Annotated in this window: 101 protein-coding genes, 6 tRNA genes and 2 pseudogenes (1 of these 109 running past the window's edge); 64 read left to right on the top strand and 45 right to left on the bottom strand. The window is 69.2% G+C overall.

The window, feature by feature from the left end; all coding sequences use genetic code 11:
• Positions 1–41 precede the first annotated feature (41 nt).
• The 5 genes from AB0B72_RS08360 to AB0B72_RS08340 all read left to right on the top strand — a co-directional run bounded on the left by AB0B72_RS08360 (position 42) and on the right by AB0B72_RS08340 (position 4,810).
• Complete coding sequence (locus AB0B72_RS08360) at positions 42–680, top strand: HD domain-containing protein (RefSeq protein ID WP_367737893.1); 639 nt, start codon at positions 42–44, stop codon at positions 678–680.
• 142 nt (positions 681–822) lie between these two features.
• A complete protein-coding gene (locus AB0B72_RS08355; RefSeq protein ID WP_367737891.1) occupies positions 823–1,878 on the top strand; it encodes a methyltransferase in 1,056 nt (351 codons plus the stop codon).
• 177 nt (positions 1,879–2,055) lie between these two features.
• Positions 2,056–2,979, top strand: coding sequence for a CPBP family glutamic-type intramembrane protease (locus AB0B72_RS08350; protein WP_367737889.1), 924 nt, complete (start codon positions 2,056–2,058; stop codon positions 2,977–2,979).
• A complete protein-coding gene (locus AB0B72_RS08345; RefSeq protein WP_367737888.1) occupies positions 2,931–4,172 on the top strand; it encodes a sensor domain-containing protein in 1,242 nt (413 codons plus the stop codon). The genes AB0B72_RS08350 and AB0B72_RS08345 overlap by 49 nt, the downstream gene beginning before the upstream one ends.
• The gene (locus AB0B72_RS08340; protein WP_367737886.1) at positions 4,160–4,810 is read left to right on the top strand and encodes a response regulator; all 651 of its coding nucleotides are present in this window, start codon (positions 4,160–4,162) and stop codon (positions 4,808–4,810) included. The genes AB0B72_RS08345 and AB0B72_RS08340 overlap by 13 nt, the downstream gene beginning before the upstream one ends.
• Here the strand turns inward: AB0B72_RS08340 and AB0B72_RS08335 are convergent.
• Positions 4,786–5,727, bottom strand: a complete 942-nt coding sequence (locus tag AB0B72_RS08335) for a virginiamycin B lyase (protein ID WP_367737884.1) — start codon at positions 5,725–5,727, stop codon at positions 4,786–4,788. The genes AB0B72_RS08340 and AB0B72_RS08335 overlap by 25 nt on opposite strands.
• The gene (locus tag AB0B72_RS08330; RefSeq protein ID WP_367737881.1) at positions 5,724–5,846 is read right to left on the bottom strand and encodes a hypothetical protein; all 123 of its coding nucleotides are present in this window, start codon (positions 5,844–5,846) and stop codon (positions 5,724–5,726) included. Before AB0B72_RS08330 ends, AB0B72_RS08335 begins: the two co-directional genes overlap by 4 nt.
• A gap of 182 nt (positions 5,847–6,028) precedes the next feature.
• Between AB0B72_RS08330 and AB0B72_RS08325 the strand changes: the two genes are divergently transcribed.
• Positions 6,029–6,679: a TetR/AcrR family transcriptional regulator gene (locus AB0B72_RS08325; RefSeq protein ID WP_367737879.1), complete on the top strand. Its 651-nt coding sequence runs from the start codon at positions 6,029–6,031 to the stop codon at positions 6,677–6,679.
• A gap of 99 nt (positions 6,680–6,778) precedes the next feature.
• Here AB0B72_RS08325 and AB0B72_RS08320 read toward each other — a convergent pair whose 3' ends face one another.
• The gene (locus AB0B72_RS08320; RefSeq protein ID WP_367737877.1) at positions 6,779–7,306 is read right to left on the bottom strand and encodes an EF-hand domain-containing protein; all 528 of its coding nucleotides are present in this window, start codon (positions 7,304–7,306) and stop codon (positions 6,779–6,781) included.
• A 311-nt stretch (positions 7,307–7,617) separates the two neighbouring features.
• Here AB0B72_RS08320 and AB0B72_RS08315 point away from each other — a divergent pair, with 311 nt between their 5' ends.
• Positions 7,618–7,893 carry a hypothetical protein gene (locus AB0B72_RS08315; RefSeq protein WP_367737875.1) on the top strand — a complete coding sequence of 92 codons (276 nt, stop codon included), beginning with the start codon at positions 7,618–7,620 and terminating at the stop codon, positions 7,891–7,893.
• Complete coding sequence (locus AB0B72_RS08310) at positions 7,890–8,576, top strand: DUF998 domain-containing protein (RefSeq protein WP_367737872.1); 687 nt, start codon at positions 7,890–7,892, stop codon at positions 8,574–8,576. The genes AB0B72_RS08315 and AB0B72_RS08310 overlap by 4 nt, the downstream gene beginning before the upstream one ends.
• Positions 8,577–8,632: 56 nt before the next feature.
• Here AB0B72_RS08310 and cphA read toward each other — a convergent pair whose 3' ends face one another.
• The gene (gene cphA / locus AB0B72_RS08305) at positions 8,633–11,386 is read right to left on the bottom strand and encodes a cyanophycin synthetase (RefSeq protein WP_367737871.1); all 2,754 of its coding nucleotides are present in this window, start codon (positions 11,384–11,386) and stop codon (positions 8,633–8,635) included.
• A 43-nt stretch (positions 11,387–11,429) separates the two neighbouring features.
• Positions 11,430–12,257 carry a cyanophycinase gene (locus tag AB0B72_RS08300; protein WP_367737870.1) on the bottom strand — a complete coding sequence of 276 codons (828 nt, stop codon included), beginning with the start codon at positions 12,255–12,257 and terminating at the stop codon, positions 11,430–11,432.
• Between the two features lie 214 nt (positions 12,258–12,471).
• Here AB0B72_RS08300 and AB0B72_RS08295 point away from each other — a divergent pair, with 214 nt between their 5' ends.
• The 4 genes from AB0B72_RS08295 to AB0B72_RS08280 all read left to right on the top strand — a co-directional run bounded on the left by AB0B72_RS08295 (position 12,472) and on the right by AB0B72_RS08280 (position 14,841).
• Positions 12,472–12,774 (top strand): hypothetical protein, encoded by a 303-nt coding sequence (locus AB0B72_RS08295; RefSeq protein ID WP_367737868.1) that lies wholly within the window; start codon positions 12,472–12,474, stop codon positions 12,772–12,774.
• Positions 12,775–12,803: 29 nt separating this feature from the next.
• Positions 12,804–13,541 (top strand): DUF899 domain-containing protein, encoded by a 738-nt coding sequence (locus AB0B72_RS08290; RefSeq protein WP_367737867.1) that lies wholly within the window; start codon positions 12,804–12,806, stop codon positions 13,539–13,541.
• A gap of 74 nt (positions 13,542–13,615) precedes the next feature.
• On the top strand, positions 13,616–13,804 hold the full coding sequence (locus AB0B72_RS08285) for a hypothetical protein (RefSeq protein WP_367737862.1): 189 nt from the start codon (positions 13,616–13,618) through the stop codon (positions 13,802–13,804).
• 11 nt (positions 13,805–13,815) lie between these two features.
• Positions 13,816–14,841 carry a sigma-70 family RNA polymerase sigma factor gene (locus AB0B72_RS08280; RefSeq protein WP_367737860.1) on the top strand — a complete coding sequence of 342 codons (1,026 nt, stop codon included), beginning with the start codon at positions 13,816–13,818 and terminating at the stop codon, positions 14,839–14,841.
• A 148-nt stretch (positions 14,842–14,989) separates the two neighbouring features.
• Here the strand turns inward: AB0B72_RS08280 and AB0B72_RS08275 are convergent, their stop codons facing one another.
• Positions 14,990–15,745 carry a DinB family protein gene (locus AB0B72_RS08275; RefSeq protein ID WP_367737858.1) on the bottom strand — a complete coding sequence of 252 codons (756 nt, stop codon included), beginning with the start codon at positions 15,743–15,745 and terminating at the stop codon, positions 14,990–14,992.
• A gap of 86 nt (positions 15,746–15,831) precedes the next feature.
• Between AB0B72_RS08275 and AB0B72_RS08270 the strand changes: the two genes are divergently transcribed.
• The gene (locus AB0B72_RS08270; protein ID WP_367737856.1) at positions 15,832–16,053 is read left to right on the top strand and encodes a hypothetical protein; all 222 of its coding nucleotides are present in this window, start codon (positions 15,832–15,834) and stop codon (positions 16,051–16,053) included.
• Complete coding sequence (locus AB0B72_RS08265) at positions 16,050–17,288, top strand: alpha/beta hydrolase family protein (protein WP_367737854.1); 1,239 nt, start codon at positions 16,050–16,052, stop codon at positions 17,286–17,288. The genes AB0B72_RS08270 and AB0B72_RS08265 overlap by 4 nt, the downstream gene beginning before the upstream one ends.
• Before the next feature lie 304 nt (positions 17,289–17,592).
• Here AB0B72_RS08265 and AB0B72_RS08260 read toward each other — a convergent pair.
• Positions 17,593–17,661 (bottom strand) — tRNA-Phe (locus AB0B72_RS08260).
• A gap of 199 nt (positions 17,662–17,860) precedes the next feature.
• Here AB0B72_RS08260 and AB0B72_RS08255 point away from each other — a divergent pair.
• The 4 genes from AB0B72_RS08255 (at position 17,861) to AB0B72_RS08240 (ending at position 23,159) form a co-directional block, all read left to right on the top strand.
• On the top strand, positions 17,861–19,225 hold the full coding sequence (locus tag AB0B72_RS08255; protein ID WP_367737853.1) for a response regulator transcription factor: 1,365 nt from the start codon (positions 17,861–17,863) through the stop codon (positions 19,223–19,225).
• A gap of 112 nt (positions 19,226–19,337) precedes the next feature.
• Positions 19,338–20,069, top strand: coding sequence for a hypothetical protein (locus AB0B72_RS08250; RefSeq protein ID WP_367737851.1), 732 nt, complete (start codon positions 19,338–19,340; stop codon positions 20,067–20,069).
• Between the two features lie 222 nt (positions 20,070–20,291).
• Positions 20,292–20,687: a hypothetical protein gene (locus AB0B72_RS08245; protein WP_367737849.1), complete on the top strand. Its 396-nt coding sequence runs from the start codon at positions 20,292–20,294 to the stop codon at positions 20,685–20,687.
• 27 nt (positions 20,688–20,714) lie between these two features.
• Positions 20,715–23,159: a hypothetical protein gene (locus AB0B72_RS08240; RefSeq protein ID WP_367737848.1), complete on the top strand. Its 2,445-nt coding sequence runs from the start codon at positions 20,715–20,717 to the stop codon at positions 23,157–23,159.
• 54 nt (positions 23,160–23,213) lie between these two features.
• Here the strand turns inward: AB0B72_RS08240 and AB0B72_RS08235 are convergent, their stop codons facing one another.
• The 10 genes from AB0B72_RS08235 to AB0B72_RS08190 all read right to left on the bottom strand — a co-directional run bounded on the left by AB0B72_RS08235 (position 23,214) and on the right by AB0B72_RS08190 (position 33,242).
• The gene (locus AB0B72_RS08235) at positions 23,214–23,423 is read right to left on the bottom strand and encodes a hypothetical protein (RefSeq protein ID WP_367737846.1); all 210 of its coding nucleotides are present in this window, start codon (positions 23,421–23,423) and stop codon (positions 23,214–23,216) included.
• A 554-nt stretch (positions 23,424–23,977) separates the two neighbouring features.
• On the bottom strand, positions 23,978–25,294 hold the full coding sequence (locus tag AB0B72_RS08230) for a TolB family protein (RefSeq protein ID WP_367737844.1): 1,317 nt from the start codon (positions 25,292–25,294) through the stop codon (positions 23,978–23,980).
• Positions 25,294–26,160: a hypothetical protein gene (locus AB0B72_RS08225; protein WP_367737842.1), complete on the bottom strand. Its 867-nt coding sequence runs from the start codon at positions 26,158–26,160 to the stop codon at positions 25,294–25,296. Before AB0B72_RS08225 ends, AB0B72_RS08230 begins: the two co-directional genes overlap by 1 nt.
• Positions 26,161–26,509: 349 nt before the next feature.
• A complete protein-coding gene (locus AB0B72_RS08220; RefSeq protein WP_367737840.1) occupies positions 26,510–28,168 on the bottom strand; it encodes a glycoside hydrolase family 44 protein in 1,659 nt (552 codons plus the stop codon).
• Between the two features lie 233 nt (positions 28,169–28,401).
• Entirely contained in the window at positions 28,402–29,028 is a 627-nt protein-coding gene (locus tag AB0B72_RS08215) for a TetR/AcrR family transcriptional regulator (protein ID WP_367737838.1), read from the bottom strand.
• A gap of 342 nt (positions 29,029–29,370) precedes the next feature.
• Complete coding sequence (locus AB0B72_RS08210; protein ID WP_367737836.1) at positions 29,371–29,859, bottom strand: hypothetical protein; 489 nt, start codon at positions 29,857–29,859, stop codon at positions 29,371–29,373.
• Between the two features lie 149 nt (positions 29,860–30,008).
• A complete protein-coding gene (locus tag AB0B72_RS08205) occupies positions 30,009–30,416 on the bottom strand; it encodes an HAD family hydrolase (protein ID WP_367738054.1) in 408 nt (135 codons plus the stop codon).
• Positions 30,417–31,031: 615 nt separating this feature from the next.
• Positions 31,032–32,255: an ROK family protein gene (locus tag AB0B72_RS08200; RefSeq protein ID WP_367737835.1), complete on the bottom strand. Its 1,224-nt coding sequence runs from the start codon at positions 32,253–32,255 to the stop codon at positions 31,032–31,034.
• Between the two features lie 457 nt (positions 32,256–32,712).
• Positions 32,713–32,791, bottom strand: a tRNA-Phe gene (locus AB0B72_RS08195).
• A 106-nt stretch (positions 32,792–32,897) separates the two neighbouring features.
• Positions 32,898–33,242, bottom strand: a complete 345-nt coding sequence (locus AB0B72_RS08190) for a YidH family protein (RefSeq protein WP_367737832.1) — start codon at positions 33,240–33,242, stop codon at positions 32,898–32,900.
• 242 nt (positions 33,243–33,484) lie between these two features.
• Between AB0B72_RS08190 and AB0B72_RS08185 the strand changes: the two genes are divergently transcribed.
• The 3 genes from AB0B72_RS08185 (at position 33,485) to AB0B72_RS08175 (ending at position 35,568) form a co-directional block, all read left to right on the top strand.
• Positions 33,485–34,513, top strand: coding sequence for a sulfite oxidase (locus tag AB0B72_RS08185; RefSeq protein ID WP_367737831.1), 1,029 nt, complete (start codon positions 33,485–33,487; stop codon positions 34,511–34,513).
• A 159-nt stretch (positions 34,514–34,672) separates the two neighbouring features.
• Positions 34,673–35,311: an HD domain-containing protein gene (locus AB0B72_RS08180; protein WP_367737829.1), complete on the top strand. Its 639-nt coding sequence runs from the start codon at positions 34,673–34,675 to the stop codon at positions 35,309–35,311.
• 89 nt (positions 35,312–35,400) lie between these two features.
• On the top strand, positions 35,401–35,568 hold the full coding sequence (locus AB0B72_RS08175; RefSeq protein WP_367737827.1) for a hypothetical protein: 168 nt from the start codon (positions 35,401–35,403) through the stop codon (positions 35,566–35,568).
• 847 nt (positions 35,569–36,415) lie between these two features.
• Here AB0B72_RS08175 and AB0B72_RS08170 read toward each other — a convergent pair.
• The 4 genes and pseudogenes from AB0B72_RS08170 to soxR form a co-directional block, all read right to left on the bottom strand.
• On the bottom strand, positions 36,416–37,378 hold the full coding sequence (locus tag AB0B72_RS08170; protein WP_367737825.1) for a carboxymuconolactone decarboxylase family protein: 963 nt from the start codon (positions 37,376–37,378) through the stop codon (positions 36,416–36,418).
• Between the two features lie 73 nt (positions 37,379–37,451).
• Positions 37,452–40,037 carry an AAA family ATPase gene (locus AB0B72_RS08165; RefSeq protein ID WP_367737822.1) on the bottom strand — a complete coding sequence of 862 codons (2,586 nt, stop codon included), beginning with the start codon at positions 40,035–40,037 and terminating at the stop codon, positions 37,452–37,454.
• A gap of 381 nt (positions 40,038–40,418) precedes the next feature.
• Positions 40,419–40,823: pseudogene (locus AB0B72_RS08160) on the bottom strand (response regulator transcription factor); the annotation flags it as partial.
• Positions 40,824–40,850: 27 nt separating this feature from the next.
• A pseudogene (gene soxR / locus AB0B72_RS08155) lies at positions 40,851–41,333 on the bottom strand (redox-sensitive transcriptional activator SoxR).
• Between the two features lie 122 nt (positions 41,334–41,455).
• Here soxR and ltaE point away from each other — a divergent pair.
• The gene (gene ltaE, locus AB0B72_RS08150) at positions 41,456–42,460 is read left to right on the top strand and encodes a low-specificity L-threonine aldolase (protein ID WP_367737820.1); all 1,005 of its coding nucleotides are present in this window, start codon (positions 41,456–41,458) and stop codon (positions 42,458–42,460) included.
• 108 nt (positions 42,461–42,568) lie between these two features.
• Here ltaE and AB0B72_RS08145 read toward each other — a convergent pair whose 3' ends face one another.
• Positions 42,569–42,793: a TetR-like C-terminal domain-containing protein gene (locus AB0B72_RS08145; RefSeq protein ID WP_367737819.1), complete on the bottom strand. Its 225-nt coding sequence runs from the start codon at positions 42,791–42,793 to the stop codon at positions 42,569–42,571.
• Positions 42,794–42,858: 65 nt separating this feature from the next.
• On the opposite strand from AB0B72_RS08145, the gene AB0B72_RS08140 reads away from it, so the two are divergent.
• From AB0B72_RS08140 to AB0B72_RS08130, 3 genes are all read left to right on the top strand, one after another.
• A complete protein-coding gene (locus AB0B72_RS08140) occupies positions 42,859–44,856 on the top strand; it encodes a sensor histidine kinase (protein WP_367737817.1) in 1,998 nt (665 codons plus the stop codon).
• The gene (locus AB0B72_RS08135; RefSeq protein WP_367737815.1) at positions 44,853–45,524 is read left to right on the top strand and encodes a response regulator; all 672 of its coding nucleotides are present in this window, start codon (positions 44,853–44,855) and stop codon (positions 45,522–45,524) included. The genes AB0B72_RS08140 and AB0B72_RS08135 overlap by 4 nt, the downstream gene beginning before the upstream one ends.
• A gap of 91 nt (positions 45,525–45,615) precedes the next feature.
• Entirely contained in the window at positions 45,616–46,236 is a 621-nt protein-coding gene (locus AB0B72_RS08130; RefSeq protein WP_367737814.1) for a hypothetical protein, read from the top strand.
• Between the two features lie 125 nt (positions 46,237–46,361).
• Here the strand turns inward: AB0B72_RS08130 and AB0B72_RS08125 are convergent, their stop codons facing one another.
• From AB0B72_RS08125 to AB0B72_RS08100, 6 genes are all read right to left on the bottom strand, one after another.
• Positions 46,362–46,565 (bottom strand): HAD hydrolase-like protein, encoded by a 204-nt coding sequence (locus tag AB0B72_RS08125; RefSeq protein ID WP_367737813.1) that lies wholly within the window; start codon positions 46,563–46,565, stop codon positions 46,362–46,364.
• Between the two features lie 140 nt (positions 46,566–46,705).
• Positions 46,706–46,779: transfer RNA gene (locus AB0B72_RS08120), tRNA-Phe, on the bottom strand.
• Positions 46,780–46,799: 20 nt separating this feature from the next.
• Positions 46,800–46,874 (bottom strand) — tRNA-Asp (locus AB0B72_RS08115).
• A gap of 102 nt (positions 46,875–46,976) precedes the next feature.
• A tRNA-Glu gene (locus tag AB0B72_RS08110) sits at positions 46,977–47,049 on the bottom strand.
• On the bottom strand, positions 47,050–48,669 hold the full coding sequence (locus tag AB0B72_RS08105; protein WP_367737812.1) for a metallophosphoesterase: 1,620 nt from the start codon (positions 48,667–48,669) through the stop codon (positions 47,050–47,052). It abuts the tRNA gene before it with no gap.
• Positions 48,626–49,315, bottom strand: coding sequence for a TetR/AcrR family transcriptional regulator C-terminal domain-containing protein (locus AB0B72_RS08100; RefSeq protein WP_367737810.1), 690 nt, complete (start codon positions 49,313–49,315; stop codon positions 48,626–48,628). Before AB0B72_RS08100 ends, AB0B72_RS08105 begins: the two co-directional genes overlap by 44 nt.
• Positions 49,316–49,384: 69 nt before the next feature.
• Between AB0B72_RS08100 and AB0B72_RS08095 the strand changes: the two genes are divergently transcribed.
• The 4 genes from AB0B72_RS08095 to AB0B72_RS08080 all read left to right on the top strand — a co-directional run bounded on the left by AB0B72_RS08095 (position 49,385) and on the right by AB0B72_RS08080 (position 52,976).
• A complete protein-coding gene (locus tag AB0B72_RS08095) occupies positions 49,385–50,317 on the top strand; it encodes an ATP-binding cassette domain-containing protein (protein ID WP_367737808.1) in 933 nt (310 codons plus the stop codon).
• A 41-nt stretch (positions 50,318–50,358) separates the two neighbouring features.
• A complete protein-coding gene (locus tag AB0B72_RS08090; protein ID WP_367737807.1) occupies positions 50,359–51,189 on the top strand; it encodes an ABC transporter permease in 831 nt (276 codons plus the stop codon).
• A 27-nt stretch (positions 51,190–51,216) separates the two neighbouring features.
• Positions 51,217–51,558, top strand: a complete 342-nt coding sequence (locus tag AB0B72_RS08085) for a metallopeptidase family protein (protein WP_367737805.1) — start codon at positions 51,217–51,219, stop codon at positions 51,556–51,558.
• Positions 51,559–51,761: 203 nt separating this feature from the next.
• The gene (locus AB0B72_RS08080) at positions 51,762–52,976 is read left to right on the top strand and encodes an MFS transporter (protein ID WP_367737803.1); all 1,215 of its coding nucleotides are present in this window, start codon (positions 51,762–51,764) and stop codon (positions 52,974–52,976) included.
• Between the two features lies 1 nt (position 52,977).
• Here the strand turns inward: AB0B72_RS08080 and AB0B72_RS08075 are convergent, their stop codons facing one another.
• Complete coding sequence (locus AB0B72_RS08075) at positions 52,978–53,397, bottom strand: PspC domain-containing protein (RefSeq protein ID WP_367737801.1); 420 nt, start codon at positions 53,395–53,397, stop codon at positions 52,978–52,980.
• Positions 53,398–53,483: 86 nt separating this feature from the next.
• Here AB0B72_RS08075 and AB0B72_RS08070 point away from each other — a divergent pair, with 86 nt between their 5' ends.
• Positions 53,484–54,641, top strand: a complete 1,158-nt coding sequence (locus tag AB0B72_RS08070; RefSeq protein ID WP_367737799.1) for an acyl-CoA dehydrogenase family protein — start codon at positions 53,484–53,486, stop codon at positions 54,639–54,641.
• A 98-nt stretch (positions 54,642–54,739) separates the two neighbouring features.
• A tRNA-Lys gene (locus AB0B72_RS08065) sits at positions 54,740–54,811 on the top strand.
• A gap of 79 nt (positions 54,812–54,890) precedes the next feature.
• Here AB0B72_RS08065 and AB0B72_RS08060 read toward each other — a convergent pair.
• The 3 genes from AB0B72_RS08060 to AB0B72_RS08050 all read right to left on the bottom strand — a co-directional run bounded on the left by AB0B72_RS08060 (position 54,891) and on the right by AB0B72_RS08050 (position 57,334).
• Positions 54,891–55,013: a hypothetical protein gene (locus AB0B72_RS08060; RefSeq protein WP_367737797.1), complete on the bottom strand. Its 123-nt coding sequence runs from the start codon at positions 55,011–55,013 to the stop codon at positions 54,891–54,893.
• A 684-nt stretch (positions 55,014–55,697) separates the two neighbouring features.
• The gene (locus AB0B72_RS08055; RefSeq protein ID WP_367737795.1) at positions 55,698–56,510 is read right to left on the bottom strand and encodes an SDR family NAD(P)-dependent oxidoreductase; all 813 of its coding nucleotides are present in this window, start codon (positions 56,508–56,510) and stop codon (positions 55,698–55,700) included.
• Positions 56,507–57,334, bottom strand: a complete 828-nt coding sequence (locus tag AB0B72_RS08050; RefSeq protein WP_367737793.1) for an SDR family NAD(P)-dependent oxidoreductase — start codon at positions 57,332–57,334, stop codon at positions 56,507–56,509. The genes AB0B72_RS08055 and AB0B72_RS08050 overlap by 4 nt, the downstream gene beginning before the upstream one ends.
• Positions 57,335–57,468: 134 nt before the next feature.
• Here AB0B72_RS08050 and AB0B72_RS08045 point away from each other — a divergent pair, with 134 nt between their 5' ends.
• The 3 genes from AB0B72_RS08045 to AB0B72_RS08035 all read left to right on the top strand — a co-directional run bounded on the left by AB0B72_RS08045 (position 57,469) and on the right by AB0B72_RS08035 (position 60,058).
• On the top strand, positions 57,469–58,002 hold the full coding sequence (locus AB0B72_RS08045; RefSeq protein ID WP_367737791.1) for a PadR family transcriptional regulator: 534 nt from the start codon (positions 57,469–57,471) through the stop codon (positions 58,000–58,002).
• A gap of 472 nt (positions 58,003–58,474) precedes the next feature.
• Entirely contained in the window at positions 58,475–59,329 is an 855-nt protein-coding gene (locus AB0B72_RS08040) for a transposase (RefSeq protein ID WP_367737790.1), read from the top strand.
• 123 nt (positions 59,330–59,452) lie between these two features.
• The gene (locus AB0B72_RS08035) at positions 59,453–60,058 is read left to right on the top strand and encodes a histidine phosphatase family protein (RefSeq protein ID WP_367737788.1); all 606 of its coding nucleotides are present in this window, start codon (positions 59,453–59,455) and stop codon (positions 60,056–60,058) included.
• Between the two features lie 331 nt (positions 60,059–60,389).
• Here the strand turns inward: AB0B72_RS08035 and AB0B72_RS08030 are convergent, their stop codons facing one another.
• On the bottom strand, positions 60,390–60,701 hold the full coding sequence (locus tag AB0B72_RS08030; RefSeq protein WP_367737787.1) for a hypothetical protein: 312 nt from the start codon (positions 60,699–60,701) through the stop codon (positions 60,390–60,392).
• Positions 60,702–60,780: 79 nt separating this feature from the next.
• On the opposite strand from AB0B72_RS08030, the gene AB0B72_RS08025 reads away from it, so the two are divergent.
• A complete protein-coding gene (locus AB0B72_RS08025; RefSeq protein WP_367737785.1) occupies positions 60,781–61,032 on the top strand; it encodes a GntR family transcriptional regulator in 252 nt (83 codons plus the stop codon).
• A gap of 457 nt (positions 61,033–61,489) precedes the next feature.
• Here AB0B72_RS08025 and AB0B72_RS08020 read toward each other — a convergent pair whose 3' ends face one another.
• The gene (locus tag AB0B72_RS08020) at positions 61,490–64,213 is read right to left on the bottom strand and encodes an RICIN domain-containing protein (RefSeq protein WP_367737783.1); all 2,724 of its coding nucleotides are present in this window, start codon (positions 64,211–64,213) and stop codon (positions 61,490–61,492) included.
• A gap of 857 nt (positions 64,214–65,070) precedes the next feature.
• Between AB0B72_RS08020 and AB0B72_RS08015 the strand changes: the two genes are divergently transcribed.
• From AB0B72_RS08015 to AB0B72_RS07955, 13 genes are all read left to right on the top strand, one after another.
• Positions 65,071–65,613 (top strand): N-acetyltransferase family protein, encoded by a 543-nt coding sequence (locus tag AB0B72_RS08015; protein ID WP_367737782.1) that lies wholly within the window; start codon positions 65,071–65,073, stop codon positions 65,611–65,613.
• A 1,496-nt stretch (positions 65,614–67,109) separates the two neighbouring features.
• Positions 67,110–68,990, top strand: coding sequence for a molecular chaperone DnaK (gene dnaK, locus AB0B72_RS08010; RefSeq protein ID WP_367737780.1), 1,881 nt, complete (start codon positions 67,110–67,112; stop codon positions 68,988–68,990).
• 1 nt (position 68,991) lies between these two features.
• Positions 68,992–69,600 (top strand): nucleotide exchange factor GrpE, encoded by a 609-nt coding sequence (locus AB0B72_RS08005; protein WP_367737779.1) that lies wholly within the window; start codon positions 68,992–68,994, stop codon positions 69,598–69,600.
• The gene (locus tag AB0B72_RS08000) at positions 69,600–70,574 is read left to right on the top strand and encodes a DnaJ C-terminal domain-containing protein (protein WP_367737778.1); all 975 of its coding nucleotides are present in this window, start codon (positions 69,600–69,602) and stop codon (positions 70,572–70,574) included. Before AB0B72_RS08005 ends, AB0B72_RS08000 begins: the two co-directional genes overlap by 1 nt.
• Positions 70,571–70,882 (top strand): chaperone modulator CbpM, encoded by a 312-nt coding sequence (locus tag AB0B72_RS07995; protein ID WP_367737776.1) that lies wholly within the window; start codon positions 70,571–70,573, stop codon positions 70,880–70,882. Before AB0B72_RS08000 ends, AB0B72_RS07995 begins: the two co-directional genes overlap by 4 nt.
• On the top strand, positions 70,873–73,491 hold the full coding sequence (gene clpB, locus AB0B72_RS07990) for an ATP-dependent chaperone ClpB (RefSeq protein ID WP_367737774.1): 2,619 nt from the start codon (positions 70,873–70,875) through the stop codon (positions 73,489–73,491). Before AB0B72_RS07995 ends, clpB begins: the two co-directional genes overlap by 10 nt.
• 2 nt (positions 73,492–73,493) lie before the next feature.
• The gene (trxA, locus tag AB0B72_RS07985) at positions 73,494–73,937 is read left to right on the top strand and encodes a thioredoxin (RefSeq protein ID WP_367737772.1); all 444 of its coding nucleotides are present in this window, start codon (positions 73,494–73,496) and stop codon (positions 73,935–73,937) included.
• Positions 73,921–75,591 carry an FAD-dependent oxidoreductase gene (locus AB0B72_RS07980; RefSeq protein WP_367737770.1) on the top strand — a complete coding sequence of 557 codons (1,671 nt, stop codon included), beginning with the start codon at positions 73,921–73,923 and terminating at the stop codon, positions 75,589–75,591. The genes trxA and AB0B72_RS07980 overlap by 17 nt, the downstream gene beginning before the upstream one ends.
• Positions 75,592–75,661: 70 nt before the next feature.
• The gene (locus AB0B72_RS07975) at positions 75,662–75,805 is read left to right on the top strand and encodes a DUF1931 family protein (RefSeq protein ID WP_367737768.1); all 144 of its coding nucleotides are present in this window, start codon (positions 75,662–75,664) and stop codon (positions 75,803–75,805) included.
• Entirely contained in the window at positions 75,763–75,864 is a 102-nt protein-coding gene (locus AB0B72_RS07970) for a DUF1931 family protein (protein ID WP_367737764.1), read from the top strand. The genes AB0B72_RS07975 and AB0B72_RS07970 overlap by 43 nt, the downstream gene beginning before the upstream one ends.
• Positions 75,865–76,068: 204 nt before the next feature.
• Complete coding sequence (locus AB0B72_RS07965) at positions 76,069–77,220, top strand: glutathione-independent formaldehyde dehydrogenase (protein ID WP_367737762.1); 1,152 nt, start codon at positions 76,069–76,071, stop codon at positions 77,218–77,220.
• 124 nt (positions 77,221–77,344) lie between these two features.
• On the top strand, positions 77,345–77,815 hold the full coding sequence (locus tag AB0B72_RS07960) for an ester cyclase (RefSeq protein WP_367737760.1): 471 nt from the start codon (positions 77,345–77,347) through the stop codon (positions 77,813–77,815).
• Positions 77,816–78,251: 436 nt separating this feature from the next.
• Positions 78,252–81,362, top strand: a complete 3,111-nt coding sequence (locus tag AB0B72_RS07955; protein WP_367737758.1) for an AAA family ATPase — start codon at positions 78,252–78,254, stop codon at positions 81,360–81,362.
• A gap of 293 nt (positions 81,363–81,655) precedes the next feature.
• Here the strand turns inward: AB0B72_RS07955 and AB0B72_RS07950 are convergent, their stop codons facing one another.
• The 4 genes from AB0B72_RS07950 to AB0B72_RS07935 all read right to left on the bottom strand — a co-directional run bounded on the left by AB0B72_RS07950 (position 81,656) and on the right by AB0B72_RS07935 (position 89,278).
• Positions 81,656–84,772, bottom strand: a complete 3,117-nt coding sequence (locus AB0B72_RS07950; protein ID WP_367737756.1) for a BTAD domain-containing putative transcriptional regulator — start codon at positions 84,770–84,772, stop codon at positions 81,656–81,658.
• 235 nt (positions 84,773–85,007) lie between these two features.
• Positions 85,008–85,568, bottom strand: a complete 561-nt coding sequence (locus tag AB0B72_RS07945) for a hypothetical protein (RefSeq protein WP_367737754.1) — start codon at positions 85,566–85,568, stop codon at positions 85,008–85,010.
• Positions 85,569–85,660: 92 nt separating this feature from the next.
• Positions 85,661–88,438, bottom strand: coding sequence for an AAA family ATPase (locus AB0B72_RS07940; RefSeq protein WP_367737752.1), 2,778 nt, complete (start codon positions 88,436–88,438; stop codon positions 85,661–85,663).
• Positions 88,439–88,813: 375 nt separating this feature from the next.
• Positions 88,814–89,278, bottom strand: a complete 465-nt coding sequence (locus AB0B72_RS07935; protein WP_367737750.1) for a tetratricopeptide repeat protein — start codon at positions 89,276–89,278, stop codon at positions 88,814–88,816.
• A 306-nt stretch (positions 89,279–89,584) separates the two neighbouring features.
• Here AB0B72_RS07935 and AB0B72_RS07930 point away from each other — a divergent pair, with 306 nt between their 5' ends.
• From AB0B72_RS07930 to AB0B72_RS07875, 12 genes are all read left to right on the top strand, one after another.
• Positions 89,585–89,722, top strand: coding sequence for a hypothetical protein (locus tag AB0B72_RS07930; protein ID WP_367737749.1), 138 nt, complete (start codon positions 89,585–89,587; stop codon positions 89,720–89,722).
• Between the two features lie 394 nt (positions 89,723–90,116).
• A complete protein-coding gene (locus AB0B72_RS07925; RefSeq protein WP_367737747.1) occupies positions 90,117–91,916 on the top strand; it encodes a peptide ABC transporter substrate-binding protein in 1,800 nt (599 codons plus the stop codon).
• A 4-nt stretch (positions 91,917–91,920) separates the two neighbouring features.
• Positions 91,921–92,868 carry an ABC transporter permease gene (locus tag AB0B72_RS07920; protein ID WP_367737745.1) on the top strand — a complete coding sequence of 316 codons (948 nt, stop codon included), beginning with the start codon at positions 91,921–91,923 and terminating at the stop codon, positions 92,866–92,868.
• Between the two features lie 19 nt (positions 92,869–92,887).
• Entirely contained in the window at positions 92,888–93,805 is a 918-nt protein-coding gene (locus AB0B72_RS07915) for an ABC transporter permease (protein WP_367737743.1), read from the top strand.
• Between the two features lie 5 nt (positions 93,806–93,810).
• Positions 93,811–95,835, top strand: coding sequence for a dipeptide ABC transporter ATP-binding protein (locus tag AB0B72_RS07910; protein ID WP_367737741.1), 2,025 nt, complete (start codon positions 93,811–93,813; stop codon positions 95,833–95,835).
• Between the two features lie 28 nt (positions 95,836–95,863).
• A complete protein-coding gene (locus AB0B72_RS07905; RefSeq protein WP_367737739.1) occupies positions 95,864–97,678 on the top strand; it encodes a peptide ABC transporter substrate-binding protein in 1,815 nt (604 codons plus the stop codon).
• A gap of 12 nt (positions 97,679–97,690) precedes the next feature.
• Positions 97,691–98,062, top strand: coding sequence for a hypothetical protein (locus AB0B72_RS07900; protein ID WP_367737737.1), 372 nt, complete (start codon positions 97,691–97,693; stop codon positions 98,060–98,062).
• Positions 98,059–100,284, top strand: a complete 2,226-nt coding sequence (locus AB0B72_RS07895; RefSeq protein WP_367737735.1) for a N,N-dimethylformamidase beta subunit family domain-containing protein — start codon at positions 98,059–98,061, stop codon at positions 100,282–100,284. The genes AB0B72_RS07900 and AB0B72_RS07895 overlap by 4 nt, the downstream gene beginning before the upstream one ends.
• Positions 100,271–100,966, top strand: a complete 696-nt coding sequence (locus AB0B72_RS07890; RefSeq protein ID WP_367737733.1) for a TetR/AcrR family transcriptional regulator — start codon at positions 100,271–100,273, stop codon at positions 100,964–100,966. The genes AB0B72_RS07895 and AB0B72_RS07890 overlap by 14 nt, the downstream gene beginning before the upstream one ends.
• A gap of 5 nt (positions 100,967–100,971) precedes the next feature.
• Entirely contained in the window at positions 100,972–102,576 is a 1,605-nt protein-coding gene (locus AB0B72_RS07885; protein WP_367737731.1) for a N,N-dimethylformamidase beta subunit family domain-containing protein, read from the top strand.
• A 58-nt stretch (positions 102,577–102,634) separates the two neighbouring features.
• Positions 102,635–103,600, top strand: a complete 966-nt coding sequence (speB, locus tag AB0B72_RS07880; protein WP_367737730.1) for an agmatinase — start codon at positions 102,635–102,637, stop codon at positions 103,598–103,600.
• 35 nt (positions 103,601–103,635) lie between these two features.
• Complete coding sequence (locus AB0B72_RS07875; RefSeq protein WP_367737728.1) at positions 103,636–103,995, top strand: cupin domain-containing protein; 360 nt, start codon at positions 103,636–103,638, stop codon at positions 103,993–103,995.
• A 164-nt stretch (positions 103,996–104,159) separates the two neighbouring features.
• Here the strand turns inward: AB0B72_RS07875 and AB0B72_RS07870 are convergent, their stop codons facing one another.
• The 4 genes from AB0B72_RS07870 to AB0B72_RS07855 all read right to left on the bottom strand — a co-directional run bounded on the left by AB0B72_RS07870 (position 104,160) and on the right by AB0B72_RS07855 (position 108,369).
• Positions 104,160–106,079 (bottom strand): hypothetical protein, encoded by a 1,920-nt coding sequence (locus tag AB0B72_RS07870; RefSeq protein ID WP_367737726.1) that lies wholly within the window; start codon positions 106,077–106,079, stop codon positions 104,160–104,162.
• Positions 106,064–106,819: an ABC transporter ATP-binding protein gene (locus AB0B72_RS07865; protein WP_367737724.1), complete on the bottom strand. Its 756-nt coding sequence runs from the start codon at positions 106,817–106,819 to the stop codon at positions 106,064–106,066. The genes AB0B72_RS07870 and AB0B72_RS07865 overlap by 16 nt, the downstream gene beginning before the upstream one ends.
• 475 nt (positions 106,820–107,294) lie before the next feature.
• Positions 107,295–107,780, bottom strand: coding sequence for a carboxymuconolactone decarboxylase family protein (locus AB0B72_RS07860; RefSeq protein ID WP_367737722.1), 486 nt, complete (start codon positions 107,778–107,780; stop codon positions 107,295–107,297).
• Between the two features lie 106 nt (positions 107,781–107,886).
• Entirely contained in the window at positions 107,887–108,369 is a 483-nt protein-coding gene (locus AB0B72_RS07855; protein ID WP_367737721.1) for a carboxymuconolactone decarboxylase family protein, read from the bottom strand.
• A gap of 230 nt (positions 108,370–108,599) precedes the next feature.
• On the opposite strand from AB0B72_RS07855, the gene AB0B72_RS07850 reads away from it, so the two are divergent.
• The 4 genes from AB0B72_RS07850 to sigJ all read left to right on the top strand — a co-directional run bounded on the left by AB0B72_RS07850 (position 108,600) and on the right by sigJ (position 112,030).
• Entirely contained in the window at positions 108,600–109,475 is an 876-nt protein-coding gene (locus AB0B72_RS07850; protein WP_367738053.1) for an RNA polymerase sigma-70 factor, read from the top strand.
• 266 nt (positions 109,476–109,741) lie between these two features.
• Complete coding sequence (locus tag AB0B72_RS07845; RefSeq protein WP_367737719.1) at positions 109,742–110,605, top strand: NAD(P)H-binding protein; 864 nt, start codon at positions 109,742–109,744, stop codon at positions 110,603–110,605.
• A gap of 7 nt (positions 110,606–110,612) precedes the next feature.
• Positions 110,613–110,999 (top strand): DoxX family protein, encoded by a 387-nt coding sequence (locus tag AB0B72_RS07840; protein ID WP_367737717.1) that lies wholly within the window; start codon positions 110,613–110,615, stop codon positions 110,997–110,999.
• 98 nt (positions 111,000–111,097) lie between these two features.
• The gene (gene sigJ, locus AB0B72_RS07835) at positions 111,098–112,030 is read left to right on the top strand and encodes an RNA polymerase sigma factor SigJ (RefSeq protein WP_367737716.1); all 933 of its coding nucleotides are present in this window, start codon (positions 111,098–111,100) and stop codon (positions 112,028–112,030) included.
• 84 nt (positions 112,031–112,114) lie between these two features.
• On the opposite strand, the gene AB0B72_RS07830 is transcribed toward sigJ, so the two are convergent.
• The 3 genes from AB0B72_RS07830 to AB0B72_RS07820 form a co-directional block, all read right to left on the bottom strand.
• On the bottom strand, positions 112,115–112,459 hold the full coding sequence (locus AB0B72_RS07830) for a DUF1801 domain-containing protein (protein ID WP_367737715.1): 345 nt from the start codon (positions 112,457–112,459) through the stop codon (positions 112,115–112,117).
• Positions 112,460–112,557: 98 nt separating this feature from the next.
• Positions 112,558–113,307, bottom strand: coding sequence for an SDR family NAD(P)-dependent oxidoreductase (locus AB0B72_RS07825; RefSeq protein WP_367737713.1), 750 nt, complete (start codon positions 113,305–113,307; stop codon positions 112,558–112,560).
• 184 nt (positions 113,308–113,491) lie between these two features.
• Positions 113,492–115,343 carry the 3' portion of an AAA family ATPase gene (locus AB0B72_RS07820; RefSeq protein WP_367737711.1) on the bottom strand. It continues 845 nt past the right edge of the window, so 1,852 of the gene's 2,697 nt are visible here — the last part of the coding sequence; its start codon lies off the right edge, out of view; the stop codon is at positions 113,492–113,494.

Raw genomic sequence — 115,343 nt, 5'->3', positions numbered from 1 at the left:
CGGTCCACAGTCCGACATACCTCCCGGAAGGTCAGAGCGCCATGCCAGAGATCATCGCGGGGCTGGAGATTCCTGAGACGGCGGCGGTCGCCGAGGCGACCGGCCTCATCCAGGAGACGACCAGCCCTCTCATCTACCACCACTCCCGGCGGGTCTTCTTCTTCGGCCTGATTCACGCTCACAAGCTCGGCGTCAAACCGGACCCGGAGCTGCTCTACCTGGCGGCCATGTTCCACGACACCGGCCTCCTCACCCCCTTCTCCGACGTCGAGCAGCGCTTCGAAGTCGACGGCGCCGACCACGCGCGCAAGTTCCTCCTGGACCGGGGTTTCTCGACGGCCGCCGCCGAGACCGTCTGGACGGCGATCGCGCTGCACACCACGCCGGGCATCCCCGACCGGATGGCCCCGGAGATCGCGACCACGTACCTCGGCGTCCTGACCGACGTGCTCGGCTTCGGCCTGGACGGCCTTGAGCATGATCAGCTGGACGAAATCCTCGCCGTCCACCCCCGAGGGGACTTCAAGAACGAGTTTCTGCGGGCCTACGTCGACGGGCTCAAGCACCGTCCCGAGACCACGAACGGCACCGTGAACTCCGACGTGCTCGAGCACTTCATCCCCGGCTTCCAGCGCATGACGACGGTGGAGCGCATCGTCGGCTCGGCCTGGCCGAGCTGACCGGGCCTCACACGGGGCCACCGCAAGCCCCGCAGGCTCTCCGGCACACCGGCCGCGATCCCTCGACAGCCGGAAGAGCGGCCCCCGAGAGTGCGCGGATCGCCACCGGCGCACTGATCAGCGAGATGACATACGGAGCACCATGAAGGAAACACCGCAGACAGCGCCAGGACACGAGGACGCGGCCCTTGAGCGGGAACGCGACTTCGGCAGGCTGTTTCAGATGATCACCGGCCACGGGGTGGCGCAGATCGTCCGGACGGCGGCGGCCCTGTCGATCATCGACCATGTCGCCGCCGGGGCACGCACGGCCGACGAAGTCGCCGAAAGGGCATCCACCCATCCGGCCACGACCTACCGCCTGATGCGGGCCTGCGCCTCGATCGGGCTGCTCGCTCACGAAGGGGACGGCAGGTTCGCCACCACCCCCATGGGAGAACTGCTGCGCGAAGGCGTCCCCGGTTCGATGCGCGACACCACCCTCCACCTGGCGGGCTACTCGACCTGGGTGAGCTGGGCGCACCTTCCCGACGCCGTGCGCGAGGGCAGAACGCAGGTGTACAAGGCGCTGGGCATGGACCAGTTCACCTACTTCTCGCAGCATCCGGAGGAGGGCGACGCCTTCGCCTCCAGCGGGTCGAGCATGTCCGAGATCGTGGCCGCCGAGGCGGCGAGCATGCTCGACATCTCGGGCGTCTCGTCGGCCGTCGACGTGGGCGGCGCCAACGGCCGGCTCGTGCTCGGGCTGATGCGGGCCAATCCCGCGCTGCACGGCATCGTCCTGGACATGCCGCACGTGACCGCCGCGGCTGCCCGTACGGCCAGGGAGCTGGGCCTTTCCGACCGCTTCAGCGCGGTGGAGGGCGACTTCTTCGAAGAGGTGCCCGCAGCGGACCTGTACCTGCTGAAGTGGATCCTGCATGACTGGGACGACGAAGCGTGCGTCCGCCTTCTTCGCAACTGCCGTGCCGCCGCCCGGCCCGGAGCGCGTGCCGTCGTCTTCGAGCTCGTGCTCGGCGAGGTCGGTACGCCGGACTTCGGCGCTGTGGCGGACATGAACATGCTGTCCGTCACCGACGGAGGCCGGGAACGACACCTGCACGAGTACGACGCCCTGTTCACGGCGGGGGGATGGCGCCGGGTCTCCGCTCGACCCACCCGCTCACCGCTGTGGATCATGGAACTCGAGAGCGCCTGACGCCGTCCCGCGCTGGCGCGCCCCCTCTCGCGCGCAGAACCGCTACGGGCGAGGGCCGGGGGTTTCAGAGCACCGGCGCTTCGCGGCCGGCGGGTCGACTGGTACAGCAGGCTGTAATCCGGATTCGGCGGCGGCCTGTATATCGCGCCATGTCCGCGCTGCGAAAACATTTCGAGCATGTCCCCAGACAAGAGCAGACCCGTTCGGACGCTTCTCCGCCGACATCCCCTGGCCGGATTCTTTCTCCTCGCTTACGGCCTCAGTTGGCTGGCCTGGCTGCCGTACGTGCTTTCCGAGGACGGCCTGGCGGTGATTGACTTCCGCTACCCGTCGGTGCTCGGCACGCCGCAATTCCTGGGCGTCATGCCGGGGGCGTATTTCGGCCCCATTTTCTCGGCGTACCTGCTGACCCGGCTTCTCCAGGGGCGGCCGGGAGTCCGGCGGTGGCTGCGCGGGTTCCTCGCGTTGAGGGTCGGCGCGCGTTGGTACCTGTTCGCCCTCGCCGGGGTGCCCGCGATCATGGTGACGGCGACGTTCGCGCTTCCAGAGGCGGCCGGCGCGCTGAGCTTGCCTGCCGCACCCGCTCTTGTGACGTTCCTGCCGATGCTTGTCGTTCAGCTCATCACCACGGGACTGGCGGAGGAGCCGGGGTGGCGGGAATACGCTCTCCCCCGCATACAGGAACGGTACGGCCCCATGGTCGGCGCGCTCCTTCTCGGGCTGCTCTGGGCGGGGTGGCACCTTCCGCTGTTCCTCACCGGCTGGGGGATGGGCACATCCACGCTCGAAACGGTGGTGGAGTTCTTTCTCTTCACCCTGGTGCTCAACATCGTGGTCACCTGGCTGTTCAACAGAACGCGGGAAAGCCTTCCGGTGGTCATGCTGTTCCACGCCAACATCAACAATTTCGGCTCCGTGCTCTGGCCGGCGTTCTTTCCCACGATCCCTGTGCTGGGCAGCAGGTACCTGGTTGGATTAATCGGCTTCGGCGCTCTCGCCCTGGTGATCGTTGTCGCGACACGAGGCAGACTGGGCTATCGAAAGATGGAGACATGGGCGAACGCTGGGCAGAGGTACGGCGCGGCATCCGATATCTGTTGATCGGCCTGCCGGCGGCGGTGGCGACGATGCTCGTCCTGCCGGTTCTGGCCGTCGTGCTCCTGGCGGCGGTGTGCGGGCTCGGATCGCCGGTGTTCTTCCGGATCCCGGCAGGACTGCGATGGTGGGCCGGATGGCACCGGCGCCGCGCCGCCGCGTTCCTGGGCCTTTCCCTTCCCGCACGCCCGGCCGTCCCGCTCCCGCCCCAAGGAGTCCGTACGCGATGGCGGCTGTCGCTGGACGACGCGGAGACCGGGCGGGACCTGCGCTGGGTGCTGTGGCAGCTGGCGATCGGCGTCCCCGTGGGGCTCGCCGCGCTGGCCTGCGTGGGCGGGGCGGTGTTCCCCCTGGTGGCGGCGCCGTTGTGGTGGGTGCTCCCGGCCGAGGAGCCGCAACGGTTCCTCGGCGTTCCGGCGATCGGGTGGGACAGCGCGCTGGCCATGGGCGCGGCGCAGGCCGTCGTCGCCGGGGCGGTGTCGTGGTGGGCCGTGCCGTGGCTGGCACGCCGGCATGCGCGCGGCTGCCTGGCGGCGCTGGCGCCGTCGGCCGAGGAACGGCTGACCGATCGGATCGGCGAGCTGGCCGAGAGCAGGGCCGGGGTGCTGGACGCTCATGCCGCGGAGTTGCGCCGCATCGAACGTGACCTGCACGACGGCACGCAGGCCAGGCTCGTGGCCATCGCGATGCGGCTGGGCCTGGCCAGGGAGTCGCTCCCCAGCGAGGCGGGCGCGCTGGCCAGGTTGCTCAAGGAGGCCCATGAGGGTGCGGAGGAGGCCATGACCGAGCTACGCGACGTCGTCCGCACGATGTATCCGCCGGTCCTCGCCGACCGGGGGCTGGCGGGCGCGGTGTCGGCGCTGGCCGCACGGGCAGGAATACCCGTCGAGGTGGAGCTCGGCGAGCTCGGCAGGCTGCCCGCGGCCGTCGAGACCTGCACCTACTTCATCGTGGCCGAAGCGCTCACCAACGCCGCCAAGCACAGCGGCGCCAGCCGAGTGCTGGTCAGGATGACCCGGCGCGGCGACCGGTTGCTGATCGAGGTGACCGACGACGGGAGAGGAGGGGCGGACGAGAGTTTGGGCACCGGCCTGGTCGGCGTCCGCCACCGGGCGACCGCCCTCGATGGGACCGTACTGGTGTCCAGCCCGCCCAGCGGGCCCACCGTCATCACCGCGGAGCTGCCGTGCGCGTCGTGATCGCCGAGGACAACGTCCTGCTCGCGTCGGGCCTGGAACTTCTTCTGGGCAGCAGGGACATCGAAGTCACCGCCCTCGTCACCGACGTGCCCGGACTGCTGGACGCCGTGGAACGGCACCGGCCGACCGTCGTGATAGCCGACGTGCGGCTGCCCCCGTCGTTCCGCGACGAGGGCATCAGAGCGGCGCTGGAGCTCCGGCGAAGACATCCCGGCCTGCCCGTGCTGGTGCTGTCGCAATACGTGGAGAAGGTATATGCCCGCGAACTGCTCTCTGACGGCGTCGGCGGCGTCGGCTACTTGCTCAAGGACCGGGTGAGCCGGGTGGGCGAGTTCATCGACGACCTGCGCCGGATCGCCGGGGGTGGCACCGTCATCGATCCCGAGGTTGTCGCCCAGATCATGGGAGCGGGCAACCAGAACGTCGTGGGCTCACTGAGCAATCGAGAACGCCAAGTGCTGGCGCTGATGGCGAGCGGGCTTGGCAACACCGAGATCGGCGGACGCCTGTTCATCACAGACAACGCCGTGCACAAGCACATCGGCAACATCTTCAGCAAGCTCGGACTGCCGACGACTCATACCGGCCATCGTCGCGTGCTGGCCGTGCTCACCTACCTTGACGAGGGCCGGGCCTGAAAACGGCCCTGCCGAGATGGCGCTGGACACGCGGGTGCAACGGTGATGCGGGCAAGCGCACCGATCTCCAGTGCCGTCCACAGCGCGCCGTCCGGGCCGAGCGTTATGCCGTGCGGCTCGGAGCCGGGGGTGGGCAGGTCGTACACCTCGATCACGCCCCCAGGGGCGACAGAGCCGACGCGGTTGCCGCCCCACTCGGTGAACCACAGATCGCCGTTCCCGTCGGTGGTGATCGCGTGCGGCCGGGCGGCACGGTCGGGAAGGGGGAATTCGGTGACCCGGCCGTCCCTACCGATCCGCCCGACCTGACCGGCGGCGATCTCGACGAACCATACGGCGCCGTCCGGGCCCGCGGTGATCCCGACCGGCGCGGCACCTTCGGTCGGCAGTGGGTGGATGGTCACCGTCCCCTCCATGCCGATCCGCCCGATCGCGTTGGCCTGGTTCAAGGTGAACCACATCGCGCCGTCGTCTCCGGCGCAGATCGCGGAGGGGAACGCGCCGGTGACCGGGAGCGGGAATTCGGTGATCCGACCATCGGTGGTGATGCGGCCGACACGGTCGGCGGCGGTCTCGGTGAACCACAACGCGCCGTCGGAAGCCGCGGCGATGCCGAATGGCCCGCAGCCGGTGGGAAGCGCGAACTCGTCGATGGCGCCGTCGGTGGTGATGCGCCCGATCTGGTGTGCTCCGTATTCGGTGAACCACAGCGCGCCGTCCGGCCCAGTGACGATGACCGTCGGCCGGCGGCCAGGGCCAAGCTCGTAGCCGGTCGGCTCACGGCCGGGGACCAGGCGGCCGATCCGGTCACTGTGCACCATGGTGAACCACAGTGCGCGATCCGGACCGGTGGTGATCGCGTACGGCCCGGCGTCGCCGTCGGCCACGCGGTACTCCTCGATGGATACGTGTGTCACAGGGGCTTGTCCAGTCCATGCTCGGGGGCGACACGGGCCGGTGCGCCGACCAGCGTTTCGAGGAAGACCACCCGGTTGTGGACCGGCAGCGGGTGAACGGCCATCGGGTCAGGGATCAACAGCGAGATCCTTCCAGGTAAGAAGTGCGCCTCAGACGAGGAGGCCGGTCAGGACGCGGGTGCCGGTGGAGGATGTGACAGCTCCGCGGCGAAGAAGGCCGGATGGTTCAGATCAGCACCAATCGCAACTGTTGTAGCTTTAATGTAAAGCTTTTGGACACTTAACGCAACCGGAGTCTTCTTTGGAGAGCCTCAAGCGCCCCGGCGGGCGCAGCGCCCGGGTCCGTGACGCGGTACGGCAGGCGACATTGGCCGAGCTGGCCGGGCGCGGGTACGGAGGGATGACCGTCGAAGGCGTCGCGGCTCGCTCAGGCGTGCACAAGACCACCGTCTACCGGCGATGGCGCAGCGTCGAGGGGCTGATCACCGATGCCCTGGAACTGGCTCGCGAGGAGCCTTGGCCCATTCCTGACACCGGTTCCGTCCGGGAGGACCTTCGAGGGGTCGTGGCTCTCGTTCACACCGGGTTCGCCGACCCTTCCGGCGGCCCGGTCGCTTCGGCCTTCATCACCGCCGCCATGCAGAGCGCGGACGCCGCCGTGGCTCTACGAGAGTTCCTGGCCGCACGGCACCGGCAGGCGGCCGTAGTGGTGCGGCGCGCTGTGGAACGACGCGAGCTGCCTTCCGGCATCGACGCCTTGGAGGTGATCCGGGTAGCGGTCGCCCCGGTTTACTACCGGTTGTTCGTCACGCACGAGCCGGTGAGCGCGCAGGATGTGGAGCGCGCCGCCGATGCCGCGCTGGCGGCCGCGCGCGCGGGGGTGCTGCGAGGCGACGACGGGGAAACCGTCGTCGACCAGGCGGCCTCTACGCGATCGACCCCACTTGGGTAGCCGTACAGCGCAGACCGGGACGTGCCGTGCTTTTTTCCGCCCGTTGCCGCCGGCGGCTGAGGACATCGCCTGGCCGCCCAGCCGCGGCCCCGCCCCGGGCTATTCCGCCAGCGCGCCGAAGACGTAGGTCCCGGGGGCGTCCGGATCGTCGCCTGCCCAGAACTCTGTCCAGTGGGTGCGGAACTCGTCGCGGGTGAGGTGACCGTCACCGTCCAGGTCGAGGCGAGGGAAGACCTCGTCGATCGCCGCAGGCGTCCCGTTCCACGTCTCGATGAGCGCGCCGTACTCCGAACGGGAGATGAGGCCGTCCCCGTTGAGGTCGATGGCCTCGAACATCGCGTCGGCGGTACCGGAGACCGCGTCCACCGCCTCGCCGAGGCCTTCCACGACGAGGAGCACCTCGTCGAGGGTGACGGCGTTGTCGCCGTCAGGGCCGGAGACGGCCCGGAGCACCGGCCACCAGCCGGTCATGATGGAGGTCAGCCGCTCCGGATCGACGGATCCGGCGACGGCCGTCCAGCGGTGGGCGAGCGCCTGGAAGTCGGCCTCGGTCAGCCGGCCGTCTCCGTCCACATCCATCGCGCGGAAAACTCCGATGACCTTTCTACGCTGGAACTCACTGGCCACATCCGCTCCCCGCGACTTCGGAAGGCTTCATGTTTTCGGAGGTCACCGTGGGTGACCATACCTCACTTGGTGACTAATCCGTTACTTACCGTAGGGAAGGCGTCGTACGGAACTGAGACGAGCCGGGTTCAGGGCGGCCGCTCGCAGCCGGTTCGCGCACGCAAGCGTCCGCCCTGGCACCACCGCTGGGAACGACCTCCCGAACGGCTGGAGACACACCGGCCGCGATTTTGGCCCGCACGGGTCCTGACCTCTCTGTAGTCGTCAAGGATCCTTGACGGCAAGGCATGCCGTCAAGGATCCTTGACGACATGAGCCACTTAGATGACACGGCTTCCCCGCCGGCGCTCGACGAGCTGATCGCCGCGTTACGGACGCAGTTGACGACACTGGCGGTGGCCGACCCGGCCGCCGCCCTGCGGGCCGCCGCCCAGATCGAGAGCCTGGGGCGGCGAAGCGCCGAACAGGCCGCCGTGACCGCCTACCGGCGCGGAGCGTCGTGGTCGGACATCGGGGTCGCGTTCGGCATCAGCAAGCAGGCAGCTCATCAGCGCTTCGCCCGGCACGTCAGGGCAGCACAGCGATGACGCGCTCGCCACAAGGTCCGCGGGGAGCGAGCCTTCTCGCGGGCACCAGCCTTGCGGGATGCACGGCCTTCATCCTCGCCGTCGCGGCATTGCACGTCGTCCAGTCGAGGCTCGACCCGGTGGCCGTCACGATCAGCGAGTACGTCCTGGGCCCGGCAGGCTGGCTGTTCACGCTCGCCTGTATCAGCCTCGCCATCGCCTCGCTCGCCCAAGTGGCACTGCTCGCGGCTATGCGGCCCGTGCCCTCGCGCGCCGGCCTGCTCCTGCTCGCCATCTGGGCGGCCGGCATGTTCCTGGTAGCCGCCTTCCCCACCGATCCGATCGACCGGCAGGCACGCGTCGTCCACCTGTCCGCTCAGGGCTTGGTCCACGCGGTCGCCGGCCAGGTCGCCTTCCTGTGTTTCGGTGCCGCGGTGCTGCTCATCACCCGCGGCCTGCGCCGCCACACCCCGACCGGCCCCACGATCCGTGCGGTACGGATATGCGCCGTCCTGTCCCTGGCCGGGCTGGCATTCGCGCTCGGTGTCACCGCACTCGGCCTGTTCGGTCTGTTCGGCCTGGCCGAACGCCTGATGCTGCCCGCGTACATCGGATGGCTGGCTTGCACCACCGTGTACGCCCACTCGGTAGCGGCCGCCGACACCGAGCGACCGGCCGGAAACGCCGACGCGCCGTCCCGGTGACCCGCCACCCGCCACCGTGCACCATGGCGGCGCGGGCGGCAGCTCACCCCTCCGCCTCAGTCCCCCGGAAAGGGCTTCCAGTCATGCATGATTGCGGCGTCTCGGGAGAAGGAGCAGGCGGGGACCGCGCCGGTGGGTGCAGGCGGAACCGCGCCGGCGGGCCAGGGGCGGGCGTTCAAAGCCTCGAGGGCCTGGCGGGCCATGGCGAGCTTCTCGTAGACGAACAGGACCGGGTGGCCGGCGGCCATCGTGACCGCGATGCGCAGGGCGGCCTGCGGTCCTTCGGCGGTGGCGAGGCCGATGCCGGGCCGGGCCCGGCGCATCGCCGCGGCGATCAGTCCGGTTATCTCACCGGGCCGGCGGCCGCGTTTGTCGGCGTCCTCGTAGACGACGACCCGGCCGAACCACGCGGCGACGGCCTCGGCCGAGCGGGCCACCAGGTCGTCGCGGCGGTCGCCGGGCAGCGTGATCGCGGCGACGGGCTCGCCGCCCCAGACATCGCTGATCATGCGGCCGGTCGCGTCGAGCGCGGCGGCGTTGTGGCCGTAGTCCAGGATCACCGGGCCGCCGCCGGCCAGGTAGACGTTGCCGCGCCCCGGGTTCGACTCGCCCGGCGTGAACGTGCCCAGCGCGCGCCGGATGTCCTTGGCGCTGACCCCGAGCCCGCGGCAGGCCGCCACCGCGGCCAGCGCGTTCGCGATCACGTGCGGGGCGAGCCCGCCGAACGCGCCGGGCAGCTCGGCCACGCCGAGCAGCGCCCGCTCCCGGCCCGCGTCGAACTCGACCAGCTCGCCGTTGCGAAGCTCGTAGGCCAGGCCGCCCGCCCGCCGGTGCCGTTCGACGACCGGGTTGCCGTTCACCAGGCTGAAATACCTGATCACGGACGCGCGCCTGCGCACCCGCGGCCGGTCGGCGAGCGCGGCCACCACCGGGTCGTCGGCGTTCAGCACCACGGTCCCGCCCTCGCGAACCTCCTCGGCGACCAGCGCTTTCACCTCGACCAGCTCGTCGAGATCTTCCACGCCGTCCGCGCCCAGGTGGTCGGCGGTGATGTTGGTGATCACGGCCACGTCGGCCTGGTCGTAGCCGAGCCCACCGCGGATGATCCCGCCGCGCGCCGTCTCCAGGACCGCGGCCTCGATGCTGGTGTCGTCGAGCACCATGTCCGCCGATCGCGGGCCCGAGGCGTCGGCGTCGTAGACCAGCCGGCCGCCGGAGTAGACCCCGTCGGTGGTGGACATCCCCACCCGCATGCCGGCCTTGCTCAGGATGTGGCCGATCATGCGGACCGTCGTGGTCTTCCCGTTGGTCCCGGTGACCGCGACGACCGGGACCCGAGACGGGGCGCCGGGCGGGTACAGGCTGTCGATCACCGCGCCGGCCACGTCGCGCGGCGCGCCCTCCGCCGGGGACAGGTGCATCCGCAGCCCCGGGCACGCGTTGACCTCGATCACGGCCCCGGGCCCGGCCCCGCCGTGACCGGCCCCGCCGCACCGCATCGGTGCCGCGATGTCGGCCAGCCGCACGTCGATGCCGCAGACGTCCAGGCCGACCACGGCCGCGGCCCGGCGGCACATGTCGGCCACGTCCTCGTGCACCAGGTCGGTCACATCGCGGCTGGTTCCGCCGGTGGACAGGTTCGCGTTCCGGCGCAGGGTCACGAGCCGGCCGCGGGCGGGGACCGACGCCGGGCCAAGGCCCTGGGCCTCCAGGTGCGCGAGCGCGCGCTCGTCCAGTTTGATTCTGGTCAGCTCCCTGGAGTGGTCCTCGCCCCGGCGCGGGTCGGCATTCACCATGTCGACGAGTCGGGCGATGTCGGAGGCCCCATCGCCGGTCACCGAGGCCGGCCGCAGCTCGGCCGCGGCGACCACCTGGCCGTCGACCACCAGCACCCGGTAGTCGGTGCCGGGCACGAACTTCTCCACGATCGCGCCCTCGCCGTCGGCCGCCGCCTGGGCGTAGGCCCCTGCCGCGGCCGCGGCGGTGGTCACGCCGACGGTCACGTTGGCGCCGTGGTTGCCGCGGAGCGGCTTGATCACGACCGGCCCGCCGAGCCGTCCCAGCGCCCCGGCGGCGTCGGCCGCGCTCCAGGCCACCACCCCGTCGGGCACCGGGATGCCCGCGCCGGCCAGCAGCTGCTTGGCCAGCATCTTGTCGGCCGCGATGTCCACACCGATCACCGACGTCTGCTCGGTCAGCGCGGCGCACACCAGCCGGCGATGGCGTCCGTAGCCGAGCCGCAGCATGCTCAGGTGGCCGACCCGGCGGACCGGTATCCCCCGGCGGCGGGCCGCGCCCGCGAGCGCGGCCGTGCTCACGCCGAGGCGCTCCCGCTCCACGACCCGAGCGATCCCGGCCAGTTCGAGCGACAGGTCGGGCATGCGTTCAAGAAGAATGTGCCTGACCGTGGTGATGGCCAGTTCCAGCAGCTCGGACGGCACCGATGACTGCGCGGGCTCGTCCTGCGGGCACTCGGTCATCACGTCGTAGCGGCCGTCGGCGCCGGCCCACATCGTCCGGCCCAGGTGCACGTCGCGGCCCACAAGGCTGGACAGCTCCAGGGCCACGTGCTCGGTGACGTGGCCGAAGTAGGTGCCCCGGGCCATCGCCTCCAGGAACCCGCCAGGACGCCCGGCCCCGCAGTGGTGCTCGGCCAGCCCGGGCAGGGTCGCGGTCAGCCGGCCGGCGAAGCCCGGGTACTCGGTGGTCTTCCGGCCGGTCAGCTCCTCGAGCTCGAGCCGCGCGACGGTGACCGGCCGGGTGCTGAACGAGTTGGGTCCGCTCAGGTGACGCAGGTCGTCGAGACGCACGTGACACTCCCTAAGGGTTGGGCGGATGGGCGGGCCGACGGGGTCAGTACCGGTCGTGCGCGGGCCCGATGGTGGCCTCGCGGGTCGCGATGTCGAAGACGCACCCGGCGGGCAGCAGGTGCAGCCGGACGCCGAACAGGGTGATCGGGTCTTCGTCCCCGGCGGCGTGGATGACCGTGGCGTTCCGCCCGTCAGCCACCGTGGCCACGCCGGTGCCGAGCACCTCGAAGCGGGTGCCGTCGACCAGGATCCCGGTGTTCTCGCCGATGCCGACACCCAGGTACTCCAGGTCGAGCGCCATGGCGCTGAGCAGCCGGGGGAGCCGGCCGCGCTCGCTGAAGTGCATGTCGATGAGGAGCGCCTTCGGGAGCAGGCCGAGCCCGGGGCCGGTGCGGACCGTGGCGGCGGACACGCCGGGGCCCTCGCCGCCGAGGATCATCGTGCGGCCCATGGCGGTGGCGCCGGCGCTCGTCCCGGCGATGACCGCGCCGCCTGCGTGCAGCCGGTCGCGCAGGATCTCGTTGGCCCGCGAGCCGACCAGGGCGCGCAGCCGCGACTGGTCGCCGCCGGAGAAGAACACGCCCGTGGCGTCGTCGAGGAGCTTGGCCGCGTTGTCGCCGTCGGCGTCGGAGCGCCCGCGCAGCCGCAGTTCCCTGGTGTGGTCCACGCCGAGCTCGCGGAACACCCGCTCGTAGTCGGCGTGCACCTCCTCGGGCACCCCGGTGGCCGTGGTGACAAGCACGATCCGGGCCGCCTCCCCGCCAGACAGCTCCACGAACCGCTCGAGTAGGCCGGAACCGCGGCACTCGGCGCCCCCGATGATGAGCAGGCGGCCCGGATCGCCGGGCTTATCCCCTTCGTCCGCGTCCATGCTCCCTCCTCGACCAGAGGTTACCCTCAGTTGCCGATAATCAACCGATAGCGACCAGTTCGGCCCTTACGGTCCCATACGCGCCTGACGGATCGGCCCATTCGCGCCCGGCCGATGAATTTCGCCGGCGCGGCGCCTCTGTACCTGTAGACGACCGGAGAACGGCGAGGCCGCTCTCCGGTGTGACTTCAGGCGGATGAGGAGTGTCGTCCAGATGAGCGAGACGGTCGTGGTGCGTTACGAGACCCGCGCCGACGCGGCGGCGGAGAACCAGCGGCTGGTGGAGCGCGTGTTCCGCGAGCTGAACGAGACGGCCCCCGAGGGGCTGCGCTACGGGGTGTTCCGCCTGGCCGACGGCGTCGGATTCGTGCACGTCGCCCTGATCGAGGGGGACGACAACCCGCTCCGGCGGTCGTCGGCGTTCGCCGAGTTCCAGCACGACGCGGCCGGTCGCATGACCGTCCCGCCGGTGAGTGCCGGCGCCACGCTGGTCGGCTCCTACCGCCTCTTCCGGTGATGACCCATTCAGGGCAGAAGGAGAAGACGATGCCTCTCCCACGTACGGCCTCACGCGACGAGTGGCTGGCGGCGCGGCTGAAGCTGCTTGAGCAGGAGAAGGACGCCATGCGGGCGCAGGACGCGGTCACCGCGCGGCGTCAGGAGCTGCCGATGGTCAGGATGGACAAGGACTACGTCTTCGAAGGTCCGGCCGGCACGGCCGGCCTCGCCGACCTGTTCGAGGGCCGCCGTCAGCTCCTCGTGTACCACTTCATGTGGAACGAGGACTGGGAGGACGGCTGCCCGAGCTGCTCGTTCGCGGTCGACAACGTGGGCCGCCTGGAGCACCTGCACGCCAGCGACACGACGTTCGCGCTCGTCTCCCGAGCGCCCCTGGCCAAGATCGAGAGGTGGCGGGCGCGGATGGGGTGGACGATCCCGTGGTACTCCTCCGCAGGGAGCGACTTCAACTACGACTTCCACGTCACCAACGACGAGGCCGCCGCGCCGGTCGAGTACAACTACAAGGACAAGTCGACCCTGGAACGGGAGGGCCTGGGGTACGCGGTCCACGGTGACGCCCAGGGCATCAGCGTCTTCGTCCGCGACGAGGACGCCGTCTTCCACACCTACTCGACGTACGGCCGGGGCGCGGAGGTGCTGCTGAGCACCTACCACTACCTCGACCTGACCCCCCTGGGCCGGCGGCGCTACGTCAGCGAGTTCCCCTACCACGACACCTACGACGGCGGGGCGGACCATTCCCACCACGCCCACCATCACTGAGCACGCCGACGGCATGCCGGGTGACGCCTCGCCAGGGGGCGTCACCCGTCCGTCTCGAACACGGGAGTTCCGGAATGATCGAGTCTCTGACACTCAGGTGGATGCTCATCCTCGTGCTCGCGGGCACGGCGGCATGGTTCCTGATCCGCGGAGTGCGACCCGGCTCAGGTGTGGCGGCGCCGGGCGCCGCGGAAAGGATCTCCCATGTGGCCCACGCTGTCATGGCCGCGGCGATGGCCACCATGTTCTGGCCGATGGGATGAGTGAAGGGACGATGACACGGACGGCGCAGCCGCCGACGCCCACGGGGGCCGGTACGCCCGACGAGGAGTTCGTCCGGCGGAGCGAGCCCTTCCGGCGCGAACTGCTGGCGTACTGCTACCGCATGCTCGGGTCGATCCACGACGCCGAGGACGTGCTCCAGGAGATCTACCTGCAAGCGTGGCGCGGCTACGCCCGCTTCGAAGGGCGCTCCTCGATGCGCACCTGGCTGTACCGGATCGCGACACGGGCGTGCCTCAAGGCGCTGGAGGGCAACGGCCGGCGCCCTCTGCCGTCCGGCCTGGGCAGTCCGAGCGATCACCCGGACGAGCCGCCGCACCCCGGGCCGGCAGATGTGCCGTGGCTGCAACCCGCCCCCGACGCACTGTTCGGCTCGGCCCCGGCCGATCCGGCCGCCGTCGTCGAGGCGAGGCAGACCATGCGGCTGGGGTTCATCGCGGCGTTGCAGTACCTGTCCGGCCGGCAGCGGGCGGTGCTGATCCTGCGCGACGCGCTGGCCTGGCGGGCGAGTGAGGTCGCCGACCTGCTCGGCACCACGACCGCCGCGGTCAACAGCGCGTTGCAGCGCGCCCGGGCCCAGCTCAGCCAGGTCGCCCCCAGCCAGGACGGGATCGCGGAACCGGCCGACCCTGCCCGGCGGGCGCTGCTCGACCGGTACGCCGCGGCGTTCGAGAGCGCCGACGTCGGCGCGTTGGCGGGGGTGCTGACCGACGACGCGGTCTGGGAGATGCCGCCGGTCCCGACCTGGTTCGCGGGGCGGGAGACGGTCCTGCGGTTCCTCACGGCCAGGGTCCTGGCCGCCGGCGAGCAGCGGATGGTCCCGACGAGCGTGAACGGACAGCCCGCGTTCGGGTCCTACTCCCGCGATCGCGACGGCGTGTACCGGGCGCACACCCTTCAGGTCCTCACCGTCACCGCCGCCGGCGTCGCCCGGGTCGTCGCGTTCCTCGACGCCGGCCTGTTCGCGCCATGCGAACTGCCGCCGGCCCTCGACGGCGGCGCTCTCCCCGGGATCTGACACAGGCACCGAGATGTCCCGGGCGGGAGCAGGGTCGTTCAGGTCGGCGCCGTTCGCGTGGTCTTGCGGTCGACGTGACCGTTTGGATGACCGTCCTGGCAGCACGCGATGCGGGCTGGAGGTCGTTTCCGGCCGGGTCGGCGCCGGTTCAGGCACGGGCCTCGAGCACGGCGAGGTCACGCACCGCATAACGGTGATGCTCGGCCTCTTCCTTGAGCACCACCTTGAGGCAGCGGCGCACGACGTACTCCTGGTCGGGATACGGGTCCGCCGGCTTGCGACCACACACCCGATCGAGCTCGGCCTCGGTGAGCCCGTCGACGACACGCCGCATCGTGGCCATGCGGGCGAGCCGCGGCGCGAGCACTTCGTCGAGCGTCGGGGTGGCTTCGAGGGTGAGCCCGAGCTTCGCCGTCGCGTCGGGCGGCATCCCGCCGTGGGGGAAGCCCAACGGGTGGTACGGCGCTTCCTCCTCCAACACGGCATTGCCGAGCCAGGCATCGCCGGCCATCAGCAGGTGCCGTTGGGTCTCGACGAACGACCACTCGCCGTCGACCTGCTCGTGCAGCCTGGCCTCGGGCAGGAGCCTGGCGCGGTCGAGTGTCGCCGCCCACAGCGTCTCGATGGCATCCCAAGCAGCCCGATAGTCGTCGGGGGACGCGGCGTCACGCGCCAGCACCCGCGTGGGGTGCCGCCGGTCGAGCTCGGCCTCGACGTAGGCGGTTACGTCGACGTCGTTGACGACCAGACGCTCGAAGGCGCCACCGAGGTAGACGTCGCTCCCATAGCAGTCGACGATCTTCAGACCGCTGACCTCGCAATCGCGGATCTCAAGACCGGCAAGGTCGCACAGGTGGATGCGGGCACCACGGAACTGGTCACTTTGGGCGTACTCAGCAGCCATCGTGGCAGTCTTCCGCACCTGTCCCACCCGCGCCACCTATGGCAATGTCGATCACGTGGAACGGCCTCTCGCGGCATGTCCCGGCCATGCGACACAGCCCGGTCGCCCTGCTCGGGACGCTGATCCCCGACGCCGGGTTCCACGTCGAGTCCGAAGGCGACCTGCCGTCCCTGCTCTACCACGTCCGCGCGGTCCGCCCGGCGGCCGGGGCGAGCATGCCCGAAGCAGGGTGGGGCGCACCCTACTGCTGGCTGGGGTGTTGGCGTGATCGCGGGCGCCGTGCCGTCGTCCTTAGGCTCGGATCATGAAATGGATCAGAGGGACCCTGGCGGTCGGCGTGGCCGCCGCAGTGCTGATGGCGGGCTCGTCGCCCGTGCTGGCCGCTCCAGGCATGCGGCGCGCTCCGGACGTGGAGCGGGGGCAGGTGGTATCGGTCAAGCCGTTGGCGGCGTTGTCCGCGCGGCAGGTGAGCGCCGCGCTGAAGGGGGACGCGGGGGGCGCCTGGGACACCGCGAAGGTCCGGTACGGGGTGCGGACGTACCGGCTGGTGTACCGGACCGTCGACGCCTCGGGGCGGCCGACCACGGCCAGCGGCCTGGTGGCGTTACCGCGCAACGGAGAGCGCCGGCTGCGGGCGGTGTCGTTCACCCATGGCACCGAGCTGTTCAAGGGCGACGCCCCATCGACCACGAAGGACGTCTGGGGACAGGCTCCGGCACTGACGTACGCGTCCGCCGGGATGGCCGCCGTGGCTCCCGACTACCTGGGGCTGGGCGAGGGGCCGGGGCCGCACCCGTGGATGGACGTGCCCTCCGAGACGACCGCCGCCGTCGACATGCTGCGTGCGGCCCGCCGGTTCGCGTCGGATTCGGGCAGGCAGCTGCGACGCGAGGTGCTGGTCACGGGCTTCTCGCAGGGAGCCTCGGCGGCGCTCGGACTGGCCAGGGCGTTGCAGGCGGGCACCGACCCCTGGTTCAGGCTGGGAGCGCTCGCGCCGGTCAGCGGCGCGTACGCGTTCAGGGACACGGAACTGCCCGCCCTGCTGAGGGGCGGGACCGATGCGAAGGCCGGCGTGATCTACGCGGCGCTCACCTTCGTGGCGTTCAACCGGCTGCACCATCTGTACGACTCACCGGGCGAGGTCTTCCGGGCGCCGTACGACAGGCGGATGGAGGGGCTGCTCGACGGCTCGCACACCGGTCTCGAGGTGGTCAAGGGCACGCCGGACACCATAGACGCGCTGCTGACGCCACGCGGCCGTGCCGCCCTGGCGCACCCGACCGGCAGGCTGGCCGACGCCCTGCGGGTGGTGGACGGCGTGTGCGCGTGGAAACCTCAGGCGCCGATCCGGCTGTACGCCGCGAAGGGCGACGAACAGGCGGTGAGCGCCAACAGCCCCCGCTGCCAGGCCATGCTGCGAGCCCACGGAGCCGATGCTCCGCTGGTCGAGCTCGGAACGCCCGACTACGGCGGTTCCCGGCACCTGGGCTCCCAGCAGGCGGCCACCGCGGCCCTGGTCCGCTGGTTCGCCTCCATGTCCTGACAGGCTCGCTCCCAACCTGATCGGCTCACATGGATGCCCAGGGTGATGGAGGAGCGAGTCATGCGGATCGTGGTCTGGATCGTCGCCGGGTCGGCGATCGTCGCGGCCGTCGCCCGCTACGCGATCTCCGTCGCCATGGGGCAGGGGACGACGCGGTCAGCGAGACTCTGCTCACCGTGCTCAGGAGTGAGAGTAACGCCGGGAGAGAACAGTTCACGGGCGTTGTCGTCAGCGTTGTCGTCAAAGCCAAACAAGAACGCCCCGGCCATAGTTGGCTCGGGGCGTTTGGGCTGTTCAAGAGGGGTGGTCAGGGACAGGGTCGAACTGCCGACCTTCCGCTTTTCAGGCGGAACAATCCTCCTGCTTGGGTGACGGAGACCGTGGTCAGAGGGTTGTGAGTGGCTGTCGCGGGATGCTCCCGTACGGGGACGTTGTTGTCGCGGCTGCTGTCATCTCAACCCTCGTGCCTGGTGACAAGGCCCGACGAGGGGCCGCGACGCCCGGTCTGTTGGACGTTAGAGTGTGGCGCATGACGCCGCTTCGGCTCGTGACTGACCGCGGGTAGGAGCAGCGTGGTCGCCATCGCCCAGTTGCCGTCCGCGGGCCGGGTTCTGACCGGGGTCGCCGGAGGCGTCGCGGTGGCCGCCCTGCTCGCGTTCCGGCTGGCCGGCGACGACGGGTTCCCCACCGACCCGGTCGGCGTGCTCGCGCTGGCGGCGGGAGCGACCGGCGCGGCCGTTGCCGCCACTCGACTCGCCAGGGTGGGCAACCAGCGGGCCGACACGTTCGCGACCTGGCTCTGCGTCGCCCTGCTCGCCTATCTCGTTTTGGCGGCCTGGGCGGTGTGGATGGTCACGACCGGGCATCCGACCGCCGCACTCGCGGTCGCTGCCTGGAATTCGGCGTGGATCCCACCGCTCGCCCTGATGCAGCTCACCGCATCCGCGGCCATCCGGACCGGCGCAAGGACGCCCTGGACGCACCCGGTCCTGACCGCGGTGATCGGCACGCTCACGCTCGCCAACGCGCTGGTGACGAGGGCGAGCGAGCCGTTCACCGGCCTGCCGACCATCGCGCCGGAGTCCTGGCGGATGGTAATCGAACCGGTCGGCACCTTCGCCACGCTGCTCGGGATCCTTGCCCTCCTGCTCGTCCCGGTAACGCTGTGGCGTGCCGCGCTCGGCTCGGAGGGACCCGCCCGCGCGCGGATCGGGGTCGCCGCGGCCGGGGCCACCGCCCCTCCGCTCACCGTCTGCTTCTGCCTCCTGCTTGCCATTGCCCGTGCCCCTGGCGCCGTCGAGCCGTCGCTGGGCTCGGTCGCGTTCCTCGTCGCTCTCGCTGGAGCCTCGGCGTTCAGCGCCGCCTGCGCGCTGATCGCCGCGCGCGGCGGCGTCGAGGGCCGCCAGGTGACGATCGTCGTGCGCGGCACCGGGCTCGCCGGCGCGGCCCTGGTCGTGCTCGGGACCGGAACCATCATCGCGGCTCCCGGTCTCCGGCTCGGCCCGGCCTCGGTCGCGTTCCTCGTCGCGGCCGTGACGGTCGTCGTCGGCGGCGGCGCATGGGCCGGGACTGGACGACTCGCGCGGGTCCTGGCCCCGCAGACCCCGGCGGCCCCGCCGGCCCCGCCGGTCCCGCCGGTCCCGCCGGTCCCGAACGACGAGGATCTCGCGACGCCGACCGCAGGGGTAACGGTCACCGGCCTGACCCCACGCGAGGCCGAGGTGCTCGCCGTCCTCGCCGAGGGCGCGAGCAACGCCGGGATCGCGGCCCAGCTCGTGGTCTCCGAGCGCACGGTCGACGCCCACCTCCGCGCGATCTTCGTCAAGCTCGGCCTCACGCCCGGCGCGGAGACGAATCGTCGCGTGCGGGCCGCGAGGATCTGGCTGGATCACACCACCGCGAACCGGGGGCCACAGGGGCTGAGCAAGGCCGACTGAGCTGGTGTTTTCCGAAGATAGGTGCTGAGGCCGATGCCCGCACGACGCCTCCACGGTGACGGTGGACAACAGCGCGCGTCGCGCTGACACCGATCGAAGGAGGCATACGGCCGTGACTGCATCCGAACTCCCCGGCGCCGCGATCCCCCCGGCCGCCGCGGTTGCCGAGCCGGGCGGCCTGGCCCGCTCGGCCCCGCGGCGCGTCGCTCTCGTCGGGCTCTTCGTCCTGTTGCTGGTTTCGCTGGCCGGACGGACCGGGTTCGCGTTCTGGGAGCCGCCGTTCGACGGCACGATCCGGTACGACGACGTACGCGCGTTAGGCGGCGCGTACTGGCCGATGAACCTCTACCTCGGCGGTCCTGGGTATGCGGTCTCCTGGGTCGCCGTCGGGGTCTTCATCGTGCTGCTCGCCCGGGGCAATGCCGGCGTGCTCAACCTGGTCGGCGCCCTGCTGGCCGGGATCGGTGGGATCCTCTTCGCCCTCACGATCACCGCCCAGGTGCTGCCGTTCGCGTACGCGGCCGACCCCGAAGTACTGCCCGAGGCCGAGGGCCGGCAGCTCTTCGAGGTCCTGAACGCACATCTCGACCAACTCCTGCCAGCGATCATCGGCACCCAGATCGCCATCGCACTCGGGGTGCTGTTCGCGCTCATCGGGACGCTGATCTCGAAGACGATGCCACGCCGACTGTCGATCACGGGCATCGCGTACGTCGTCGTGTTCGTCGGGCTGCCGATCGAGTCACTCGGCGCTGTGGTCATCGCTGCCGGGTATCTGCTCCAGGTCGCGCTCGTCGCAGCGATCGGCTGGTTCGGGCTTCGCGCCGGACTCGGCAGACATTGAAGGGTAAGGACCACGTTCCTGTAGCCGGCTCAGCCCATGATTCTCCCGAATTCCCTGTGGTTACGTCCGCCTGCGCCGGCGAGAGTCTCGTTCTGATTCATTTCTTCAGCTTTGTTCTCCCAGTGGGACCGCGCCACACAACTAGTTCAGGGATAGCCCTCTATTGGGGCCATCCCTGGATCCGTATGTTCAACGTAGTAGTCACACCGAGGAGGGTCTGCCATGGACATTGCGGCGATGGCATTGGCCGCCACCGCAGGTCAGGCGCTCGTTCAGGCGATGGTCACCGACGGGTGGGCGGGCGTGCGGGCGAGGGTGGCTCGGCTGCTCAGCCGTGGCGACCAGAACCAGGAGCAGCGTGAGTTAGACGAACTCGACGAGGCGGCGGGGGCTGTCCGTGCAGAGGCGATTCCGGTGTCGGTCGTGGCCGGACACCTTCAGGGCCGGATTCAGTCGCTACTGGAGAATTATCCGGAAAGCGCAGCCGAAATCGAGGCGCTCGTGGCCGGACTCAAAGAAAAGGGCTCGACAAACATAAACGTCGGCGGCAGCGTTTCGGGCCAGATCATCGCGGGGTCGAACAACAACGCGGTATTTCGGGTGACGCATAAGCCTTGATCGAGAGGGCTCTCAATGGGACACCAGGTGGACATCGGGGGCGACGTCTACGGTGTGGTGATTGTCGGTGACGGCAACGTCGTCACCTATTACGCCGACCGCGCCTCGCGGGTCGAGCCGGGTGGGTCTGTGCCGGACGTAACGCGGCGCTCTGCCCCTTCCGATCCGCTGATCGCGGGTGTGCTGTGGGGGCGCGACGGCGAACTGGCGCAAATCGACAGGTGGTTGCGTATGCCGGGCGCGTTAGTGCAGGTGCACGGAGTGCCCGGGATCGGCAAGTCGGCGCTGTTGCGCCGGATCGCCGCCGACCGGCGCGCGGCCGGTGACGAGGTGGTGTTCCTGTCCGGTGCAGGCCGACCGGCCGAGGATCTCGTGCAGGAGCTGTTCGAGGTCTGCTACGACAGTCCCGACCATCGGCCCTCGCCGACGCGGCTGCGGCGGCTCATGGGCAGGGTCCGGGCGCTGATCGTGGTCGACGACTTCGAGGGCCCTCCCGGCGACCTGGCCACCCTGCTCGACGCGACACCCGCGAGCAGCCTGCTGATCGGGTCGTCCGCACGAGGCATGGTTGAGAACAGCTACTCCCTCGAGCTGCGCGGTCTGCCGGAAGCAGCCGCGATGGCCCTGGTCATTCACCAGGCCGGGATCCCGCTGACGCCCGCGCAGGCGGTGGCCGCCCGCGATCTGTGTCGCCGCTCGGGCGGGCACCCTCGGCTGCTGCTCCAGGCGGCTGCCGTGCTCGCATTGACCGGTGAGATCGGTGCCGATCCCCGTTCGGTCCTGGCGGCTTCGCTTGACCTGGACGCGTTGGCCGTCTACCGGGTGCTCGGCGCGCTGCCCGGCCGGCCGGTGCCGCCGGGGCCGCTCGCGGCCCTGGCCGGGATCGGGTCCGCGAGTGGCGCGATCGCCACGCTGACGCAGCTCCGGCTGGTGGACCGCTCAGGCGGCGCCTTCGTTCGGTCCGATGAGAGCGCGCATGAGCGAGTCGATGCCGCCCTGTACGCCTCCAACCTGGCCGCCTGGGCCGCCGCCGCCATGCGCGGGCAGATCGTCGGGAGCGCCCCGGTGGTAATAGGTGTTCTCGAGCTGGCGATGGCACGGGAAGCGTACGACCCGGCGCGGATTTTGGCCCGCACAGTGGCGGCGGCGCTCGGCCGGTCGCTGCGGTGGGGCGCGTGGGGTCGGGTGCTGGACCTCGGCGCGCAGGCCGCCGCGCAGGTCGGTGCGGCTGATGACCTGGCCTATTTTCAGAGTGAGGAGAACACCAGGAAACGTGCCCTCGGCCTGGCGGCCGGGCTCACGGTCGGCGGCGCAGGGGCGGGTGTCGCCATCAGTACGCTCGGCGGCAAGACGGGAGCCGGTATCGTCAGCGTCCAGTCAATTGCCGTCGCAGTGGTCACCGCCGCGACGGTGGCGACCCTGGGGGCAATCGGGGTGGGCCTCGCGACAACGCATCCGAGTTCCAGCTCTGCGGCCTATGTCACGCCGGCCCTTTCCGACACCGGTCTCCCGACCGTACCGACCCTTTCCGACACCGGTCAGCCGGTCACGACGCGCCCGTCCTCACCTTCGCCCCCGCCTTCACCCTCGCCTTCACGCTCACCGGAAACGGTCACGCCCAGCCCACAAAGGCCGCCCCCCGGTGCCGGGCTGACGCTCTCCGCGAGCTCCGTTCCCCCTGGGCAGGCGGTGACTGTGCGGGCCACCGGCTTCTCGCCGGGCGAGCCCGTGGCGTTCGTCTGGTCGGGTCCCTCTGTATCCGGGCAGCCACCGATGGCCACCGCCGATGCCCAGGGCGCGGCCACGCTCGACGTCACGCCAGGAATCGCTCCCGGGTCGTACACGATCACCGCGACAGGTAGCGCCTCCGGACGGTCGGCGCACAGGACCGTATCGGTCATCACGCTTACGCTGTCGCCGCCCAGCGTCGCCGCCGGTCAGAAGCTCACGGTTTCGGCGCACGGGTTCGACGATGGCGAGCCGGTCACGTTCACCCTCGACGGTGCCTCACTCGGCACCGTCGACGCGCAGGCCGACGGCGCCTCCCTTGAGGCGACCGCGCCCGGCACACCCGGCGATCTCGAGATCGTCGCCACGGGCCGTAGCCGGGACCGTCGCGCCCTCGCCCGCCTCCAGGTGACCGGCAGGGACCTGAGCGGGACATGGAAGTGGGGTAGCGCGAGCGTCGAGCTACGTCCCATCAGTGGTGGATGGAAGGGCTACTGGGTCACGGAGGTACGAGAGCCGAATTCGGGCTGTATGTTCCACGCCGGAGAGCTCACCCTGCACATCCTTGGAAACCATGCCAACTACGTGGGCGAGATTCGCTGGCTCAACGGCCAGAACGGCCAGAACTGCGTGTCCGCGTGGGCCGACGCGAAGGTGATGGTCAGTGTGGGCGGCGACCGGATCGACATAGAGGCCCGCAGTCCGTTCGGACAGGGCACTGAGTCCCACGTCTTGACCCGATGAGTGCGGGTGTCGGGGAAGCGCTCCGGGTTGCCGGGGCACCTCTTTCGTCAGCCATCAATAAAGCCACTTCTCGCTGTGGCGATGCCTTGTCGGCTCCGGCTCCTCACCTCGTAGAAGCATCAGGCGGACGCGCTGTCGGGCCTTGCGCTCTGCGATGTTCGTGTCCACGCCGATGCCTTTGCATGATCCGCCGGCGTCATGCCTGGCTCGGCGGCCATCTTGCTCCTGGATACGTAGCGGCATCGTGTTGTCGGTGCGGCTCACTGTTGAATCCTCGCGGACCCGCTCCGACACCTCAACTACCCCTGTTGTCGTCAGCGTTGTCGTCAAACCCAAACAAGAACGCCCCGGAACGTGATCGACTCGGGGCGTTTGGGCTGTTCAAGAGGGGTGGTCAGGGGCAGGGTCGAACTGCCGACCTTCCGCTTTTCAGCTCTAGCAATCACCGTGGTCCTCAGTCCCGACCAGGAGCTGGTCAGTCGCCCGCGGTGCTCTTCGTGTGAACTTGGTGGCCGACGTTGCCGTCAGCGTTGCCGTCACAGATACCGCCATGCCCAGTGCGGAGGCCCGAGTGCCCTGACTTCAAGCGCACATTCGAAAGCTCTGCGACTCTCACGCCATCCCCTGGTGATAGCAGCTCGGGAAATCTCTAGCGCACCTGATCGCTGAGCTGGGAAGTCACTGAGCCTTTCCCGCTGATCGTTGATCACGCTGGGTAGCTCCCAGGGCGGCTCTTGCCTGCCGGCCGAAGACATGGGTGAAACGCGCCACCGAGGCCGGGCTGACGCATCTCAATCTCGACGGCACGCCACCGATCATCACACACACCCGGGGAACCGCACTTCTTTCAGGTCTTCCGGGACCAGAGCGGGCAGAGGCTCGGCTTCCCCGGTCTCGATGTCGATCCGGTAGTAGTGGCTGGGCCCGTAGCCGTGGGTACTGATCACGAAGGTGTCCGCACTGGTCCAGCACTCGACCTTTTCGAGCCTCGCGGTCGTGGGCAACCGCATGCTCCGGCGACCTGTGCGCCGGCCGTATCGCGTGAAGCGGTTCTCGTCATAGTCGAGGTCGATCCACGTCCTCCCGTCGGGCAACGGGCCCAAGTGGTCCAAGTCCTCTGTGCTGAACAAGACGGTGCCACTGAGATCGACCGCCCGGACACCCTCCAAGTCATCAACCAGCAGGGCCCGCCCGCCCGTTAACCAGCCGTTCAGTGTCGACTCCGGCCCGAACCCCGGGACACGCCGCCGCTTGCCGTCCCAGACATACAGTTTGTCCTCGGAGGCGAACGCGAGGCGGCGACCGTCTGGAGAAAAATACAGTTCGTAGTCCGACGCATCGGCTTTCGATATCGTGCTGATCCTCCCCGACGGAAGGTCATACACGACGACCTCGCGCTTGCTCCGGCTGTGGTAGGCCAGCCTCCGGCCGTTCGGGCTGATCTCGAGGTCGCTTGGAGTGGCGTCCTCGACAAGCAGCCGTTGGTCCGACTCAGTGATGACGACCCAGTAGCTTTCATCGGTGAGCCCGGTTACCGGCGCGTCGACGCGGTAGGCGTACCGGATCGTGGCCTGCATAGGACCGTGCAATGGATTGAGCTCCGAAAAGGCAAGGTCGACGAATGGAGCGCGGCCTGCGTGCTGTCCGAGCGAAGCATCCAGGGCCGAGCAATAGGCCACCATGAGGACAAAGGCGATAAGGCAGACAATCAAGGCACCGTACCTGGCGGGATTCCGCCCGGGCTCCCACTCGGCGACCGCGGGAAGATCCTCCGTCATCGCCCGTAGCGTGCCGGCAAGAGCCGTGCCATCGGTGCCCAGAGCACGAAGCCCTTTCTCGCCCGCCCGCCGCACGGCTCTTCTACTTCGCCCGCACAGATAGGCGGTCTCCTGCTCGGTCCAGCCGTCATGGTGCAACGCAACCAAGACGGCACGCTGCAAATTGGAGAGTTCCTTCCCCCAGCCCGGATCGGGCCAGGCGCGGAAGGGGCTGAGATAGGACCGATAGAGCGAGAAGAAAGCGTCCTTCGTGCCTTCCCTGTCGCGCAGCGCCTTCTCCACCATGCGCCGGGCATACGTCGTGCGTCCGCCCAACAGCGACGCCGTACGGCGGACCTGCTCGTACCAGTCCGACATCAGCGGACCTTCCCGAAGACGATTGAGTCGGAGTACGGGATGCCAATCGAGATGAGCTCGCCCGTTCTGGCGTCGATGGCTATGTAGTCGTCCCCGTCCTCGATATCCGCGTCTCGTGCGACCAGGGTGTCGGCGCCCGCCCACTGGAATTCGCTGAGCTCAGCGGGCAGGACCCGCACCCGCCGCCCGGTCGCGGTCTCGTACACCGAAGCCGGCTCCCCGAAGTCGATGTACCACCGCAGATCTGCGGACATATCGAGGGGATGCTCCTCCTCCGACCGGAAGCGGGTCGCCGTGCCGTCGAAGCGGATGGCGTCGATCGAGACGTCGACACCATCGCAGCCCGCGCTGCCCATCAGGCTGTCGCCGGTCAGCCCGTAGGCCCAGCACACCTGGTCGAGTGTCCTCGTCCGGCCCGTCTCGAAGTCCGTGACGAATGTCCGACGGTTCTCACTGGTGGACACGGCGAAGTGGCGGCTGTCGGCGGAACTGGCCACCGAGGTGATTGCGACGATCTCCTCAGCGGTAAGGCGTGGTGTGATCGGGCGGGTGAAGCCGGAGCGGAGATCCTTGGCGAGGTAGCGGAGTTCCCTCACGTCCAAGTAGGCGACGCGGTGTCCGTCCGGGGTGATCTCGATGGGGATAGGGTCGGTGTCGAAAATCGACTCAGAGCGGGCATGGCTGGCGGCCGTACTGAGTTCGATATCCATGCCGAATGGCACGTGCAGTGTCCACCCCACGCAATCGATCACTGTCCCGCCCGCGGACATGGGCTCGAATAGGTCGCTGGGGCACGATGTGGGCTCGCCGTACGTGACCGCCTGGATATTGCGCCCGAACGCCCCCTGACAGGCGGCCAGACCCACGAAGACCACGGCGATGCCTGTCCATCTACGGATGCGTCTCCAGCGCGAGAGCCTCGCCCACGGATGTGCCACAGCAAACAGTGATACACAAACGCGATCACGAACGAATCAACGTCCAACCTCGGACGTCTGCGGACAGGCGTCGACGCCCGGAGCCGGCGCTCATCCGCCATCAAGGCTGTCGAACGACGATCCCTTGCTGATCGGCTCGGGGCGTTTGGGCTGTTCAACGGGCGCCACCGTCAGGTCTTCACAGAGATCCTGCCGCTGGAAACTCTCACCGCGGGATGATTACACGTCTAGGCCGGGAGGGGCCGGCCGACCAGGACCGCCCCCCTCCCGGGAACCATCAACGCCGATGCCCCGGCAAGACGAGCAGGGTGACGGAATTCGCCGGGTACGTCGCATTGACCCGGCCCTGGTGCACCGTGAGATCGTCACCGCGTACGATCGCGTTGAGATCGGCCGCGCTGTAGGTGAACCGCTGCGCCCTGGCGTTGCCGTGCAGCCCGGCGATCGACAACGGTGAGGTCAGCTCACCGCCGGTCTTGTTGATGACCATCAGGGTCAGCGCCTTGTCGCGCGAGCGCTGCGCCCCGTACACCGCCAGCTGCCCTTGATCGCTGCTGGTCGCCGACACACTCACGTCACCGAACCGGCTCCCCGCGCCGTCGTAGTTGCGATACATCCGGAACGCGTAGGCGCCGGGCTGCGTCGGCTGGGGTTCGCCCCAGATGGTGGCGAGATCGAGACCCTCACGCCCGAAGATGCCGAGAACGTCGGCCTGCGCCAGGGCGCCGTTGATGTCGTCCAGCGCGCCCCAGTTGTACTCGGTGATCGCGGTCTTCGTGCCGGGGTAGTACTGCGCGACCCACTCCTTCATCTTGCGGATGAACTGCAGCGGCGGCGCGTTCACGCCCGTGGGCCCGATCCAGGACTCCTCGACGTACGTCGGGTCCCACAGCGAACGCGTGGACCGCAGCCGCAACGCGTTGGACTCGGGGTCCTTCCCGCCATTGATCTGCGGGTAGTAGTGCTGGTCGAAGTAGTTGAGCATGCGCTTGCCGCCGTGCGCGTCGCTGTAGTCCTTCATGTTCTTCAGGAACCACTGCGACAGGTTGAGCCCGCCGTGCGCGGCCGCGTCGGCGCCCGGCGCACATCCGTCCACCCCGGACGCGACCCACTCGCAGTATCCCCAGCCGGACGGGCCGAGCACCGCCGCGCTCGGGTCGGCGGCCTTGATGGCCGCGGCGGTCGCGGTGCTCTTGCCGCCCAGCTCGTCGTACGAGACCGCCTCGGGGTGCACGTCGCGGTGCGTGGCGTTCCACAACACCGGCTCGTTGTCGAGCTCGTAGATCGACACGCCGCCGCGCGCCGCCTTACCGAACTGGCTCACGAGATGCGACACCATCTCGCCGTCGAACGAGGCGTCCACCGCGATCGAGGTGTCCTCAGGCACCGCCCCGGTGAGGTTCGCGTTGTTGAGCCTGCCGTTGCCGCAGCCGGCGTCCCACTGGTCGAATCCGTCCTGAGCGGGGAACCGGCTGGCAGGGAATCCGCAGGCGAACGGGTGCTCGGCGGGCGAGTCCTTGGCCACCCACCCGCTCATCGGCACGGTGACGACCTGTTTGGTGCCACGGTCCCGGTTGGTCTTGACGAACGCCTCGACCGTGTTGTCGGGCCCGGCGACGATGTTCTCGAAGTACCAGTCGCTTCCCGTGTTGTAGGTGTGGTTCTTGAAGTTGTAACGCGTGCTCGTGTTACCGCCCCAGCGCGCCACCGGCAGGCCGATCTCGGCGGCGAACGCCGGGTCGGCACCGTTCATGCCGTAGACGTCCGGACTGATCGCGTGCCGGGCGGCGGACAGATCCACCGACAACGTGGGACCCGCTGCGGCCACAGCCGGGTCCAGGGCCGCCTGGGCGGTCAATGTCCCCGCCACCAAGGACACCGCTACGCCGAGCGTCGCGGCCGGTCGCAGCTTCCGCCGCCGTCGAGCACCCATCATCGACGCTCCCGTCAATCGATCCATTCGGTCAACAACCGAGGAGCCTGACCGGACGCTCCACCCGAGTCAAGGAGTTGCAGTCGCGCGGAGGGCAGGCGGCCAGGGGGTGCCAAGAATCTTGGCCCCCTGACGTGGTGCGTCTCCTGGTCAAGCCTTGGCCGCCCTATAACGACCCGGCCGCGGTTCAAGAGGACAGCCTGAAAGTTCCAATCGAGGCCCCCTGCCGTCATCGTTCAATCGGTCAGCCGAGCCGCCGCCTTTCTCGCTGCTCGCAGGATCTCTTCGGACAGAGGGGAGTCCGCCGTCGCTCGGGCGAGCAGGAGAGCGCCCACAAGGGTGGACAGGGCCGCCAGCCCGGTGTCCCCCGGAGCGATCCAGCCGGCCATGTCGCGAACTCCGGCGGCGTAGGTGTCGCGCCATTCAGGATCTCGGGCGAAATCACCGGCGAACCCGGCTGCCGGGCATCCGCTGCCGGGGTTGTCACGTGCTTCGGGTGCCAGGTAGGAGTCGATCAGCGACGACCACGCGGCATCGTGACCACCGTGGTCGTCGTCCAAGGCCGCCAGATACCGCAGCATTTCGGAGAAGGCCCTCGCTGTGGCCTCTTCGACGAGCGCCGCCTTGGAGGCGAACTGTTTGTAGAAACCGCCCTGCGTCATGCCGACCGACTGCATGACGTCGGCGACGCTCACATCGCGCACCCCCTTCTCGCGGAAGAGTCGCGAGGCGGATTCCACCACACGCTTTCGATTTTCCTGTGCCTCAGCCTGTGATACCCGGCTCATCTTCGACTCCTCGTCGCTTCGATTCACCAACGGGCCGGGAGCTGGATTCCAGGCGTTCGGGCCGGCCTGCTGCACGAGAAGTAGATTATAGACGCAATCTATGCGTGCCGCCGCACGCCCCGGAACTCTGGAGTGCGTGCCCCTGGGCGTCTCCGCCCGATCACTCACGAGGCGCGGGGCCGCCGGGGGCGAACGTCATGCGGGGATTCGCCCAGCAGGTCCGAGCGGCCATTCAGTCGGCATCCGACTCCCCCAGCTGAGCGCGGACAGACGCGGCCTCCGGCGTACGGCCCTGACCTGCTCGCCGGGGCCGGGGGCCGGGGCCTGCTGGGGTCGGGCCCGGGGCTTGCTGGGAGAAGCGGCCGCCGGCGGCCACGCCGGCACCCGCTCGACAGCGCGGGTGAGGACCGATGCGGCTCAGTTGATCAGGTGAATCCGCGGCGCTTCGGCGCTGACAGCCAGCGTCTGGTCACAGTGTTCGCAGACCAGCCCCGCCGGACGCACCAGGTTGGTCTGGAGCGAGTTCTGCCCGGCCTGCCCAGTTTCAGGACAATAGGAGCCCAGATGCAGACGTACCCACGGGATCGTGCTCGGCGCCATCGCCCTCTGATCCCGCTTCGCATCGTGGAAGGGTGCCCACCAGAAATCGACGAGAACCCTGAGTGAGAGGCTCTGCGATCCCTGAGAGTGATCGAACGCCGTGATCTGGACGGCGGAATAGTGCTCCCCATTCTCCTCGTCCGCAGTGCATACGGCTCGCTCGGCACCGCGCTGGAGGATGGTCGTACGGCGAGTCCGTTCGCAAATGAAACAGTCCAAGCTCAGCTCAACCTTGTCGTTCCAATACAGGTTGTGAGCGATCGATCGATGGACGGGATCGATCAACAGAGCGGCGCCGATCTCCACACATCGCAACATCGCATTCCCCCAGGGCATCCACGAGACCGTTGCTGTCACTGGATATCAAAAACGCCCCAGAGCGGGGTCACTCGGGGCGTTTGGGCTGTTCAAAGAGGGTGGTCAGGGGCAGGGTCGAACTGCCGACCTTCCGCTCTTCAGGCGGAGCAATCACTCTGCTCCCCCGGTCCGTGCCGAGGTCGGCGGTGCTGCTCGGCTGTCGACGCGCGCTCATGGTGGCCGACGTTGTCGTCAGCGTTGTCGTCACATCCGCCGTGGCGCTCAAGAATCTCGACGGCTTGGAGCACGTCGGTAACCACGCGGTCGGCCTGGTGGTCGACACCGGACCAGGTGCCTCGGTCGATCCAGATCGTTCGGAGACCGGCGGCGCGTCCGCCGGCTATGTCAGCGGTGCGGTTGTCACCGATCATCCATCCGCCCTCGACGAGAGTGACACCGCAACGCTTGGCCGCGATCTCGAACAAACCGACCTCGGGCTTGCGGATGCCCTCGGCCCCCGACAGCGCGTAGGCGTCTACGGCCTCGGCCAACCCGCTCTGCTGAATCTTCCCAAGCTGGTTGTCCGCCGTCCCGTTAGTGACGATCGCAACCCGCCAGCCGGGACGCGCGTAGCCGGGCCAAGCCGTCCATCACCTCGGGCCGACAGCGCACAAGGTACGGCATTCGCCGCCGGTAGCGACCCGGTCGCGAACATTATCAAGCCATCATCACGGTTACCCGTGACGGCGCCGCCGTGCTGGGACTCAGTGTCGAAGCCCCGGACGGTGAGCCAGAAAGGCTCGCGCAGGCTACGCGGCTCGTTGACCAACTCCGTCGCCAGTTCTCCGTCCCGGCAGGGATCGCCGGAGTCGAACTCCCTCCGCCTCGAGACCGCGTGGAGTGGCGAGAGGAAGCACAGGTGGAGCTCAGGATTGGTGCAATCCCCGCACCATTTGCCGCGACCACATGATTACAAGGGAAGGGCAGAGACCTTGTAGACGACGGTTGGAGCTGCTCGGGCGGCAGATCCTACTCCAGCATCGCTTTAAGGAGTCAGTGGGTGCAACGGTGGACAGTAGTGTCATCTGCTTGGGTAACAGTGAAAACCATGCATTCTAAGAATTGCTGGGTTATCCTGCGGTCAAGGTTTATTGCCATCCTGTTCAGTCACTCAAAAAGAGCTAAACCCGATGGCGATATCCGCGCGTGAAGACCTCGGCGGGGTTGTCCAACAACTCGGCGAACCCCAACTCCGCGCCACCGACCAGGGTGGTGTCATCCCCAAGAGCCGCGATCCGCAGCTTCACTCGTTCACGCGAAACCGGCAGCACGTTGGCGACGATACGATTCCGCACCTGCGCCGCGGACCCTCGGTAGACATCGCGCAGCATCCCGCCGAAGACCACGACACCTGGGTTGAACAGGTTGATCAGGTTGGCCACCCCGAAACCTAGCCAATCCCCAACGTGGTTGAGCGCCGCTCTGGCGGACTCGTCGCCCCGCTCGGCGGCATGCACCACGGACGCCACCGCGTCGCGGCCGGTCAGCCCGGGGGGCCAGTTGGCCGCGCTGAGTAACGCGTCCTCCCCGACCTCCGCCTCCAGGCACCCGCGCGAACCGCACCCGCACGGCCGGCCGTCATACGGATTCACAATCATGTGCCCGGCCTCGGCAGCGTAACCGTCATTGCCGTCCAGGCGTTTACCGTCGACGATGACGCCGCCGCCCACACCGACATCGCCGTGCAGATAGATGAGGTTCCGAAACCCGATCCCAGCCCCTCTCTGGTTCTCCGCGACTGCTCCTAGGTGGGCTTCGTTTCCGACGCGGACTGGCAAGCCCAGAGCCAAGCGGCGCTCCAGTTCAGGCCCGAACGCCTGATCCACCCAGCCGGTGTTGGGCCCAAATCGCACGACGCCGTCCGCTGGCTGGATCATGCCGCAGAATGACGCGCCAACGCCGACGCATACGGAATCGCGAGGAACGTCACGGAGCAACTGCCTAGCGAATTCGGCGAGGGTACCGACCACATCGTCCAGGTCGGGGTACTTGCGCTGGCGGACGGCCTCACGCCGATCGAGTATGACGCCGCCCAGGCCCACCCGCGCGGCCAGCAGCCGGTCCACCGCGACGTCGAAGGCGAGCACGAATACGCGATCAGTCTCCGGGCCGACCACTAGCGACGGCCGACCCGCCCTGTGGGTATCGTCAGGAAGCTCCTCCTTGACCACCCCCAGAGCGGCGAGCTCGGCGGTCAGCCCCATAATCGTGCTGCGGTTCAGCCCCAGTTTCTCCGCCAGCACGGCGCGCGAAGTCGGCCCGTTCAGGTGGACGTAGCGCAGTAACGCTCCAAGGTTCTTCCGGCGAATCTCCTCGTTAGGTGCCCCGGGTTTCGTAATTTTCATGACCCGAGTCTCCCGGCCCTCCTAATCGATCTCCACTGTCTCGGCGTGACCAGCGTGAGGGTGCCGAAGAACAGGCCAGCTAAGTCGTTGTTACTCACCGAGTACATGGCGGGGATTGTGGCACGCATGTCCCATCCCGTGCGGACCCGCACGATCCGCCTTGTTCTGATCTCTCGTCTGCTGTCGTCCCACCGCGTAGCGGAGCGGGCCGGCGACGGAGGGTCAAGCCTGGCCTCGCGTGTTCCATGTTTCCGGTGACCTTCCTCGCGCGCTGGGTGCCCTACCTGTACGGCCGGGCTTGACCTGGAGGAGTCGGTCTGCTGGGCTCTGCCTGGGGCGATGGCGGTCGTTTGCCGTTAGGCCAAAGATGCGAGGACGTTGTCGTCAGCGTTGTCGTCAAAGCCCAACAAGAACGCCCCGGCCGTGATCGGCTCGGAGCGTTTGGGCTGTTCAGGGGTGGTGGTCAGGGGCAGGGTCGAACTGCCGACCTTCCGCTTTTCAGGCGTGGCAATCGCCCTGCTCACCCGCTGGGAGCTGTGAGTGGAGGGGTGCCGACGGTGCCCTATGTGTGGCTGCGGTGGTGGACGTTGCCGTCATCCACGCCGTCGAAACGGACTGTCGCAGACAGTGCTGGATGATGTATCAGCGAACGAGCAGTACCAATGCGATTAAGGCTGCGAGCACGAGGACCATGGCCGCGGCGATTGGGCCATGAGCGCTGGCTCCGATGACGACGCGGCCCCGCGTGATTTCCTGGTTCAACGCACGGTAACGGACGGTGGCGTAGCCAAAGCCGGCGAGTGCCGCACATACGAGCACGCCGCCTGCGGCAAATGCGTAGACCTCGTTGTGTGAGCCGAACTTCGCCGCTCCTAGACCGAAGGCCATCATGGCCAAGCTCGTCCGCAGCCAGGCGAGGTAAGTGCGCTCGTTGGCCAGGTGCTCGCGAACCCGGAGATCGCCGACGGCGATGGACGACTCGTTCACCGATTAGGCACTCCCATCCCGACCGATTGGGCCATCTTGGCGACCCGTTCAGGGTAAGCCGTAATCCGCTATGGCACGATGATACGAGAGGTTATGCCAGGTGGGGGCCTCGGGAAGAGGCTCAAACCAGTCGTGGGAGGCGATGCACCTTGGGTGGTCCCCTACGCGGAAGCGAGCCTGATCATCCCTCACCTGAGGGGGTCAGAGAACGAAAAGTCGTCAAGCCGACTCCCCCCGAGCTCATGGAGGACGCCGGGACCGGTCTGGACTACGGGATTCGGCCGGACCGCACGCCTGGCTACATCACCCCGATCGATCGCTTCTTCCTTCGTAGCCACGCACCGACTCCCCATCTGGACGGGGCGAGATGGTCGCTGCGGATCGAAGGAAGTGGGGTACGCGAGCCGATCACCTATACCTACGCCGATTTGTGGGATCACTTCTCGCTGGTCTCCATGGTCCGGACGATCGAGTGCGCCGGTAACCGCCGTGTGCTGTTCGGCGAGGCGTACGAACGCACATTCGAAGGAACCCAGTGGGGCCGCGGCGCTATCGGCACTGCTGAATGGACCGGCGTCCGGTTGCGCGACCTGCTCGAACCGGCGGGGATCACTCCTGGAGCCCGCGAGGTCATGCCGGAAGCGCTCGACGAGATCCGGGCCCGCCGGCCCATGCCGCTGGCCAAGGCGCTTGCCGACGACACCCTGCTCGCGCTGACCATGAACGGCGAGACGCTGCCGCTCGATCACGGGTACCCGGCTCGGGTCGTGGTGTCCGGATGGCTCGGTGCCGCCAGCATCAAGTGGGTGGGCCGGATCGAAGTCTCCGAACATCCGCTGCACGTTCCGTGGAACACCGAGGACTACGTACTGATCGGTCCGGACTACCCTCCGCAGGCGCCCTCACTCGGTATGCCGATCACCGGCATACCGGTGGCGAGCCTGGTGGAACTGTCCTGGCCGGCACGGCTGCAGCCGGTACCGCAAGTCGTCCGGGGGCGTGCGTTCGCGGGAGAGAACCAGGTCACGGCGGTCGAATACCGCATTGACGAGGGTCCCTGGCAGGAGGCGTCCCTGGCTCCGCCGGAGATACCGGGCGCGTGGGTACGCTGGCAGTTCAGCTGGGATCCCGAACCCGGCGATCACACCATCCGGGTACGCGCCACCGACGACCAGGGCCATACCCAGCCCGACACCGTCCCATGGAATGACCTGGGCTACTGCTATCACCCGGTGCTGTCCCACCCCGTCCGAGTCGAATCCATGACCTGAGGCCGTATCAGGGCTTGGCGAACAGGCGGGCGAACTCCAGGTTCCCCCTCGTTGGGGGCCTTTCACATGTGCGCGGCCGAGAGGACTCGAACCCACAACCTTTTGATGCAGATGGACGCACCGCCCACTCGCAACGCCGAGACCAGAAGGGCACAGCTCATGACCGAAATTATCGCAGGGGTGGAGGTTCCCGAGACGGCGGCGGTCGCCGAAGCCACCCGCCACATCCGGGGGATGACCAGCCCCCTCATCTTCCATCACTCCCGGCGCACCTTCTTCTTCGCCGCGCTTCACGCTCGCGAGGTCGGTCTGCGGCCGGACCCGGAGCTGCTCTACCTGTCTGCCATTTTCCACGACCTCGGCCTGCTGACGCCCTTCTCCGACGTGGAGCAGCGCTTCGAGCTCGATGGCGCCGACCACGCACGCAAGTTCCTGCTCGACCGTGGTTTTCCGGCCACGGCCGCCGACGTGGTCTGGGAAGCGATCGCGCTGCACAGCACGCCGAGGATTCCCGGCCGGATGGGCCCGGAGATCGCCGCCACGCACCACGGCGTGCTGACCGACGTGCAGGGCGTGGGCTTGGACAAGCTGGATCGTGGCCTGGTGGACGAGATCACCGCTGTTCATCCGCGCGGCGACTTCAAGAACGGGTTCCTGCAGGCCCTTCTCGAGGGAACCAGAGACCGCCCGGACACCACCTACGGCACCATAAGTGCGGACGTATTGGCGCACTTCATTCCCGGTTTTCGTCACGTCAGCATGGTCGAGCGCGTCATGCGTTCGGCCTGGCCGAGCTGATCAGAACATCGAAGTGATCAAAACCCCACAAGGAGCAACGTGGTGAGACAGGGCGCTCCTCGTCGGCAACTGGACGAGGTGCCGCATTCATGGTGCTGACACTTGCGAGCTTGGCGATGATGGCCACGGCGAGCGCACCGTCACCGCTCTACTCGTTGCACCGGGAGCGTTGGGGCTTTTCGATCACGACCTTGACGGTGGTCTTCGCCGTGTACGTGGTCGGCGTGCTCGGCGCGCCGCGGCGTTCACCTACCTAACCGGATGGATGGTGGCGGCTCTGGCCGGGCTGGTGTGGGCCGCACGCCACTGACCCGCCTTGGCCCCGCGCGCCGTACAGGTCTCACCGTTTGCGAGCGGCAGGGTCGCGCCCGGCCAGCGAGTGAGCGTGCATCCCTGGTCGCACTGGCGCTGCCGGAGCGCTGGCCATCGCTCCGCAGCCGTCGTGGTGACCCAGACTCTGATGGTGGTCTGGGCATGTGCCGTGGAGAGGTTCGGACCCGCGTTGGTGGCCGAGGTCGGCAGACAGGCGCCTGGCGTGCGACTCCGGTTGATGCAGAAGACCAACAAGGACGCCGGTCCCCTGCGAGACGGCAGGGTTGACCTGGAGACGGGCGTCGTCGAACACGCTATGCCTCCGGACGTTGTGAGCCAGCCACTGTTCACCGACCGGTTCATCGGGGGGTGCGGAGCAAGCACCCACTGAGCACCGGGAGAGTCACCCTAGCCCGCTATGCCTCCTCGCGACACGTGCACGTCTCAGGGCGCGGTCGGATGGAGGGGCTGGTGGATGAGGCTCGCAAGAGACCGGAACGGAAGGCCCGGACGGGGAGACTCGCGAGCCAGAAGAGCCCGGCTTCCGGGTCGCTCAGGCGACATCGTGACCACGGGCACGGCGATCGCCCTGCTGCCCATCGAGGACCTGGGGATGGGTGGTGCCTGATGGTGCCCAGCGTGTGACTCTGACAGGGGACGTTGCCGCCAGGGTTGCCGTCGATTCACTGGGGAACGACCTGTGCGCGCACGCCTGGCAAATCGTCGAACGCGGCGGACGCGTCCATTATCGGCATGGTGGTACGTCCCATTCTTCGGTGCCCTCGGGGGACATCAGTAACTGAAGGTGGTCGCGCCCTCGTCCCCGATCCACTGCCACATGGGGACGGTGCCGCCCAGCTCCGCGCCCTCGATGAGTCGTTCCCTGTCGAGCACGCGTGCGTGGAAGCAGATGGGGCAGACCAGGTAGCGTCCGCCTGCCTTGGCGTACCGGGCCACGAGGTCGGCCAGTTGAGGGCAGCCGTCACACGCGATGGCGGTGGCAACGCCGTCGAGCGCCAGCCGGGCGGCTTCCTTGGTGAGGAACATGAGCGTGGGACGACCCTGCTCGGCCGCGCCCACTGCGACCAGAAACGCCACTGTGACCCGCTCAGGGTCCTCGAGCCCGGTGGTCAGGCTGACAACGGCTTTCCCGACCATGGATTTCTCCTTGTCTGTAGTGAATAGTTCCTGAACGGCCTCGACGCCGGTTGTTCCGAGGGCCGCCCGGATGCCGGGGTGCAGCTCGTCGAAGACCGGATCAGGTACGGCACCGACGGCGGAAAGGATGCCGCTGAAGAAACGGCGCAGGCAGACGGCGAGCACGATCTGGAAAATGTCGCCATCGACCAGCCCATGCCCGCGCAGGGTCTCGATGTCCGCCTCAGCGACCGTCACCGGATCGGCGGCGACGTGTTCGGCGAAATCCATGACGGCCACGTCCACCGGAGCCAGCCCCGCATCATGGCGGTCGGCCAGGATCGCGAGCAGCGCCGCGTCGTCGTAGAACCGCTCACGCAGCACGGCCGCGTGCGCGAGACCGCAGTACGCGGAACCCAGACGGCGGGCAGCGGTCAGGGTGACCAGCTCGTAGCGACGCGGGTCCATGCCGGCCTTGACCGCCTCCCCCAACTGCCTCCAGGCGTCATAGACCTCGGGCCCCAGTGCCAGCACCCTGAGGTAGTTGGGCACGTATCCCAGGGCGGCTCGCTCGGCTTGATAGAGGGGTGATTCGATGGGCGTGCTGAGATAGGTCATGATCTCCCCTTACGACGGCGCCTCCGCACAGAACGTAGGACCTCCGCAACGGGCCGCGATTGGGGAGAACTCCCTAATTTGCGGTGTCCCGAACCAGGTTGAGCCGGTGCGCCGCAGCGGTCGCCTGGCCTCGGCTGGCCACACCGAGCTTGCCGAGCACCGCGGAGATGTGGTGGCCGACGGTCTTGACCGACAACGACAGGCGCCCGGCTATCTCGGCGTCGGACAGTCCTTCGGCCAGTAACGCGAGCACCTCCGCCTGGCGCGGCGTCAGGCCCGCGGCGTTGGCCGTCGTCGCCCGGCGGGGACCGCGCGGCACCCGGGTGAATCCGCGCCTTCCCAGCTCGGCGCGCAGGCTCTGCGCCGCCCGCGTGGCCCCCAGCCCGTCCAGGACCCGCAGCGCCTCGACCGCCGCGCCCCGGTCGCCGCCCGCCAGCGCCTCGACACGCGCGTATTCGGCGCCGCGCCGGGCCCACTCCGCAGCCGCGCCCGCCCAGTCGTCGTTGATCATCATCTGGTACGGCCGCGCCACCGCACCCGGGATCCCGGTCCCTCCGGCCCGCCACAGCCGGTAAGCCAACTCCCCTACGTAAACCGGGTGGCCTACCGTCATCGCCAGATCCAAGCCGCGCCGAGCCTCCTGGGCGGCACGCTCGGTATCGCCGTACCAGAGGAAACACTCAGAGCGGGCCGCCGCCACCGGGCAGACCCGCTGCACCTCACCGGTGCGTTCGGCCTGACGGGCGGCCTCGTCCAGCGTGACCAGCGCCTCGGAATCACCGCGAGCCGCCTGGATCCGGCCTCGCGCCACCAGCGCGGGAACCACGGCGACCCCGGCGCTGACCGGCCGATCCAGCGCCGCGTCCGCGTCGGCCAGCGCGCCGGTCCAGTCACAGCGGACCAACCGCACCCCTGCCCTCACCCCGAGCAGGTACTGGACGTAGCCGTCGAGGTTGTGCTGGGTGACATAGGCCAGCGCCCGCTCGACGGCCGGTACGGCCGCTTCGTACTCGGCCAACTGGATCAGCGAGGTGGCCAGGTTGACCAGCGCTCGGGCGGCGTGATCGGCCAGCCCGAGGGATGAGGCCCGCTCGTGCGCCTCCAGCAGCCCCGCTGCCGCACCGTCGTCACCGTCCGTCAGCCGGGCGCTGCTCACGTTGATCGCAGCGTGAAGGGAGGTCTCCGAATCCCTCAGCCGGTCGGCCAGGGTCCGCGCTCGCTCCCCCCACGTGACCGCCGGCTCCCGCTCGCCCGCCAGCATGTGCAACTGCGACCGGTTGCTGTAGGCCATGGCCAGTTGTCGATTCGGCAGCCCCGCCTCAAGCACCGTCACCGCCCGGGCCGCCGCCTCCCGGGCCATCCCCGCGTCCCCCGCCCACCACGCCAGCCGGGAGATCCAGCGCAAGTTCTCCCCGATCTGTTCGGGCTGCCCCAGACCCTCCCGTACGGGCAGCGCCGCCCGCCGAGCCCGTAGTCCCTCCTCGGCCAGCCCAGCCAGGTACGCCTGGAACGCGTACGCCTCCAGCAACTCGGCCCGCTGCGGGGCCGGCAGGCGGTCGGCGTGTACGGCCGCGGCCCGGTAATGCGCCGTCGCCTCCCGGTGCGCCCCCTGGCGGGCCGCGGCGGCACCCGCCAACTGCCCGTAACGCAGGACTGCGGCATCGTCTCCCGCGTGCAGCGCGTGGTGGACCAGGCGGCCAGGGTCAACCCCGGCGACCCCCGCCAGCAGGCCTAAGATCCGCCGGTGCAGGGCGGCGCGCCGAGCAGGCGACATCGAGTCCTCCACTGCGCTGCGCAGCAGCTCGTGACGGTACGACACGCCGTCACCAGACGGCATGAGCACTCCGGCGTCGCAACACATGTCGACCAGGTCCGGCGCTTCCGCCACGATGGCGGCTTCCGCACGAGTCGGGACCACAGCCACCAGTTGCGCCAGTTCCCGGGCGGGCCGCGGCAGTGCGCGCAGCCGGTCCAGGACGAGGTCCTGCACGGTGGCGGGCACCGCCCGGCCCTCGGCCTTGAACAGCTCAGTCACCAGCAACGGGTTGCCGCCGGTCAACCGGTAGACCAGCTCCGGATCCCGCCCGGCCCGGTGCGCCTGCTCCCTCACGCACCCCGGCGACAGGGGCGACAGCGACACCCGCCGCACGATGGCACTGGGCAGGGCCGCCAGGGCCCCCCGCAGCGGGTGCTCGACGCCCACCTCGTCATCGCGGTAGGTCAGCACGAACAGGACCGGCATCCGGCCGATCCGCCGGCCCGACCAGACCAGCCAGTCAAGTGTGGCCTCATCGGCCCAGTGGGCGTCCTCCACCACGACAACCGGGCGCGGTCGTTGCGGCGGGCCGGCAAGCTCGTCCAGGAAGGCAGTGAAGATCTCCTCCTGCTCGGCGCCGGCACTCAGCCGATCGGCCAGGACGCCTCTGGTCTGTCGGCCGATGTCGTGCAGGGGGCCGAGCGCCCGCGGGGTGATCAACCGGTCGCAGCCGCCCCAGACAACCCATGCCGCCGGCCCGCATCGCCGAGCGAATTCGGTCACTAGCACGGACTTGCCGATACCCGCCTCGCCGGCCACCACCGCCACGCGGCCGCCGCGGGCGCTCTCGCGCAGAAGATCGCCGAGGAGATCCAGCGTCGCGGAACGCTCCCACAGCTCCATCAGATGATGCTAAGCCTCGTATCCGCGCCCACGGCCTCGTCGCCCGCGCCACACCCTGGAACGCCGTGCGCCGGCGGGGGTGAGCCCCTGTCGCCGGCTCATCACTTCGTGCTTGGCGCGCATAGGGCGAGACGTTTTCACCTACTACAACCTCGAGCACCGCCACTCCATGATCGGGTGCTTACGCTGCTGAAGGTGCAACCGAACGCGGCGATGGCAGCAGTGCTGGCCGACCTCCAGTTCGGCCCACCTGACGTCAGCAACACATGACGTTGTCGTCTAAGCCAAACGAGAACGCCCCGGCCGTGATCGGCTCAGGGCGTTTGAACTGATCGCCGTAGCGCCGCTGTGGACCGCGGGCCTCCGGGCCGGTCGGCGGCGCTAACGGCTGGTGCAGATGCCGTTCTCCCAGGCCCAGGCGGCGATCTCGACGCGATTGCGGGCGGCGAGTTTGCGCTGCACGTTGGCGAGGTGAGTCTTCACGGTGGACAGCGTGACGTGCAACTCCGTGGCGAGCTCCTCGTTGGTGCGTCCGCGGGCGGCGAGGCGGACGACGTCGAGCTCCCGCTCGGTCAGCGGTTCGATCAACCCGCCCTGGCCGGCGCCCGCGGATGCCGCCGGTGTGTGCCCGGCCCTGCCGGTCGTGACGCGTGCGGGCGGGTTCATGTGCTGCAGGAGGCGGACCGTGATCGACGGAGAGATCAGGGAGTTTCCCGCCGCCGCGCGAACGGCCTCGGCGAGCAGGACCGGAGAGCGGTCCTTGAGGAGGAAGCCGCAGTGCGCACCCGCCTACCGGCTCATCCTGCCCTGGGGTCAGATCGCGCTCGTCCTCGCCCTGGCCACGGTCATCGGCGTCCGCGCCGTGCTCGCGGGCCTTTGTGGCAGGCGACGTGCACCCGGGCCTTCGCGGCCCGGCACGTCACGTGGATTGGTCAGATGGCAGGACCACAGCGACAGGCAGCCGCATCCGATGCACCGAGTGAGGTCGTCGCGGAGTGCCTGCAGGTGCGCGATACGTGCGTCGAGCTCGGTTCGCCAGCTCGCGGACAGGCGAGCCCAGTCATCCGGGGTCGGGGTGCGCTCATTCGGTAGTTGATCCAAGGCCTCCCGGATCGCCGCGAGCGAGATGCCGACGTGTTGGGATGCCCGGATGAAGACGACCCGGCGCAGTGTGTCGCGGCTATATCGCCGCTGGTTGCTGGACGTCCGGGTACTGCGGATGAGGCCCTGGCGTTCGTAGAAGTGCAGCGCGGAGATCGCGACGCCGCTGCGGTGGGCGACCTACCGGAGATCCAGCGTTAGAGGTGGTTTTCGGGCAGCTTGGGAGCCCCTTTACACTCCTGTGATCCCGCCCGCTGGCCGACTGAGCGCTTCGAGTTGCTGCGGGTCCTTGACGCTACTCACAAGAAGGGACTGACATGATCGATTTGCGCAGCGATACCGTTACTCGTCCGAGTCCGGCGATGCTGGAGTCGATGGCGTCGGTCGAAGTAGGTGACGACGTCTGGGGCGACGACCCCACCGTCCTGCGCCTCCAAGCGACCGTCGCCGAGCGCGCCGGCAAGGAAGCGGGTCTGTTCTTTCCGAGCGGCACACAGAGCAACCTCGCCGCGTTGATGGCGCATTGCGGCCGCGGCGACGAATACATCGTCGGCCAACTGGCGCACACGTACAGGAACGAAGGCGGCGGCGCGGCTGTGCTCGGCAGCATTCAGCCGCAGCCGATCGAAAACGCCGCGGACGGTTCCCTTCCGATCGGCAAGATCGCCGCCGCGATCAAGCCCATCGACGATCACTTCGCACGCACGCGCTTGCTCGCACTCGAAAATACGATCGGCGGAAAGGTACTGCCAGCCGGGTATGTTGCCGAAGCGATCACGCTGGCGAGGAGCCGCGGTCTCGCGACACACCTCGATGGCGCGCGCGTATGCAATGCCGCCGTCGCTACGGGGCAATCGATCGCCGCGCTTTGCGCACCGTTCGATTCGGTTTCGATCTGCTTCTCGAAGGGTTTGGGGGCGCCTGTCGGTTCAGTGCTGGTCGGCAGCACCGACTTGGTCGAGCGCGCGCGCCGCTGGCGCAAGATGCTGGGCGGCGGTATGCGGCAGTCTGGGCTGCTTGCGGCGGCATGCTTGTACGCCCTCGAACACAACGTCGATCGCCTCGCGGAAGACCACGAGAACGCCGATCATCTCGCGCGTAGGCTCGCGGGAATCGATGAGGTCCACGTGCAATCACAAGCGACCAACATGGTGTTCGCGCAGTTTCCGCAAGAGCATTGCGCACCGCTTGAAGCATCACTCAAAGAGCGGGGCATTCTCACACAGATGCTGTACGCATCACGCTTCGTCACGCACATGGACGTCAAGCGCGCGGACATCGATATGTTCGTGTCAGCGGTGAAGGAGTATTTCGCCGAATAGGCGCCGCGGCGGATGTCGCGGTGCGAGGCCGGGCCTTCCGTACCTCGCTGGCCGCCCTATTCGTCGCGATCTCACGCGTAGTTACGCGCAGGACTTCTGGACAGGCGCTTAGCCCGTCGTTGCGAAGCCGTACAGCAGGGACCGGACGACCTCGTCGGGGTCGGGGAAGTCGAGGCTGAGCAGGCCGCGGTAGGTCACGAGTCCGGTGAATAGGTCGGTCAATAGCCACAGGTCGCTGTCCGGGCGGAGTTCGCCGCGTTCGATCGCCCGGTCGTAGACCGCCCAGGCCCGTGTCATCCGGTTGCGTACGCGGCGGCGGCGACAACGCCTCACCCCGGCAGCTGGCCGGGACCGCGGTCCCCTTGTGACGGGACCGGAGGACCGGCGATGATTCGGGCATGGTCGGTCTCGACGTGGCCCGGCAGGCGGAGGGCTCGCCGCGACGAGTGGCCGCGGTGTGGGTCGCCGGGGGTTCGTGGGTCGGCAGCCTTGTCGCCGTCACTGTCGGCCTAGTCCTTGGCGGCGGCAATCCGTCGCCCTACCTGCTGGTCGATTCGATTCAGGGGCTCATTTATCCGGCTATCGGAGGACTGGTGGCGTCCCGCAGGCCCCGGAACCCCGTCGGGTGGCTGCTGGTTGGCGTCGGCGCGGCCCACGGTCTGGACGTCCTCGCGGGTGCGCTCCTGCTCCGCGGTGTCCCCTTGGCCGCCTGGGCGGAGAGCTGGCTGTGGTTCCCAGGGCTCGGCACGCTGACGGCGGTGCTGCCCCTCGTCGTTCCGGATGGCCGCCCCCCCGGCCCGCGGTGGCGCCCGGTCCTGCTCCTGTCGGTGGGCGCGGTCGGCCTGGCGACGCTGATAGCGATGGCGCAGCCGACCGTGCAGGGCCGGCCCGGAGAGGTGCTGACCAACCCGGTGGGCGTCCCAGGCGCCGACGCGGCCGTGGGACCGGCGTTCCTGCTCTACCTCGCCTGCTCCGTGGTCGCCGTTGCCTCGTTCGTCCGGCGCTGGATGACCGCCGACCGGGACGGGCGCCGGGCCCTGCTGCCCATCCTCGTCGCGATGGTCGTGGTCGTCCTCGCACTCGTGGCGGTGAAGGTGGTGCAGGCGCTCGGCGGCGCATCGGCAGCCGGACCGCTGGTGCAGGCGGTGGTGCTGCCGCTGATACCGGCATCCGTGGCGGTCTCGGTGCTCCGGTACCGGCTGTTCGACATCGAGTTGGTGCTGCGCCGCTCGGTGGTGTACCTGGTACTCGCCATGCTGCTCGGCGCTGTGTACGCGGCGCTGATCTTCGCCACTACGGGCTTGCTGCGCAATAGGTTTCCCTCGGTGCCGGTGACGGTCGCCACCGTCGGAGTGGCGCTGGCATTCGCCCCGCTGCGTACCGTCGTCCAACGTGCTGTCTCGCGCGTGCTGTTCGGCGACCGGGATGATCCGTACGCGGTCCTCTCGGGCCTCGGACGTCGACTGGCCGCGGCCCGGCGCCCGGGTGGCGCGCTCGACGGCGTGACCGAGCTCGTCTGCGAGACGATGCGGGTTCCGGCCGCGAGCCTCATCAGCAGGAACGGCACGGTGGTCTCGGCCACCGGCACCCTGCCGCCGGCCACGCTGCGACTGCCCGTCGTCATCGACGGCGAAGAGGAGGGTGCGCTCCTCGTGGCTCCGCGTGCACCCAGGGAGACCTTCGGCCGCCGGGACCGCGAGCTGCTCGAGGACCTGGCGCGGTCGGCCGGCCCGGCGCTGCGCTCGGATCGGCTCGCCGACGAACTCCGTCGGTCCAGGGAGCGGCTGGTGGCCGCCCGTGAGGAGGAGCGTCGCCGGCTGCGCAGGGACCTGCACGACGGGCTCGGACCGGCCCTCGCCGCCATCACCCTGCAACTCGACGTCGCGGCGGCGCAGCTGGCGCGCGATGTCTGTGCGGCCGGCGAGCTGCTCGCAGACGTGCGCCGCAGCGCGGCGGATGTGGTCGCGGATATGCGGCGCGTGGTGAGCGACCTGCGGCCGGCCGAGCTGGACGATCTCGGCCTGCCGGCGGCGGTCGAGCGCGTGGCCGAGCGGATCTCGCCCGGCAGTCCGGCGGTGTCCGTCCGCTGCGCCCCTCTGCCCGCGCTGTCGGCGGCCGTGGAGGTGGCCGCCTACCGCATCGTGCAGGAGGCGGTGACCAACGCCGTCAGGCATTCCGGCGCGCAGCGGGTGACTGTGGATATCGCGGCCCGAGGCGGCGATCTCGCTGTCTGCGTGGAGGACGATGGGAACGGTCTCCGGCCGGACGCTGTGCCTGGTGTGGGCACCGAGAGCATGCGGGAGCGCGCCACCGAACTGGGCGGCACCCTGGACAGGTACGCGCGTGCCGCCGGCGGCACGCGGGTGACAGCACGGCTTCCGTTGGAGCCGCGATGACCGATGCTGAGCCCGGCCCGTCGCTGCGCGTCGTCTTGGCCGACGACCATCCGCTGTTCCGGCACGGGCTCCGGCAACTGCTCGAGCAGGTTGGGGGGCACCGCGTCGTGGCGGAGGCCGGCGACGGCCAAGCGGCGCTCGCGGCAGTGGGCGAGCATGGTCCCGATGTGGTGGTGATGGACCTGACCATGCCCGTGCTTTCCGGTCTGGAGGCCACCCGGCGGGTAGTGCGCGACCATCCCCGCACCGCCGTACTCGTGCTCACGATGAACGAAGACGACAACTTCGTCTTCGCCGCACTGCGTGCCGGCGCGCGCGGCTACGTCCTGAAGGGGTGCGAGGGTGCCGAGTTCCTACGGGCGGTGAGCGCCGTCGCCGCCGGGGAGGCGTTGTTCGGACCTGCCGTTGCCGCGCGGATCTCATCTTTCCTCAGCGGTGGGCCTCCGAGTGCCCAAGGGGCCTTCCCAGAACTGAGCGATCGCGAGCGCGAGGTCCTCGACGCGCTCGCCGCCGGGAGGAGCAACGCGGAAATCGCACGGCGGCTGTGCCTCAGCCCCAAGACGGTGAAGAACTACATCACCTCCATCTTCGACAAGCTGCAGGTGGCCGGTCGCGCGGAGGCGATCGTGCGCGCGCGGGAAGCGGGGCTGGGCCGAGAGGGACCGTGACGGGACCGCGCGCACTGCCGGGCGGGACCGGAGGACCACGACGGTAGCTCTGTCGGTGCCGGTTGGCGGCGCCCAGGAACTCGGAGGTTCCATGTCCCGCGTGACCAGGCTGGCCGCAGTGCTCTTCGCGCTCGGCTTCGCGACCTTGCAGCCCTACTTCGGTCAGCAGGCCGGGACGGTGCCGGCGGGCACCGGCTACGACACCGCCAACCGCTGCTACGCGGTGGTTCTCGGAGTCCTGGTATGGCTGTGCGTGCTGCTGCGTCGTTATGTAAGCGGGGCCGCAGCGACGCTCAGCGTGGGCGCTGCAGCCACGGCCACCGCGGGGGTGGCGCTGGAGTTCTGGATCGGTCCGCTGCAGGACCGGCCGCTGTCGGCCGACGCCCAGCGAGCCGGCCTGCCGAACAGCGCCATCTGGTGGGGGAGCAACGCCGGGTTCTGGACGTTCGCCGCCGCAGCGATCGTGCTGGCCGTCACCACGATCGTCTGGGGCGCACAAGTCGGCCGACGCGGGACGCTTCCGCGATCGATCGCGCTCGCACTCGGGCTCACCGGCCCGCTCGTTGTCGTGAACTTCGGGTTGACCAACTTCGGCCCGGTGGTCGCCGGTGCCGGTGGCGTGTTGCTGGCCGGTTCGTGGCTGTTCGCGGCGCTGCGCGTCGGCGAGCGGCGGGGAGCCGCCCAGGACGAGCAGCTAACCCAGCACCTCTGAAGCAGGACGGTCAGCTCGCAGTGTGCCCGGCGACGCCATCGCCGGGCACCGTCCGTGATCTCGACGGAGAAGCTCCTGCGGCATAAAACCAAATCAGGCCCATATATCAGCCCTTCAGCGCGGACCTAAGTCCCGCCGTAGCCATCTCTGGCAGCCCGATCAGCGCGGCGTGGCCCTTCACGCAGTAGCGCAATGCCGTCGATGACATCGCCGACAACGAGATCCGCGCAGTTCTCGTGTTCCGACGATGTGTCCTGGTGGATCCACACGGTTCGTAGGCCGGCTGCTCGTCCTCCGGCGATGTCCTTGACGAGGTGATCGCCCACCATCCATCCGCCTTCAGCAAGGATGTCCCGCGGTCACAGCGACTCCAGATCAACAGAGATGTTGTCGTCAGGGTTGTCGTCAACGCTCAGCAAGAACGCCCCGGCCGTGATCGGCTCGGGGCGTTTGGGCTGTTCAAAGAGGGTGGTCAGGGGCAGGGTCGAACTGCCGACCTTCCGCTTTTCAGGCGGACGCTCGTACCAACTGAGCTACCTGACCTCGGCGGCTGCCGCCGTACGCGGTCCTGACGGGACTTGAACCCGCGACCTCCACCTTGACAGGGTGGCGAGCACTCCAAACTGCTCTACAGGACCTTTATGTCCGAAGGTTTCCCTCCGTGTTGTTCGGCTCGCCTAGCCTACCAGTTCCCGGAAGGTCTTCGACCTTCCGATTCCCGGCGCGCCTGGCGCTCCGTGTGCCCCCAACGGGATTCGAACCCGTGCCGCCGCCTTGAAAGGGCGGTGTCCTAGGCCGCTAGACGATGGGGGCTCAGGGCCTGCGCCCTGTTCCGTGACGTCTTCCGTCGGAGACCTCTGAAGCATAGGGGACGTTTGGCCCCGATGCCAAAGCGATTGGCGACGGAGAGCCGCTGATCGTTCCCGTTGGCGGCGGGACGCCTGGTGACTCCGGAGAAATTGTACGACCCGGGCTCTGCTCGACATGACGCTCGGCCTGGATCCACTGCTCGCCGAGCCCGCCGACGGTGATGTCGTCCCAGGCCTGCAGCCTGCGCGTCGTCTTGCTGAAGTACAGCACCGACGCCATCATCGGGGTGGGCTGGTCGTGTTCGAGGCCGCGCAGGCCGGCGGCCCCGGTGGAGCCCTGGATCATCAGGCGGGTGCCTGTGGGCATCAGCTCGGTCGACCGGGCGTGAACGTGACCGGCCAGCACGAGCGGGACGTACCCCGACAGCGCCCGCCCCACGGTCGGGTCGTGGACGGCCGCGATGTCCGCCTCGACCCTGTCGGGAGCCGAGGTGGAGGGGGCGCGCGGCCAATCCGGGGGCGCGAGCCGCCCCGCCTGGGCGCGGCCGAGGTTCACCAGTGCCTGGGACGAGTCTCCGCTCACCTCGACGGACTTGTCCGGAGTGAAGCGCGGATCGCCGATGCCGTAGATGTGCAGGCCCTTGACGGTGGCCGCCGTGCCGTCCAGCACGATTGCGTTCTTCTGCCTGGCCACGGCCCGCTGCGTCGTCATGGAGTCGTGGTTGCCGCGGACGAACACGTACGGCACGCCGAGGCGGCCGATCTCCTTGACGAACTCGTTCTCCGCACTCGTGCCGTGGTCGCTGATGTCACCCGTGTCGATGATCATGTCGACCTTGAACTGGTCCTTCAGCGACCTGATGACGTTCCAGGCGAGCGGGTTGATGTGCAGGTCGGAGACGTGGAGCACACGGATCGTTTCCGGGTCGGGATCGTAGATCGGCAGCGTCGACCCCGCCTCGTAGAGCTGCGACACGTTGGTGACCAGCTTGGCGAGCTGCCCGCGGTACTCGGAGAACCGGGTGACGATCGACTGGGCGCTGCCGACCAGCGAGGGGACGCCGGTCAGCAGCCCGGTGTAGCGAGGCTCGGAGATCGACCGGGGGTTGAAGGTCAGCGCCGCGACCCCGCCCACCACGACGACCATGAGCAGCGATCCCGCCGCCGTCCACGCGGCCCTGGTCAGCCGCCGGAAAACTATCAGCCCGGTGAGGAAGCCCGCGGCGACCGCGAAGATCAGCGCGCGGATGACGAGGCCGCGAAGGCCCTCGATCACATCCTTCTCGATCGTCACCGGGAGACGGTCGGCCCAGCGGGGATTCTTGAGTATCTCCTCGGCCGCCTCGGGATGGACGGCCTCGATGGTCAGGCTCAGCCGTATCGGGCCGTCGTGGCTGTTGAAGCTCAGCGTGCCGAGCGGGCGTACGTCGACGACCGTCTCACCGCTCCAGGACGGTGCCAGCGACATGCCGATGTCGGCGGGCCCGACCGCCGTCTGCACCGAGGCGCCCACCGCCATGCCGAGCCAGCAGCCGAACACGGCGGCCAGGACGACCGCGAGGACCCGCGCCGTCCGGCCGCTAACCACCCTCCGGGCGAACGCCCTCCATCGCGAGATCTCCATCTCCTCCCTGACTACCCGACTTTTCCGCCAGACGCGCCCGCATGCCCGCGATGATCAGCGACAAACCGTGCTCGAACGAGGCGTCGCTCTGAGGACCGCCCATCTCCGTGAGGACGGCACGCAGCCTCGGGTAGGGGGTGAGCTCCTCGAACGCCTGGTCCAGCTGCGACTGATCATTCATCTGCCGTTCCCTGTCCGCCTGCTCCTCAAGCACGAATCCACCCGTGAAGCTCGCCAGCGCCCCCACGCCCCCCATGGCCTCCATGGGGGTGAACCCGGCGCGCTGCAGCGACTCCAGGATGAGCTCGACGGTGGCCAGCGTGCCCTGCCCGGGGTGGGTGCCGGCGGCGAGCCGCGCCGTGTCACGGTGGGCGTTGAAGACCCGCCGCTGGTCCCGGAACCAACCGGCCAGCCACTCCTCCCACGACTCCCCCACGGCCAGCGGCCGCAGGGCCTGGCCCTCCCGCACGGTGAGGACCTCGGCCATCTCGTCCAGCAGCTCCTGCTTGTTGCGGAAATGCCAGTAGAGGGCGGGGGCCTGGACGCCCAGCTCGGCCGCCAGCCGCCGCAAGGTCAGCTTGTCCAGCCCCACCTCGTCGAGCAGACGTACGGCCGTCCTGACGATGGTGTCGCGCTCAAGTCCCACAGTTGACAGCTTAACCACGTTCAATGCATGCTTAACAACGTTAAATTTAACTGCGTTAAGGAGGCGTACGTGATCTACGCGGAAGGGCTTCGCAAGCGGTACGGCCCCACGGAGGCGCTCCGGGGCGTCGACCTCGACGTACCCGAGGGGTCGGTCTGCGGGCTGCTCGGCCCCAACGGGGCCGGCAAGACGACAGTGGTGCGAATCCTCACGACGCTGCTGCGCCCGGACGGCGGCACGGCCCGCGTGGCGGGCTGCGACGTGGTCAGGGACGCCGCACGCCTGCGCTACCGCATCGGCCTGGCCGGGCAGCACGCGGCGCTGGACGAGCTGCTCACCGGTTGGCGCAACCTCGAGATGTTCGGCCGGCTCTACCACCTGCCGCGCCGCACGGCCCGGCGGCGGGCGGACGAGCTGCTCGAACGCTTCGGCCTGGCCGACGCCGGGGATCGCCCGGTCAGGGGCTATTCGGGAGGCATGCGGCGCAGGCTCGACCTCGCGGCAAGCCTGATCATCGCGCCGGCCGTGCTGTTCCTCGACGAGCCGACCACCGGGCTCGACCCGAGGAGCCGCCTCGCCCTGTGGGACGAGCTGCGCGAGCTGGTCGCCGAGGGGACCACGCTGCTGCTGACCACGCAGTACCTCGACGAGGCCGACCACCTGGCCGACCAGGTCGTGGTGGTCGACGAGGGCCGGGTGGCCGCGTCCGGGTCGCCGTCCCAGCTCAAGGCGAAGGTGGGCGGTGACCGGGTGACCGTGGCGTTCCGCGACGCCGAGGGTCTCGACGAGGGCGTCGGCGTCATCCGCGGGACGCTCCCTGGCGAGCCCGAGATCGATCTGGGTGAGCGGCGTCTCGTCGTGCCGGTCGAGGACGGAGCCACGTCCTTGATCAAGGTGGCGGCGGCCCTGGACGCCGCCGGGATCGGCGTCGACGACCTCGGGCTGCGCCGCCCGACCCTCGACGAGGCGTTCCTCCGGCTGACGGGGGCGAACGCGGCATGACCGTCACACAACCGCTTTCTACGCCGGGGGAAGGGCTCCGCATGACCGTCATGGAGCCGCCGTCGACGCCCGCCGCCCGGCTCCGCTGGGCGCTCACCGACACCTGGACGATCGCGGGGCGCAGCTACTCCCGCCTGCGGGCGCAGCCGGGAGAGATCGTCGGCACACTGGTGTTCCCCGTCATCATGACCGTCCTGTTCGGATACGTGTTCGGCAGCGCGATCAAGCTGCCCGGCGGCGCCGACTACCGCAACTACCTCATGCCCGGCATCTTCACGCAGGTGATGGCGCTGGCCGCGGTCGCGTCGGCCACCGCGGTCGCGGAGGACATGGCGCTCGGCCTCATCGACCGCTTCCGCGCCCAGCCCATCGCACGCAGCGCCGTGCTCGCCGGCCGCAGCCTGGCGGACCTGTCGCGGCACCTGCTCTCACTGCTCATGATGGCGCTGTGCGGCGTGCTGATCGCCGGATGGCGCACCCACGGCGACGTGCCGCGGACGCTCGCCGGCTTCGCGCTGCTCGCCCTCTTCGGGTACGCGATGATCTGGGTGGGCACCTACATCGGGCTGTTCGTGAAGAACGGGGCCCAGGCCGACGCGGCGACATTCGGGTGGCTGTTCCCCCTGACGTTCCTCGCCAACACGTTCGTGCCGCTGGAAGGGCTGCCTTCCTGGCTGCGGGCGATCGCGGACTGGAACCCCATCAGCGCGGTGGTCGCGGCCGTACGGGAGCTGTTCGGCAATCCCGGTTCGGCCGCCGCCTCCTGGCCGCTGCGGCATCCGGTGACGGCCACGCTGGGCTGGTCGCTGCTGATCCTGGTCGTGTTCATCCCGCTGGCCGTACGGCGCTACCGTACGGCGACCTCGCGGTGACACCATGAGCGGTGACACCATGAGGGGATGATCGACGTCCCGCTGAAGAGGTTCGAGGAGCTCGTGGCCGAGGCGCTGGACACGATCCCGCCCGAGCTGGCGAAAGTCATGGACAACGTGGTGGTCGTCGTGGTGGACGACCCGCCCGAGCCCGGGCTCCTCGGCCTCTACACCGGCATCCCGCTGACCGAGCGCGGCGACTGGTATTCAGGGGTCCTCCCGGACCGCATCGAGATCTACCGCAACACCACGCTGGAGATCTGCGACACCGAGGAGGACGTGGTCGGGGAGGTGCAGACCACCGTCGTCCATGAGATCGCCCACCATTTCGGCATCGACGACGAGCGCCTCCACCAACTTGGCTGGTGAGCCCGGTTGCAAACGGAGCCCCGACCCGGCACTGTAAGTAACATGTCGACCACGGCGTGTCAGGCCGGAGTGACCGCGGCATGCCCGTGCGACCCCAGTCAGCGGAGCAAGCTCACCGGAGTGAAATGGCGGCCACCAAGCCCGGCAGGCTATCGGGAAGGCACCGCCGTCCCCACGAGACACGAGCGACCTATCGCGAGGTGGTGGGGATCCCGGAGTTCCGGGCGCTCTGGCTCGGCCAGGGGATGTCGCTCCTCGGCGACCAGCTCGCCCAGGTGGCGCTCGCCGTCCTCGTCTACGCCCGTACCGAGTCCGCGCTGGCGACCGCCGCCGTCTACGCGCTGACCTATCTGCCGCCCATCATCGGGGGGCCGCTGCTGGCCGGGCTCGCCGACCACTACTCCCGCAGGCGGGTGATGCTGTGCTGCGACCTGCTTCGAGCCGTTCTGCTCGCCGCGATGGCCGTGCCCGGCATGCCGTTCGCCGCCCTGTGCGGGCTGGTGTTCTGCGTCGTGCTGCTCGGCGCGCCGTTCTCCGCGGCCCGCGCCGCCCTGCTGCCCGAGGTGCTGGAGGGCGACCGGTACGTCGTGGGGTCGGCGCTCCAGAACGTCACCAACCAGGCGGTCCAGATGCTCGGGTTCGCGGCGGGCGGAGCCGCCATCGCCGCGCTCGGGCCGTACCGCGCGCTGGCGCTGGACTGCGCGACGTTCCTCGGCTCGGCGCTGGTGATCGTCGCGGGGGTGCGGCGGCGGCCACCGCCGTACCGGGGGGATCAGAGCCGGCCGTCCATGTGGACGACGACCAGGGCGGGCGCCCGCCTCGTCTTCGGCGAGCGGCGGCTGCGCACGCTGGTGCTGTTCGCCTGGCTGTGCGGGTTCTACGTGCTGCCCGAGGGGATCGCGGTGCCGTACGCCGCGAAGCTCTACGACGGGACGCTGTCGGTGCCGGTGATCACGGGGCTGCTCATGGCGGCGATGCCCTTGGGGACCGTCGTGGGGGCCTTCGCGTTCGGCCGCTTCGTCACGCCGTCCGGGCGGCTGCGGGGAATGGGGTGGCTGGCCATGCTGACCTGCGCCCCCCTCGTGGTGTGCGCCGTACGGCCCCCGCTTGAGGGTGTCCTGGCGCTGTGGGTGCTCTCCGGCGTCGGCGGCGCCTACCAGCTCGCCGCGAACGCCGCCTTCGTCCAGTGCGTCCCGGCCGCCGGCCGGGCGCAGGCGTTCGGGCTCGTGCAGTCGGGCCTGCTGGCCGCCCAGGGCGTCGGCATCCTCATCGGAGGCGCCGCCGCCCAGCAACTCGGTCCTGAGCCGGTGGTCGCGCTGGCCGGTGCGGCCGGGCTGTCGGCCGCGGCCGTGCTCGCCATGCTCTGGACCGAGTCGCGTACGGAGATCATCGCCAGCGTGCGGGCCTCTGCCACGTGACTCAGGCCTGCGGGCGGTCCTGCTGACCTTCCTGGGGCCCGGCCGCCGGGGCCTGGCCGTACGGGTGCTGCTCGTAGCCGGGAGCGGGGCGGGGAGCCTGGGTCGAGCCGGTGTTCCAGCCGCTCTGGGCGGTGTCCCACTTGGACTTGACGTCCTGCCAGACGTGGCCGTCCTTGTTCTTGTTGATCAGATCCTGGGCGATGGAGGTGTGCCTGCCCTCCTCGGGGAGGAGGAGCCAGGCCACGGCGTACACGCCGATGCCGAGGCCGCCGAAGAAGCTGGCGACGCCGAGCGCGAGGCGCAGGATGTTCGCGTCGACGCCGATGTACTCGCCGACGCCGGAGCACACACCGGCGATGATCCTGCCGTTCCTGGTGCGCTGGAGCTGCTTGACGGGCCCGTTGCTGTTCATCTCGTTCATGACTTCAGACTGCCCTTCCGGCCGCCTTCCGCACATCGGGATTCCCCCTGGCCGGACCCCGAGCAGGCCCCTATAGCCTGACCTTCATGGAAGACCTCCTCGCCCTCGACGACCAGCTCGACAGTGAGCATCGCATGGTCAGGGACGCCGCCAGGGGCTTCGTCTCCGACCAGGTCCTTCCCCATGTCGGCGACTGGTTCGAGCGGGGCGTCTTCCCCGCCCGGGAGATCGCCCCCGAGCTCGGCTCCCTAGGGGTTCTCGGCATGCACCTGGAGGGCTACGGGTGCGCCGGGCTCGACGCCGTCTCGTACGGCGTGGCCTGCCGCGAGCTGGAGGCCGGCGACTCGGGGCTGCGGTCGTTCGTGTCCGTCCAGGGGTCGCTGGCGATGTTCCCCATCTGGAAGTACGGCTCGGAGGAGCAGAAGCAGGAATGGCTGCCGAAGCTGGCGTCCGGCGAGGCCATCGGCTGCTTCGGCCTGACCGAGCCCGACCACGGCTCCGACCCGGCGGGCATGCGGACCACCGCCAAGCAGGACCCGTCGGGAGACTGGGTGCTGAACGGCTCCAAGATGTGGATCACCAACGGTTCGGTCGCGGACGTCGCCGTGGTGTGGGCGCAGACCGACGGCGGCGTACGCGGCTTCGTCGTGCCCACCACGACCCCCGGCTTCTCCGCCCCTGAGATCCACCGGAAGATGTCCCTGCGCGCGTCGGTGACCTCCTCGCTGTACTTCGACGACGTACGGCTGCCGGCGTCCGCCGTGCTGCCCGGGGTGACGGGCCTCAAGGGGCCGCTGTCCTGTCTGACGGAGGCGCGGTTCGGGATCGTGTGGGGCGTGGTCGGGGCGGGCCGTGCCTGCCTGGAGGCGGCCGTCGAGTACGCCACCACGCGGGTCCAGTTCGGCAGGCCGATCGGGGGGTTCCAGCTCACGCAGGAGAAGCTGGCCTGGATGGCCGTGTCGCTCGGTCAGGCGGGGTTGACCGCCCTCCACCTCGGACGGCTCAAGGACGCCGGGGTTTTGAAGCCGCGGCAGGTGAGCTTTGGGAAGCTGGCCAACGTGCGGGCGGCCCTGGACATCGCCCGCCAGGCCCGGTCGATCCTCGGGGCCAACGGGATCACTTTGGAGTATCCGGTCATCCGGCACATGAACAACCTGGAGTCCGTCCTGACGTACGAGGGGACGCAGGAGATCCACACGCTCGTGCTGGGCGAGGCGCTCACCGGCCTGCCTGCCTACCGGTGACGGGCAATGCCGTCGCCCGGAGGGCGGTAATCTCTGTACCCTGCAACTAGGGACTGTTCCGCAGATCTTGTCATGGTTGACGGGACACGTCCTCGCAAGGGGTGCTAGCTCAATGGCAGAGCTGCGGACTTTTAATCCGTCGGTTCAGGGTTCGAGTCCCTGGCGCCCCACCCCTAATGAACTGGGCAGACTCCCGAATGAAGATCCTTCGGAAGCCTGCCCGGTTGCATTTGTGGTTGCAGTTGGTTGCTAGTCCCACAGCACACGGCCCATCCGCGCCATGGCGTCGCCGGCCAGGTTCTCCGTGACGTGGGTGTAGCGCTTCGTCGTGGTGAGCTGGGAGTGCCCGAGGATCACCTGAACCACCCGCATGTCTATGAACTGCGCCGGGATTGATGGAGGCTCTGATGTTCACCGGCTTTCGTGGAGTTGCTTTGGTTGACTGCGGCTCCTACGCGACGGTCGCTTCTACCCGACCGACGATCCTTGGGCAGGTCAGGGTTCCCGGCGGCCGATTTGCCGGATCGGCCGTCGGGAATGGTGGCGAAGGCTGCGCTCAGGGCTGTGGGTCCGTGGTCGCTTGGTCGAGGTGCCCGTGCGCGTCGATCGAGAGGTCCTGCCCGTTCGTTGGCTCCGGTAGCCCGCTGCGAGCCGGGGATGTCGGCGACGCGATGTGCCGCACGCTGGCGCCTTGGTCGGCTGCCCAAACTGCGGAAGCACGTCGCAAGCGACTGCGGCCCAGGAGTGCACGCGGCGCATCGCATCCCACGGGGGTGGGCTGACGCCGTGCGCGGATCTGGCACCCCTCTGTGTCAACTGTTGATCTTGAGGAGTCCTTATTGCGGAAGGTGACTGTGCCGAGGTGCGTCACCGGTGTCGTTGGCGCCGGCGTTGCCCGGGCGCAGCTTGGCCATGGCACTGACCGACGTCGCCGACCGCTGCGAGATAACCAGTCCGGATGAAGCTGAACCTTCCGCACCGTCTGCCGACAATTCGTGGACGGCGCCCGTAGGCAGGCCAGGACGGCGAGGACCCGACGGTGCCCGTCGCCTGCATCTAGAAGGAACCGCGGAGCTGGACCGTCGCCTCCCACAGCTGTCGGGCGGTGGCCATGTCGTAGGACGCGGCCGAGGAGGACGTGAGCGTGAATCGGTTGTAGTAGCCGCCCGCGACGACGTCGGCTGCAGTGGCGAGGTGGACGAGCGGCCGTGCGCCTTGGCGCGCGGACAGCAGGAACGCGCTCAGCAGGGCGACCTGCACGCGGGGGAAGCGTCGGCCGAGGTCGGTGCGGACCATACCGGGATGCAGCGCCACCACGATCAGCTCCGGATGGCGACGCTGCAACTCGTACGAGAACAGCAGGTTTGCCAGCTTCGTGCGGCTGTAGGTGAGGAACGGGTCGAAGTCGCGGTCCGCGTTGAGGTCGGCGGGATTCACCTGGATCGGCCCCCTGCCGCGCATGGGTGCGCGGTGACCCTCCGAGTTCACGTTGACCACCCGGCCCACGCCGCGGTGCAGCAGCGGCAGCAACCGGCTTGTCATCGAGTACGGCGCCAAATGGTGAACCGCGAGGTTGAACTCGATGCCTTCGGCAGTGATCTGACGGGTGGGGGTCATCACGCCTGCGTTGTTCACCAGGACGTCCACGTGGTCGACCGCCGACGCCACCTCCTTGGCCACGTGGTCGACGCCCGCCAGGGTCGCCACGTCAGCAGCGATCACGCTGGCGGACGGCAGGGCCGCCGCCAGCCGGCCGGCGCGCCGCTCGTCGCGTCCGATGAGAACCAGCCGGTGACCGGCGGCGGCGAGCTGTGCCGCCGCCTGCCGGCCCAGGCCGGAGGTCGCTCCGACAAGGACGATCGTCTTCATCGCCCGGCCACCGCCCCGCGCAGGCCCAGCGACGACATCACCAGCCGTTCGCGCAGCCCGGTCGGCAGTTTCAGCAGTACGCCGATGGCCCGAGCGCCGCCGACCACGTACCGCCGCTTCGGCGTACGGGCGGTGACGGCGTCGACGATCGCCTCCGCGACCGGCTGCACCGGATCCTGCCGCATCCCCGCCTGCGTCTTGTCGATCCGGGCCAGGTGGTCCGAGTAGAGCCGCACCCGTTGCGGATCGGCGTGCTGCCGTGCGACCTTCGCCGCCGCACCGGCCTTGTCGAAGATGCGGGTCTGCGTACTGCCCGGCTCGATCACCGAAATCGGCACGTTCCAGGCCTCCAGCTCAAGCCGCAGCGCGGTGGTTAGGGCCTCCAGCGCCGCCTTGCTCGCCGAGATCGGCGCGAAAAACGGCATCGGCACCCGGGCCGTCGGGGCGCTGACATTGACGATCCGGCCCTTGCCCGCTCGAATCAGCGGCAGGAAGGCCTGCGTCACGTAGGCCGGGCCGAACGTGTTGACCTCGAACTGGCGGCGCAGCTCCTGCGGCGGGACCAATTCGAGGGGCCCTTGGACAATGACGCCGGCGTTGTTGACCACCGCGTGCAGGGCAGGGGTCTGCTGCCGGACCGTGTCGGCGGCGGCCGCGACGCTGGCCGGGTCGGTCACGTCCATCGTGACCAGCCGGACGTTCTGAATCTCCGCCAGCGCCTGGCTCACCGCGTCGTCGGCGCGCACCGTCGCGTACACCCGGTATCCGCGCTCGGCCAGGGAACGGACCGCGGCGGCGCCGATACCGCCGGCCGCACCGGTCACCAGGACTGCCTTGTTCTCCATCTCGGTTACCTCACACTAACTTGAGGACATGTACCTAAGGACATGTGAACCATCGTGGCATATGTCCCGGGGGACATGTCAAGATAATGTTTCCGCATCTTCGGAGGTACGCGATGTCTCTGCGCCACGGCCTGCTCGGCCTGCTCGCCGAAGGGCCGGCCAGCGGATACGACCTCGCTCGCCGGTTCCAGGAGGTCCTGGGCCAGATCTGGCCCGCGCAGCATCCGAAGATCTACGCCGAACTGGGCCGCCTCGCCGACGAGGGCCTGATCGAGGTGGACAGCGAAGGGCCCCGGCGGCGCAAGGCGTACCGGATCACCGGCGCCGGACTGGCCGAGATCCGCCGCTGGCTCACCGACGAAGACGTCGACCATACGATGCGACTGCAGTCACTGTTGCGCTCGCTGTTCTTCTGGCTCATGGAACCCGACGACCTACGGCGCCATCTCGACGACGAGGCCCGGTTCTTCGCCGAATCCGCAGCGCGCTATCGGGCGTACGCCGAAGCCAAGGACCGCGGCGAGTTTGGCGACAGCCCACAGACCAGGTCGATGCGCATCACGATCGAGGCAGCCGTCCGGATCTACCAGGCCCTCGCAGACTGGGCCGAGTGGGCCAAGACCGTCCCACCCGCCACCGGCAAGTAGCCGTCATTGCGCCAGGTGTGCGAGATACCCGCGGATCAACTCCTTCACCTCGGCCACAACCACCGGCCGCTCGTCGGGTTCGGTCGCCAACACCAGCGGCGTCATGGTCTGAAACCTGGACATAGGCACGCGCCGCGGGTTCCCCGGCCGAGCCCTGCCCAGGCGCGCAAGCGGCAAGTCGGCCGACTCGCGAACGCCTCGCCTGAGCGGATCATCGACCTGCTTCGCCCGCGCTTTCCAACGCGCACAATGCCGCAGATAGCGCTCGCTCGCCATCGATTGCCGTGAGCTCCTAACGTGAGCTTCTGCTGACCTCCGACGGCGCTGGGCGGCGCTCACGGCCCAGCCGGAGCAAGAAGCTTCAGGTCAGGACCGTGGCACAGCGGTTCGTATGCTGTAACCTACGGCCCACCACCTCTAAACTGGGCGTTCTCCTCAACGGGAGATCGTCCGATCACGACCTGGGACACAGATGGGTCACACCTGGGTCATCCATCCGCATCTCCCCCGGCGCACCTTCCGAGCGGTCCCGCGCGCCGCGGAGGGCCGTGGCCTGGTCGAGGTCATCGAGGACGCCGCTCGTCTCGGCGCCCGGCTGATCATCCAGACCGCTGTCGAGGCTGAGGTGGACGCCTTCCTCGGCCGCGCCCGCTACCAGCGTGCCGCTGCCGTCACCAGCGACGATGAGCAGCAGGCCGTGGTGCGGCCCGGCTACCGCAACGGCCACTGCCCGACCACGGTCAAGACCATCTCCGGGCCGGTCACCATCCACAAATGCCGCAACGTGCTGTCCAAGGTCAGCGCCGGCGACCAGGCCGAAGTCAAAGCCGCCTACTGGGACACCTTCACCACCAGCAGCCTGAACGAACAGGTCGAGCCGGGCCAGCCCCTGGTGGAGTGGGTACAGCGGCGCATCGACGTCTTCGCCGACACATGGGGCGCCCGCTACCCCGCCGCGGTCAAGAGCCTGCTGACCGACCGCGCGTCACTGACGACCTACCTGCGCTTCCTGCCCGAGCATCACAAGCGCATCCGCCATTCCAACTTCATCGAGCGCACCTTCGGCGAGACCCGCCGCCGGGTCAAGGTCATCGGCCGCTTCCCCGGCGAGACCTCCTGCGTCTCCCTGCTCTGGGCAGTGCTGGACCGCGCTGCCTGCGGCTGGCGCGGCTTCACCATGACCAGCAAGAGCTTGCGCACCCTGCAAGACCTGCGCCGGGCCCTGCTCTTCCCACCCACCCAGCTCCACCCCACAACCGCCCCAGCAACCGACTCGACCCCAAAACAGCCGCCGCCTAACATCAACCCACGGCACCTACCTCGTTGAGCCTTTTACACCGCTCCGAGGACGCAACCCGAGGTTCGCCGGGTTAGTGGGTCATGGCGGTTGGATGTGAGGTGGACGCCATCCACTGGCGGCCTAAGCCACGACCCATCGAGTGGAGCCGACATGGCAGTCGAGATCGTGTACGAGACCCATTCGCTGACCGAGGACAACGAGAAGGGCATCGCAACCGGCTGGCTGCCGGGCAGGCTCTCTGACCAGGGACGGCGATTCGCAGTCGAGCTCGGCGCCCGTCGTCGGAACACAGACCTGGCCGCTGTCTTCGTCTCCGATCTGCACCGGGCGGTCGAGACCGCGCAGATCGCCTTCGCCGAGACAACGATCCCCATTCGCCAAGACCCGCGACTGCGCGAATGTAACTACGGCGAGCTCAACGGCTGCCCGGTCACCGTACTCGCGGCCCAGCGTGCGCGTCATATCGACGATCCCTTCCCCGGCGGTCAGAGCTACCGCCAGGTCATCCAAGCCACCCGTGACTTCCTTCGCGAACTGGCGGCCGACTGGGACGGCTCGCGCGTTCTGGTAATCGCCCACTCGGCCAACAAATGGGCGCTCGACTGTCTGCTGACGGGAGTCGCGATCGAAGACTTGGTCGACGCCCCCTTCGGGTGGAAAGAGGGGTGGTGCTACACGCTCCCTGCCCACGGGCCCGAGCACGGGTCCAGGCCGCAGAAGACTGAACCCAGCGGACCTTCCCGGCGACAGCACTAGCGAACTCGGCCCAGCAGGACCGAATGCCACCAGAGACGAGCGTCGCCAAACCGCCAGCCGCCCGTGTAGGCGTGCTCGGGTGGTTCCGCCTGCACCACCTTATGAATCTGAAGATGCCGCCGCAGGAGACGAGTTCGTAGAACACGGCTTGGCAGTTGCAGGTGTAGTCCACGACTCGGTATGGCCCGCGAGGTTGAGAGACCCAGAGCACCTTCTCCGGCTCGGGTACAGCGAGGCCGAGGTGTGGCGAGATGCCTGGACAATCTAGGTCATCCAACAGGTCCGCCGGCCCTGGAGGATGCCCCGTAGGTCCGCGTCCATGTGGGGCCGCTCAGTGCGAGGCGTCGCGAGGGACAACGGACTGCGCCTCTCCGTCGGGCAGAGCGCGAGCCAGCGCGGCTTGCCGGCGAAGCTCCTCGGCCAGTTGCCCAACGTCATCGCCGTCGATGGTCTGGCATAGGCCGTGGTTGTAGTCCTCGTTCGTCAGACGACCCATCCGCGTGGCCCACAGACGTCCCGCCGAGCATCGCCAGATGCTCCAGCCGGGAAACACCTCCAGCAAGTCGCTGACGGTCACGACAGGGACACTCGCCGCCTTCTCACCGCTCACTTCGCTCTCCTCCCACAGGCCCGTGAGCTGCATGGTAAGCAAAGAAAGCTATGGCACGCTATAGCGTGCTGTCCATCGCCATGGCGTGCAATGACTTCCTACCGTTGCGTGCGTGGTGGAGTTCAAGGCCAATCAGCCCAGGTGGCGACAGGTGTACGAGATCATCAAGGCTCGTATCGCCTCCGGCGAGTACAAGCCTGGCGAGCGCATCCCATCACTCCTCGCCCTGATCGAAGAGTTCGGCATCGCGAACGCCACCGGCCAGAAGGTCATGCGGGCACTCAGGGCAGACGGCTTGATCCACACCGAGCCCGGCATGGGCAGCTTCGTCACAGCCCCGGAAGAGCGCGACAAGCCCGAATGACCAGGCCCGAAGGCCTGCGAGCTGACGGCAACCGTCGCCAGGCCAGACCCAAGAGATGATCCTTGGAAGGGCAACACCGAACACCTCGCAGGCTCTCTCCCCCACCTGCGACCCCTCTGCGGGCCAAGGACGCTTCAACCCCACCCATTCCGACAAAGTGGGACGGAGCGCGGGGCCCGGCTGTCCGACCTGCGGGCACAGCTCGACGTGGCAAGGGCCGAGGCCGGTCAGCTACGCGAGCGGGCGGTCGCCGCCGAGCTTCGCCTGGCTCCCGATCCCGCTCGGGAGCCTTAGGCGAGAACGCGGCCGTTCGAGTGGGTTCGCCGCCAAGGAGGCCGTCATCAAGCACACACGAGCGAATCGAGCCTGGTCAGTGAGGTCGTGGGGGATTCCGCCGGATCTTCGGCACGGCGCGGGGTACGGCCCGGCCGCCATGGCCGGGCCGTACCAGGTGATCTCAGGCCGGGACCAACTGCCATTGCTGGTTGACGCCGCCGTTGGCGGCCCACTGCACGACCTGAGCACCGTCAGATGTCGACGCGCCGTACACGTCCGCCAGCAGCCCGCTGCTGTAGCTGACGATCGTGTAGTAGCCGCTGCCGGTGGAGCGCAGGTACCACAGCTGGTTGGTGCCGCCGTTGGCGGTCCACTGCTGCAGTTGCAGCCCCTGGGTGGTGCTGCCGGCGTTGACGTCGAGGACCTTGCCGGTGGGGACGTAGCGCAGGGTGTAGGCACCGCCCTGACCGCTGGTGACGGTCCACGCGCCGGAACCGGACTGCTGCACGGCCTTGGCGCCGTCGGCGGAAGAACCGCCGGCCACGCCGAGCGGCTTGCCGCTGTTGCGGTTGACGATTCGGTAGGACGAGCCCGACACCGGGCCGCTCTGACCGGACCCGAGATTGAAGTACTCGACCGCGTCGCTGAACGTCGTGGCACCCGACTTGGTGGTCGTCAGCACCAGGTACACCCGTGAGCCGCTCGCCGGTGTGGTGAAGGTGACCGGCTGGGTGACCCGCGAGCCGAGCGGGACAGTCAGGGTCGTGCTTCCGGACGCGACGACCGCGCCGTCCGGCGCGTTGAGCCGCGCCGTCCAGGTGAAGCCCACCGAAGTGTCGGCGAAGTCGTCGTTGAAGACGGTGATGTTGCGGGTCACCGAGGCGTTGGCGGCGTAGGTGGGCACGGCCTGCGGCAGCGGGAAGGTGGCGTTCGAGTCCGAGGCGCCGGATGCGGACCAGTACGGGAGGTCGACCGCTGCCACCGGGTTGAACGCCGCCTGCACGCGCTGGATCTGCGGGTTGCTCCAGGGATCGGACAGGTTGTCCGCGCCGTAGAGCGGATGGCCGCCCTCCTCCGGGGTGAAGTCCGTGGAACGCACGCCGGGCACGAACCCGGCCCACGCGGACAGCAGCGTGTACGGACGCAGATCTGCGGCGCCCTTGCCGCGCTTGGCCAGGGTTGCCGTGGCGAACCACATGAAGCCCTGCTTGGTGTTGCACGCCGGCCAGATGAACTCGCCCTCGCCTTCGGGCCGTCCATTCACGTTGATCAGGCCCTCCCCGTACCTGCCGAAGCCGTCGACGTAGTGCGAGATCACCGCGAAGTTGGAGTACGTCATCCCGGGATACATGTTGAGATTCGCGCCGACGCCCAGCTCGGCGATGATCGGCCGGGTGCCGTCGGCGCCGTTCATCGCCGCGTACAGGTCCTTCTCGAACTGTTCGGAATCCTGGCCGCTCTGGTTCGGCTCGTTGTTCTGACTCCAACGAATGACCGCGGGGTGATTGCGGTCGCGCAGGACCAGCGCACGGGCGTGGTTGACCATGTTGTCGTGCCCGGTGATCCAATCCTGCCCGGACTGGGAGCCGCGGATCGCGACCTCATCGATGATCATCAGGCCCATCTCGTCGGCGACATCCAACATGTACGGGCTGCCCGGCTCCTGGTGGATGCGCACCACGTTGTAGTTGAGCCGCTGGTAGTTGTCCACGGCCTGCGGCCAGCCGCCGTTGCCCGACGAAGGTGGAAGGAATCCGGGCAGCGTGTCGTAGGCGTCGCCCTTGCCTCCGTTGTTGATCCGGTCGTAGTCGGCACCCTGGAGGTTGTCGCCGCGGAAGTTCACGCGCACGCCGTTGAGGTAGTAGTACTCGCCGTTCTGGGTGGCCTCTCGGAACCCGAACCGGTACGTGGCGTCGCTGGTGTGCCCGTCATCGGTGGCGGCATGCACCTTCAGCTGGTGCAGCTGCGCCCGGTACCCCGACCGGTACGGCACATTGGGCCACCAGTACGAGGTGCTGTCGAGGTTCCACGCGACCGGCCCCACGGTCACGGTCCCGGTCGAGTGGGCCGCCACGGTGACCGTACGGCTGGGCAGGTCCGGGTAGCTGAAAGCCGTTCCGTTGTTGGACGACAGCGACCCGGTCAACGTCACCGACCGGGAACTGCCCGACGTGTTACGCACCGTCACGTCGTAGCTCAACGTCTTGTTCGCCACCGACGTACGCACGAATGTGTCGCTGACGTACACCGCCGGGTACACCCGCAGGAACGCCGAACGGTAGATCCCCTGGGGGACCGCCTCGGACCACTCGGCGGCGTCGGGCACCAGGTACCGGCCGTTGGATGCCTTCAGCGCGCCGCGGCCCTTCACGTCGACGCTGATCGTATGAGTGGTCCCCGGGGCGGCGTAGGCGCTGATGTCGAACTTCGACGGAGTGAAGGCCGTGGTCTGCGTCGCGACCACCCGGCCGTCCACCGACAAGGTCGCCTGGTGGTTCACCGCGCCGAACTCGATCCACGCCGACTGCGGCTGCCCCGAGTCCGGCACCGTCACCGAACGCGAGTACACCGCCTGGGACACATCGGTGAAACCCTGCTTGTACCAGCCACCTCCAGGCACTCTGATCGACGTCGCCGACCGGCCCGCCGGAGTGAAGGTCCACGTCCCGGCCAGATCGACCGAGGCGACCGCGGCATTGCCCGCGGTGAAGCCGTCGATGTCCCCAGCGGCAGCGGCGGCGGCGACCGCAGCGGCGGACTTCGACACGGTGGACTCCGACGACGCGGACCGCTGTGCCGCCACAGCCGGCTGAGCGCCGATCGTCGCGACCAGCAAGGCCGCCACCACAGCCGGCCACCTGCCCGCCGTACGTCGAGGGCGGGAGGAGGGATCGCTCCGCTTCATCGGTAATCCTTTCGGGTGAATCCCGTGCGTGATGCACTTTTCGGGTCCGGCCGCCCCTGCGCGGGCGCAACTGCCCGGCCGTTCAGGCCGTCGCCGTTCGTCGGCGAAAGCCGACGGCTTGAGGGGGGCATCCTGTCTCCTCGTAGGGGGAGCGTCGTATCGGTTCGAGGCATGGCCGGGACATCACACGTAAGGGCCCAGGCTCCCACCTGTCAATGCTCAGGGGTCACGGAGATCGGATCACTTCGGCCGTCTGGCTCCCATCACGCCAGATGGGAGCACGCGGTCCCAGACGTCGTGTAATTTTCAGGCTGCGTTGGACGCCTCGAACACGGTTCAAGATCGAGAATCGGCACGCTCAGGACCATCCAGACCTGTGTCGAACTCTCACAGTTAATCGATTCGATTCGATGCCGTAGGGCGCCCGGTAGGGTATTGGGCCCACCTACGGCCCTACGCCAGCAATGACGAACGCACTGATGCCCTCGGAGACTTCCTGCACCGCTACAACAGCGGCGACAGCGGTTGCGTCTTCACCGCCGAACTCGGGCGACCGTTGCGTCCACAACACGTCGGCGACCAGTTTTCCTGCTCGCCTGCCAGACAGGGCTCCCGCCTACGGCATGCGGAGTTCGACCGCACGCCGGGCTATGCCGCTTTTAATCCGTCGGTTCAGGGTTCGAGTCCGGAGAAGCGGGATCAAGGCGACGGCGCTCCGCGCCGCCGCACCCATGCGGCACGATGATCGCCATGCTATGGCCGGCCATCACACGGGGCCGGGGTGATCGGAGGTCTGGGACTTCGTTCCTCAGCCCCGGCCCGCCGAATTTCGTGGCCGGCCTGGATACCGTGTCGATATGAGCCAGAGGACTGACGTACACGCATCTGCCCACCCGAACCCTGTCGAGATCGCTGTTGCGACCGACGATGACCTTCCTCGGATTGTCGAAATTCTGAACCACGCTGCGGCGAACTCAACCGCTACCTTCGCCACCCGGCCGACCAGTGTGGCCGAACGACGCGATTGGTTCGAGCAGTTCTCCTCGACCGGGCCCTATCGACTGCTCGTTGCTCGAGACGGCAGCCAGGTCCTGGGGTTCGCTTACAGCCAGCGTTATCGAGACGGCGGTGCCTTCCAGGAGACTGTCGAGGTAAGTATTGCGCTGCACGTCAGTTCCCGAGGCCAGGGCATCGGCACCTTGCTCTATCGTGCGCTGTTCGATTGCCTTGCTCACGAGCCGGTTCACGTCGTCCTCGCAGGCATAGCCATGCCCAATGACGCATCGGTTGCACTGCACCGGAAGTTCGGCTTTACGGAGGTTGGCGTGTTCCGTGAGTATGCCGTCAAAAACGGACAGTACATCAGCTCGCTGTGGATGCAGCGTCTTTCCCCTCGGTAGCTACACGTCCTTCTCGCTTCCCCATCGTCCCGGTCGAGTCCCCCACATTAAGGGCGCTTACGACGTCGCTATGCGATCAACTTCATTGACCCTTGACGCGGCGGCCTCGCCCTGGGGATCGGCAGCCACGAGGAGGACGGGGAAGAACAAGGCGACGGCGCACTACTGCAACGCGTACTGCAACAGCCCCACACGACCACTCACGATCACCACCGCCCGGCACCATCCCGGAGCAGGACGCAAGCTCCTGATCACGTGTCAGGTGGTCCTGATAAGGAAGAGGTCACCAGGCAAAGCGAGTTGCACTTTGGGTTGCAGTCCTGGTCGGCCCAGAGCCGTTCAGATCAGACCGCATGTGCCCGCTGACCTGCATTGGACTGTGCGGAACGATGGCAAGTCGATCTTTTAATCCGTCGGTTCAGGGTTCGAGTCCCTGGCGCCCCACCACTTCTTACCCCGCATGAACTGAGGTTTCTCGGTCGAGATGGGTCTCGCGGCGAGCAGTTGATCTCGTTTGGCTGCTCGTTGTTCGCTCGCGGGCACGGACCGGGCATACGGTAGATCCTTTAGGCCCCCTTCGTCAGGCCAACCCCCGAAGACGAGCGATGCTCTTCCCGGGCCGCGACGACGTTGATCACGGACCACTCGGTCGGGTAGTCGGGCGGACCTCTGCGAACACGCAGCTGGCATGACAGCCGACCAAGCCGACTCCACAGAACCCGAGGCACATCAACACCGTCTTCATTCTTTGATCCGAAAATGGATATCCGGGGGTTTCGGGGTGGCGTTCACACCCTTTGGCTGGACCTGTAGAGGTTCGAAAACCGGGACGCCGGTCTTTGACCTGTGGCTGGCGCAGCGGCGACCCATGCTTGTCGGTAGTTGGAACAACCAACCAAAGGGAGGTTGATCCATGACACCCTTCGACCTACGTCAGCCGCACAAGACGGTGCCGGCGACTACAGCATCGACGATGCGGCCCAGCATGCGGTGGACACACTCGCTCGTGGCATCGCCTCTCCATCGAACATGTCTGCATCGTGAGGACGTCCCTGCGGTGGGAGGAGAAGGTGCTGGGCCGCGCGCTGGTCACCGGAGCGGGCACCGGTGTCCGGATCGGTTTGCCGATCGGGCTGGTGTTCCTGACCGTCAGCCCTTGGCAGGGGTGGGCAATGGCCTCCGCGATCGTGCTCGGCCCTCTTCGGCCTGATCTGAGGCGTGATCAGCTACGACTGCGGCGCCGGGCGTTCGCCTCGCCCCTCCCGGTCGTGGCTGACAGTTACGACATGCTGGTCGACCCCGAGTTCGCCGATGAGGCCGGCGGGTGCTCGACACCGTCCGGGTGTCGACAAAGACCTTCAGGTAGGCCGACGCAGACGGCCACGTATACGGGGCCTGCCGGCTTGGGGAGCGTTCGGTGACATCTTCCGGCAGAGATCAGCGGAGACGGGAGGGACGCCAGGAAGGACGCTCGGGATTCATGAAGGGATGGGCAGATGGCGAAGGCAGTAGGCATCGATCTGGGCACGACGAACTCCGTGATCGCGACGACCGAGGACGGCCATCCGACGGTCATCCCGAATGCCGAGGGGTCGCGGACCACGCCGTCGGTGGTGGCGTTCACCGATCAGGGGGAGGTCCTGGTCGGCCAGATGGCCCGCCGTCAGGCGATCCTGAACCCGAAGGGCACGATCTATTCGGCCAAGCGGTTCATGGGCCGGCGGTTCGAGGAGGTTCACGACGAGATCAAGGCGGTCTCGTTCGACGTGGTGGCGGGTCCCGACGGGGCCGTGCGGTTCAAGGTGAAGGACAAGCAGTACGCGCCGGAGGAGATCTCGGCGTTCGTGCTGAGGAAACTCGTGGCCGACGCGGCGAAGTTCCTGGGCGAGAAGGTCACCGAGGCCGTCATCACCGTGCCCGCCTACTTCAACGACGCGCAGCGGCAGGCCACCAAGGACGCCGGGAAGATCGCCGGCCTGGAGGTCCTGCGCATCGTCAACGAGCCGACCGCGGCCTCCCTGGCCTACGGTCTGGACAAGAAGGGCAGCGAGACGGTCCTCGTCTTCGACCTGGGTGGCGGGACCTTCGACGTCAGCATCCTCGACATCGGCGAGGGCGTGGTCGAGGTCCGCGCCACCGCCGGGGACACCCACCTGGGCGGCGATGACTTCGACCGCCGGATCGTCGACCACCTGGCCGACGAGTTCCAGCGCCAGGAGGGCATCGACCTCCGCGTCGACCCCCAGGCCCTGCAGCGGCTCTTCGAGGCGGCCGAGAAGGCCAAGGTGGAACTGTCGGCGGTCAGCCAGACCCAGATCAGCCTTCCGTTCGTCACCGCCGACGCCAACGGGCCCAAGCACCTGAACACCACGCTGATGCGGTCCACGTTCGAGCAGATCACCGCCGATCTGATCGAGCGCGTCAAGGGGCCGCTCGAGGGGGCCATGGCCGACGCCAAGCTGACCTCGGCCGATCTCGACGAGGTGATCCTGGTCGGCGGGGCCACGCGCATGCCCGCGGTGCAGCAGACCGTGCGACGTATGACGGGGAAAGACCCCAACATGACGGTCAACCCCGACGAGGTCGTGGCGCTCGGCGCGGCGGTCCAGGCGGCCATCATCAGGGGTGAGGTCAAGGACGTCGTGCTGCTCGACGTCACCCCGCTGTCACTCGGGGTCGAGACGCTCGGCGGTCTCATGACGAAGATCATCGATCGGAACACCACGATCCCGGCTCGCCGCACCGAGACCTTCAGCACCGCTGAGGACAACCAGTCGGCCGTCGACGTGGTCGTCCTGCAGGGCGAGCGGGAACGCGCCGCCGACAACCGCGTGCTCGGCCGGTTCCGCCTGGAGAACATCCGGCCCGCACCCCGCGGGGTGCCTCAGATCGAGGTCACCTCCGACATCGACGCGAACGGCATCCTCAACGTGACGGCCAAAGACAAGGACACCGGTGCAGAGCAGCGCATCACGATCAGCGAGAGCTCCAACCTGGACACCGGCGAGATCGACCGGATGATCGCCGATGCCGAGCGGCATCGGGCCGACGACGCCGCTCTCCGTGAGGCGATCGACGCCCGCAACGAGCTCGATTCGATCGCCTACCAGGTGGAACGGCGTCTGTCGGAGCTCGGTGACGCCGTTCCTGTGCATGAGAAGGCCCGGGCGGAACAATTGATCGCCGACGCCCGTCAGGCCATCAAGGAGGAGGCGCCCGTCGACCGGCTGCGCGGTCTGGCAGGGGAGCTGCAGCAGGTCTTCCACGCGCTGGGCGCCGGCGCACAGGCGCGACAGCCCGGGGCGCAGCCGGGGCAGCCCGGCGCGGACGGGCCGGACGAGGACGTGATCGACGCCGAGTTCACCAGCCCGGAGTGACATGACCAGCAAGGACAGGAACCCGCGCACTCCAGCGGCCGAGGCCGTGGAGGCCGAGTCTGGGACGCCGCACGAGACGCCCGAGCCGCAGCCGACAGGCGAGCCTGGGACGATTCGCGAAACTCGCGCCCCCGGCGAGACGGGTGAGACGGGTTCCGCGACCGAGGTGGACGCGCGGCTGGAGGAGCTGCACGACCGGTGGCTGCGTGCGGTCGCGGAGCTCGACAACCTCCGTAAGCGGACGGCCAGGGACCTCGCCAGGCAGCGGCTCGACGAGCGGGCGCGGGTCGCCGCAGAGTGGCTGCCGGTCATCGACAACCTGGAACTGGCGCTGCGGCACGCGGATGCCGATGCCGATCCCGGTGCGGTCATCGAAGGCGTCCGCGCCGTCCGCGACCAGGCGGTGGCCCTGCTCGCCCGGCTGGGCTTCCCGCGCGTGGAGGATCTCGGGACGCGGTTCGACCCCGCCAGGCACGAGGCCGTGAGCACGGTGGAGGACCTGGAGGCCGAGCCGGGCACGGTCGTCGCCGTCGTACGGCCCGGCTACGGCGACGGCCCCGACCAGTTGCGCCCCGCGTCGGTCGTCGTGTCCACCAAGGTGGAGGACTGATGGCGGACCGCGACTTCTACGAGATCCTCGGGGTGCCGCGAACGGCCGGCCGCGAGGACATCCAGCGGGCCTACCGCAAGCTCGCGCGCTCCTACCATCCCGACGTCAACAAGGACCCCGGGGCCGAGGACCGCTTCAAGGAGGTGTCGGAGGCCTACGAGGTGCTGTCCGATCCTGACACCCGCAAGCGATACGACGCGTTCGGCAGGGACTTCCGGCAGGTGCCCGAGGGAGTGGACCCGGCGGCGTACGCCAGGGCCCGGGCCGGGGCGGGCACGGGAGGCCGGGCCGGGTGGGCGCGCGGTCCGGCCGGGCAGGAGGTCCGGTTCGAGACCGGAGAGGGCATCGACTTCGAGGAGCTGTTCGGCGGCATGTTCGGGAGCCGCGGGGGCCGCGCGAGCCGCGGCTGGGGCCCGATGCCCGGAGCCGACCAGGAGGTCGAGTTGCCGCTGACGGTCGAGGAGGCCTACCACGGCGGCCGCCGCACGATCACCCTTCCCGGCCGTGGAGGATCCCGGACGCTGGAGGTCACGATCCCCCCGGGCGTCCGGAGCGGGCAGCGGATCCGGCTCGCGGGTCAGGGCGGCGCGGGCACCGACGGCGCGAAGAGGGGCGACCTCTACTTGATCGCGCGACTCACCGATCATCCCCGCTACCGCGTCGACGGACGGGACATCCATGTCCAGCTTCCCCTCACCCCTTCTGAAGCCGCGCTGGGCGCGACCGTGGCGATCGATACCCCGGGCGGGGAGGCGAAGGTCAAGGTGCCGCCCGGCTCCTCCTCCGGGCGCCGCCTGCGCCTGCGCGGGCAGGGCATGCCCAACTCCCGCGGTGACCCCGGGGACCTGTTCGCCGAGGTCCGGATCATGGTCCCTCGCACGCTGAGTGCCGAGGAGCGCCGCCTCTATGAGCAACTGGCCGGCGTCTCCAGCTTCAATCCGCGCTCCCAATCGGGCGGGAGAACCCGGCCATGAGCCATCCCCTCGTACGGCTCCCATTCCTGGATCTGGAGTCCTTCGCACAGGTGACCGGTCTGCATCCGGAATTGGTGCGCCGCCTGGTCGCGCTCGGCCTGATCGACGCCTTCCGCGACGCTACGGGGGATCTGTGCTTCCCGCCCTCCCAGCTCGCCGTCGTCGGGCGCCTCCAGCGGCTGCACACGCAACTGGCCGTCAACTACGCCTCACTGGGCCTGGTGGCGGACCTGCTCGACCGCATCGCGGAGCTCGAAGCGGCTCTGCGGACCCGCGCGAGAACTCCCGGAGGCATGCCATGGACGTGAACCGCCTCACCCAGAAGTCACAGGAGGCCCTGCACGACGCGCAGACCAAGGCGACCCGCTTCGGGCACACGGAAGTCGACGGCGAACATCTCCTGTTCGCGTTGCTGGAACAACCCGAAGGGCTGGTCCCGCGCCTGCTCTCGGCCGCCGGCGCCGACGCGGACAAGCTGGCGATGGAGTTGGAGGCCGAGCTGGAACGCCGCCCCCGCGTGACCGGTCCCGGTGCAGCGCCCGGGCAGGTGTACCTGACCCAGCGGCTGTCCCGCCTGCTGGAGGCAGCCGATCGGGAGGCCAGGCGGCTGAAGGACGAGTACGTCTCGGTCGAGCACCTGCTGCTTGCACTGCTCGACGAAGGGCCGGACACGGCGGCCGGGCGGCTGCTCAAAGCGCACGGGCTGAACCGCGAGCGCTTCCTGGAGGCCCTCACGCGAGTGCGCGGCAACCAGCGGGTGACCTCCGCCAACCCCGAGGTCGCCTACGAGGCCCTGGAGAAGTACGGCCGTGACCTGGTCACCGCGGCCAGGGCGGACAAACTCGACCCGGTCATCGGCCGCGACGGCGAGATCCGCAGGGTCGTGCAGATCCTGTCCCGCAAGACCAAGAACAATCCCGTTCTCATCGGCGATCCGGGAGTCGGCAAGACCGCGATCGTGGAGGGCCTCGCCCAGCGCATTGCCCGAGGCGACGTCCCGGAGGGCCTGAAGGACAAGACGATCTTCAGTCTCGACGTGGGCGCCCTGGTCGCGGGGGCGAAATACCGCGGCGAGTTCGAGGAGCGCCTCAAGGCGGTACTCACCGAGGTCACGTCGGCGGAAGGGCGGATCCTGCTGTTCGTCGACGAGGTCCACAACGTCGTCGGCGCGGGCGCGGCCGAGGGCTCCATGGACGCGGGGAACATGCTGAAGCCGATGCTGGCCCGCGGCGAACTCCACATGATCGGCGCGACGACGATCACCGAATACCGCAAGCACATCGAGAAGGACGCCGCGCTGGAGCGCCGTTTCCAGCCCGTCTTCGTGGACGAGCCGTCGGTGGAGGACTCCGTCTCCATCCTGCGCGGCCTGCGCGAGCGCCTCGAGGTGTTCCACGGCGTGAAGATCACCGACAGCGCCATCGTGGCGGCGGTTGTTCTGAGCCACCGCTACATCAGCGACCGCTTCTTGCCCGACAAGGCGATCGACTTGGTCGACGAGGCGTGCGCGATGCTCCGTACGGAGATCGACTCCATGCCCGCCGAGCTGGACGAGCTCACCCGCCGGGTGATGCGCCTCGAGATCGAGGAGGCGGCCCTCGCCAAGGAGGAGGACCCGGCGAGCCAGACCCGTCTGGAGGCCCTGCGCGCCGAGCTCGCCGACCTGCGCGCCCAGGCCGACGCCATGCGCGTCCAGTGGGAGGCCGAACGGCACGCTCTGCACAAGGTGCAGCGCCTGCGCCAGGAGATCGAGGCGGTCAGGCGCGAGGCCGAGCAGGCCGAGCGCACCTACGACCTGAACCGCGCCGCCGAGCTGACGCACGGCAGGCTTCCCGAGCTGGAACGCAAGCTGGAGGCCGCGGAGGAGCAGCTGGAATCCAAGCATGGTGCGGGGCGCCTGCTCCGCGAGGTCGTGACGGAAGAGGAGATCGCCGGCATCGTCTCCCGCTGGACCGGCATCCCGGTCAGCAGGCTCAAGGAGGGCGAGCGGGAGAAGCTGCTGCATCTCGACCAGATCCTGCACGAGCGCGTCATCGGTCAGGACGAGGCTGTGCGGGCCGTCGCCGACGCGATCATCCGGGCGCGCTCCGGCATCAAGGACCCGCGCCGGCCCATCGGCTCGTTCATCTTCCTCGGGCCGACCGGCGTCGGGAAGACCGAACTGGCCAAGACCCTCGCCGAAGCGCTGTTCGACACCCAGGACAACATGGTCCGCGTCGACATGAGCGAGTACCAGGAGCGCCACACGGTCAGCCGGCTGATCGGCGCCCCGCCCGGATACGTCGGCTACGAGGAGGGCGGCCAGCTCACCGAGGCCGTACGGCGCAAGCCGTACTCGGTCGTGCTGTTCGACGAGATCGAGAAGGCCCACACGGACGTCTTCAACACCCTGCTGCAGGTGCTCGACGACGGGCGGCTCACCGACGCCCAGGGCCGTACGGTCGACTTCCGCAACACCGTGATCATCATGACGTCCAACATCGGCTCGCACTACCTGAGCGAGAAGGCCGCCTCGTCGGGCGAGATCGACCCCGAGGTGCGCGAGATGGTGATGGCCGAACTACGCGCGCGGTTCCGGCCGGAGTTCCTCAACAGGATCGACGACATCGTGCTGTTCAAGCCGCTCACCGAGCCGGAGATCGAGCAGATCGTGTCACTGATGTTCACCGAGATCAGGATCCGGCTCGCCGAACGCAGGATGACGCTGGAGGTCACCCCCGAGGCCGTGCGCTTCATCGCCGAGCAGGGCTTCGACCCCGTGTACGGCGCCCGGCCGCTGCGCCGCTTCATCGCCCGTGAGGTCGAGACGCGCGTCGCCCGCGCCCTGGTCGCGGGCGACGTCCTCGACGGGGCGATCATCCACGTCGGGCTCAGCGCCGGCGCGCTCTCGGTGACGTACGAGAATCCGGAGGTCTGACCATGCGATCCCAGGCCAAGGACGCGAGCGTCGTCCAGTGCTCGAAATGCGGTCGGAAGAACCGGGTACCCGGGACGGCCTCGGGAATCCCGCACTGCGGTGACTGCCACCAGCCGCTTCCCTGGGTCACCGAGGCGGGGGACGACGACTTCAGCGAGGTCGTCGAAGCGTCGCGGACGCCGGTGGTCGTCGACTTCTGGGCGCCCTGGTGCGGGCCGTGCCGCATGGTCAGCCCGGCCCTGGAGCAGGTCGCGGCCGATCTGGCCGGTCGCCTGAAGCTGGTGAAGGTGAACGTGGACGAAGCGCCCCGGCTCTCGGAACGCTTCGCCGTACAGGCCATCCCGACGCTTGTGGTGATCGATCAGGGGAGGGTCGTCACCCGGCGGGCGGGCGCGGCGCCTGCTCCCGCCCTGCGCGAATGGGTGGACGATGCGCTGGCCGCCTGACCTCTCAGAGACACCGGACCCGCAGGGGGCCTACCCGCGGCTGAGTCACGCGCAGCTCAAGGTGCTGGCCGGGCGCGGCGAGCGGCGTCGGGTCCGCCGGGACGACGTCCTGTACGCGGAGGGCCTTCCGTGCACCGAATTCTTCGCGATCCTGGCCGGCAAGGTGGCGACGGTCGAGGGATTCGGAGTGGACGACCAGGTGATCGGCGTCCACGGGCCAGGCCGGTTCCTGGGAGAGCTCAACGTGCTCACCGGCCAGGTGGGCTTCGTCACCGGCGTGGTGGCCGAGGACGGCGAGGTCCTCGCCGTACCGGCGGACGCGCTCCGCCGCCTGGTCGCCGAGGATCCGGCACTCGGCGACCTCATCCTGCGGGCCTACCTCATCCGCCGCATGATGCTCATCGGACTGGGGGCGGGCTTCCGCATCATCGGCTCCCGCTTCTCGGCCGACTCCCGGCGGCTGCGGGAGTTCGCGGCACGCAACCGGCTGCCGCACCGGTGGATCGACCTGGAGCAGGACGAGGAGGCGGAGCAGTTCCTGCGGAGCATGGGCGTCACCCCGGAGGAGACCCCGGTCGTGATCTTGCATGGCGAGACGGTGCTCCGCAACCCGAGCAACGCGGAGCTGGCCCGGGCGATCGGGCCCCCCGGACCACGGGTGCAGCAGACCCGATGCGACCTGCTCGTCATCGGGGCCGGGCCGGCGGGGCTGGCGGCGGCGGTCTACGGGGCGTCGGAGGGCCTTGTGACGATGGTCCTGGACAACGTCGCGACGGGCGGCCAGGCGGGCACCTCCTCAAGGATCGAGAACTACCTCGGCTTCCCGTCCGGGATCTCCGGCGGCGAGCTGGCGGAGCGAGCGGCGATCCAGGCCGGAAAGTTCGGCGCGCATTTCCACGTCCCCGCCCAGGCATGCGGACTGCACCTGAACGCAGGCGATCACATCGTCGCCGTGCGGGAGGGCGGCACGATCCACGCGCGCGCCTTGATCGTCGCGACCGGCGTCCGCTACCGGAGGCTCGACGTCCAGGACCTGGAACGGTTCGAGCCCACGAGCGTCTACTACGCGGCGACCATGTTCGAAGCCCAGATGTGCGAGCGGGACCCGATCGTCGTCGTGGGAGGAGGCAACTCGGCCGGCCAGGCCGCCCTCTTCCTGGTCCGGCACGCCGCCTGCGTACGGCTGCTCGTGCGGGAGGACGCGCTGTCCAGGAACATGTCCCGCTACCTGGCCGTCGAGGTCGAACGACACCCCCGAATCCAGATCATGCTGAACACCGAGGTCCGGAAGCTGATGGGGGAAGAGAGTCTCGCCGCGGTCATCGCCGAGAACACCGTCACGGCAGAGCGTTCCACGATCGAGGCCCGCGCGATGTTCATTTTCATCGGCGCGGCGCCGCACACCGCCTGGCTGGCCGACGAGATCGCGCTCGACCCGCGGGGCTACATACTGACGGGCGCGAACGCCACCCGGTCCGGCAGGGAAGGCACGCCCGGCTCCGTCGGCCGGCCGTTCCCGCTGGAGACGAGCAGGGCGGGCGTGTTCGCGGCCGGGGACGTACGGAGCGGGTCGGTCAAACGGGTGGCCTCGGCGGTCGGTGAAGGCGCCATGGCCGTACGGCTGGTCCACCACTACCTCCAGGCCGGCGAATGATGCCAGGCCGGAAGGAAGGAGATCTCCATGGTGCTCATGGCGGTGTCGAGATTCGAACGGCTCTTCCGTAGTGAAACCCATCCTGGAGCAGCTCGCCACACTGCCTCCGTTCGACCTGTCGATCGGCGAGGAGACCGTCGGCCGCCTGCCCGAGATCGTCGGCGGCCGTCAGTGGCACTGGCTCAGACCTGCAAGATCGTGGATCCAGACGTGAAGAACCCCTCGACTGAGCAGTGGGAGCGCACGACAGATGTCTTCGACCTGCTGCTCTGAGGCGGTCGGGACGGCCTCGGCGATCGGATCTGAACGGCCGGCCCGGACGCCCGGTGAGTTCGGCGCCGAGTCCCCGCAGAGGCGCGGTCGCGACGAGCGAGGAAAGGGGGAACGAACCATTGACCTGCTGTACGGCTTGGGACCTTTCGTCCCGTCATTGACAGAATAGGCCATCCTTCGCAACCAACTGAATGCGAGGAAATCATGAGAGCCGTAGTGTACGAGGGACCTCGACAGGTCAATGTCGAGAAGGTCCCGGACGCGCGCATAGAGCGGCCCACCGATGTCCTGGTCCGCATCACCACGACCAACATCTGCGGGTCGGACCTGCACATGTACGAAGGGCGGACCGACTTCGAGACGGGCCGCGTCCTCGGTCACGAGAACCTCGGTGAAGTGGTCGAGATCGGATCGGCCATCGACCATGTCCGGGTCGGTGACGTGGTCTGCATCCCGTTCAACGTCGCGTGCGGTTTCTGCGTGAACTGCGAAAAGGGCCTGACGGCCTACTGCCTCACCACCAATCCCGAGCCGGGCATGGCCGGGGCGGCGTACGGCTTCGCGGACATGGGGCCCTACAGCGGCGGCCAGGCCGAGTTGTTGCGCGTGCCGTACGGCGACTTCAACTGCCTCGTCCTCCCGGACGACGCGAAGGAGAAGCAGAACGACTACGTGATGCTCGCCGACATCTGGCCGACCGGCTGGCACGCGACTCAACTCGCCCAGGTGGAGGCGGGCGACTCGGTCGTGATCTACGGGGCGGGACCCGTCGGGCTGATGGCCGCCTACTCCGCCACGCTCAAGAGCGCGAGCAAGGTGATGGTCGTCGACCGCCATCCCGACCGGCTCGCCAAAGCCGAGGAGATCGGCGCGATCGCGATCGACGACTCCCAGTCGTCACCGGTCGATCAGGTCATGGAGCTCACCAAGGGCCTGGGCGCCGACCGGGGCTGCGAGTGCGTGGGCTACCAGGCGCACGACCCGCAGGGGCACGAGCACCCCAACATGACGCTCAATGACCTCGTCAAATCGGTCAAGTTCACCGGGACCATCGGCGTCGTCGGCGTCTTCATCCCCACCGACCCCGGCAGCCCGGACGATCTCTACAAGCAGGGCGAGATCGCCTTCGACTACGGGATGTTCTGGTTCAAGGGCCAGACGATCGGCAACGGCCAGTGCAACGTGAAGCGGTACAACCGGCAGCTCATGACGCTCATCCACGAGCGTAACGCCCGGCCGTCCTGGGTGGTCTCGCACGAGCTGGGCCTGGACGACGCACCGATCGGATACGAGCACTTCGACCGGCGGGATCTCGGCTGGACCAAGGTCGTCATCCATCCCGGCGAGCTCAACTGATCCGCGGCGCCCGGACGACCACCGCGAGTGCGTACGCCATCGTGCCGGCCGGCCTTGGGCGAAGGTCGGCCGCCGTGGTGCCGCGTCCATCGCCGGAAGAGTCCCTATCGAGGGGGTGATCACCATGGGCGACGCTCGCGCGCTCAAGGACAAACTGCTCAAGGCCTTCAACGCCCACGATCTGGATCGTGTTCTTCACTGCCACAGCCGGGACGGGGTCCTGGTGACCCCGGCCGGCATCGCGGAGGGACACGACCAGATCGCCTCGTTCTACGAGGAGGTCTTCAAAGGGTTTTCGGACCTGCGCATGACGGTCTGGCACACGGTGATCTGCGCGGATCCCGCGGTGACCGAATGGATGCTCACCGGCACGCATAACGGGCCTTTCATGCTGCCCGGCGGGTGTGAGCTGGGTGGAACCGGCCGTCCCGTCGCCGTTCGCGGTACCAGCACCTGCTCCGTCGGCAACCACAAGATCATCACTCATCGGATCTACTACGACCAGTTGGAGCTGTACAGTCAGCTTGGTGGCGAACTCGTCTTCGACGGTCGCTCATCATCCGCGGGTGAGGGACGGCCTTCGCCCGGCGACTGAGGATTCGATGTCGCCGCCGTTTGGCGTGGCTGTCGGGCGGCTCCGCAGCATCCGCAAGTCACTCCGCTGACGGTGGTCCGCCGCCGGTTCGTCTGGTCATGGGGTGCGGCAGCGCGGACTGCGCCGGCAAACCACCAGGCCGATTGCTTCCCCGTCGCGGCTCAGACGCTGGGACGAAGTCGGATATTCGCCGCCGAATTCAATGGTCAGGAATGCTGGTTGCTCGGTGGTTGCTCGCGTGTACGCGATACGGGCCGGCACGCAGCGTCATTACCCGGCAGCTCGGCTCGGACAATGACGGACGAAATGACAGAAGGCGGCACACGGCGACAGTCTGACCATTCGCGCCATTCTGTGCCGATGTGGACGAGGTACCCAAATCCGCCGATCACGGAGTTTTCCCAGCCGCCGACCTTCGCCTACGATCGACGCCGAGATGGCTACCAATGGCGGACATCTGCGGCTGCAGATCCTGGGTCCGTTGCGGCTCTGGCGGGACGGCGTGGAACTGGACGCCGGGCCACGTCAACAGGCGTACCTGCTCGCCCTGCTGCTCGCACGGGCCGGAGAGCCGATCAGCGTCGGCGAGCTGATCGATCTGATCTGGGACCAGGACACTCCAGCCTCGGCCGTCAACATCCTGCACAAATACGTCGGCGCGCTCCGGCGCCTGCTCGAACCCGGGCTGCCCGCCCGGGAGACGGGCTCCTATCTGCACCGGCGCGGCAACGGATACCTCTTCGTGGCCGGGCCCGGCATCCTCGACGTCGTCGAGTTCCGGGAACTGGTCGAAGCGGCCAGGGCCGCGACCGCCGGGCACCGGCCCGATGTGGCGCTCGACCGGTACGTGGAGGCGCTCGGGATCTGGCGGGGACCCGCAGGTGACGGGCCGGCTCACGGGCCGGCGTCCATGTCCGTCTTCGGCGCCTTGGACGACGAGTTCTTCAGCGCGTGTCTGGCGGCGGCGGAACTCGCGCTGCCGCTGGAGCAGCCGGCCCGCATACTCCACCCGCTGCACCTCGCCGCCCGCATGGCGCCACTGGACGAGAACGTGCAGGCGAGCCTCATCTCCGCGCTGGCCGCCGACGGGCGGCCGGCCGAGGCCCTCGCACTGTTCTCGACGGTCCGGGTCCGGCTCGCGGACGATCTCGGCATCGCCCCCGGCACGGTGCTGACGACCGCGCACCAAGGCGTGCTCGGGCACGTACCCGCCAGAGAGCCGCCCCCGGCCGCCACCCATCTGGTCGGGCGGGACGAGGAGCTCACGGTGCTGCGGCAGGTGGTCGGGGCGGCTCTCACCGGAGAAACCGGGCTCGTCCTGGTCGAGGGTGAGCCCGGCGTCGGCAAGACCCGGCTGCTGGAGGAGGCCGCGGCGGAGGCGGAGCAGCGTGGCGCGCTCGTCGTGTGGGGGCGCTGCCTGGAGGGCGAGGGCACGCCGTCGATGTGGCCGTGGGTACAGGTTGTCGGGGCTATGCTCGACCGCCTGCCTGAAGCGACGCGGGCGACGTGGCGGGCCGGTGATCTGGGCCGCCTCGTGGCGCCTGACCGGGCGGTGTCCGGCACACCTGTGCTGCCCGACAGCGGTGCCCGGTTCCGCCTGTTCGAAGGCGTGGTCGCCCTCATCGGCCGGGTCTCGGCCGGGTGCCCGGTCGTACTCGTCGTCGACGACCTCCAGTGGGCCGACGTCGCCTCGCTGGAACTGTTCGGCCACCTGGCCGACCGGCTGCCACACGGCACCGTGGTCATCGGCGCGCTCCGCGACCGCGCCCCCATGCCCGGCTCGGAGCTGGCGCGGATGCTGGCCGCGGCGAGCCGACTGCCCTGGCACCGTCGGATCGGCCTCGGTCTGCTCCGTCTGGACGAGACGGCCGAGCTGGTCCGCAGAGAGACCGGCCGAGACCCCGATCCGGACGCCGCTCGCGTCATCCATGCCCGGACCGCCGGGAATCCGTTCTTCGTCCGGGAACTGTCCCGGTTCTGGAATGACAACAGCGTGCACGGGGTGCCGTCCACCGTGCGCGACGTCGTGCGCGACCGGATCGCCGGACTGGACGACCGCACCGGTGAACTGTTGCAGGTCGCCGCGCTGATCGGCCGTGAGGTCGACCTCACTCTGCTGGCGCGGGCGGCTGATGTTGACGTACCGGGATGTCTCGACGGCCTCGAACCGCTGGAGGCGCTCGGCCTGCTGGAACCGTCGGCCGACGACCCCCACACCTTCCGGTTCGCGCACGACCTGGTCCGCGAGGCGGTCGCAGGAACCACGCCGCAGCGGCGGCTGGCCCGGCTCCACCTGCGGGTGGCGGAGGCGCTGGAGCACACGGTCCCCGGCGACGATTCGGTGGCCGAGCGCCTCGCACACCACTTGCGGGCGGCCGGGCCGCTGGCTGATCCGAGCCGGACGGCGGCGGCTCTGATCCACGCGGGCCGGTGCGCGGGCGGCAAGTCCGCACTCGATACGGCTTCCGACCATGTGCGGTCGGCCGCGCAGGTGGCCAGGACGGCGGGCCTGGCCGAGCTGGAGTTGTCCGCCCTGGCCCTGCTCATCGCGCTCGACGGGATGCGCGCCGGATACGTCGGCAACGCGCTCGAGGTGCTCGAACGCGCCGAACACCTGGCCCGTGACCTCGGCCGGGAACGTGAGGCCACCGACTTCCTCTTCTCCCGCTGGGCGGCCTACTCCCAGGGCATCCAGCTCGACCGCGCAGGCCGGCTGGCGCATCGGCTGCTCACGCAGGGCCAGGCGTCCGCCGACCCGATCGTGCACACCTACGGGCTCCACGCCTGGGGCATCCACCAGTGGGATGTCGGGAACATCGGTGAAGCGCTCCGATATCTGAGCCGGTCGGCCCCGGCCATGCTCCAGGAGATGGTCCGCCGCGAAGACGACCCGCTCCGGCACGACCTGCAGTTGCTCTCACCCGTGATGCTCGCCCTGATGACCGGCTTGCACGGCGACGTCGACGACGCCCGCGCCCAGCTCGACATGCTGGAGGCCGCGGCCGACGGCGACCCCTACGTGGTCACGGTCTGCGCCGCCTTCGCCGTCACGGTGGCGGCGCTGGCCGGTGACCCCGTCTGGGCGCGGAGCGTGGCGGAGCGGGGGATCGCGCTGGACCCCGAGTTCTCCTTCGTCTTCCTCGGCAGTTACCAGCGGCTGGCCCACTGCTGGGCCCGCGCGGTGACCGGCGACGACCCGGTCGGCGCCGCGGCGGAGGCCCAAGCGATCATCGACGTGGCGCTGACCGATCCACCACGCTCGGGCCTGACCACCTGGTACGGACTCCTCGGCGAGATGTGGCTGGCGGCGGGACGGCTCGACGACGCGGGCAAGGCCCTCGACCGAGCCGACCGGTATCTCGACGTCTATGGTCAGCGCTACCCCGAGGGCTTCGTGATCCTCATGCGGGCGCGGCTGATGGAGCGGCGCGGCGCACCCGTCTCGGCCGTCCGGGCCGAGGTCGAAAGAGCCCGGGCCCTGTCCCTGGAACGTGAGGCACACCTGTTCGTCCACCGCGCCGATCAGATACTGGGTAGACGACCGTAGGCTGGATTCTCCGATACTTCAGTCGGCATGAAGTCCGCTGGGGCGGTTCCAGTTCGGCACCGGGCTCCACGTCCTGCACATCCCGGACTTCGAATGCGATGTCCGCCGGGTGCGGAAAAGCGGGGGCGCCCGTCGTCGAGTGGGTTCGGCGAGCCGAGCCCGGAACCGTTCCTGCGGTGGAGCCGATCGAGCGGTCGTACGCGATTTGCAGCAGGCCCGGCGAACGCGGGTTTGCCGAGATCGGCACAAGATCGAAATGGGCTGGCATGCCCTGCCCACCGAGGATCTGACGATCAGTCGCCAGGTTCCGAGGCGTGGTTCCGGATCAGTTCCTCGGCCCGGCGCGCGAACAGGTGGGCCCCGCGCCGGGCGGACAGGGCGCGGGCCCGCTCGGCGGCGGCCCGGACGTCGTCCGGATCGGCGCCGCGGGCCTGGAGCAGCCGTGCCCGCAGGAGCAGGAGCAGCCCCTCGGCATAACGCTCGCCGTGGGTGTCGACGACCTGATCAGCCCGGTCGAGAGCGGCGGCGGCGTCGTCCGGCCGACCGGCGGCGAGCCACATGTCGCCGATCATTCCGGACCAGGTGGCCAGGCCGGTGAGCGGCGGGTCGAGCAGTTTCGCGGTCAGGATGACTTCGGCCTCGGCCGCGGCGCCGGCCGGGTCGTGGCCCGTCACGGCCCGCGCCCAGCATCGGCTCATCCGCAGATGGGCGCCGAAGAAGGCGAAGGAGAAGCCGGGGTCCTCGGCGATGCCCCGTTCTGCCACACGCAGCGCCCAGGCGGGGTCGCCGGACATCACCGCGATCCTCGATGCGAACGTGGCCCAGAGCGTGATCGCGTAGGGGTCGTCGCCGGCGGCTTCCAGCATGTCGAGCAGCGGGCGGGCAGCGTCGAGGTCACCGTGCAGAGCGGAGATCTCCGCGTGCATGGCGGCCACGATCAGATGCAGGTCGCGCCGGAGCGGATACTCGCCGTACCCAGCGATGTCCTCAAGCAGGGTGCGGTCCGATCGGCTCTGGAACTCGTGCGCCTCGCCGATCTCGCCGATGGACCATTGGTAGATGGCCCACGTCTGCAGACCATAGGCGCGCAGGACCGGGTCGGCGGATGCCTCGCACTGCTCCAGGAACCGGCGCCCCAGCCGGTCGGCGCGGTCGAGCTGCATCCCCTGGCAGTAGGCGGCCTGGCGACTGAGCAGGAAGTCGACGGCTTCCCGGTCGCGGCCGAGGCCACGGGCCAGGTGCTCGGCGCGCTCCAGCAGGTCGATGGTCGAGCCGACGTACCCCTGCCCCATGCCGACGACGGCGGTGAGCAGCGACAACGCGGACAACTCGAGCTCCGGCAGGCCGGCCGTCTGCGCCACCTGCGCGGCCGACCGCAAGTGCTGTCCGGCGGCTTCGAGCGCCGACTTGGCCGCCGCCCGGCGCCCGGCCTGGATGAGCGCGCCCGCGGTGCGCGCCGGAGCCGACAGTGGGCCCGCCGCCCACAGGTGGTGGGCGAGGCGTTCGGCGACGGAGCCGACTTTGGTGTCGGTGGCCTCCAGTGCGTCCGCCACGTGCAGGTGCAGCTGGATCGTTCGATGGGGTGACGTGGTCGTGGCGACGGCTTCGCGGACCAGATCGTGCGCGAAACGCAGAACGAACGGGTTCTCGGGCGTGGGCAGGAGCAGGCCCAGATGCTCGACTGGCTCGATGCGGTCGAGACAGGTCTGGACGTTGAGCCGGGCGACGCGGGCGAGCAACCCCAAGTCGACCTCTCGCCCGATGAGGGCCGCGGCCTCCAGCAGGTTCCGTGCGTCGTCGTCGAGGTCGGCGGTACGATCGCGGACGACATCCCGGACGGTGACCGGCACGGCCGCCCGGATGTCGGCGTCGTCGTGGATGCCCCCGTCGGCGGCCAGCAGCCGGGACAGCTCCCGGACGAAGAACGGATTACCGGTGGTGCGGGCGTGGATGACCCGGGCGACGCCGTCTCCCGGATTACGGCCGGTCTCGCGGCGGATGAGTTCGGCCACCTCGACGGGCCCGAGCGGGCCGAGACGAATCCGACGGTGGCCGGAGATCCGGCTGGCCGCGGCGAGCAGCCGGGACAGCTCCGAGCCCGGGGCGGGGGCGTGGTTGCGGAGGACGCCGATGATCGCCGCACCGCCCGGGGCCCGGGCCGCGAGGTGACCGAACAGTCGCAGTGAGGCGAGGTCGGCCCACTGGAGATCGTCGATGACGAGTATCACCGGGTGCGTCGCGCAGACCTCGCCGACGAGTGCGACGACTCGTTCGAACAGGCGGAACTGGCTTCCGGCATCGGGGAGCTCCGGCTCCGGCGCCACGCCGTCCACCGACTCGAAGAGACGGCCGATCTCGCTGCCCAGCCATCTCTGGCGCCGGTCCGACGGCAGAGCGTCGAGGACCGTGCCGATCGCCCGCACCCAGGGCCACATCGACGGAGCGCCGCCCTCTTCCAGACAGTTGCCCCAGACGACCCGCGCACCCCGCCGGCCGGCCTCGCCGGTCGCCTCCTCGACCAGTCGCGTCTTGCCCACTCCCGGTTCGCCTTCCACCAGGACGAGCCCGGTGCCACCGGCCAGAGCGGACCCCACCGCCTGTCGCAGCACCGCGAGATCTTCGCCCCGACCGACCAGTCCGCCGTCCGCCGGCGGTTGCCCGGCGACCTCCGGATCGGCCACGGGCAGCGGCCGGGAAGTGTGACTCAGTATCCGCTGATGGGCCGCTTGCAGCACCGGACCGGGGTCGATGCCGAATTCTTCGATCAGCCGGGCGCGAACCTGCCGGTAGACGGACAGCGCTTCGGCCGATCGTCCGGAGGCGGCCAGGACGGAAACGAGGGCGGCCTGGACGGGTTCGTGCAGAGGCGCCATCGAGGCGGCCAGGCGGAGGGGCTTGAGGACGCGCGTCGGCTGGCCCAGTGATAAGGCGAGTTCGGCGGCCGCGACGCAGGCGTCGAAGAACTCACCGTCGAGCGCGGCGAACGTGGCCATGGCCGCCGGTCCGTGACCCCAGCCCGCCCCCGTCGAGCCGCGCCACAATCCGAGGGCATCAGCGTAGGAATCAAGCGCCGCCTCACGATGCCGCTCCGCGAGAGCGGCCTCGGCTGCCGCGATCCCCTGCCGGAACAGGACGAGGTCGATCGTCGCGGACTCGGCCACGAACAGGTAGCTGTTCCCCCGGCGCTGCAGGTACGACCCGGTCACGCGGGGCGACAGCGAGGGTTCGAACAGCCGTCGGAGCTCACCCACGTATTTCTGGACGACGTTGACCGCGCTGGTGGGGGGGTCGTCTTCCCAGATCAGGTCGATCAGTTCGCTCCTGCTGACCAGCCTGCCCACATGGGCCACCAACAGAGCGAGCAGGAAGGTCTGTTGCCTCGGCCCGATCTTCAGTTCAACGCCGTCCAACCGCAGGCGTATCGGACCCAGAATGTCGATACGAAGAGCACCCCTGGGGGGCCGAGTCGGCTCTGCCACGCCTCCACCACCCCGGACGAAAGACGTTCACGCGTATCGAATCGCAGATTAGCGGACCGATCGACCGGGCAGAACCCGTCGGCTGGGTACGGGCGCGGCCGCATATGTTCGATTCCTACCGAGGGACTCCCCTTTGAAATAGCCCATGACCTGAAGCTCAGCAAAGTTACGGGCTTCTTTCGTCGTCCGGTCCTGTGTGGCGGCCGGCGATCGTTTCCGGGGGCCGGTCCCCCAGCCGTGCCAGGCCTAAAACGTCGTCGGCCTCGATGATGCGCTGCATCTCCATGGCCGAGGTGACCGGGTCACCGCCGGACATGGCCTTGGCCCAGTGCCGCGCCAGCCGTGGGTAGCTGCCGGAGAAGGTGAAGGAGAAGTCCGGATCGGCGTCGATCGCCGTCTCGGCCGCCCGCAGCGCCCAGGCGAAGTCTCCCGCCGCGGCCGCCGCGGTGACGGCGAATGAGCCCCAGATGCTGATGGCATAGGGGTCGTCGCCGGCGTCGAACTCCACCACCTCGAAAAGCCGGCGCGCGGCGACCAGGTCGCCGTGCAGCGCGGTGTTCAGCGCCGGCATGACCGGCGTCATCATCTGCAGCCGGTGCCGCAGCGGCTCGGCGTCTCGCTCGGCACGGATCAGCGAATCGGACCGGCTCAGGTTCCGGCAGGCCTCACCGACGTTGCCCGAACTCCACTGGTGGACTCCCCACGCGTGATGGCCCGAAGCCCGCACGACAGGGTCGCAGGATCGCCGGCCATGATCAAGCAGCCGGCGCGCGAGACGACCGGCGGCGTCGAGCTGGAAGTCGCTGCTCTCAACCGGCCTCAGCTCTCCTGATCCAGATCGGCGATCAGCTGTTCGGCACGGTGGGCGAACAAGTTCGCCTCACGTTCGACGGCCAGCGTTCGGGCCCGTTCCGCGGCGGCCCGGACGTCGGCGAGGGGTGCGCCGTACGCCTGCAGGAGCCGCGCCCGCAGCAGAAGCAGCAGGCCTTCGCCGTCGCGCTCCCCATAGGTGTCAAGCACCACGCCGGCCTGGTCGAGGGTTCGAGCGGCCTCGTCGAGCCGGTCGGCCGCCAGCCACATTTCACTGAGCAGCCCGCACCAGGTGCCCAGCACCGAGCGCGGCGGGTCGGACAGGGTGGTGGCGATGATCAGCCGTGCCTCCTCGGCGGCCCCGGCCGGGTCGTGGCCGGTCATCGCCCGCGCCCAGCATCGCGCGAGCCGCTGGTAGCTGCCGAAGAAGCCGAAGGAGAACTGGGGGTCCAGCGCGATTCCGCGTTCGGCCGCGCTCAGCGCCCATTCCGGGTCGCCCGCCTGTGCCGCCAGTGTGACCGCGAAGGCGGACCAGACGGTGACCGTGTAGCGGTCATCGCCGGCCGCGGTTTCCAGGCGGTCGAACATCGCGCGGGCGTGGACGACGTCGCCCCGGAGCCCGGTCATCAGCGCGAGCATCAGGGGCGAGAGGTTCTGCAGGTCGTGCCGGAGGGGTTCGTCGTCGCGGCGCACCAGGTCGTTGCGCATGGTCGAGGTCGACCGGATGAGGTAGCGGTAGGCCTGCCCGATGTTGCCGACGGCCCATTGGTGGATGCCCCAGGCGTGCAGGCCGTAGGCGCGCACGATCGGGTCGGTGGACGCCTCGCCCTGGATGAGCAGTCGTCGCGCCAACCGGCTCGACTTGTCGAGCTGGAGCCCTTGGCCGTGTGCGACCCAGCGGGAGAACAGGAAGTCAGTGGCCTGTCGTTCGTGGCCGAGGTCGCGGGCGAGGTTCTCGGCGCGTTCGAGCACCTCCGGTGCCGAGCCGGCGTACCCTGCCCGCATTCCGTCGACCGCGGTGAGCATCGCCAGGGCGGTCAGCTCCCGTTCGGCCAGACCCGCCGCCCGGGCGATCTGGGCTGCCGAGCGCAGCTGCCGGGAGGCGGCATCGAGCGCCGATTTGTTGGCCGCACAACGGCCCGCGCGGACCAGCGCGTCCACCGTCCGGGCGGGATCCGCCAGCGGACCGGCGGCCCGCAGGTGATGCGCCAGCCGTTCGGCTGTGGAGTCGTCCGGGGACGTGCGCTCCAGCGCGTCGGCCACCTGCAGGTGCAGCCGGGTCAGCCGACGCTGCGGCGTGAGGTCGGCGACCGACTCGCGGACCAGGTCGTGCGCGAAGCGGACCGCGCCGGGGTGACCGGGCAGGGGTTCGAGCAGGCCGAGTTCCTCCAGTGGTTCGAGACCCTTGAGGCATTCCGGCATCTCCAGCGTCGCGGTCTTCGCCAGCAGCACGAGGTCGATGTCGCGGCCGATGAGTGCGGCGACCTGCAGCAGGCCGAGAGCGTCGCCGGTGAGGTCGGCGATCCGATCCCAGACGACATCGCGGACCGAGGACGGCACCCCATCACCCAGCACACCGTTCCCGGCCACCGACCGGGACAGCTCCCGGACGAAGAACACGTTCCCGGCGGTACGGGCGTGAATGGCCGTGACGACATCAGGATCGGGATCACGGCCGCTCTCCCGGCGTATCAGCTCAGCCACATCGTCCAGGCCGAACGGTCTCAGCCTGATCCTGCGATGGGCGGCCAACCGACTGGCGGAAGCCAGCGTTCTCGCCAGCTCCGAACCGGGCACCGGCGCACGGTCACGCAGCGCGCCGATGACCACAGTGCCGCCCGGCAGCCACTCGGTCAGATGCCTGAACAGTTCCAGCGAGGCGACGTCAGCCCACTGGAGGTCGTCGACGACCAGCACCACCGGCCGCCGGGCCGCGACACGCCCGATGAGGGCGACCGCCTGCTCGAAGAGCCGGAACTGGGTGCCAGTGTCGGCCGGCCCTACGGCACCGGCGACCCCGGGGTCGGGTTCCACGAGACGGCCCAGTTCACCGGCCCGCCACTCGGCCTGCGCCGCGGCCGGGAGACTCCCCAAGGCCGCGCTGATCACCTGCAGCCAGGGCCACATCGACGGTGTGCCGTCCCCCTGCAGGCAGTGACCCCATAAGACCAGGGCGCCCCGCTGCTCCGCCTCGGCGCAGGCCCCCATGAGCAGCCGGGTCTTGCCCACCCCCGGCTCGCCCTCCACCACGACCAGCCCCGTCCCCGCCGCGAGCATCTCACGCAGCACCGCGAGTTCCCGGTCGCGCCCCACCAGCGGGATCGGGCCCGGCCGGAAACGAACCTCCCGCTCGTGTACGGCTTCCAGCACCTCGCGATGCGCGGCCAGCAGCGCCGGTCCGGGATCGATGCCGAGCGCGTCGGCCAGGCGGGCACGGACCGTCCGGAAAAGCGCGAGGGCCTCCGCCCGCTGGCCGGCGGCGGCCAGCGCGGACATGAGACTCGCCTGGACGTGTTCGTGCAACGGCGCCATCCGGGCGGCCAGGTGCAGCGGATGGAGCAGCTCCGCGACCCGGCCCTGCCTCACCGCGAGCCGGGTCGCGGTGAGGCAGGCGCCGATGAACTCGTTGTCCAGCGCGGTGAACACGGAGACGACCCTCGACTCGGGGGCCGTCCCGTCACCAGCGGCGGCTCCCTGCCAGCTCGCCAGCGCCTCCATGTACCGGTCAAGCGCCACGTCAAGTCGCTGCTCCATGCGCGCCGCCCGAACCAAGTCTCGGAACGTCACAACGTCAACAATCCCAGGATCGACCACAAAGAGATAGCCGTTCACGTGTCGTTGAAGTTGGGATCCCGAGCCATACGGCAGCAGATCAGGCGACCGTTAGATGGCGGGTTATCGGTAATGGGCAAGGGCCCATGTTTGATCGGTGGTTGCTCGCATGTACGGGATACAGCACGGCACGTAGCGTCACGACCCGGCAGCTTGGCTCGGACAATGGCGGGCAGAACGACACAAGGCGGCACGCGACGGCACTGGACGGCATTGATCAAGGGCGCTTTCAACACCCAGCAGGCCGGCCATCGCGATCATCACGCACGACAACCCGACAGGTCGTGGCTCACGAAAGCCGGTGAACATCACACTTGCCTGGGCTCACAGTTAGACGGTCTCACCCAACTGTTCGGCCACCCGCTCCAGGCCACTCTTGATGAGCTGCCCATACCCGTCGTCGCCGAGCACGCCGATCCCGTCCCGCGCCTGCCGAAAGTGCTCCCGGGCGCGGTCGAGATCGCCTAGCTTGCGATAGCACTCACTCAAGTTCAGGTGCAACGACGGATACAAGCCGGCCACCGAAAGCGGCACCCCGGCTTGGGCCACCCGCTCATCGGTGATCAGTCCGACGGCGGCGAGCGCTCGCAGATCCCACATCAGTTCCTGGTGTACGTCGTCTTGCACATCGGCCATCGAGTGGGCAAGAACGCAAACATGTAGCGGGTCGCCTTGCTCGCCGCCGATGTCGTCCCAGATCTGCGCGAACAAGTCGCGAGCGGCTTCACGCCGACCTTGGTGATGATGCAGCTCCACTCCCTGGCCGATTCGGGTCATCGTGGGGTCGACGGTCATGGGCGGCTCCGTCACGGTCGCAGGCGATCCCCGTATCGATTATCAAGGATAAACGCAGGTCAAGATAACTGCGACGCTGCGCTGCGCGAGAACCGCTGCGGGCCACCGGACTCGAACCGGCTCACCCCAATAACCGGGGAACGAACGCGCAGCGCGTTTGCCTGAACTCCCACTCAGCATTTGCCCGCAGCGGCGAGTTGAGAGCATAAGTCGCGCGTGGAGCAAGAGAAAGAGCATGCCTCCGGCGGGAGTACTCCGGCCCCGAGGTGATCGCCGAGCACGAGCACGGACCGTAGGTCGCGGGGAGTGGTCGCCTCGCCCGCCATCGCCCCCGGCAGAGCCCAGCAGACCGGCTCCTACGGCGCAAGCTCCCACCTCTACCGGTTCCTCGGGGTCACCGCCCGCCATCAAATCCGCGACATCCTCGGCTCCGGCGCCGGGTAACCGCCTCAGGGGAGCCGGATCACGCCTACCCGCCCGCGTCCCTGCCAACGGACGGGCGAGCGCGATCTCAGGCCGGTCCGCCGCGCTCCGCGGGCCGAGGTGAACAGCCCAGGGAAGATCCTCAAGGTTTTCGTCACGCCGGCCTGCCGCGCTTGGTGAGGGCAAAGTCCCAGCTCATACATATATTTGGCTTCTAATCGAAACATTCTCTGACCTATTGTGCCTATCAAGCGATAGGGCTAGCCTCTCCTCCACGACCCCGGGTGGAGGCATGTCGACTCCGCTCCGCGATCTTCGACCGACCCCGCCGGCAAGACATGAGGTGGTCCCCATGGGCGTTAACGTGCCGTCACGACGGACGGCTCCGCGCCGGCGTCTGGCGGCGGTTGGATCCGTGCTCGTTCTGAGCTGGCTGCTCGCCGCCTGCACCGGCAGCGGCGCCTCGTCCGGTCATCCCACCGGATCGGCGACCGGCGTACCGCGCGAAGGCGGCACGGCGACGTTCGCCGAGGCGCCCGGCACCGCGCCGAACTACATCTTCCCGATGGACAGCCTGGCGTACTTCAGCACCTCGAACATCAACCAGTTCCAGTACCTGATGTGGCGGCCGCTCTACTGGTTCGGCGACGGCGACAAGATCGCCTTGAACGAGGACCTGAGCCTGGCCGAGCCGCCGAAGTACAGCGCGGGCGACACCGTCGTGAACATCAAGCTCAAGCCCGGCAACTGGTCGGACGGCAAGCCGATCACCAGCAGGGACGTCACGTTCTGGATCAACATGCTCCGGGCCAACTCGGCCAACTACGGCCAGTACGTCCCGGGGTTCTTCCCCGACGACGTGAAGAAGGTCACCACGCCGAGCGACACCGAGATCGTCCTGACCCTGGACGCCCCGGTCAACCCGACCTGGTTCACGTTCAACGAGCTCAGCCAGATCACCCCCATGCCGCAGCACGCCTGGGACAAGACGTCGGCGGACGGGCCCATCGGCGACCACGACCTGAAGGCCGACTCGGCCAAGGACGTCTACAAGTTCCTCGACGGCCAGGCGCGCAAGCTGCAGAGCTACGCCGACGACCCGCTCTGGCAGGTGGTCGACGGGCCGTGGAAGCTGTCGGAGTTCCGGCCTGACGGGTACGCCGAGTTCGTCCCGAACACCGCCTACTCCGGCACCGACAAGCCCCACCTGGCCAAGTTCATCGAGCAGCCCTTCACCTCCGCCGCCGCCGAGTTCAACGCGCTGCGCGCCGGACAGCTCACCTACGGCTACATCCCCCAGACGAGCATGGGCCAGGCGAAGGCCCTCACGGCCCTGGGGTACACCGTGGACCCCTGGTACCTGTGGTCGATGAACATCCTCCCCATCAACTTCAACAATCCCAAGGTCGGGAAGGTGTTCTCCCAGCTCTACATCCGCCAGGCCATGCAGAGCCTGATCAACCAGCCGCAGTACATCTCCGCGATCCTGCACGGCAACGGCGCCCCGGACAACGGCCCGGTGCCCACGAAGCCGGACTCGCCCTATCTCGGCGCCGCGGGCAGGACGCCGCGGTACCCCTACGACCCGAAGCACGCCACCGAGCTGCTCACGGCCAACGGCTGGACGGTCGCCCCCGGCGGCGTGACGACCTGCACCTCCCCCGGCACCGGCGCCGGGCACTGCGGCGAGGGCATCGCCGCAGGCCAGAAGCTCAGTTTCGACCTCGTCTACTCCTCCGGCGTCCCGGAGGTCGACCAGGAGATGCGCGCGTTCAAGTCGGCGCTGAGCCAGGCCGGCATCGAGCTCAACCTCTCCCAGGCCCCCTCCAACGACATCTTCGGCGTGATCACGCCGTGCAAGCCGTCGGACGCGTCCTGCGGCTGGCAGATGGCGTACTGGGGCACCGGCTGGCAGTTCGCGCCCGACTTCTACCCGAGCGGCGAGGTCGCCTTCTCCACCGGGGCGGTCGGCAACTGGGGCAGCTACAGCGACAAGACCATGGACGCGAAGGTCGCGGCCACGACCACCGACAGCGACCCCGCCTCGTTCACCGACTGGGAGACCTACACCGCCGAGCAGCTGCCGATGCTGTTCATGCCCACCGAGGCCAACCAGGTCTCCGCGATCAAGAGCGACCTCGGCGGTGCGATCCCGCAGCCGTCCGCCGGCCTGTCGCTCACGCCGGAGAAGTGGTACTTCACCGAGCAGGGATGACGACGTGACCAAGTTCACCCTCCGGCGCCTCGGGCAGAGCGTGCTCGTCGTCCTCGGTGTGACGATCGTGGTGTTCGTCTTCACCCGGCTGCTGCCGGGCGGTCCGGCGCGCGCGATCCTCGGACCGCGCGCCACACCTGCCGCGATCATGGCGTTCGACCACGCGAACGGCTACGACAAGCCGCTCGTGGCGCAGTACTGGGTGTGGCTGACACACCTGGTCACCGGGGACGTCGGCTACTCCTACAAGCAGAACCAGACCGTGTCGAGCCTGATCGCCGACCGGCTGCCGAAGACGCTCCTGCTCGTCGGCGCCGCGAACCTGATCGCCCTCGTGGTCGCCGTGCCGCTCGGCCTGCTCCAGGCGGTGCGGCGCAACCGGCTCACCGACTACACCGTCACCGGCGTCGCGTTCGTCTTCTACTCGATGCCGCTGTTCTGGCTGTCGATCCTGCTGGTGATCTTCTTCTCGATCGACCTCGGGATGTTCCCGCCGCAGGCCCCCCAGGGCGGCTTCGGTGACGTGCTCGCCCACCCGAGCGGGCTGGTGCTGCCGGTGCTCACCCTGACGCTGGTCACGGTGGCGCTGTTCACCCGGTACACGCGCTCGTCGGCGATCGAGACGCTCACCCAGGACCACGTGCGCACCGCACGCGCCAAGGGCGCCTCTACGACGATCGTGGTGCTCCGCCATGTGCTCCGCAACTCGCTGCTGCCGATCATCACAATGATCGGCCTGACCCTCCCGGTCGTGGTGAGCGGCGCGCTGGTCGTCGAATCGGTCTTCAACTATCCCGGCATGGGCCTGCTGTTCTGGAACGCGGCGCAGACCCAGGACTACCCCATCCTGCTCGGCACCACCGTGGTGGTCGGCGTGGCCACCGCGCTCGGGTCGCTGCTCGCCGACCTGCTGTACGCGGTCGTCGACCCCCGCATCCGCGCAGCGCGATGAACCGCACGAGGAGAGACAGATGACCCTCATCGAGGCGCAGACACCGCCACCACCCGGGGTTCCGGCCGCCTCGCGAGGCGCGCACGAATCGCCGTTCCGGTCGGCGCTGAAGGTCTTCGTGCAGAACAGGCTGGCGGTCGTCGGCCTCGCGCTGGTCGTGCTGATCGTCGTGTTCTCCTTCGCCGGGCCGCTGGTCTACCACACCGACCAGGTGCACACGAATCTCGACCAGGTGACGATGGCGCCGGGCTCAGGGCATCCGCTCGGCACCGACAGCGTGGGCTACGACGAGCTCGGCCGGCTGATGGTGGGCGGACAGACGTCACTTGAGGTCGGCCTCGCCGCGGCCGTCATCGCCACCCTGTTCGGCAGCGTGTGGGGGGCGATCGCCGGGTACGCCGGGGGACTGCTCGACGGCCTGATGATGCGCGTCACCGACGTGCTGCTCTCCATCCCGACGCTGTTCTTCCTGCTGCTGATGGCCACGATCTTCCGGCCGTCCAAGCCCGTGCTCATCATCGTGATCGCGATGGTGTCCTGGCTGATCCCGGCCCGGCTCATCCGCGGGGAGACACTCACCCTCAAGGTCAGGGAGTACGTGCAGGCCGCGCGCGGCATGGGCGGCGGCGGCCTGTACAACCTGTTCCAGCACGTGCTGCCGAACGCGATCGGCACCATCGCCGTGAACGTGACCTTCCAGATCGCCGACGCGATCCTCGCGATCGCCGCGATGAGTTACCTCGGGCTGGGCGTGCCGCCCCCGGAGGCCGACTGGGGCGGGATGCTCTCCGACGGCGTCAACTACAGCTACTCCGGCTACTGGTGGCTGATCTATCCGCCCGGCGTGGCGATCGTGCTCACGGTGGTGGCCTTCAACTTCATCGGCGACGCCGTACGCGACTCGTTCGAGTCCCGGCTGCGGACGGTAAGGGGCTGAGCGGAATGACGGCGAACCCGTTGCTGCGCGTCGAGAACCTGCACACCCACATCCGCTCCGGCGACGTGACGGTGCACGCCGTCAACGGCGTCGACCTGCACGTCGACCGCGGTGAGGTGCTCGGCATCGTGGGTGAGTCCGGCAGCGGCAAGACGCTGACCGCCCTGTCGGTGATGCGCCTGCTCCCCCACGGCGGGCGGGTCGCGGAGGGACGGATCCTGCTGGACGGCCGCGACCTCGTCCCGATGGAGGACAAGGCGCTGCGTCACGTCCGGGGCGCGGAGGTCGGCATGGTCTTCCAGGACCCGCTCTCCTCGCTCAACCCGACCATGACCATCGGTGACCAGGTCGCCGAGGCGGTACGGCTGCACCGGCCGGTCTCCAAGAAGCAGGCGGTCCTCAGGGCGGTCGAGGTGCTCGACCAGGTCGGCCTGCCGGCGGCGGCGCGGCGGATCCACGACTACCCGCATCACCTCTCCGGCGGCATGCGGCAGCGCGTCATGATCGCGATCGCGCTGGCCTGCGAGCCGAAGCTGCTCATCGCCGACGAGCCGACGACGGCACTGGACGTGACGATCCAGAAGCAGATCCTCGGGGTCATCGACCGGCTGCGGCGCGAGCTGGACATGGGCGTGATCCTGGTCACCCACGACCTCGGCGTCGTGGCCGGGTACGCGGACCGGGTCGCGGTCATGTACGCCGGGCGGGTCGTGGAGACGGCCACCACCGACGAGCTCTACGGGCGGGAACGCCATCCGTACACCACCGCCCTGTTCGAGGCGCTGCCCGAGCGGGCCGTGAACGCCGGGGAGCCGTTGCGCAGCATCCCGGGGCAGCCGCCGGACCTGTCCGCGCCGATCACCGCGTGCCCGTTCGCCCCGCGCTGCGCCCACGTGACCGATCGATGCCGCGCGGAGTATCCACCGGCGTCCGTCGAGGGAACCGGTCACGTCTACCACTGCTTCGTCCCGATCGAGCACGTCGCCGCCGCTCCGGGCGCGTCGGCCGGGCGCGCGGTGGCCCCGCCGCCGGTCTCCGAGCGGGCAGCGCCGGTCGTGGTGGAGCTCGTCGACCTGTACAAGGAGTTCCCGCTGAACCGGGGCGTGCTGCAACGCCAGGTGGGAACGGTCAGCGCCGTCGCCGGGGTCAGCCTGAGCATCCGGGCGGGTGAGACGTTCGGGCTGGTGGGCGAGTCCGGCTGTGGAAAGACCACGATCGGCCGGATCCTGGCCGGTCTGGAGCGGCCGACGTCCGGGCAGGTGCTGTACCACGGTGACGACCTCGCCGGGCTGCGCGGGGCGGAGCGCAAGCGCAAGCTGCGCGGGATCCAGTTCATGTTCCAGGACTCGGCGGCGGCGATGGACCCCCGGATGCGGGCGGGATCGGTGCTCGCCGAGCCGATGCGCGTCCAGCGTTCCGCGGATCGCGCGGCACGGCAGGCGCGGGTCGAGGAACTGCTGGACCAGGTCGGCATGGCGCGGGCGGCGGCGCGGCGCTATCCGCACGAGTTCTCCGGCGGGCAGCGGCAGCGGCTCGGGCTGGCCCGCGCGCTCGCGCTGCGGCCCGAGCTGGTGGTGGCCGACGAGCCGGTGTCCGCGCTGGACGTGTCCATCCAGGCGCAGATCCTGAACCTGATGCGCGACCTCCAGCGCGACGCGGGCATCAGCTACGTGGTGATCTCCCACGACCTGTCGGTGGTCCGCTACATCTCCGACGTCATCGGCGTGATGTACCTCGGCAAGCTGGTCGAGGTCGGCCCCGCGGCGACCGTCTATGAGAGCCCCGCCCACCCGTACACCAAGGCGCTGATCGACACCGTGCCGGTCGCTGATCCGCCGATCGAGCGGACCAGGCGTGCGAACGTCCTGCACGGGGAGATCGCCAGCGCGACCAACCCGCCGAGCGGCTGCCGGTTCCGCACCCGGTGTCCCATCGCCGTGGACATCTGCGCCACCACCGAGCCGCCGCTGGCCCAGCTCGGGCCGGACGCGCGGCGCGTGGCCTGCCACTTCCCGCTGACCCCCCGCTGACATGCGTGAAATCAAGGGAGACATCCCCATGCGGCACCGACGAAGGCACCGGCTCGGCATCGTCCTCACCCTTGCGGCCGTATGGACCCTGGCGAGCTGCACCGGAGGGCCCGCGCCCGCCATCCCGGCCAAGGCGGCCGGGACGCCGGTCACCGGGGGGACGGTCACGTTCGCGGAGAACCAGGCGTCCGGCCCGGTCAACTACATCTTCCCGCTGGTGTCGCTCGCGTACGATCTCCCGACCAACATCCAGTTCCAGGGCCTGATGTACCCCCCGCTGTATACGTACGGGAACAAGGGCGGCGTCGAACTCGACGACGCGCGCTCCCTCGCCGACCCGCCCGTCTACTCCGCCGGCGACAAGGAGGTCACCATCCACCTGCGGAAGGCGAGCTGGTCGGACGGAACCCCGGTCACGGCCCGGGACGTCGTGTTCTGGATCAACCTGCTGCGGGCGAACATCGACTCGTGGGCGCTGGCCATCCCGGGCAGCTTCCCGCGCAACGTGACCGAGGTCAGCACCCCTGACGACCACACCGTCCGCCTGACCCTGGACAAGGCGTACTCGCGGACGTGGTTCTCGCAGACGCAGCTCTCCCAGATCTACCCGGTGCCGCAGCACGTGTGGGACAGGACGTCGGCGGGCGGCGCGGTCGGGGACCACGACACCACGACGGCCGGCGCCAAGGCGGTGTACAAGTTCCTCGACGCGCAGTCCAGAGACCTCGCGGGCTACGCGGCCAACCCGCTGTGGAAGGTCGTGGACGGCGCCTGGCAGCTCTCGAAGTTCCGCCCCGACGGGTACGCCGAGCTGGTGCCGAACCCCAGGTACGGCGGGACGAACAAGCCGCGGATCGACAAGTTCGTGATGCAGCCGTTCACCTCCGACGCCGCCGAGTTCAACGTGCTGCGCTCCGGCGGCCTCACCTACGGGTATCTGCCGCTGTCGGACATCAGCCAGACGAAGGCCCTGGAGGCGCTCGGGTACACGGTGCGGGCGTGGCCGTCCTGGTCGATCTCCTACATCGTGCTCAACTTCAACAACGCCGAGAACGGGGCGATCCTCAAGCAGCTCTACGTACGTCAGGCGCTGCAGAAGCTCGTCGACCAGCCCGGCTACGTGCGGACGTTCCTCAAGGACACCGGCACGGTGACCAACGGGCCCGTGCCCGCGCAGCCGGCGAGCGCCTTCCTGAGCCCTCTGGTGAAGAGCGGCGTCTACCCCTACGACCCCGCCGGCGCCGCGAAGCTGCTGAGCGACCACGGCTGGACGGTCACGCCGGACGGTGTGAGCACGTGTGCCAGGCCGGGGACCGGTGCCGGGCAGTGCGGTGCCGGGATCGCCGCCGGCGCCCCGCTGCGCTTCAGCCTCCAGTACATCAACGGCGTGCAGTACCTCGATCAGGAGATGAAGGCCTACAAGTCGGCCCTGTCGCGGATCGGGGTGGTCCTCGACCTCGGACAGGCGTCCGCGAGCGAGGTGGTGTCCAACGCGAGCGCCTGCTCCGGCGCCCACTGCACGTGGCAGCTCGCCCAATGGGGGTCGCCGTCGTGGATCTGGAGCTCGCCCTACCCGAGCGGTGAGTCCATCTTCGCCACCGGGGCGGGGGTCAACGCCGGCGGCTACAGCGACCCGGTCAACGACGCCAACATCAAGGCGGTACAGACGTCCTCCGGCGGCCAGGCGTTCCTGACGTACGAGGACTACCTCGCCCGGCAGCTCCCGGTGATCTGGCTCCCCAACGCCGACAACCAGGTCTCGGTGATCAAGTCCGATCTGGGCGGGGTGAGCCAGAGCCCGCTGCTCAACCTCGACCCCGAGAACTGGTACTTCTCCCGCTGAAGGGGACCGACGATGGAACTGATTGAACGGGTGGGCACCGGCCGGTACGCGCTGCCCACGCGGGTCGACCCGGCCAGGACCGACCTCGTGGCGGAGTTCGAGGCCGATCCTCACGCCTGGCACGGTGACGACCTCGCCCTGCTCCTGGGCCTGCTGCGCACCAGCACCGACGTCCCCCGGCTGGTCCTGCTGGTCAACGACCCGGACGGCCCGTGGGCTCTCGCCGAAGCGCCCGGAAGGCGCGGTGAGCCGGCCCGGCCGCTGCCGGGCGCCGTGTTCGGCAGCCGGGCCGACGCCGAGCGCTTCGCCTTCCGGCTGCGCTGGGCCGCGCTCGGCGGCGACCCCACCGGCGCCACCGACGCCGACGCCGAGGCCGTGCGATGACCGCCGCCGGTCCGGTCGGCGCCAAGCGGATCGTCGGGTACGGCGACGAGATCAGCGTGCTGCCCGGGGAGACCGTCGCGTTCCATGTGAGCTGCGAGTCGCCGCTCGACGCCTACGACGCGACGATCGTGCGCATGCGCAGCGGCGACCCTCGCGCGGGCGCCGTCGGCCTGCGCTACACCCCGGTCCTGCCTGTCGGCGTCTTCCCGGGGCACACCCGCACCACCGTGGCCGGGTCGTACGGCGTCGCGCCGGCCGGCGACGCCCTCGATCAGGAGGTGCTGACACCGGCGGTCCTGGCGCTGCCCACGCTCGCCGCCGGGCGGCGGCAGGTGCTCCTCGCCGCCGAGAAGGCCGCCGAGAAGGCCGGCGGCGCGTCGGTCACGCTGCTGCTGGACGAGCGGCTGCGCCCTGCGGTGCACGTCGACGGGCGGCAGGTCGTGCGCGGCGAGACCCCGCTGACGGTGTCGCGCTGGCACGTGCTCGTCGCGGTGGTCGACCGGCGGGCGGGTCGCGTGCGGCTCGCCTACGGCGCTGTCGATTCGGCCGAACGCACCACCGCCGAGGCCCCCCTCGCCCCGGCCTCCCCGGGGCCGCCCGGCGGAACCGGGCCCGGCGCGGGCGGCGCGTGGACCGTCGTGTTCGGCGCGGAGCTCGGCGGCGGGACGGCCCCCCGGCACCCCTTCACCGGGCGCCTGGAGCGCCCGCTGCTGGCCCGGGAGCCCGGTATGGCGCGCGCCGAGGAGCTGCTGCTCGGGGACCGCGCGGTGCTGCGCGACGCGGGCGACCTCATCGCCGCGTGGGACTTCGCCGAGGAGATCTCGTCCTGGGACATCCGTGACGCCGGCCCGTCCGGGCTCCACGGCACTCTGCACAACCTGCCCCAGCGCGCGGTTCGCGGGGTGCACTGGCAGCCGGGCACGACCGACTGGCGGCAGGCCCCTGACGAGTACGCCGCCGTGCACTTCCTCGCCGACGCGATCGAGGACTGCCGCTGGCCGGTGGACTTCACCGTCACCGTGCCGCCCGGCACGCCCAGCGGGTTCTACGCCGCGCGGCTGTCGAGCGGGCAGGACGAGGAGTTCGTGCCGTTCTTCGTCCGGCCGGCCGCGACCTCGCGGCGGGCGCCCGTGCTGCTGGTCGCCCCGACCGCGACGTACGGCGCCTACGGCAACTCCCGCTTCTGGTGGGAGAGCCCCATCCAGGAAGCCGTGCAGGACCGGCTGGTCGAGCTCGGTCCCGAGGAGCAGTACCTGCTCACGCACCCAGAGCTCGGCCTGTCCAGCTACGACTGCCATCTCGACGGCACCGACGTGTGCTACGTCTCGCGGTTGCGGCCGAACCTGAACATGCGTCCCGGGCACGTGCGCGCCGAGGGCTACACCTGCGACCTGTACCTCGTCGACTGGCTGGAGCACGAGGGCTATCGGTTCGACGTCGTCACCGACGAGGATGTGCACCGCGAGGGCGCGGACCTGCTGGCCCGATACCCGGTGGTGCTCACCGGGACCCATCCCGAGTACATGTCCGCGCGGATCTTCGACGCCTTCGACGGCTACGCGCTGGACGGTGGCCGGCTGCTCTACCTGGGAGGGAACGGCTTCTTCATGAACGTCAACTTCGACCCCCGGCGACCGTGGGTGATGGAGAACCGCCGTGTCGACCTGTGGGAGCGTGACGAGGAGACGCAGCGCACCGAGTCGTACAACTCCACCGACGGACTGCGCGGTGGCAGGCTCGGCGCGATCGGGCGGAGCGCGATGGCCGCCGTCGGCGTCGAGTCGGCCACCATGGGCTTCGACCGCTCCTATCCGATCGTGCGTGACGACCGGTCCCGCACTCCCGCCGCGGAGTTCGTGTTCGCGGGCGTCGGCTCCGAGGTGATCGGCGACTACGGGGCTCTCGGCGGAGGGGCGATCGGCCAGGAGTGGGACAACGCCGCCGGGCACGCCCCGGCGCCGGGTCACGTGGTGCTCGGCTCGAGCCGCGACCACTCGCTCGTGCCGCCACTGTTCGGCGCGAGCAAGCCGGACTACCACGGCGACGTGGTGCTGCTGTTCAAGGGGGCCGGCTGCGTCTTCTCCGCCGGGTCGATGGCCTGGTGCGGCGCCCTGTCGCACAACGGCTACCGCAACGACATCTCGACGATCACCCGCAACGTCATCGACCGGTTCCTCGACCCCGAGGCGTTCGCGGGGGTGGCCGCAGATGGCCAGGAGTGAGTCCGCCCGCGCGGAGGAGCAGAGCGAGACCCGGCACCGGATCCTCCGTGAGGCCGCCAATCTGTTCGCCGAAAAGGGGTACGCCGCCACGACGACGCGGGAGATCGCCGCGGCCGTGGGCGTGCAGCAGCCGTCGTTGTTCCACCATTTCAGTTCCAAACAGGAGATCCTCGACAACCTCCTGCGCGTCAGCATCGAAGCCACGGCGCGCAACCTGAAGGAACTCGTCCGCACCGAGGGCTCACCGGCGCAGCGGCTCATGGCCCACCTGTTCCTGGACGCCCGGCACATCCTGAGCTGCCCGTACAACCTGCTCGGGCTGCACGCGGACGACGTGCTGCTCGGCGACTTCGGGCGGTGGCGCGCCGAGCTCGACGAACTGCACCGCGGTATCCGCCACCTGGTGCGCAGCGCCGTCGAAGAACGCGAGTTCGTCCCGGTCGAGCCGGAGTTCGCCCAGTGGACACTGACCGGAGGGACCATCGCGATCATCCGGATCCACGGCGGGGTGGCCCGGCAGCGCCCCGAAAGAAAGGCCTGGCAGGCCAGCCGATTACTCACCCGGATGTACCTGGTGCAACCGGAAGAGCTCGACGCCTGCCAGCGGGGCGCCTCGGAGATCGCCCGGCGCGTCCTGCGCCAGGCCGCGCCGAGCGATCCCTCGACCGAGAACAGGAAGTAAGTGCGATGACCCAGCTTCGGCCCGAATACGCCTGGTCCCCCACCGGCTGGCCGTCGGAGTTCCCGAACGACGACCCCGCCCACGCCGAGGTGTGGTGCTACACCGACCGGTTCAGCTACCACCGAGGAGACCAGGTACGGCTGCACGCCTCGACGACCGCCGAGAGCTTCGAGGTCGAGATCGTCAGAGACGGCGCCCGGCCCCGCTCGATGCTGCTGCTCCAGGAGGTCGCCGGGAAGCACACCCCGACCGCGCGGGACTGCTACACCACCGGATGCGATTGGCCGGTGCTGGCCACCTTCGAGGTGGACGCCTCGTGGCCGAGCGGCTTCTACCTCGTGCTCGTACGGGTCACCCGCGCCGACGGCACGGTGTTCGAGCGTGAGCACTTCTTCGTCGTCAAGCCGGACGCCGACGGGCCCAAGCGGCCTCTGGTGCTGGTCCTTTCGACCAGCACGATGATGGCGTACAACGATTGGGGCGGCGCGAACCAGTACCGCGGCATCGGTGACGATCCGCGCAACGACATCGGCGTCCCCGAGGTCTCCGCGCGGCGGCCGATCGCACGGGGCATGCTGCGCAAGCCGCCGGGCGCGCCGCGTGAGTCGAACATGTTCACGCCGCCGCCCTTCTGGAAGCCGCGGTACGAGGCATACGAGTGGGCGAGGTTCAACGGGTACTCCCGCCATCACGCCGACGCGTTCTGGGCGACCTATGAGCGTCCGTTCGTGGTGTGGGCCGAGGAGGCCGGCTACGAGCTGGACTATCTCACCCAGCACGACCTCGACGCCGATCCCGGCGTGCTCGCCGGGCACAGCTGCGCGATCGTCGTCGGCCATGACGAGTACTGGTCGTGGCGGATGCGGGACGCCGTGGACCGGTTCGTCGACGGCGGCGGCAACATCGCGCGATTCGGCGGCAACTTCTTCTGGCAGGTGCGCATCACCGACGACGGCGGCACGCAGATCTGCTACCGCGATCCCGCCGCCGACCCGGTGACGGGCACCGACGACGCGCACCTGGTCAGCACCGCCTGGGACTACCCGCCGATCGGCCGCCCGGCCGCGGAGTCGATGGGGCTGACCGGTTCGTCCGGCGTATATGTTCGCTACGGCTGCGCGGCGCCGCGCGCCTCCGGCGGGTACACCGTCTACCGTCCCGGCCACTGGCTGTTCGAGGGGACCGACCTGTACTACGGCGACGTCATCGGCGCCGCGCCGATCGGCATCGCCGCCTTCGAGCTCGACTCCGTGGAGTACACCTTCCGGCGCGGGCTGCCCTATCCGACCTTCGAGGACGGCGCGCCGGAGAACCTGGAGATCCTCGCCATGTGCCCGGCTGTGGCGTCGGAGGAGGACCGCTGGGCGGGCACGGTGCCGCTGGGCAGCGGCGGCCCGGGAGAGAGCCAGGGCCTGCGCGAGCTGACCGGCCGGCCCACCGGCGACGACGCCCCCGACTGGCAGTACGGCTCCGGCATGATGGCCGTGTTCACCCGCAACGGGGGCACGGTCGTCAACACCGGGACCACCGAGTGGGTCAACGGCCTCGTCGCCCGCGACTTCTTCACCGAGAAGATCACTCGCAACGCACTCGACCGGCTGGGCGGATAGCGCATGCGACACCCCATGCCGCCGTCCCCGTCCCACGCGATCGAAGGAATCCGTCACGATGCCCAAGCAACCTGAACGCGCGCCGATCGGCCCGGTCGACGCGTCGGCGGTACCGCGTTACGGCGGCGAGGCGACCTTCGCCCGGCTGCCGCGCCTCGACCAGGTGCCGCACGCCGACGTCGCGCTGCTCGGCGTGCCTTTCGACAGCGGGGTCAGTTACCGCCCCGGCGCGCGTTTCGGGCCGGGGCACATCCGGCAGTCGTCGCGGCTGCTGCGCCCGTACAATCCCGCGCTGCGCGTGGAGCCGTTCGCCGAGCAGCAGGTCGTGGACGCGGGCGACGTGGTCTGCAATCCCTTCGACATCGGGGCGGCGATCGAGTCCGTCGACTCGGCGGTGAGCGAGCTGCTGGACCGCGGCACCAAGGTGGTGACGCTGGGCGGCGACCACACGATCACGCTGCCGGTCCTCCGCGCCCTGTCGCGGCGGCACGGGACCATCGCGGTCCTGCACTTCGACGCCCATCTGGACACGTGGGAGACCTACTTCGGGGAGCCGTACACGCATGGCACCCCGTTCCGCCGCGCCGCCGAGGAAGGACTGCTCGACGAGACGCGCTGCGCGCACGTGGGAATCCGCGGCCCGCTGTACAGCCCGCTCGATCTGGTCCGGGACGCCGAGCTCGGCTTCCGGGTCTTCACGACCGACGACATCGAGGCGCGGGGCGCCGCGGCGGTGTCACAGGACGTCCGCGCGCGCCTCGACGGCGGGCCCGTCTACGTGTCGATCGACATCGACGTGCTGGATCCCGCGCACGCCCCCGGCACCGGTACGCCGGAGATCGGCGGACTCAGCTCCCGCGAACTGCTCGTGATGATGCGCGGGCTGGCCGGCCTGGACATCGTCGGCGCCGACGTCGTCGAGGTCTCACCGTCCTACGACCACGCCGAGATCACCGGCCTCGCGGCCGCGAACGTCGCCTACGAGCTGGTGTCGCTGCTGGCACTGGGCGCCCGGCCGTCCTGACCCTCTCTCATCCCGCCGACTTCGATCTGGAGGACATGATGGACATCTCCGCTGTAACGGTGCTCGGCGCGGCCGGCCGTGCCCCTTACGTGCCACCGCTGAGCGACTACGCCGCATCGTCGCCGTCGTGGACCGAGGCGGAGTTCACCGGCCTCGAGACCACTGCGGCATCGGTGCGGGCAGGCTACTGGACCGGTGAGCCGGGCAGCGTGCGGCTGGATCCGTGGCCCTACACGGAGATCTGCTCCATCCTCACCGGCCGGGTCGCGGTGGTGGACCAGGCGGGCGGGCGGCTGGAGTTCGGCGCCGGCGACGGCTTCGTCGTGCCGAAGGGCTTCGTGGGCGACTGGCTGACGCTCGAAGCCGCGTCGAAGTACTTCATCGCGGTGGAGTGATCGGCGGTCCCAGTCCTGCCGCGAGTCGATCGGGCTGCCGTCCCAGTCCTGCCACTCCTCCCCCACCGCTGTGCGCTCGTCGTTTCGGGCTTCACGGTGAAGCTCCCTTGCGAAACTTACGCCCCATTTCTTACCTGCCATGTGATGACATCCAGAGCCAGAGATCACGCGTGCGTATGTGGCCGCGCTCCTCGATCGGCATCTGCTCCATTGCCGGACGCCTGATCCCGGGTTCCCTGAAGTCGTTCGTACCGGCGGGGAATGACCGTCCCGAAGTAGAGCATGGCGAAGCCGAGGACGCTCATCGCCACCGCGATGGGGATCTGATACGGCGACGGCACGTGCAGCGCCAGGAACCAGAGCTTGCTCGGGCTGTCCGTGAAGATCATATAAAGCGGGACCAGGCCCTGTGGGAACAGCGGAATCCAGCAGAAGATCCACAGGAAGGTCACCAGGGCGTTGGTGCGCGGCGGGAGTTTCACCCGCTGCCCGTACGCCGGCCGGACTCCCGGTTCGCCGGCGCCGCCGCGCATTCGGCTCAGCAGTTCGGGCCCCTGGGCCCGCAACCGCCGGTATGCCAGCCGCCCGAACCACCCGGCGAGCAGCGCCCCGGTCACGCCCCCGACGGGCACGGCCGCCCACAGCACGACGGGGAGACCGAGCGCCTGGCCGAGCACGGCCACCCCCACCGCCGGCAGGGCGGTCACCGGGGTGAGCAGCAACATCAGCAGTACGAGACCGAAGATGTTGCCCGCCTCCAGCGGATTGCCGCCGCGCTTGCTTGGCTCCGGCACCGGAACCAGCAGGTAGACCGACACCAGCACGATCAGGCCCGCACCGCCGCCCAGGGTTGCGGCGAGCAGCGCCAAGGCCCACGGCCACGTCCAGGCCTCCCCGCCGAGGACCAGACCGGCCACGGTGAGGACGATCGCCACCGGAGCGACCTTGATCAGCCATGCGATCTGCCGCCCGCGCACCTCGTCGCGTTCGACGCCCGGGTGGACGAGGCTCAGCCAGAGCGAGGTACCGTCCAGCCCGAACAGGTTGGCGGAGGTCGCGGCGGCCATCACCACCACCAGCGTCCCGGCGTACGGCAGCATGCCCGGCCAGCCGATGATCAGCGGAGCCGCCGTGTACAGCACGCCGAAGAAGATCGAGAAGTAGAGCAGGTGGGTGCGCATCAGGTCACGCGACCAGGTGAGCAGTTCCTTCGCGGCTACCGCGCTGACCGTGCCCTCGGCCGGCAGCGGCGACGCGAGCGGGCGCGCCGGCCGGAGCGGCCGGCTGGTGGTGCGGCGGACCAGCATCCGCGACCAGCCGAGCAGGGCGACCGCGATCAGCACCAGCAACCCGGCCAGCGCCGCCGCGACCAGCGGCCAGGCGCCGCGGCCCGCAGCTTCCACGGCGACCAGGCCCCACCCGGACGGCAGCGCCCGCACCACCGTGGACACGGCCGGCGGCAGGCCCTGGTTGAGCAGGTCGAGCTCGATGGCCGCCCAGATCAGCACCCAGGACTGGTTCAGCACCGCGTTCATGAACGAGTTCACCAGGGCGGCCAGGATCGCGCTGGCACGGGACCGGATGGCGCGGCCCAGCAGGGCGATCATGAGCCGGGACAGCACGATGACCAGCACCAGCTGGAGCACGACGGCCGGTATCGACACGGCCAGGGCGGCAAGTCCGAACCCGGCGGCGTGCACGGCCAGCGCGCTGAAGGCGACCAGGCTGATCAGCGGCGGCACGCCGGCGAAGGCGGTGCAGAGCAGCCCGATGGCGAGCTTGGCCGGATGCCACGGCACCAGCGCGAACTGTTCGGGACGCAGGCTCTCGTCGCCGCCGCCGGTGTAGATGGGCCCGAGCAGCCAGCCGAACAACCAGACCGCGAAGACGGCCGCGGTCAGATCCGCCCGCAGGGCGGGCGCGACCACGCCGGAACCGGCGAGGATGATCGTGCCTGCCGCGAGTACCAGCCCGGCCAGGCCGCCCAGGATCATGCCGCTGGCCCGCGTCCCGTTCATCGAGTGCGCGATCATGCGCACCTTCATCTGGATCAGGACGCCGCTCGTGGTCAGGACGCCAGCCACGAGGGCGCTCTCCCGGCTTGGAGATCGGCTCCGACCAGCTCGACGAAGCGGTCCTCCAGGCTGCCGCCGGCCTGGATGTCGGCCAGCGGCCCGGAGATCGCCACCCGGCCCTTGTCGATCACGGCGACGTGGTCGCAGAGCTGCTCCACCAGGGCCATGACGTGGCTGGAGAGCACCACGGAGCCGCCGCCCGCGACGAAGTGCCGGAGCATGCCGCGGATGGTGAGCGCCGAGACCGGGTCCACCGCCTCGAACGGCTCGTCCAGGACCAGCAGGCGCGGACCGTGCAGCAGAGCGGTGGCCAGGCCGATCTTCTTGCGCATGCCGGTGGAGTAGTCGATGACCAGGGTGCGTTCGGCGGCCACCAGGTCGAGGATGTCCAGCAGCTCGGCGGCCCTGAGCGCGGCCGTGGCCTGGTCGAGCCCGCGCAGCCGGCCGAGATAGGTCAGCAGTTCGCGGCCGGTGAGCTGTTCCGGCAGCGCCAGGCCGTCAGGGAGCACGCCGACCCGGGCGCGGGAGCGGATCGGGTCGGCCCAGACGTCGATGCCGAAGATCCGGGCGCTGCCCCCGTCGGGGCGGAGCAGCCCGACGGCCATCGAGATCGACGTGGTCTTGCCCGCACCGTTGGGGCCGACCAGGCCGAAGAACGATCCTTGGGGGACAGTGAGGGTGAGCCCGTCGACGGCGGCCTTGCCCCCGAAATGTTTGCACAGACCGTTCAGCTCAAGTGCGGGAGGCACGAGCGCTCCTCTTTGCGACAGGATTTGCACTGATCATGAAGATGTATCACGAAGGCGTGCGAATTGTCTGCTGTCTTAGTGCTGCAACGGCACTCGCATAACTTCGCCGGGTTGGTGATTATTTCTGTCCTGTGACGGATGTAGCCCTTGAAGCGTGGTCGGTGAGGGCTTCTGGAGTCGCGTCAGCGGATCGCGCGACGGTTCGCGCGTGCGGAACCGCGCGACAGAGTACTGACCTTTATACGGGCCGGAGGTCTGTGGCCGGACACCGCCGGCCCCAGGGACTGGGCCGGTGCGGTACCACACCGGCCGTCACACCCCTTCCAGCCACATCCGCGAACTCAGCCGACGGCGGCGCCGAACCTCCGAGGCAGCTGGTTGAGCAGATCCTGCCGACGTCGACGACGTGGTCGACTAGATCCGCCCATCCCGCAACCGAAAGGCGGCCGGCCTGGTCGAGCAGCAGTCGCGGGTGTCAACTGGCCATGCCGGCGAACTGGCCGGGCTGGTAGGAGCCGCCGGGGTTGCGCACGATCACGTTGAGGCGGTTGTTGGCGTTGATCATGGCGATCAGGGAGACCAGCGCGGCGATCTGGTCGTCGTCGTAGTGCTCGCGCACCTTCGCCCAGGCCTCATCCGACACGCCTTGGTGGGCGTCGGCGATCCGGGTGCCCTCATCGGTGAGCGCCAGCGCCGCGCGCTCGGCGTCGGTGAACACCGTCGACTCGCGCCAGGCGGCGACCAGGTTCAGCCGGGTCGAGTCCTCTCCGGCAGCGGTGGCGTCCTTGGTGTGGTAGTCGACGCAGAAGCCGCAGCCGTTGATCTGGCTGGCGCGCAGCATCACCAGGTTCTGGGTGGCCTCGGGCAGCGGCGACTGGACGATCGCCAGGGCGACGTTGTAGATCCGCTTGGCGATCCTGGCGCCGAGCTCGTTGGCCAGCAGGTCGAAACGGGGTTCCATGACGTGGTCCTCACTATGGTGGGGTGGGCACCGCGCGGATCATTCGCGCGGCGTCTTACGAACTGGAGCGGCGTCTTCACGAACTGGAGAAGCCGGCTGCCTCCGGTTATCCGAGGTGGCCGGGCTGGTAGTCGCCGCCGCGCCGGCCGACGATGACGCTCATGCGGTTCGTGGCGTTGATGAGGGCGATGAGTATCACGAGATCGGACAGCTGGTCCTCGTCGTAATGCTTGGCGGCGTTCGCCCAGACCTCGTCGGTGACGCCACCGGCCGCGCCGGCGATGCGGGTGCCCTGCTCGGTGAGTTCCAGGGCGGCACGCTCAGCGTCGGTGAACACCGTGGACTCCCGCCAGGCCGCCACCAGGTTGACGCGGGTCGAGTCTTCTCCGGCATGCGCGGCGTTCTTGCTCCACACGTCGGTGGCATAACCGTCGCCGTTGATCTGACTGGCGCGCAGCAGCACCAGCTTCTGGGTCGCGGCCGGCAGCGTCGACTCCTGGAGGATCGTCTTGCTCGCCAAGCCGAAGTGCCCCGCGGCCTTGGCTGCGGTCGAGGCCGGGTTGACGAACAGGTTCAAACGAGCAGTCATCGTGCGCTCCTTGCAGTTGTAACCGGTCGAACAACAGATGCCGACGACCCGACGCTTGTGACATCACGGCCATGTGACCTACGCCACCGAGCGCGGGTGTCACACAGCGGCGGGGACCGGCGTCTTGTGCGCGTGGCACGATCGAGGGCGAACAGGCAGAGGAGCCGGCAATGAGCGAACGCAGCGAGCCGACCGTGGACACAGCCGTGCCATTCGCTGACGGCGGCAGGATGGACTCGGCTACCGAGGCGTTCATGGCCCACCGCAACCTGCTGTTCACCGTCGCCTACGAGATGCTCGGTTCGGCCGCCGACGCCGAAGACGTCCTGCAGGAGGCCTGGCTGCGGTGGACAGGCGTCGATCTGGGCGCCGTGCGAGAGCCGCGTGCCTACCTGGTCCGGATCACCACCCGCCAGGCGCTGAGCCGTCTGCGTACGCTCGGCCGCCGCAAGGAGTCCTACGTCGGCCCCTGGTTGCCCGAGCCGCTGCTGACCACGCCCGATGTGGCCGAGGATGTCGGGCTGGCCGACAGCGTCTCGATGGCCATGCTCCTGGTGCTGGAAACGCTCACGCCGACCGAGCGCGCGGTGTTCGTACTGCGCGAGGTGTTCGACCTGCCCTACGACGAGATCGCCCAAGCCGTCGGCAAGAGCCCCGCCGCGGTCCGCCAGATCGCCCACCGGGCACGGGCACACGTCGCCGCACGGCGACCACGCGGGGACGTTTCCGCAACCGAGACCCGCAACGCGCTTGAGGCATTCCAGCAGGCGATCGCAACGGGCGATCTGCAAAGCATGCTCGACATCCTCGCGCCGGACGTCGTCTTCCTCGGTGACGGTGGCGGAATCAAGGAGGCCGCGCTGCAATCCATCGTGGGGGCCGATCGAGTGGCCCCCCTGGCCACTGGCCTGCGCAGGTTCGGCGCCGCGGCATCACTGCAGCCGGCACAGATCAATGGCTGCCCTGCGCTGGTTCTCCGGCTCGGCGGCGAGATCGACACCGTCATCGCGGTGCGCATCGACGGCGGCCTCATCACCGGCCTCTACGCCGTGCGCAACCCCGAGAAGCTGTCACGTGTCGAGCGGGAGACCACCCTGCGCCGCTGAGTCGGCTTCTTCTGACGTTGTATGAAGGCTCAGGCCAATCAGCGCGAAGGTCGGCCAGATGGTGAAATGCCCGCACCATGTGATGCAGAGCGGCTGCTCCAGGTGCCGGACCAGGGAGCCAAGGGCGTATTCATAGGTCGATCAAGTGGTAGATCCGCCGCGATGTCACACTTCGCTCCCCGCCGATCCTCTTAGGAGACGTGACCGTTCCCATTCGCGTACAGCGGGTGGGACGGCGTGACCCACGACGACAAGGAGCACTCGGCATGACCATTCTCGTCACCGGAGCGACCGGCGTCATCGGGCGTCTCGTCGTCCAGCGGCTCGTCGCCGAAGGCGCCCACGTACGCGCCGTGAGCCGCTCTCCGCGCGATGCGGCCCTGCCGTACGGCGTGGAGGTCGTCCAGGGCGACCCGGCCCGGCCCGGCACGACGGCCGGGCACTTCGCCGGCGTCGAGGCCGTCTTCCTGCACCCGCGCAGCTTCGGCGACTCCGCCGACCGGCTCCTCGCCCTGGCCGCCGAGCGGGGCGTGGGCAAAGTGGTGGCCCTGTCGGCGATGAACGTCGACGACCCGTTCGACCTGCAGCCGTCCCGCCGGCGGGGAGACCGGAACAAGGAGGCCGAGGAAGCGGCCGTCGCCAGCGGCCTGACCTGGACCAGCCTGCGTGCCAGCAGCTTCGCCGGCAACACCCTGCAGGCGTGGGGCGCCCAGATCCGCGCCGGAGACGTCGTACGCTACGTGCACGCGGGCTTCCGGGAGTCACCGCTCGACGAGCGGGATCTGGCCGAGGTCGCGGCCCGCGCCCTGCTCACCGACGAACTGGCGGGCCGCCGGCTGGAGCTCACCGGACCGGAGTCGCTGTCGCACGAGGAGATGGTGGCCGTGATCGCCGCCACGCTCGGCAGGCCCCTGCGCTTCGAGGAGCTCCCGCCGCCGGCCGTCGCCGCACACCTGATCGGCAACGGCCTGCCCGAACCGTTCGTGCGCGCCTTGATGGCCCGGTACGACCACTACGCCGGCCGCGACCAGCATCCCGCCACGGGGGAGGTCGACAAGGTCCTCGGCCGTCCCGCACGGACGTACGACGACTGGGTGGCCGACCACATCGCCGCGTTCCGGAACGGATGAGCCTTCGATGCCGGCCGCCTACATCGTCACCGCTGTGGTGACCATCGCCTTCAACACCTTCTCCGGATTCGCGGCCATGACCCGGTTGGCGCCGATCATGCGTACCCTCGGCCCCGCGCTCGCCCGAGCCGGCGTGCCGGAGTCGTGGCTGGTCTGGCCGATCGGCGCGCTGAAGGCCCTGGGCGCGCTGGGACTCGCGCTCGGGCTGCTCGGCGTACCCCTCGTCGGCACGGCCGCCGCCGCAGGTCTCGTCCTCTACTTCGTCTGCGCCCTGTACACCCATCTGCGTGTCGGCGACTTCTCATCCCAGTTCTACCTGGCGATCGTGTTCCTTGGCCTGGCGGTCGCCACGCTGGCGCTCGATCCCGCCCTCGTGCTGCACGCGACACGCTGATCGGGCAGCCTGAAGCCGTGCCCGCTGTTTCCCCGGCCGAGGTCACACTCGCGTGCTCGACGGACTCTTGAGGAGTATCCGTACCGGCAAGGAGCTCCATGATGCGCGAAGTCCCCGCAGCCGACGCTTCCGAGGCGTTCGCCGCCCACCGCGAGTTGTTGTTCTCCATCGTCTACAACATGCTCGGCACGGTCGGCGACACCGAGGACGTGCTCCAGGAGACCTGGCTGGCGTGGGCGGCACGAGATGTGGCCGGCATCGACAACCACCGCGCGTACCTGGTGCGTGTCGCGGTCAACCAGGCCCTTGCCCATCAGAGCGCGCTGCGCAGGCGCAAGGAGACCTACCTGGGCCCGTGGCTGCCGGAACCGCTGATCACCGGACCCGACGCCGCCGAGCCGGCCGTACGCGCGGAGTCGGTGTCGATCGCACTGCTGGTGATCCTGGAGACGCTCACCCCGCTGGAGCGGGCCGTGTTCGTCCTGCACGAGGTGTTCGCCTACCAGCACACCGAGATCGCCGCCATGCTGGACCGCAGCCCGGCCGCGATCCGGCAGCTCGCCCACCGGGCGCGCGAACACGTACAGGCACGGCGCCCGCGTGCCCGGGTCGATCGGCGTACGCACCGGGAGGTGACCGAGCGCTTCGTCGAGGCGGCGTTCGGCGGTGACCTGCCCGCGCTGATGGAGATGCTCGCACCCGACGTCGTCTTGTGGCCCGACGGCGGCGGCAAGTCGGCGGCGGGCGGGCCGCGTCCGATTCAGGGCCGCGACAAGGTCGCCCGGGTGGTCGTGGCCAACGCGCGCGGCGGCGTGGACGTCCGGTACCGCCAGGTCAACGGCGACCCCTCCGTGGTGATCTTCGAGGAGGACGCGCCCCTCGCGGTGATGGTGCTCGACCTCGACGCAGGCGGGAAGCAGGTGCGAGAAATCTACGTGGTCAGCAACCCCGACAAGCTCGGATCCATCTCCGACCACACCGCCGAACGCGGTCCCGAAACTCCTGGAGGGCGTGGCACGACGAGCCGATGAGAGTTTCTCCATTGCCCGCTCGGCGAATCCCGAGAAGCCCCCACTGGCCATGGAGGATCCCATCGGCTGAGCCTCGCGCGGTGCTCACAAAGCGATCGTGGTCTTTCCCAGGATTTCAGCGAGGCGCGTGTAGTCGACATCCCGCCCTTCTTCGATGTCGACGACCTTGCGTTCCCCTTGGCCCAGTGCCCGGATGAAGCCCTTGACCACAGGGATGTCCGTGGCGTTGAACACCATGAATGACACCTTGTCCCGGGAGACCGCTATGACGGCCGCGAAATTGCCGTTCTTGAGGAAATGCGGCTTGCCGTATTGCAGTCGTTCTTCGATCGTGGGAACGGTCTCGTGAACCATCGCGCGTAGTTTCTCGCAGACGCCGATCTGCCAGGGCGCGGCCTTGTTGATGTACTGGGTGACGTCGTCGTTCATGCTGTTCTCCAAGTGTCGCTTCCGCAGGTTCTTCGCGCAGGTCCCTACAGGGGAGGCATCGCGTTCACGCTCATCCACGCCCGCCGGCTCCTGTTGAGTCAGTCGACGAGGGCTCCGCAGGAGATGTTCACCTGCGTGGAGGTCATGCTCCTGGCGTGCTCCGACGCCAAGAACGCGGCGACTCGGCCGACATCGTCCAGGGTCGCGGCCCGCTTGAGCAGCGTCGCATCCACCATCTTCTGCTTGTAAGGCGCCATCTCGGGAAGGTCGGGCAGGGAATCGGGGATCCCACCGGTACGCATCGAGACCACGCGTACGGAGTGCGGGCCGAGCTCGCAGGCCCACTGGCGGCGCATGGCCTCGATCAGGTCGCAGCCGACCTGTACGGTTCCCAGGCCGGGCGAGGAGTTGGCCGGATCTGAGCCGCCGAAGTGCAAGATGACTCCCGAGCCCTGCTTGACCATGTGCCGTGCGGCGGCCTGTGCGGTAAGCAGAAAAGAGCGCGCCACCTTGTCCATCGCGTGGCCGAAGTCGGCGACGGGCATCTCGAGCAGCGGCACGAACAGCGCGTCCTGGGAGATGACGTTGACCGAGACATCGATGCTGCCGGTCTGTGCCGCGATGGAGTCGACCCAGCCGTTGACGGCGCTCTCGTCCAGGGCGTCCACGATCGCCGTCTCGGCCAGGCCGCCCTGGCGGCGGATGTCCGCGGCCACGGTGTCGAGCTTGCCGGGGGTGCGGCCGGCGAGGAAGACCCGCGCTCCCTCAGCGGCGAAGCCCCGTGCCATCGCGCCGCCGATGGCCCCGCCGCCCCCATAGATCACCGCGGTCTTGTTCTCCAGAAGCATGTGCGTCTCCGTTCGTCGGTTCGATGGCTCGAACCTAGGGACGGTACGGCACAGCGGGCATCGGTCCCACGACTGCTCTGACAGATCCGCTGATCAGGATGGGCGGCGTCGGGAACGGCGCACAGTAGACCGGTCCGCGGCGGGTGCCGGCGTGGTGACGAGTAAGTAGGTCGACTGATACGGCTCACAGCTGGAGCTTGGCGAGCTCCATCCTGCGGGTCACGCCGATCTTCGGATAGGCCCGATAGAGGTGGTGTCCCACGGTGCGCGGGCTGACGTACAGGCGCGCCGCGATCTCCCTGTTGCTGTATCCGGCCGCGGCCAGTCGCACAACCTGGAGTTCCTGTGGGGTCAGCCGCTGGAGTGGGTCGTCGGCCTGAGCGTGGGGCACGGGTCTGTCGCCGAGGACCGTCAGTTCGGTGCGGGCACGCTCGGCCCATCGCGCCGCCCCGAGCCTGGCGAAGGTGTCTTCTGCTTGCGTCAGAGCGGCGCGGGCCTCTGAGCGGCGGCGCCGGCGGCGCAGCCATCCTCCGTAGGCGAGCCTGGTCCGCGCGAGGTCGTACGGCCGGTCGGGGATGAGCCGCATCGCAGCGCGGTAGTGACGTTCGGCCTGTTCACCGTCGGTGAGCAGAGCCTGGCAGCGTAACTCCAGAGCCTTACCGACGTCATTGTGGCGGGCCCACGCCGCCAACGCCGGCAGGTGTCGCCGGGCCAGGTCGGCGCGTCCGGTACGGATGGCGGCTTCGACGTGGTCCGGTACGGCCCTGATGAGCAGATCGTTCCGGGCAGGGCCCCCACATGCTTCCTCGAACCAGTCGAGCGCCTGCTCGGAACGTCCCTCGGCGAGATCGAGCAGGCCCACGCCCCACGAGGCGAGGGCCGCGTTGGTGGGGTGCAGGGCGGCGTGTTCACGCACCTCGGCGGCCAGCGCACGGCACTCGGCGGCGTCGCCGATGACGGCGGCCAGCCAGACCATGATGGCCTTCAGTACGGTCACCTGCATGTCCATGCCGATGTCGGACGCCAGTGAGACGCCTTGAGCGAGATCGGCCTGAGCGCCGCGGAAGTCCCCCCGCAGCAGCCGGCCGATGGCCAGCGGCTCCAGTACGTACGGAAGCCAGCCGAGCGACCCGTCCGCTCTGACGTCCGCCGCCAGCGACTCCAGCACGTCCGTCGCCGCCACGTCGTCGGCGGTCAGCAGCCCCATGAATCCGGCGATCACCCGCGCAACGAAGTCCTGGACGGTTCCGTTCCGGACGGCCTCGACCAGCCCGCGCATGGGGACGACCCCCGCGCCGAAATCGCCGTCGGCGTGCCTGCCGTACCCGATCAGTGCCGCCACCACGGGCGTCAGCGCCGCGCCCGAGGGCAGCCGGACGGTCTCCAGCTGGGCGACGGCTTCTTTGACGAGATCGTGGGCGCATGCGTCACGAGCTGCCCACACGGCCTCGGTCAGCATGGAAACCGCCCGCTCCGGATGGCTGCCGGTGATCAGCATGGCGCCCTCCAATGCGAGGGCTGCGTCGGCGGCTGGTGAGATGCTTTCGTAGGCCACTTGCGCACGTACATAGGTGGCCTCGGCGGCGACGACGGCCCTGCCGGTCAGCGCGGCGGCCTCGGTCGCCAGCCGTGTCGCCCATTCTGGACGGCCGGCGTCGTAGGCCGAGCGGGCCGCGCGGACCATGCGCTGCGCCTTGTCCTCCTGGCCGGTGCTGAGCCGCGCGGCGCGCTCGTACGCCAAGGCGACCGCCGCCGCCCCGCCGCGATATCGGGCCCGCTCGGCGGTGTGTTCCAACTCGCCGGCGACTTCATCGTCCGGGCCGGTGGCGGCAGCGGCCCGATGCCACGTGCGGCGGTCGGAGTCCGCCACGAGCGACAGCGCACCAGCCAGGGCCTCGTGAACGGCGATGCGCTGATGATGAGGAGCACTCTGATACACGGCCGAGCGGATCAGCGGATGCCGGAACCTGATCTCGTCGGTCGACGTGACGACGAGACGGGCCTCCTCAGCCGGACCGAGATCGACCGATGACACA

The organism is Microbispora sp. NPDC049125 (assembly GCF_040802045.1).
GTDB lineage: Bacteria > Actinomycetota > Actinomycetes > Streptosporangiales > Streptosporangiaceae > Microbispora.
Note: the sequence above shows the minus strand (reverse complement) of the source record. Positions and strands in the feature narration are given on the sequence as shown.

Coding starts and splice junctions, on each gene's coding strand:
- AB0B72_RS08360 (WP_367737893.1), top strand. CDS start 42: ATGCCAGAGATCATCGCGGGGCTGGAGATTCCTGAGACGGCGGCGGTC.
- AB0B72_RS08355 (WP_367737891.1), top strand. CDS start 823: ATGAAGGAAACACCGCAGACAGCGCCAGGACACGAGGACGCGGCCCTT.
- AB0B72_RS08350 (WP_367737889.1), top strand. CDS start 2,056: ATGTCCCCAGACAAGAGCAGACCCGTTCGGACGCTTCTCCGCCGACAT.
- AB0B72_RS08345 (WP_367737888.1), top strand. CDS start 2,931: ATGGGCGAACGCTGGGCAGAGGTACGGCGCGGCATCCGATATCTGTTG.
- AB0B72_RS08315 (WP_367737875.1), top strand. CDS start 7,618: ATGAGCCACTTAGATGACACGGCTTCCCCGCCGGCGCTCGACGAGCTG.
- AB0B72_RS08310 (WP_367737872.1), top strand. CDS start 7,890: ATGACGCGCTCGCCACAAGGTCCGCGGGGAGCGAGCCTTCTCGCGGGC.
- AB0B72_RS08300 (WP_367737870.1), bottom strand. CDS start 12,257: ATGGACGCGGACGAAGGGGATAAGCCCGGCGATCCGGGCCGCCTGCTC.
- AB0B72_RS08295 (WP_367737868.1), top strand. CDS start 12,472: ATGAGCGAGACGGTCGTGGTGCGTTACGAGACCCGCGCCGACGCGGCG.
- AB0B72_RS08290 (WP_367737867.1), top strand. CDS start 12,804: ATGCCTCTCCCACGTACGGCCTCACGCGACGAGTGGCTGGCGGCGCGG.
- AB0B72_RS08285 (WP_367737862.1), top strand. CDS start 13,616: ATGATCGAGTCTCTGACACTCAGGTGGATGCTCATCCTCGTGCTCGCG.
- AB0B72_RS08280 (WP_367737860.1), top strand. CDS start 13,816: ATGACACGGACGGCGCAGCCGCCGACGCCCACGGGGGCCGGTACGCCC.
- AB0B72_RS08275 (WP_367737858.1), bottom strand. CDS start 15,745: ATGGCTGCTGAGTACGCCCAAAGTGACCAGTTCCGTGGTGCCCGCATC.
- AB0B72_RS08270 (WP_367737856.1), top strand. CDS start 15,832: ATGCGACACAGCCCGGTCGCCCTGCTCGGGACGCTGATCCCCGACGCC.
- AB0B72_RS08265 (WP_367737854.1), top strand. CDS start 16,050: ATGAAATGGATCAGAGGGACCCTGGCGGTCGGCGTGGCCGCCGCAGTG.
- AB0B72_RS08245 (WP_367737849.1), top strand. CDS start 20,292: ATGGACATTGCGGCGATGGCATTGGCCGCCACCGCAGGTCAGGCGCTC.
- AB0B72_RS08230 (WP_367737844.1), bottom strand. CDS start 25,294: ATGTCGGACTGGTACGAGCAGGTCCGCCGTACGGCGTCGCTGTTGGGC.
- AB0B72_RS08220 (WP_367737840.1), bottom strand. CDS start 28,168: ATGATGGGTGCTCGACGGCGGCGGAAGCTGCGACCGGCCGCGACGCTC.
- AB0B72_RS08200 (WP_367737835.1), bottom strand. CDS start 32,255: ATGAAAATTACGAAACCCGGGGCACCTAACGAGGAGATTCGCCGGAAG.
- AB0B72_RS08185 (WP_367737831.1), top strand. CDS start 33,485: ATGGAGGACGCCGGGACCGGTCTGGACTACGGGATTCGGCCGGACCGC.
- AB0B72_RS08180 (WP_367737829.1), top strand. CDS start 34,673: ATGACCGAAATTATCGCAGGGGTGGAGGTTCCCGAGACGGCGGCGGTC.
- AB0B72_RS08175 (WP_367737827.1), top strand. CDS start 35,401: ATGGTGCTGACACTTGCGAGCTTGGCGATGATGGCCACGGCGAGCGCA.
- AB0B72_RS08170 (WP_367737825.1), bottom strand. CDS start 37,378: ATGACCTATCTCAGCACGCCCATCGAATCACCCCTCTATCAAGCCGAG.
- AB0B72_RS08165 (WP_367737822.1), bottom strand. CDS start 40,037: ATGGAGCTGTGGGAGCGTTCCGCGACGCTGGATCTCCTCGGCGATCTT.
- ltaE (WP_367737820.1), top strand. CDS start 41,456: ATGATCGATTTGCGCAGCGATACCGTTACTCGTCCGAGTCCGGCGATG.
- AB0B72_RS08140 (WP_367737817.1), top strand. CDS start 42,859: ATGGTCGGTCTCGACGTGGCCCGGCAGGCGGAGGGCTCGCCGCGACGA.
- AB0B72_RS08135 (WP_367737815.1), top strand. CDS start 44,853: ATGACCGATGCTGAGCCCGGCCCGTCGCTGCGCGTCGTCTTGGCCGAC.
- AB0B72_RS08130 (WP_367737814.1), top strand. CDS start 45,616: ATGTCCCGCGTGACCAGGCTGGCCGCAGTGCTCTTCGCGCTCGGCTTC.
- AB0B72_RS08125 (WP_367737813.1), bottom strand. CDS start 46,565: ATGGTGGGCGATCACCTCGTCAAGGACATCGCCGGAGGACGAGCAGCC.
- AB0B72_RS08105 (WP_367737812.1), bottom strand. CDS start 48,669: ATGGAGATCTCGCGATGGAGGGCGTTCGCCCGGAGGGTGGTTAGCGGC.
- AB0B72_RS08090 (WP_367737807.1), top strand. CDS start 50,359: ATGACCGTCATGGAGCCGCCGTCGACGCCCGCCGCCCGGCTCCGCTGG.
- AB0B72_RS08085 (WP_367737805.1), top strand. CDS start 51,217: ATGATCGACGTCCCGCTGAAGAGGTTCGAGGAGCTCGTGGCCGAGGCG.
- AB0B72_RS08075 (WP_367737801.1), bottom strand. CDS start 53,397: ATGAACGAGATGAACAGCAACGGGCCCGTCAAGCAGCTCCAGCGCACC.
- AB0B72_RS08070 (WP_367737799.1), top strand. CDS start 53,484: ATGGAAGACCTCCTCGCCCTCGACGACCAGCTCGACAGTGAGCATCGC.
- AB0B72_RS08060 (WP_367737797.1), bottom strand. CDS start 55,013: ATGCGGGTGGTTCAGGTGATCCTCGGGCACTCCCAGCTCACCACGACG.
- AB0B72_RS08055 (WP_367737795.1), bottom strand. CDS start 56,510: ATGAAGACGATCGTCCTTGTCGGAGCGACCTCCGGCCTGGGCCGGCAG.
- AB0B72_RS08045 (WP_367737791.1), top strand. CDS start 57,469: ATGTCTCTGCGCCACGGCCTGCTCGGCCTGCTCGCCGAAGGGCCGGCC.
- AB0B72_RS08040 (WP_367737790.1), top strand. CDS start 58,475: ATGGGTCACACCTGGGTCATCCATCCGCATCTCCCCCGGCGCACCTTC.
- AB0B72_RS08035 (WP_367737788.1), top strand. CDS start 59,453: ATGGCAGTCGAGATCGTGTACGAGACCCATTCGCTGACCGAGGACAAC.
- AB0B72_RS08030 (WP_367737787.1), bottom strand. CDS start 60,701: ATGCAGCTCACGGGCCTGTGGGAGGAGAGCGAAGTGAGCGGTGAGAAG.
- AB0B72_RS08020 (WP_367737783.1), bottom strand. CDS start 64,213: ATGAAGCGGAGCGATCCCTCCTCCCGCCCTCGACGTACGGCGGGCAGG.
- AB0B72_RS08015 (WP_367737782.1), top strand. CDS start 65,071: ATGAGCCAGAGGACTGACGTACACGCATCTGCCCACCCGAACCCTGTC.
- dnaK (WP_367737780.1), top strand. CDS start 67,110: ATGGCGAAGGCAGTAGGCATCGATCTGGGCACGACGAACTCCGTGATC.
- AB0B72_RS08005 (WP_367737779.1), top strand. CDS start 68,992: ATGACCAGCAAGGACAGGAACCCGCGCACTCCAGCGGCCGAGGCCGTG.
- AB0B72_RS08000 (WP_367737778.1), top strand. CDS start 69,600: ATGGCGGACCGCGACTTCTACGAGATCCTCGGGGTGCCGCGAACGGCC.
- AB0B72_RS07995 (WP_367737776.1), top strand. CDS start 70,571: ATGAGCCATCCCCTCGTACGGCTCCCATTCCTGGATCTGGAGTCCTTC.
- clpB (WP_367737774.1), top strand. CDS start 70,873: ATGGACGTGAACCGCCTCACCCAGAAGTCACAGGAGGCCCTGCACGAC.
- trxA (WP_367737772.1), top strand. CDS start 73,494: ATGCGATCCCAGGCCAAGGACGCGAGCGTCGTCCAGTGCTCGAAATGC.
- AB0B72_RS07980 (WP_367737770.1), top strand. CDS start 73,921: ATGCGCTGGCCGCCTGACCTCTCAGAGACACCGGACCCGCAGGGGGCC.
- AB0B72_RS07965 (WP_367737762.1), top strand. CDS start 76,069: ATGAGAGCCGTAGTGTACGAGGGACCTCGACAGGTCAATGTCGAGAAG.
- AB0B72_RS07960 (WP_367737760.1), top strand. CDS start 77,345: ATGGGCGACGCTCGCGCGCTCAAGGACAAACTGCTCAAGGCCTTCAAC.
- AB0B72_RS07955 (WP_367737758.1), top strand. CDS start 78,252: ATGGCTACCAATGGCGGACATCTGCGGCTGCAGATCCTGGGTCCGTTG.
- AB0B72_RS07935 (WP_367737750.1), bottom strand. CDS start 89,278: ATGACCGTCGACCCCACGATGACCCGAATCGGCCAGGGAGTGGAGCTG.
- AB0B72_RS07915 (WP_367737743.1), top strand. CDS start 92,888: ATGACCCTCATCGAGGCGCAGACACCGCCACCACCCGGGGTTCCGGCC.
- AB0B72_RS07910 (WP_367737741.1), top strand. CDS start 93,811: ATGACGGCGAACCCGTTGCTGCGCGTCGAGAACCTGCACACCCACATC.
- AB0B72_RS07905 (WP_367737739.1), top strand. CDS start 95,864: ATGCGGCACCGACGAAGGCACCGGCTCGGCATCGTCCTCACCCTTGCG.
- AB0B72_RS07900 (WP_367737737.1), top strand. CDS start 97,691: ATGGAACTGATTGAACGGGTGGGCACCGGCCGGTACGCGCTGCCCACG.
- AB0B72_RS07895 (WP_367737735.1), top strand. CDS start 98,059: ATGACCGCCGCCGGTCCGGTCGGCGCCAAGCGGATCGTCGGGTACGGC.
- AB0B72_RS07890 (WP_367737733.1), top strand. CDS start 100,271: ATGGCCAGGAGTGAGTCCGCCCGCGCGGAGGAGCAGAGCGAGACCCGG.
- AB0B72_RS07885 (WP_367737731.1), top strand. CDS start 100,972: ATGACCCAGCTTCGGCCCGAATACGCCTGGTCCCCCACCGGCTGGCCG.
- speB (WP_367737730.1), top strand. CDS start 102,635: ATGCCCAAGCAACCTGAACGCGCGCCGATCGGCCCGGTCGACGCGTCG.
- AB0B72_RS07875 (WP_367737728.1), top strand. CDS start 103,636: ATGATGGACATCTCCGCTGTAACGGTGCTCGGCGCGGCCGGCCGTGCC.
- AB0B72_RS07860 (WP_367737722.1), bottom strand. CDS start 107,780: ATGGAACCCCGTTTCGACCTGCTGGCCAACGAGCTCGGCGCCAGGATC.
- AB0B72_RS07855 (WP_367737721.1), bottom strand. CDS start 108,369: ATGACTGCTCGTTTGAACCTGTTCGTCAACCCGGCCTCGACCGCAGCC.
- AB0B72_RS07850 (WP_367738053.1), top strand. CDS start 108,600: ATGGACTCGGCTACCGAGGCGTTCATGGCCCACCGCAACCTGCTGTTC.
- AB0B72_RS07845 (WP_367737719.1), top strand. CDS start 109,742: ATGACCATTCTCGTCACCGGAGCGACCGGCGTCATCGGGCGTCTCGTC.
- AB0B72_RS07840 (WP_367737717.1), top strand. CDS start 110,613: ATGCCGGCCGCCTACATCGTCACCGCTGTGGTGACCATCGCCTTCAAC.
- sigJ (WP_367737716.1), top strand. CDS start 111,098: ATGATGCGCGAAGTCCCCGCAGCCGACGCTTCCGAGGCGTTCGCCGCC.
- AB0B72_RS07830 (WP_367737715.1), bottom strand. CDS start 112,459: ATGAACGACGACGTCACCCAGTACATCAACAAGGCCGCGCCCTGGCAG.
- AB0B72_RS07825 (WP_367737713.1), bottom strand. CDS start 113,307: ATGCTTCTGGAGAACAAGACCGCGGTGATCTATGGGGGCGGCGGGGCC.